95 protein-coding genes, 1 tRNA gene and 3 pseudogenes (1 of these 99 running past the window's edge) are annotated in these 115343 nt (G+C 60.5%); 65 read left to right on the forward strand and 34 right to left on the reverse strand.

Translation table 11 applies throughout. The features are described from left to right. Positions 1-182: 182 nt before the first annotated feature. The 3 genes from NTD80_RS27560 to NTD80_RS27570 form a co-directional block, all read right to left on the reverse strand. Positions 183-2678: a TonB-dependent siderophore receptor gene (locus NTD80_RS27560; RefSeq protein ID WP_262135582.1), complete on the reverse strand. Its 2496-nt coding sequence runs from the start codon at positions 2676-2678 to the stop codon at positions 183-185. A gap of 93 nt (positions 2679-2771) precedes the next feature. After that, entirely contained in the window at positions 2772-3755 is a 984-nt protein-coding gene (locus NTD80_RS27565) for a FecR domain-containing protein (RefSeq protein ID WP_262135583.1), read from the reverse strand. Continuing rightward, positions 3752-4267: a sigma-70 family RNA polymerase sigma factor gene (locus NTD80_RS27570; protein WP_065899492.1), complete on the reverse strand. Its 516-nt coding sequence runs from the start codon at positions 4265-4267 to the stop codon at positions 3752-3754. Before NTD80_RS27570 ends, NTD80_RS27565 begins: the two co-directional genes overlap by 4 nt. A 278-nt stretch (positions 4268-4545) precedes the next feature. Here NTD80_RS27570 and NTD80_RS27575 point away from each other — a divergent pair, with 278 nt between their 5' ends. Continuing rightward, positions 4546-6426 carry a methyl-accepting chemotaxis protein gene (locus NTD80_RS27575; protein WP_262135584.1) on the forward strand — a complete coding sequence of 627 codons (1881 nt, stop codon included), beginning with the start codon at positions 4546-4548 and terminating at the stop codon, positions 6424-6426. A gap of 45 nt (positions 6427-6471) precedes the next feature. Here NTD80_RS27575 and NTD80_RS27580 read toward each other — a convergent pair whose 3' ends face one another. The 5 genes from NTD80_RS27580 to NTD80_RS27600 form a co-directional block, all read right to left on the reverse strand. Next, positions 6472-6930, reverse strand: coding sequence for an SRPBCC family protein (locus NTD80_RS27580; RefSeq protein WP_065899494.1), 459 nt, complete (start codon positions 6928-6930; stop codon positions 6472-6474). Between the two features lie 19 nt (positions 6931-6949). Beyond that, positions 6950-10327: an amino acid adenylation domain-containing protein gene (locus tag NTD80_RS27585; RefSeq protein WP_262135585.1), complete on the reverse strand. Its 3378-nt coding sequence runs from the start codon at positions 10325-10327 to the stop codon at positions 6950-6952. Next, a complete protein-coding gene (locus NTD80_RS27590) occupies positions 10324-11271 on the reverse strand; it encodes a diiron oxygenase (protein ID WP_262135586.1) in 948 nt (315 codons plus the stop codon). The genes NTD80_RS27585 and NTD80_RS27590 overlap by 4 nt, the downstream gene beginning before the upstream one ends. Then, a complete protein-coding gene (locus NTD80_RS27595) occupies positions 11268-12026 on the reverse strand; it encodes a DUF3050 domain-containing protein (protein WP_262135587.1) in 759 nt (252 codons plus the stop codon). The genes NTD80_RS27590 and NTD80_RS27595 overlap by 4 nt, the downstream gene beginning before the upstream one ends. A 335-nt stretch (positions 12027-12361) precedes the next feature. Further along, on the reverse strand, positions 12362-13060 hold the full coding sequence (locus NTD80_RS27600; protein WP_065899498.1) for a GntR family transcriptional regulator: 699 nt from the start codon (positions 13058-13060) through the stop codon (positions 12362-12364). Between the two features lie 369 nt (positions 13061-13429). On the opposite strand from NTD80_RS27600, the gene NTD80_RS27605 reads away from it, so the two are divergent. The 11 genes from NTD80_RS27605 to NTD80_RS27655 all read left to right on the forward strand — a co-directional run bounded on the left by NTD80_RS27605 (position 13430) and on the right by NTD80_RS27655 (position 26392). Then, on the forward strand, positions 13430-14320 hold the full coding sequence (locus tag NTD80_RS27605; protein WP_106805511.1) for a TauD/TfdA dioxygenase family protein: 891 nt from the start codon (positions 13430-13432) through the stop codon (positions 14318-14320). Between the two features lie 14 nt (positions 14321-14334). After that, the gene (locus NTD80_RS27610; RefSeq protein ID WP_065899500.1) at positions 14335-15360 is read left to right on the forward strand and encodes an ABC transporter substrate-binding protein; all 1026 of its coding nucleotides are present in this window, start codon (positions 14335-14337) and stop codon (positions 15358-15360) included. A 1-nt stretch (position 15361) separates the two neighbouring features. After that, positions 15362-16213 (forward strand): ABC transporter ATP-binding protein, encoded by an 852-nt coding sequence (locus NTD80_RS27615; RefSeq protein ID WP_065899501.1) that lies wholly within the window; start codon positions 15362-15364, stop codon positions 16211-16213. Positions 16214-16224: 11 nt separating this feature from the next. Further along, positions 16225-17073, forward strand: coding sequence for an ABC transporter permease (locus NTD80_RS27620; RefSeq protein WP_106805510.1), 849 nt, complete (start codon positions 16225-16227; stop codon positions 17071-17073). A gap of 59 nt (positions 17074-17132) precedes the next feature. Next, the gene (locus tag NTD80_RS27625) at positions 17133-18053 is read left to right on the forward strand and encodes a LysR family transcriptional regulator (protein ID WP_262135588.1); all 921 of its coding nucleotides are present in this window, start codon (positions 17133-17135) and stop codon (positions 18051-18053) included. 213 nt (positions 18054-18266) lie between these two features. Next, entirely contained in the window at positions 18267-19802 is a 1536-nt protein-coding gene (locus NTD80_RS27630) for an MFS transporter (protein ID WP_262135589.1), read from the forward strand. A gap of 15 nt (positions 19803-19817) precedes the next feature. Beyond that, the gene (locus tag NTD80_RS27635) at positions 19818-20876 is read left to right on the forward strand and encodes an HlyD family secretion protein (protein WP_065899505.1); all 1059 of its coding nucleotides are present in this window, start codon (positions 19818-19820) and stop codon (positions 20874-20876) included. Beyond that, on the forward strand, positions 20873-22318 hold the full coding sequence (locus tag NTD80_RS27640) for an efflux transporter outer membrane subunit (RefSeq protein ID WP_065899506.1): 1446 nt from the start codon (positions 20873-20875) through the stop codon (positions 22316-22318). Before NTD80_RS27635 ends, NTD80_RS27640 begins: the two co-directional genes overlap by 4 nt. Before the next feature lie 74 nt (positions 22319-22392). Further along, positions 22393-22902, forward strand: a complete 510-nt coding sequence (locus NTD80_RS27645) for a sigma-70 family RNA polymerase sigma factor (RefSeq protein ID WP_065899507.1) — start codon at positions 22393-22395, stop codon at positions 22900-22902. After that, complete coding sequence (locus NTD80_RS27650; RefSeq protein ID WP_262135590.1) at positions 22899-23849, forward strand: FecR domain-containing protein; 951 nt, start codon at positions 22899-22901, stop codon at positions 23847-23849. Before NTD80_RS27645 ends, NTD80_RS27650 begins: the two co-directional genes overlap by 4 nt. A 92-nt stretch (positions 23850-23941) precedes the next feature. Further along, positions 23942-26392 carry a TonB-dependent siderophore receptor gene (locus NTD80_RS27655; protein WP_262135591.1) on the forward strand — a complete coding sequence of 817 codons (2451 nt, stop codon included), beginning with the start codon at positions 23942-23944 and terminating at the stop codon, positions 26390-26392. Positions 26393-26499: 107 nt separating this feature from the next. Here the strand turns inward: NTD80_RS27655 and NTD80_RS27660 are convergent, their stop codons facing one another. Continuing rightward, the gene (locus tag NTD80_RS27660) at positions 26500-27204 is read right to left on the reverse strand and encodes a DUF3142 domain-containing protein (protein WP_262135592.1); all 705 of its coding nucleotides are present in this window, start codon (positions 27202-27204) and stop codon (positions 26500-26502) included. Then, positions 27201-29366, reverse strand: a complete 2166-nt coding sequence (locus tag NTD80_RS27665; protein ID WP_262135593.1) for an outer membrane assembly lipoprotein YfiO — start codon at positions 29364-29366, stop codon at positions 27201-27203. Before NTD80_RS27665 ends, NTD80_RS27660 begins: the two co-directional genes overlap by 4 nt. 179 nt (positions 29367-29545) lie before the next feature. Between NTD80_RS27665 and NTD80_RS27670 the strand changes: the two genes are divergently transcribed. From NTD80_RS27670 to NTD80_RS27775, 22 genes are all read left to right on the forward strand, one after another. Next, positions 29546-31150 carry a glycosyltransferase family 39 protein gene (locus tag NTD80_RS27670; protein ID WP_262135594.1) on the forward strand — a complete coding sequence of 535 codons (1605 nt, stop codon included), beginning with the start codon at positions 29546-29548 and terminating at the stop codon, positions 31148-31150. A 33-nt stretch (positions 31151-31183) separates the two neighbouring features. Next, a complete protein-coding gene (locus NTD80_RS27675; RefSeq protein WP_262135595.1) occupies positions 31184-31429 on the forward strand; it encodes a DUF2789 domain-containing protein in 246 nt (81 codons plus the stop codon). Between the two features lie 337 nt (positions 31430-31766). Beyond that, positions 31767-32420, forward strand: coding sequence for a hypothetical protein (locus NTD80_RS27680; protein WP_262135596.1), 654 nt, complete (start codon positions 31767-31769; stop codon positions 32418-32420). Further along, positions 32417-32833, forward strand: a complete 417-nt coding sequence (locus NTD80_RS27685) for a hypothetical protein (RefSeq protein ID WP_262135597.1) — start codon at positions 32417-32419, stop codon at positions 32831-32833. The genes NTD80_RS27680 and NTD80_RS27685 overlap by 4 nt, the downstream gene beginning before the upstream one ends. A 285-nt stretch (positions 32834-33118) precedes the next feature. After that, entirely contained in the window at positions 33119-33529 is a 411-nt protein-coding gene (locus NTD80_RS27690; protein ID WP_065899514.1) for a MarR family winged helix-turn-helix transcriptional regulator, read from the forward strand. Then, the gene (locus tag NTD80_RS27695; protein WP_262135598.1) at positions 33526-35604 is read left to right on the forward strand and encodes an FUSC family protein; all 2079 of its coding nucleotides are present in this window, start codon (positions 33526-33528) and stop codon (positions 35602-35604) included. The genes NTD80_RS27690 and NTD80_RS27695 overlap by 4 nt, the downstream gene beginning before the upstream one ends. Beyond that, complete coding sequence (locus NTD80_RS27700; protein ID WP_012721577.1) at positions 35601-35810, forward strand: DUF1656 domain-containing protein; 210 nt, start codon at positions 35601-35603, stop codon at positions 35808-35810. Before NTD80_RS27695 ends, NTD80_RS27700 begins: the two co-directional genes overlap by 4 nt. After that, positions 35807-36697 (forward strand): efflux RND transporter periplasmic adaptor subunit, encoded by an 891-nt coding sequence (locus tag NTD80_RS27705; protein ID WP_065899516.1) that lies wholly within the window; start codon positions 35807-35809, stop codon positions 36695-36697. Before NTD80_RS27700 ends, NTD80_RS27705 begins: the two co-directional genes overlap by 4 nt. Next, the gene (locus NTD80_RS27710) at positions 36694-38136 is read left to right on the forward strand and encodes an efflux transporter outer membrane subunit (RefSeq protein WP_262135599.1); all 1443 of its coding nucleotides are present in this window, start codon (positions 36694-36696) and stop codon (positions 38134-38136) included. Before NTD80_RS27705 ends, NTD80_RS27710 begins: the two co-directional genes overlap by 4 nt. A gap of 81 nt (positions 38137-38217) precedes the next feature. Further along, entirely contained in the window at positions 38218-38850 is a 633-nt protein-coding gene (locus NTD80_RS27715; RefSeq protein WP_065899518.1) for an NADH:ubiquinone oxidoreductase subunit N, read from the forward strand. Between the two features lie 147 nt (positions 38851-38997). After that, positions 38998-40494 (forward strand): YdgA family protein, encoded by a 1497-nt coding sequence (locus NTD80_RS27720; RefSeq protein ID WP_262135600.1) that lies wholly within the window; start codon positions 38998-39000, stop codon positions 40492-40494. Positions 40495-40793: 299 nt separating this feature from the next. Further along, positions 40794-43274, forward strand: coding sequence for a poly-beta-1,6 N-acetyl-D-glucosamine export porin PgaA (pgaA, locus tag NTD80_RS27725; RefSeq protein ID WP_262135601.1), 2481 nt, complete (start codon positions 40794-40796; stop codon positions 43272-43274). Between the two features lie 12 nt (positions 43275-43286). Continuing rightward, positions 43287-45284, forward strand: a complete 1998-nt coding sequence (gene pgaB, locus NTD80_RS27730) for a poly-beta-1,6-N-acetyl-D-glucosamine N-deacetylase PgaB (RefSeq protein WP_262135602.1) — start codon at positions 43287-43289, stop codon at positions 45282-45284. 2 nt (positions 45285-45286) lie between these two features. Beyond that, positions 45287-46627 carry a poly-beta-1,6-N-acetyl-D-glucosamine synthase gene (gene pgaC, locus NTD80_RS27735; RefSeq protein ID WP_106805496.1) on the forward strand — a complete coding sequence of 447 codons (1341 nt, stop codon included), beginning with the start codon at positions 45287-45289 and terminating at the stop codon, positions 46625-46627. Between the two features lie 2 nt (positions 46628-46629). Beyond that, positions 46630-47112: a poly-beta-1,6-N-acetyl-D-glucosamine biosynthesis protein PgaD gene (gene pgaD / locus NTD80_RS27740; protein ID WP_065899523.1), complete on the forward strand. Its 483-nt coding sequence runs from the start codon at positions 46630-46632 to the stop codon at positions 47110-47112. Between the two features lie 365 nt (positions 47113-47477). Continuing rightward, complete coding sequence (locus NTD80_RS27745; protein ID WP_315974949.1) at positions 47478-49202, forward strand: ShlB/FhaC/HecB family hemolysin secretion/activation protein; 1725 nt, start codon at positions 47478-47480, stop codon at positions 49200-49202. Positions 49203-49231: 29 nt separating this feature from the next. Next, positions 49232-57451: a hemagglutinin repeat-containing protein gene (locus NTD80_RS27750; protein WP_262135604.1), complete on the forward strand. Its 8220-nt coding sequence runs from the start codon at positions 49232-49234 to the stop codon at positions 57449-57451. Further along, complete coding sequence (locus NTD80_RS27755; protein WP_065899526.1) at positions 57438-57656, forward strand: hypothetical protein; 219 nt, start codon at positions 57438-57440, stop codon at positions 57654-57656. The genes NTD80_RS27750 and NTD80_RS27755 overlap by 14 nt, the downstream gene beginning before the upstream one ends. Before the next feature lie 93 nt (positions 57657-57749). Next, positions 57750-58538 (forward strand): signal peptidase I, encoded by a 789-nt coding sequence (gene lepB / locus NTD80_RS27760; protein WP_262135605.1) that lies wholly within the window; start codon positions 57750-57752, stop codon positions 58536-58538. Positions 58539-58566: 28 nt separating this feature from the next. After that, positions 58567-59046: an RDD family protein gene (locus tag NTD80_RS27765; protein ID WP_262135606.1), complete on the forward strand. Its 480-nt coding sequence runs from the start codon at positions 58567-58569 to the stop codon at positions 59044-59046. Between the two features lie 29 nt (positions 59047-59075). Beyond that, positions 59076-59672: a hypothetical protein gene (locus tag NTD80_RS27770; RefSeq protein WP_262135607.1), complete on the forward strand. Its 597-nt coding sequence runs from the start codon at positions 59076-59078 to the stop codon at positions 59670-59672. A 3-nt stretch (positions 59673-59675) separates the two neighbouring features. After that, on the forward strand, positions 59676-60110 hold the full coding sequence (locus NTD80_RS27775; protein WP_262135608.1) for an RDD family protein: 435 nt from the start codon (positions 59676-59678) through the stop codon (positions 60108-60110). Positions 60111-60162: 52 nt separating this feature from the next. Here NTD80_RS27775 and NTD80_RS27780 read toward each other — a convergent pair whose 3' ends face one another. Together NTD80_RS27780 and NTD80_RS27785 are read right to left on the reverse strand one after the other, a co-directional pair. After that, positions 60163-60693 (reverse strand): hypothetical protein, encoded by a 531-nt coding sequence (locus tag NTD80_RS27780; RefSeq protein ID WP_262135609.1) that lies wholly within the window; start codon positions 60691-60693, stop codon positions 60163-60165. 64 nt (positions 60694-60757) lie between these two features. Next, positions 60758-60940, reverse strand: a pseudogene (locus NTD80_RS27785) (integrase core domain-containing protein); the annotation flags it as partial. A 260-nt stretch (positions 60941-61200) separates the two neighbouring features. Here NTD80_RS27785 and NTD80_RS27790 point away from each other — a divergent pair. The 5 genes from NTD80_RS27790 to NTD80_RS27810 all read left to right on the forward strand — a co-directional run bounded on the left by NTD80_RS27790 (position 61201) and on the right by NTD80_RS27810 (position 68106). Beyond that, positions 61201-61671 carry a hypothetical protein gene (locus tag NTD80_RS27790; RefSeq protein WP_262135610.1) on the forward strand — a complete coding sequence of 157 codons (471 nt, stop codon included), beginning with the start codon at positions 61201-61203 and terminating at the stop codon, positions 61669-61671. 2554 nt (positions 61672-64225) lie between these two features. Continuing rightward, a complete protein-coding gene (locus tag NTD80_RS27795) occupies positions 64226-65203 on the forward strand; it encodes a DUF4917 family protein (protein WP_080751181.1) in 978 nt (325 codons plus the stop codon). Between the two features lie 134 nt (positions 65204-65337). Continuing rightward, a complete protein-coding gene (locus tag NTD80_RS27800) occupies positions 65338-66381 on the forward strand; it encodes a hypothetical protein (protein WP_262135611.1) in 1044 nt (347 codons plus the stop codon). Next, positions 66378-67454: a hypothetical protein gene (locus tag NTD80_RS27805; RefSeq protein ID WP_262135612.1), complete on the forward strand. Its 1077-nt coding sequence runs from the start codon at positions 66378-66380 to the stop codon at positions 67452-67454. The genes NTD80_RS27800 and NTD80_RS27805 overlap by 4 nt, the downstream gene beginning before the upstream one ends. After that, the gene (locus NTD80_RS27810) at positions 67441-68106 is read left to right on the forward strand and encodes a hypothetical protein (RefSeq protein WP_262135613.1); all 666 of its coding nucleotides are present in this window, start codon (positions 67441-67443) and stop codon (positions 68104-68106) included. Before NTD80_RS27805 ends, NTD80_RS27810 begins: the two co-directional genes overlap by 14 nt. A gap of 171 nt (positions 68107-68277) precedes the next feature. Here NTD80_RS27810 and NTD80_RS27815 read toward each other — a convergent pair whose 3' ends face one another. The 11 genes and pseudogenes from NTD80_RS27815 to NTD80_RS27865 form a co-directional block, all read right to left on the reverse strand. Beyond that, entirely contained in the window at positions 68278-68643 is a 366-nt protein-coding gene (locus NTD80_RS27815; protein ID WP_262135614.1) for a histone-like nucleoid-structuring protein, MvaT/MvaU family, read from the reverse strand. A gap of 66 nt (positions 68644-68709) precedes the next feature. Next, complete coding sequence (locus tag NTD80_RS27820) at positions 68710-68898, reverse strand: hypothetical protein (RefSeq protein ID WP_262135615.1); 189 nt, start codon at positions 68896-68898, stop codon at positions 68710-68712. 65 nt (positions 68899-68963) lie between these two features. Beyond that, complete coding sequence (locus NTD80_RS27825) at positions 68964-69944, reverse strand: chromosome segregation protein SMC (protein WP_315974950.1); 981 nt, start codon at positions 69942-69944, stop codon at positions 68964-68966. Between the two features lie 92 nt (positions 69945-70036). Then, positions 70037-72926, reverse strand: a pseudogene (locus tag NTD80_RS27830) (DUF927 domain-containing protein). Then, positions 72923-73195, reverse strand: a complete 273-nt coding sequence (locus NTD80_RS27835) for a DUF3077 domain-containing protein (protein ID WP_262135616.1) — start codon at positions 73193-73195, stop codon at positions 72923-72925. Before NTD80_RS27835 ends, NTD80_RS27830 begins: the two are co-directional and overlap by 4 nt. After that, a complete protein-coding gene (locus NTD80_RS27840) occupies positions 73192-73476 on the reverse strand; it encodes a hypothetical protein (protein WP_315974951.1) in 285 nt (94 codons plus the stop codon). The genes NTD80_RS27835 and NTD80_RS27840 overlap by 4 nt, the downstream gene beginning before the upstream one ends. Before the next feature lie 534 nt (positions 73477-74010). Then, positions 74011-74315 (reverse strand): annotated as a pseudogene (locus NTD80_RS27845) (hypothetical protein). After that, positions 74312-74572 (reverse strand): helix-turn-helix transcriptional regulator, encoded by a 261-nt coding sequence (locus NTD80_RS27850; protein ID WP_256680474.1) that lies wholly within the window; start codon positions 74570-74572, stop codon positions 74312-74314. The pseudogene NTD80_RS27845 and the gene NTD80_RS27850 overlap by 4 nt, the downstream one beginning before the upstream one ends. Before the next feature lie 92 nt (positions 74573-74664). Continuing rightward, on the reverse strand, positions 74665-74913 hold the full coding sequence (locus NTD80_RS27855; protein WP_262135618.1) for a helix-turn-helix domain-containing protein: 249 nt from the start codon (positions 74911-74913) through the stop codon (positions 74665-74667). A gap of 490 nt (positions 74914-75403) precedes the next feature. Next, on the reverse strand, positions 75404-76639 hold the full coding sequence (locus NTD80_RS27860; RefSeq protein ID WP_262135619.1) for a tyrosine-type recombinase/integrase: 1236 nt from the start codon (positions 76637-76639) through the stop codon (positions 75404-75406). Positions 76640-76806: 167 nt separating this feature from the next. After that, positions 76807-76883, reverse strand: a tRNA-Arg gene (locus NTD80_RS27865). A 371-nt stretch (positions 76884-77254) separates the two neighbouring features. Here NTD80_RS27865 and gabD point away from each other — a divergent pair. From gabD to NTD80_RS27880, 3 genes are all read left to right on the forward strand, one after another. Next, a complete protein-coding gene (gabD, locus tag NTD80_RS27870; RefSeq protein ID WP_058426343.1) occupies positions 77255-78697 on the forward strand; it encodes an NADP-dependent succinate-semialdehyde dehydrogenase in 1443 nt (480 codons plus the stop codon). Positions 78698-78878: 181 nt separating this feature from the next. Further along, complete coding sequence (gene gabT / locus NTD80_RS27875; RefSeq protein WP_025855478.1) at positions 78879-80156, forward strand: 4-aminobutyrate--2-oxoglutarate transaminase; 1278 nt, start codon at positions 78879-78881, stop codon at positions 80154-80156. Positions 80157-80293: 137 nt separating this feature from the next. Next, positions 80294-81502: a response regulator gene (locus NTD80_RS27880; RefSeq protein ID WP_262135620.1), complete on the forward strand. Its 1209-nt coding sequence runs from the start codon at positions 80294-80296 to the stop codon at positions 81500-81502. Between the two features lie 98 nt (positions 81503-81600). Here the strand turns inward: NTD80_RS27880 and NTD80_RS27885 are convergent, their stop codons facing one another. Further along, positions 81601-82602, reverse strand: a complete 1002-nt coding sequence (locus tag NTD80_RS27885; RefSeq protein ID WP_065899545.1) for a sensor domain-containing diguanylate cyclase — start codon at positions 82600-82602, stop codon at positions 81601-81603. A 188-nt stretch (positions 82603-82790) separates the two neighbouring features. Then, a complete protein-coding gene (gene desA, locus NTD80_RS27890) occupies positions 82791-83975 on the reverse strand; it encodes a delta-9 fatty acid desaturase DesA (protein ID WP_065899546.1) in 1185 nt (394 codons plus the stop codon). A 166-nt stretch (positions 83976-84141) separates the two neighbouring features. Between desA and dibA the strand changes: the two genes are divergently transcribed. From dibA to NTD80_RS27920, 6 genes are all read left to right on the forward strand, one after another. Beyond that, positions 84142-86052 (forward strand): phosphodiesterase DibA, encoded by a 1911-nt coding sequence (gene dibA / locus NTD80_RS27895; RefSeq protein ID WP_262135621.1) that lies wholly within the window; start codon positions 84142-84144, stop codon positions 86050-86052. A 303-nt stretch (positions 86053-86355) separates the two neighbouring features. Further along, the gene (gene oscA, locus NTD80_RS27900; protein WP_003170956.1) at positions 86356-86538 is read left to right on the forward strand and encodes a sulfur starvation response protein OscA; all 183 of its coding nucleotides are present in this window, start codon (positions 86356-86358) and stop codon (positions 86536-86538) included. A 75-nt stretch (positions 86539-86613) separates the two neighbouring features. Beyond that, positions 86614-87624, forward strand: coding sequence for a sulfate ABC transporter substrate-binding protein (locus NTD80_RS27905; RefSeq protein ID WP_053137687.1), 1011 nt, complete (start codon positions 86614-86616; stop codon positions 87622-87624). Positions 87625-87824: 200 nt separating this feature from the next. Continuing rightward, the gene (gene cysT / locus NTD80_RS27910) at positions 87825-88643 is read left to right on the forward strand and encodes a sulfate ABC transporter permease subunit CysT (RefSeq protein ID WP_065899548.1); all 819 of its coding nucleotides are present in this window, start codon (positions 87825-87827) and stop codon (positions 88641-88643) included. A gap of 13 nt (positions 88644-88656) precedes the next feature. Further along, positions 88657-89529: a sulfate ABC transporter permease subunit CysW gene (gene cysW, locus NTD80_RS27915; RefSeq protein WP_065899549.1), complete on the forward strand. Its 873-nt coding sequence runs from the start codon at positions 88657-88659 to the stop codon at positions 89527-89529. A gap of 3 nt (positions 89530-89532) precedes the next feature. Then, the gene (locus NTD80_RS27920; RefSeq protein WP_065899550.1) at positions 89533-90513 is read left to right on the forward strand and encodes a sulfate/molybdate ABC transporter ATP-binding protein; all 981 of its coding nucleotides are present in this window, start codon (positions 89533-89535) and stop codon (positions 90511-90513) included. Positions 90514-90646: 133 nt separating this feature from the next. Here NTD80_RS27920 and NTD80_RS27925 read toward each other — a convergent pair whose 3' ends face one another. Next, entirely contained in the window at positions 90647-91171 is a 525-nt protein-coding gene (locus NTD80_RS27925) for a DUF962 domain-containing protein (RefSeq protein ID WP_262135622.1), read from the reverse strand. Positions 91172-91254: 83 nt separating this feature from the next. Between NTD80_RS27925 and NTD80_RS27930 the strand changes: the two genes are divergently transcribed. After that, positions 91255-91941, forward strand: a complete 687-nt coding sequence (locus NTD80_RS27930) for a Crp/Fnr family transcriptional regulator (RefSeq protein ID WP_106805468.1) — start codon at positions 91255-91257, stop codon at positions 91939-91941. Positions 91942-91979: 38 nt separating this feature from the next. Next, positions 91980-92351 (forward strand): response regulator, encoded by a 372-nt coding sequence (locus NTD80_RS27935; protein WP_262135623.1) that lies wholly within the window; start codon positions 91980-91982, stop codon positions 92349-92351. Positions 92352-92581: 230 nt separating this feature from the next. Here NTD80_RS27935 and NTD80_RS27940 read toward each other — a convergent pair whose 3' ends face one another. Further along, entirely contained in the window at positions 92582-93586 is a 1005-nt protein-coding gene (locus tag NTD80_RS27940; RefSeq protein ID WP_262135624.1) for an AraC family transcriptional regulator, read from the reverse strand. A gap of 101 nt (positions 93587-93687) precedes the next feature. Between NTD80_RS27940 and NTD80_RS27945 the strand changes: the two genes are divergently transcribed. Continuing rightward, positions 93688-94782 carry a fatty acid desaturase gene (locus NTD80_RS27945; protein ID WP_262135625.1) on the forward strand — a complete coding sequence of 365 codons (1095 nt, stop codon included), beginning with the start codon at positions 93688-93690 and terminating at the stop codon, positions 94780-94782. On the opposite strand, the gene NTD80_RS27950 is transcribed toward NTD80_RS27945, so the two are convergent. The 3 genes from NTD80_RS27950 to NTD80_RS27960 all read right to left on the reverse strand — a co-directional run bounded on the left by NTD80_RS27950 (position 94673) and on the right by NTD80_RS27960 (position 97323). Then, positions 94673-95608: a LysR family transcriptional regulator gene (locus NTD80_RS27950; protein ID WP_083221306.1), complete on the reverse strand. Its 936-nt coding sequence runs from the start codon at positions 95606-95608 to the stop codon at positions 94673-94675. The two genes, NTD80_RS27945 and NTD80_RS27950, sit on opposite strands and share 110 nt — an antisense overlap. Before the next feature lie 97 nt (positions 95609-95705). Next, positions 95706-96875: a CynX/NimT family MFS transporter gene (locus tag NTD80_RS27955; protein ID WP_262135626.1), complete on the reverse strand. Its 1170-nt coding sequence runs from the start codon at positions 96873-96875 to the stop codon at positions 95706-95708. After that, the gene (locus tag NTD80_RS27960; RefSeq protein WP_262135627.1) at positions 96862-97323 is read right to left on the reverse strand and encodes a nucleoside deaminase; all 462 of its coding nucleotides are present in this window, start codon (positions 97321-97323) and stop codon (positions 96862-96864) included. Before NTD80_RS27960 ends, NTD80_RS27955 begins: the two co-directional genes overlap by 14 nt. 105 nt (positions 97324-97428) lie before the next feature. On the opposite strand from NTD80_RS27960, the gene NTD80_RS27965 reads away from it, so the two are divergent. The 4 genes from NTD80_RS27965 to NTD80_RS27980 all read left to right on the forward strand — a co-directional run bounded on the left by NTD80_RS27965 (position 97429) and on the right by NTD80_RS27980 (position 100514). Further along, positions 97429-98280 carry a LysR family transcriptional regulator gene (locus NTD80_RS27965; protein ID WP_262135628.1) on the forward strand — a complete coding sequence of 284 codons (852 nt, stop codon included), beginning with the start codon at positions 97429-97431 and terminating at the stop codon, positions 98278-98280. A gap of 238 nt (positions 98281-98518) precedes the next feature. Continuing rightward, positions 98519-99337, forward strand: coding sequence for an energy transducer TonB (locus NTD80_RS27970; RefSeq protein WP_262135629.1), 819 nt, complete (start codon positions 98519-98521; stop codon positions 99335-99337). Positions 99338-99388: 51 nt separating this feature from the next. Then, positions 99389-100111 carry a MotA/TolQ/ExbB proton channel family protein gene (locus NTD80_RS27975; RefSeq protein WP_106805733.1) on the forward strand — a complete coding sequence of 241 codons (723 nt, stop codon included), beginning with the start codon at positions 99389-99391 and terminating at the stop codon, positions 100109-100111. 1 nt (position 100112) lies between these two features. Further along, positions 100113-100514 (forward strand): ExbD/TolR family protein, encoded by a 402-nt coding sequence (locus NTD80_RS27980; RefSeq protein ID WP_010565408.1) that lies wholly within the window; start codon positions 100113-100115, stop codon positions 100512-100514. Between the two features lie 101 nt (positions 100515-100615). On the opposite strand, the gene NTD80_RS27985 is transcribed toward NTD80_RS27980, so the two are convergent. Genes NTD80_RS27985 through NTD80_RS27995 form a run of 3 tightly spaced genes read right to left on the reverse strand, consistent with a single transcriptional unit; the run spans position 100616 to position 103412 of the window. Continuing rightward, positions 100616-101563 (reverse strand): LysR substrate-binding domain-containing protein, encoded by a 948-nt coding sequence (locus NTD80_RS27985; RefSeq protein WP_262135630.1) that lies wholly within the window; start codon positions 101561-101563, stop codon positions 100616-100618. Then, complete coding sequence (locus tag NTD80_RS27990) at positions 101563-102411, reverse strand: EamA family transporter (protein WP_262135631.1); 849 nt, start codon at positions 102409-102411, stop codon at positions 101563-101565. Before NTD80_RS27990 ends, NTD80_RS27985 begins: the two co-directional genes overlap by 1 nt. A 53-nt stretch (positions 102412-102464) precedes the next feature. Next, the gene (locus tag NTD80_RS27995; protein WP_262135632.1) at positions 102465-103412 is read right to left on the reverse strand and encodes a TauD/TfdA family dioxygenase; all 948 of its coding nucleotides are present in this window, start codon (positions 103410-103412) and stop codon (positions 102465-102467) included. A gap of 611 nt (positions 103413-104023) precedes the next feature. Here NTD80_RS27995 and NTD80_RS28000 point away from each other — a divergent pair. The 7 genes from NTD80_RS28000 (at position 104024) to NTD80_RS28030 (ending at position 110130) form a co-directional block, all read left to right on the forward strand. Next, positions 104024-104605: an alpha/beta hydrolase gene (locus tag NTD80_RS28000; protein WP_065899566.1), complete on the forward strand. Its 582-nt coding sequence runs from the start codon at positions 104024-104026 to the stop codon at positions 104603-104605. Between the two features lie 49 nt (positions 104606-104654). Further along, entirely contained in the window at positions 104655-105575 is a 921-nt protein-coding gene (locus NTD80_RS28005) for a sigma 54-interacting transcriptional regulator (RefSeq protein WP_106805461.1), read from the forward strand. A 149-nt stretch (positions 105576-105724) separates the two neighbouring features. Further along, positions 105725-106507, forward strand: a complete 783-nt coding sequence (locus tag NTD80_RS28010; RefSeq protein WP_063033612.1) for a MetQ/NlpA family ABC transporter substrate-binding protein — start codon at positions 105725-105727, stop codon at positions 106505-106507. A gap of 693 nt (positions 106508-107200) precedes the next feature. Beyond that, the gene (locus NTD80_RS28015) at positions 107201-107866 is read left to right on the forward strand and encodes an amino acid ABC transporter permease (protein WP_057725386.1); all 666 of its coding nucleotides are present in this window, start codon (positions 107201-107203) and stop codon (positions 107864-107866) included. Next, positions 107847-108506, forward strand: coding sequence for an amino acid ABC transporter permease (locus NTD80_RS28020; protein ID WP_262135633.1), 660 nt, complete (start codon positions 107847-107849; stop codon positions 108504-108506). The genes NTD80_RS28015 and NTD80_RS28020 overlap by 20 nt, the downstream gene beginning before the upstream one ends. After that, on the forward strand, positions 108503-109279 hold the full coding sequence (locus tag NTD80_RS28025; protein ID WP_065899568.1) for an amino acid ABC transporter ATP-binding protein: 777 nt from the start codon (positions 108503-108505) through the stop codon (positions 109277-109279). Before NTD80_RS28020 ends, NTD80_RS28025 begins: the two co-directional genes overlap by 4 nt. Continuing rightward, positions 109276-110130, forward strand: a complete 855-nt coding sequence (locus NTD80_RS28030; RefSeq protein ID WP_106805458.1) for a transporter substrate-binding domain-containing protein — start codon at positions 109276-109278, stop codon at positions 110128-110130. Before NTD80_RS28025 ends, NTD80_RS28030 begins: the two co-directional genes overlap by 4 nt. A gap of 133 nt (positions 110131-110263) precedes the next feature. Here NTD80_RS28030 and NTD80_RS28035 read toward each other — a convergent pair whose 3' ends face one another. Beyond that, positions 110264-111424, reverse strand: a complete 1161-nt coding sequence (locus NTD80_RS28035) for an AAA family ATPase (protein ID WP_262135634.1) — start codon at positions 111422-111424, stop codon at positions 110264-110266. 121 nt (positions 111425-111545) lie between these two features. Between NTD80_RS28035 and NTD80_RS28040 the strand changes: the two genes are divergently transcribed. The 3 genes in view from NTD80_RS28040 to NTD80_RS28050 are tightly spaced (each overlapping or abutting the next) and all read left to right on the forward strand, a layout consistent with a single transcriptional unit that may run on beyond the window. Then, positions 111546-112649: an efflux RND transporter periplasmic adaptor subunit gene (locus NTD80_RS28040; protein ID WP_262135635.1), complete on the forward strand. Its 1104-nt coding sequence runs from the start codon at positions 111546-111548 to the stop codon at positions 112647-112649. Continuing rightward, entirely contained in the window at positions 112646-113716 is a 1071-nt protein-coding gene (locus NTD80_RS28045; RefSeq protein ID WP_106805455.1) for an efflux RND transporter periplasmic adaptor subunit, read from the forward strand. Before NTD80_RS28040 ends, NTD80_RS28045 begins: the two co-directional genes overlap by 4 nt. Continuing rightward, positions 113713-115343 carry the 5' portion of an efflux RND transporter permease subunit gene (locus NTD80_RS28050; RefSeq protein ID WP_065899572.1) on the forward strand. 1435 nt of this gene lie beyond the right edge of the window, so only the first 1631 of its 3066 coding nucleotides appear in the window; the start codon lies at positions 113713-113715; its stop codon lies off the right edge, out of view. Before NTD80_RS28045 ends, NTD80_RS28050 begins: the two co-directional genes overlap by 4 nt.

A 115343-nucleotide genomic window follows, 5' to 3' on the forward strand; every position in this document is an offset into this window, starting at 1 on the left:
GAATTCCGAAACCCCTGTCTGCTAGCGCAGACAGGGGTTTTGTCGTTTATGGGAAGATGGAAATCTCTGTGGTTCGAACCCCTGGGCATTCGAGAGAGGCAATCCAAAGGGCAACCCATATTGCAGACACAAAAAAGCCAGTGCCTGCTATCAGGCACTGGCTGGGTTTGAACGCTATCGGATTAGAACTGGTAACTCAGTGTTGCGCTGACGTTGCGTTCTTCCCCCAGATAGCAGAAGTTCAGGCTGGCACAGGAGGCTACATACGTCTCGTTGGTCAGGTTATTGGCATTCAGCCGCACATCTACACCCTTCAAGCCGACCTTGCCTAAGTCGTAACCCAGCGAAGCATCAAACAAGGTGTAGGACGGTACCTTCATGGTGTTCTCCGCATCTGCCCAACTGTACCCGACATAGCGCACACCGGCTCCAAGCCGCAATCCGTCCAAGGCGCCACTATCGAATTTGTAGTCCGCCCACACCGAGGCCATATGACGTGGTGCCTGTGTCGGCGAGTTGCCCTTGTTCTCAATCACGTTGTCCGCGGTACTCAAGGTACTCACCATCGACTTGGAATACTCGATGTCGGTGAAGGTGTAGCTACCCAAGACCTTCAGGTTATCGGTTAGCTGCATATGAGCCTCCAACTCCAACCCCTGAGAGCGCACAGCGCCTACGGCACGATAGAAGTTCTCCTGTGGCAGCTTGGTCGCGAGGTTCTCCTGGTCGATGCGAAACCATGAGGCCGTAAACAGGTTGTCAGTGCCCGGCGGTTGATACTTCAGCCCCACCTCCCACTGCGTCCCGTCCGTAGGCGCGAGAGGGTTGCCCGAGCTGTCTGAATAAGAGTTCGGATTGAAGGATTCTGAGTAGCTGACATAGGGCGCCAGGCCGCTATCAAACAAGTACAACGCGCCCGCGCGGCCGGTGAGCTTGGTTCGCTCGTCACTGATCTCAGTGCCGAGTGGTCGCGCCGCCTCAGCGATACGATTTTCATCGGACGTTTCTACCCAGTCCTGGCGCATTCCCAGGGAAAAACGCCACTTATCCATTTCGATCATGTCCTGCAAATAAACGCCGGTCTGTTCCAGGCGTCGCAGATAACTGGTCGGGCTGTAGTAGCTGATAGCCGAGTTGCCATAGACCGGGTTGAACGCATTGATCGGTTGCAGTGACCCGCTCGTCCAGTCCACCACCGTTTTACGTCGTTGATAATCTGCGCCCATCAGCACGGTGTGCTTGGTGGCCCCCGTAAAGAATTCGGCTTGCAGCATGTTATCGATGATGAACGCATGCAGCTTCTCATCACCGCCCGAGTAGTAGCGATTCAGTTCATTGCTGGTCGGTGTGGTCCAGCCGTAGGCGTATACCTGATCCAACTTCACCTTGGAGTCCAGGTAACGAAAGTTCTGGCGCGCGGTGAAAACATCATTGAAGCGATGCTCAAACTGATAGCCAAACGACTGCTGATCGCGCTTATAACCATCAACCCCCGGCTCACCCTCAAAGAAGTGGCTGGAGATCCGCTGACCATTGCGCTGATGCAATGCCCCATCTGCCGGCATCCCGCCGTGGTAGCCGCCGTCGGGATCGTGCTGCAGATACGCTTGCAGCGTCAGCGAAGTGTCATCGGTAAAATCGATGCTCAGTGTCGGCGCCAAAGCGAAGCGCTTTTCCTTGGCGTGATCAAACTGTGTGTCGGACTTATCCGTTAGCCCCGTGAGTCGATAGGCAATGCGCTTGTCATCATCCACAGGCCCACTGAAGTCAAAGCCCATGCCGCGCTGTCCGTTGCTGCCCACGGTTGCCTGCACCTGGTGATAAGGCTCGAACAATGGCTTCTTGCTGGTCAGCGCCACCAGGCCGCCGGGCGAACTGCGTCCATACAGCACTGAAGAGGGGCCCTTGAGAATGTCCACGCGTTCCAGAAAGTACGGATCCACCTGCATCGTGCTGTACGTACCGCTGTCCCCCATGGACTTCAGCCCATCGAGGTAAATGTTATCCACAGAACCATCGTTGAAACCGCGCATTGCCACATAGTCATATCGATGAGTGGCGCCGTATGGGTTGGTCAACACGCCAGGGGTGTAACGCATGGCTTGAGCAACCGTCTGTGAGCCCTGGTCGTCCATCTGCTCGCGCGTGACGACCGAAACCGTTTGCGAGGTTTCCAGCAACGCGGTGCTGGTCTTGGTCGCGATCTGGCTGTGAGTCGCGTTGTAGCCTTCCATGCTTCCCAGAGCGTTACCCAAGGCAAAACCCTTGATATCAGTGGTCGGTAACGTGAGCGCAGTACTTTGTGGCGGCGCCTGCAGCACGAAACTGACACCGTCTTCGGAAATAGCCTGCAAGCCGGAGCCGTTGAGCAAATGATTCAGGCCTTGCTCGGCGGAGTACTCGCCCTGCAGTCCGGTCGATTGTCGGCCCTGAGTTTGCGCAGGCGTGGCGGAAAGAGTGATGCCTGCCTGTCGGGCGAACTGATTGAGCGCGTCGCTCAGCGGCCCTGCGGGAATCTCATAGTGTTGACTGACCTGTACGGCACCTGCCTCTGCGGCCATGCTGCTGGTCGATACCACGCTGATGCCCATCGCTGTCGACAGCATTGCCGCGCGTACGGCTTTCCTCAATAACGGGTAGGAAGAGTTGGAAGAGTTGCGGGGAAAACGCACAGTCATGATCAAGGTCCGTAGAGGCCGGTGAGGGCAGATTGAAAGGCTTACTGTCTAAGCCGGTCTCACGGGAAAAAGCCGCCAAAAAAAGTCAGGGGATCAGACAGACCGCTCAAGGCTCACCCACCAACGCGTGCGATAGCGCACCTGGACGGGCAGAGTCTGCGGCAAGATCGCCAGCAACTTGTCGGTGTCTTCCAGGCGGAAAACCCCCGATAGCCGCAGGTCGGCGACATCTGCCGAGCAACCCAGATAGCCATGACGATAACGTCCTACTTCCGCTAGGAAATCAGCCAGGCGCATGGCACGCGTCACGATCAGCCCATCGGCCCAGGCGCTGATGTCCATATCCAGGGGTGGGACAAGGGTGGCCTGGGTCTGGCTCACGAGGTAGTTTTCGCCCGCGTGAACCTGCGTTGACAGGCCATCTGCCTGGTGCGGAGAATGAATGGCGACATTGCCGCTGACCACACTCAACCGCGTGCATTCGCTGTCTTGGCGTACGGCGAACCGGCCATCGATGCCTTCGAGCAAGCCGTGGCGTGTTTTCACCAGCAACGGCGTGGATGCGGCCGCGCCGCAGGTCACCAGGATTTCCCCGCGCAGCAGGGTGATCAGGCGCTGCTGCGGGTTGAAGTCCAGGTCCACTGCACTGTCAGTATTGAGTTGCAGGCGGGTGCCATCCGGCAACTGGATGCTGCGCCGTTCGCCGGTGGCCGTAGCGAGGTCGGAGGTCCAGCGCTGCCAGCCGGTGAGGTCGCGACTGATCCAGGCCGCGGATCCGAGTAGCACAACACCCGACAACAGCTTCAGCGCCTGCCGTCGTCCCAGCCCCTGCGCACTGTTCTCAAGCGCCCTATGCGCCCCGGGAATCGCCGTGAGTTGGCTGCTCAATTCCTGTTGCAGCGCCTGCACCCGTTGCCAGGCCAGTTCGTGGTCGTGGTGAGCGGCGCGCCAATGCTCACATTGCGCGCGCAGGCGCACATTGGCGCGGTTGTTACGCAGGCGCAGTGCCCAGCTGATAGCTTGTTTGACCACCTGGGGATCCGGCCCGGAACGCGCGACGTTATCCATCGGCGTCATGATTCATACCGCAGCACGTAACAGTGGTAGAGCGCTTCGGCGACGTATCGCTCGACCGAGCGCAGCGACACGTCCATCTGTTGCGCGATTTGCTTGTACGTCAATCCATCGCACTGAGCCAATAGAAAAGCCTTACGCACCTTTGGCTTCAGTCCTTCAAGAAGTCGGGCGACCTCTTCCAACAACTCCAGCACCAATGCCCGCGCTTCGGCACTCGGGGCCAATGCTTCCGGCAAATGGGCGATGGATTCAAGGTAGGCCCGTTCGATCTCCTCGCGACGCCAGTGATCAATCACCAAGCCGCGTGCGATGGTGCGCAGGAAAGCCCGAGGTGCCCTCAGTTCAAACCGTTCGGTTTTCTGCAGCAGCCGCACAAAGGTGTCTTGAGCCAGGTCGGCAGCATCCGCAGCATTCCCCAGGCGCCCGCGCAGCCAGGTCTTCAGCCAGTGGTGATGGGTGCTGTAAAGCGTGTGCACGACATTTTCACACGCGAGGTACTCAGAAGACGGCATTCAAACTGACCTGGCCAAACGTTACAAATGATAATTAGTCGCATTGTTTGGGAGGCTGAAAAATTTTGCAACTCTGATCCTTGTACGACAACCACTTGTCGGTTTCCTACGCAAAATAAGGATCCTTCTCACAATTTCCTAAGTTTTGCCGGGGCCTGGCCGAAAGCCTGACGAGCCATGCGTGCACCGAAATAGAGCAGCCCCAGAAGCTGCCTATACCGTACATGGAATGTTCCACTCGGCACGCTCACCCCCCTTTGGCAAAAGAAGTCGATGAAATGAATCTCAAATTCAGTCATAAAATTCTGTTGGCCGCGTCAGGCGTCGTGGTTCTGGCCTTCGCGTTATTCACCCTCTACAACGACTACCTGCAACGCAGCACCATCAAGCAGAACCTGGAATCGTCTATCCAGCAATCCGGTGAACTCACTGCCAGCAGTGTGCAGAACTGGCTCAGTGGTCGAATACTGGTGCTCGAAAGCCTGACGCAAAACATTGCCCATCAGGGCAGTGGTGCCGACCTCCCAGGATTGGTCGATCAGGCGGCCTTCACCTCCAACTTCCAGTTCACCTATGTCGGGCAAACCAACGGTGTGTTTACCCAACGCCCGGACGCGAAGATGCCCGACGGCTATGACCCTCGCCAGCGCCCCTGGTACAAGCAAGCTGTGGCCGCCGATAAGCCCATGCTTACGCCGCCGTACATGGCCGCAGTGGGTGGGCAGATCGTAACTATCGCCATGCCGGTGAAAAAGAACGGCGAATTGCTCGGTGTGGTCGGTGGCGACCTGAGCCTGCAGACCTTGGTGAAGATCATCAACTCGGTGGATTTCGGCGGTATTGGCCACGCGTTTCTGGTCAGTGGTGACGGCCAGGTCATCGTCAGTCCGGATCAGGACCAGGTGATGAAAAACCTCAAGGACATCTACCCAGGCACCCACGTCCGTATCGAGAAAGTCAGCCAGGATGTGGTCCTCAATGGTCAGGACCGGATTTTGTCATTCACCCCTATCAGTGGGTTGCCGGGTGCAGATTGGTACATCGGCCTGTCGATCGATAAAGAAAAAGCCTACGCACCGCTGGGGAAATTCCGTACTTCCGCACTGATCGCCATGCTGATCGCCGTGGTCGTGATTGCTGTGCTGCTGAGCTTGCTGATCCAGGTACTGCTGCGCCCTCTGACCACCATGGGTGTGGCCATGCAGGACATTGCCCAGGGCGAGGGCGATTTGACCCGCCGCCTGGCGGTCACCAGCAAGGATGAGTTCGGCGAAGTCGGCAGTGCGTTCAATCAGTTCGTGGAGCGCATTCACGCCTCGATTTCCGAAGTGTCTTCGGCCACTCGCCAGGTGCATGACTTGTCGCAGCGCGTGATGGCGTCTTCGAACGCCTCGATCGTCGGCTCCGACGAACAAAGCGCCCGCACCAATAGCGTGGCCGCCGCAATCAATGAGCTGGGGGCGGCCACCCAGGAAATTGCACGTAACGCCGCCGACGCTTCCCAGCATGCCAGTGGTGCCAGTGAGCAGGCCGACGATGGCCGCAAAGTGGTGGAGCAGACCATCCTGGCGATGTCTGCGCTGTCGCAGAAGATCAGCCTGTCCTGCACGCAGATCGAAACCCTGAATGCCAGCACCGACAATATTGGCCACATCCTTGATGTGATCAAAGGCATCTCCCAGCAAACCAACTTGCTCGCGCTCAACGCCGCCATCGAAGCGGCACGTGCTGGCGAGGCCGGGCGTGGTTTTGCAGTGGTCGCCGATGAGGTCCGCAACCTGGCTCACCGTACCCAGGAGTCGGCCGAAGAGATCCACAAGATGATCACCTCGCTGCAAGTGGGCTCGCGTGAAGCGGTAACCACCATGAATGCCAGCCAGGCATCCAGCGAAGAGAGCGTAGAAGTCGCCAACCAGGCCGGTGAGCGCCTGGTCAGCGTGACGCAGCGGATCGTCGAGATCGATGGCATGAACCAATCCGTCGCCGCGGCCACCGAGGAGCAGACCGCGGTAGTGGAAACGCTCAACGTCGACATCAACCAGATCAACCTGCTCAACCAGCAGGGTGTGGCCAACCTGAATGAAACCTTGAAGGACTGCGATGCGCTGTCGCAGCAGGCCAATCGGTTGAAGCAACTGGTCGACAGCTTCAAGATTTGAACCGCTGATCAACCTGGCAGGCGCGGATCACTCTGCTCCTGCCGCTCAACCCAGCAACCGCCGCACATTCTCCAGCGCACTGTCGGCGAACCCCTGCAAGAACTGCTCGAATCCAGCCTGTGCTGCATCCATGGGCTCGGCAACGAGGGTCCAGGTCACCCTGGAACACTCCGTACCCATGGCCTCCACCTGGATGGCCGCCCACAACCTGGCCACGCCCAGCGTGTTGTAGAGGGTGGTCCAGGTCATGTGCATGGCGTGCTCGTCGCGGCTGTTGAGTTGCTCCACGACACAGTGGCCGTCGCGGAAAAACTTGCGGCGTAAAGCGCCCACGCCGGTGCCGATCATTTCGATATGCGTGAGCGCGGGGATGAACACGTTGAAGCCGGCAAACTGCCCCACCATGCTCCACAGGCGGGTGGCAGGGCAGTCGACCACGACAGAGGCCACGATCGGCGGGGCGCTCGGGTTGCGGATTAATGTATCGGGTTGCAGTGGTTTCATGAGGGTGTCCTGAGGCGTTTCAAAGAAAGCCGATGGCCTTGAGGTAGTTGCAGCCTTTGCTCAGCAGTGCCGCGTCTTTTTCCGGGTACTGCTCCCCCATCTGCCGGACGCCTTGCCGCGCGTTGTCATGGCGAATCATTGAGGTGTCGCCGATGTCTTCGTCCAGGCGGTCGAGGTAAAAGCCGAGCACGCCAAACAATGCGTTGTCCTGGTTGACCGTACGCAGCGCCTGCTGCCAGTGCGCGACGCTCACCCGTTCGAACCTGTGGCCCGCCTGGCTGAAGGCATCCAGGTAGTGCGCCCAACTCAAAGGCTGTGGGTTGTGCAGGTTGAATACGCTTGCGCCTGCTTGAAAGCTGGCGCAGTGGAACGCAATGAACCGGGCCAGGAAGTCCACGGGCATCAGGTCGAAATTGAGTTCCAGACGCGGTAGCAGGCCCAATTGGAGCGAGCCTTTGAGCATCAGCATCAGGCGATTTTTCTGCGGCTGGCAGGCACCGTTGCGGCTGTTGAAACTGATGTTTCCGGGGCGATGGATATTCACCCACGCACCTTGGCTTACCGCGTGCCCCAACTGCCGTTCGGCAACCCATTTGGAGAGGTTGTAGCCGTTCTTGAGATACAGCGGCAACGTGTCTGATGCCGGCGCTTCGAGCACGTGCCCCGAGGCGTCGATGCTGCTGCAGGCCGACAGCGTCGAGATAAAATTGAAGACTTTCTTGCGGCGGGTCTCGCACAGGCGCACGCACTCGAAGATGGGCTCGACGTTGTCCCTGGCCAGCGTGGCGTATTCCATCACGTGGTTGACGCGTGCGGCGTTGTGCACCAGCACGCCGTAGTCTTCGGCAAGCGCGTCATACACCTCATTGGCCAGGCCCAGCAGCGGCAGGCTGATGTCGGCCGCGAACACCCGTACTCGGCTCAGGTCGAGATCTTCGAGGTGGTATTCGCGCAACGCATGCTGGAAACGCGCCATCGCCGTGTGCCCCGGTTCCTCTCTTACCAGGCACGCCACCTCGGTCGCGCCACCGGCCAACAGCGCTTCGACGATATGCACGCCGACGAAGCTGTTGGCGCCTGTCACGATCACTTTGTGCGCGTCGCCTGCGCGGTCCTCGGGCAGTGTGTGGATCACCCGCTGCCGTTGAGCATCCTTCACCGCCTGGCCAGACGGAGAGTCGGGTCGTTGACCATCTTCCAGCAAGGTCGCGAGCGTACGAATCGTCGGGACTTCAATGAAATGGCTCAAGGCGAAACTGCGTCCGAATAGCTCGCGAGTGCGCAGCAACAGGGTCGACAGCAAAATGGAGTGGCCGCCGAGGTCGAAGAAACCCTCATCGATAGACAACCCGCCAGCGGGCACTGCCAACAGTTCGCTCCACAAGTGGGTCAATCGCACCTGCAGCGGGGTGCGTGCAGTACTGTGGCTGGGCTGCGTCGGCGCTGGCATCGGCAGTGCCCGCAGAGCCTGGCGGTCGACCTTGCCGTTGCTGGTGGGCGGCATACAGGGCAACTCGCTCCAGCAACCGGGCTGCATGTAATCCGGTAGCTGTTGCCGCGCATGCTGTTGCAGGGCCGCGATTGTGGCGCCCGGTCGGGGTTGGGCGACGAACGCCCGGATGCTGCCGTCTCGGTCGATCACCACCGCCACCTGGCGATACAGCTGGCTGTTGCGCAGGCAATGTTCAATGTCCTGGGGCTCGACCCGAAAGCCACGGATCTTCACCTGATCATCGCGCCGTCCTCCAAACACAATGCCGTCGGCAGTCCACTTGGCCAGGTCACCGCTGCGGTAGGCCGGCAGGATCTGGCCGCCAGGCACTGCCAGCGCCACAAAAGGGTTGGCGGCCCCTTGGGGCACGTTCACATACCCCAGGCTCACACCGGGGCCGACGATATACACCTCGCCCATCACCTGTTCATCCACCGGTTGCAGCTGGTCGTCGAGGATCAGCACCTGGCTGTTGGCGATAGGCTGGCCAAGGCTGCGATTGCTGTCGCCGGGGCGCAAGGTGCGATGGCAGACCAGCACCGTGGCCTCGGTGGGGCCATAGAGGTTGTGAAACTGGCATTGTCCCGCCAACTGCTCGATCACATGGGGCTCGCAGACATCGCCTCCGGTCAGCAGGTGCGTCAGGCCCAGCGGTTGATCAAGCGGCAGAATGTTGAGAAGGGCCGGTGGTAGAAAGGCGTGAGTGACGTGTTGCCGGCGCAGCAGTTCGAGCAGTTGCTCGGGATCGCGTCGTTGCGCTTCGCTGGGGACGATCAGCTCGGCGCCTGCTATCAGCGCAGGAAAGATATCGATCAGCGACGAATCGAAGCTCAACGGCGAAAACTGCAGCACACGGCTGTGTTCTCCCACGTCCATGCAGGACCTGAACCAGGCCGTGAAATGCGCCAGGTTGCCCTGGCTGAGCAGAACGCCCTTGGGCTGGCCGGTGGTGCCCGAGGTGAAGAGCGCCATGCAAGGCGCATCGGGGCAGGGACGAGGGTGCATCAGTGCCGCGTTGGTGTCGGCATCGTGCGGGCTCACCCTGCTCACATCCAAAGCACTGAAGTGCCCCCGCAAGGGGTGTTGGCCGGCGTCCAGCAACACCCGTGCTCCCGCGCTGTCGAGCATGCCCTGATGGCGGTGGGGAGGCTGCTCCAGTCCGAGTGGCAGGTACACCGCCCCACAGCCCAACACTGCAAGAATGCTGGCGTACAGCTCGATGGATTTTTCCAGGTATACACCGACCACCGCCGGCGTCTCGACTGCTTCCAGCAGAGGGCGCAACCGGCGCTGGATCGCTAGTGTCAGGACCTGCAACTGGCGGTAGGTCACCTGGCGTCCGGCGATATTCAGCGCAGGCCTGTCGGCGAACGTATGAAGGCTGGCCTGCACCCGTTCGATCACGGGAACCCGGGCCTCCTGCAGCAATGCAGGGTCTGCGGTTTGATTGAATCGGTGTATGAACGCCAGCGCCTCAAGCGCTCGCAAGTCGTGCTCCGGCCAGTCATTGGCTACCGCACTCGAACAGAAGTACCCAGGGTCCCGCGAGAAACCGCTGACGTGCAGCGCGATCCATTCAACCAGCGCACCGGTCACTTGTTGACGCAGGCGCTGGCCGTTGCCACTGGGCTCATCGGCGATGTCCAGCACTGCCAGCAGTCGCCGTTCATGCCCGTAGGCCCGCAGTTGCAGGGCGGGCAGGCCGTGCTCGTTCAACGGCCCCATGCCGGCGCGCAGGCTTAGCATCGGGTGGTGGTCCGCGTGTGTCGGCAATGCCTGGCTACCGTCTTCAATCAACAGATCGATGGCCTCGTCGCCCGCGATATGCCCATACCGTTCCAGCTCTTGCCGGATAGCACCAAGGGCGCTGCTGGTGCCGCTCCAGCCGATCTCCAGGCGCCTCATATCGGCCTCCCGGGCACCGGCAGATAGTCCTTCAACGCCAGCGCCACACTGGGTGTCTGCAGCAAGCCGCTGTGCTGCAGGAAGCCCATGATATTTCCCAGCAAGGGATGCTGGCGGTGGATGGGGAACGCCAGTGCGGCGACTTCATCGCGCAATGCATTGCGCAAGCTGTGGCTAATGTCGAGGTGGTCAATCAGGTGCAGGTCGAAGTTTTTCTGCAAGTCATTGGTCAGGTAATGGGCGAGGAACGTCGGCAGTACCTGAGCGATGCTGTCACGGTCGGCCGCACTCGCGGATTGCCAATACAGGCGCACCAGCCGCGTCCAGAATTGCGCATGACGACCTTCGTCAAACAGGTGGTCGGCCATCAATCCTCGAACAGAGGCCTTGACGCTGCCGTCCTTGGAGAACGCCGCCACATCCTGGGTGACGGTATTTTCGGCGATGGCCACCCCGATCAGCTCCACGGCATCACGAAGGTGAGCGGGTACCTGCGCTTGTGCCGCCGGCAGGGCGTGGCTCAATTCGATCTGGCCTGGCAGGTCCAGCGGTTGGATACCGGTCATGGCCACGGTTTGTTGCAGGAAATCCAGCGCGACCAGCGCGTGATAATCCTCGTCGACCACGACCGTCATCGCGTCTACGCGGCAGGCCAGCGGGAAGGGCAGCGAGAAGCGATTCTTGGCAATGCTGCGTGCGGTCTTGTCGACGATCTCGGTTTCGAAAATCACCACGTCGTTGATGAATTTGTAGAAGCTCTGCACCAGCACGAAGTCGCGCCAATGCGCACAGTGTTCGAGAAAGGTCGCGCTGAGTACCAGGGGTTGGCGGCTCAGGGGATAGATCAATTTGTCATCGTTTTCGAGCCAGCGACGGGGGCGGGTGCGAATGGTTGCGCGGCGCTCCCAGTCGTCGGCAATGGAGGGGTAGTCGGTGCTGTTCATGGGCGCACCCTGTGCAGCGAGGCCCGCACCTCATCCCAGAAGGCAAGGCGGCTCTGCACCGCCGCAAGGGCTGTGTCGCAGGCTTGGCGCGGGTAATCCGGATCCGCGCTGACCAGGCGCTCCAGCAACTGCTCGGCCGCCGGCCCGTGCTCCTGGGAGTCCACTTCGATATGGCGCTTGAGATAGCCCTGCAAGGTAGGCGCCGGGTCATGAGTGAGTTCATCGGCTTGCAGGAGGTGCTCGAACATCGTCGGGATGACCCGTTCACGGCCGTGAAGAAACGCCGCCGCGACACAATGAGTGGGCGCGTTCAATGCAATGTGCAGCGTGGCACTGACAAAGCGGGCAACACCGGCAGGCACATCGACCGCCTGCAACGCCGAGTCGGCCTCCAGGCCCTGGCGCAGCAGCGCGATAAAATGCTCGATCGCCGAAGTGCTGGCGCCGACCTCGGCCATGGCCTCCAGGTACAGTTCGAAGTGGCTGCAATAGCCTTGGCGGGGATGCGGGTCCGATTCTTCGCCCAGTACGATTTCATTGATCAGGCGCGCAGCGTGCGGGTCGGCAGGTGGCAGCCAGGGCAGGCGAGTACCGGCCAGGTCCTGTTGCAGGCGTTTGGTGAGGGTCATGAAATCCCACACCGCAAATACATGACTTTCCATAAAAAGTTGTAACTTGTGGCGCGAAGTTATTTCTGCAAATAACGGGTGATTGCATAACTGCAGTTTGGTCTGTTCAAGTAACGGTTGATACATGGTTGATGCCTATAAGTTGTTGCGTCTGCTGTAGGAACAGCGAGGGGCTATTGTGATCGGCAATAAAGAAACGCGGATGTAAACCAGGCGTGATGCGCACGGCCGCCCACAGGCGGTGTGGCGCTGTTGAATAGGGCGGCTGGTTTAGTGATAAAAGATAATAAGCGGGTTAAACAGTTTGGCGAGCATACAAATGTGTTAGAAGTTTTTCTAAATAATATGTGCTGTCAGTAAGTTACTCTATTGCAAGTAGGAGATATCTTCAGTGCTACGTCCCTGTCCGACGGTGGGGCGTAGCGCTTGAGGGGCGATAGGGGTAAACAGAGGTGCGCGGCTTAGTTGTCGCCTTTGTCCAGTCCATTGAGGTAGGTCGTAATCACTTCCATGCCACGCATCAGGTGATTGCGCAGGGTCAGGATGCTTTCATCGATTTTCTTCTGGGCCACCAGTTGCAGCAGTTCACGGTGGTCTTCCTGGGAGGTTTCGCCCAATCCCATCGCTTCCAGGTTGAAACGCAAGAAGCGCTCCTCCTCATTCAAACCGTGCTCCACCAACTTGAGCAACCGCTGGTTGGGTGCCTTGCCGTAAAGTGCCATGTGGAACAGGCGGTTGAGGCGGCCAATCTCGGCGTAGTCTTTTTCTTGCTCCAGCGCGCAGATCAAGGCGTCGGCTTCGGCGATATCGGCCTCGGTGAGCAAGGGGATCGACAAGCGCAGGGCTTCAGACTCCAGCAACATTCGCAGTGCATAGGTTTCCGCCGAGTTATCTTCGATCAACGGTGCGACCACGGCGCCCTTGTGTGTCACCACATGCAGCAGTGACTGGGCTTCGAGCTGGCGCAGGGCTTCACGCACGGGCATGCGGCTGACCCCGAACAGGCTGGCCAGCTCCTGTTGGCGCATGGCAGTACCGCAAGGCAATCGCCCATCCAGGATGGCATTGCGCAAGGTTTCTTCAATCACGGAGCGAGCGAGATGGGCGGGAATAGGACCGCTGATCTTGATGCTGTTCAATGGGTTCGGCTTCTGCGTCACGGTTACGCTATCCTCCTTTTTAGAATAGGGGTGGCTAATTGGATCCAATGCACACTAGAGACTGCTTATAGGCTTGTCAAACGGGCACGGTTTCGGCTTGTAAGCGGTTCAACACAGCGCTCCCGGCGCCCACATCCAGCCTTTATGGCGTCTTACGCGACCCGGTTTCAAGAGCCGCCTGCCGAGTCGGCAATCGCCGCAGGTGTTGCCCTGGACTCAACGTTCTATTACCCCGCTGTTTATTGCGTCGATAACGCGCCGGGCGGGACTGCGCCGCTACATTCCCGCATATCGATATTCACTAACGGTATTTAAACTGCTGTTCTTATATCTATAAAGTCACTCTCCTGTCTGACCGGGAGTGACCTCATGTCCGCCACCTCTACTGTTCCAACAGCGACCACCGCCCAAACATTCGAGATTCGTCCACTGCCCGGCAGCGTCGGCGCCGAGATCATCGGCCTGGACTTGTCCCGCCCGGTCAGCGACGAGGATTTCGCGCGCATTCACCGCGCCCACCTGGACCATCACGTGGTGGTCTTCCGCGACCAGCGCATCACCCCCGAGCAGCAGATCGCCTTCAGTCGTCGCTTCGGTGTGCTGCAGATCCACGTGCTCAAGCAGTTCCTGCTGGCCAATCACCCGGAAATCCTCATCGTTTCCAACATCATCGAAAATGGCCAATCCATCGGCCTGGGGGATGCGGGCAAGTTCTGGCATTCGGACCTGTCTTATAAAGAGCTGCCGAGCCTGGGCTCGATGCTCCACGCCCAGGAGCTGCCCTCCGAGGGCGGCGACACGTTGTTCGCCGACATGCACAAGGCCTGGGACCAATTGCCCGAGCACCTGCGCAAAGCCGTTGAAGGCCGCAGCGCCGCGCACTCCTATACCGCGCGCTACAGCGAAACCAAATTCGAAGGTAACTGGCGCCCGACGCTGACCCCCGAGCAGCTCGCCCAGGTGGCCGAGGTCGTGCACCCCATCGTGCGCACCCACCCGGAAAACGGGCGCAAGGCGCTGTTCGTCAGTGAAGGCTTCACCACCCGCATTGTTGGCCTGCCGGAAGACGAAAGTCGTGACCTGCTCGCCCAGCTCTACGCCCACAGCGTGTTGCCACACAACATCTACCGCCATCAATGGCAGCCCCATGACCTGGTGTTCTGGGATAACCGTTCGTTGATCCACCTGGCCGCCGGTTGCCCGAGCAATCTGCGCCGCAAGCTCTATCGCACCACCATCCAGGGCGACGCGCCTTTCTGATTCGGAGCATGACCATGTCCAGGAAAATCCCATTTGCACGATTGGCCGCGACGGTTGGCCTGGGTGTCAGCCTGTTGGCCGGCAGCCTGGTAGCTCCGGCGGCTGCGCACGCCGAAGGTGAGATCCGCATTGCCGAGCAGTTCGGCATCGTCTACCTGTTGCTCAACGTCGTACGCGACCAGAACCTGATCGAGAAATACGGCAAGCAGGAAGGCATCGACATCAAGGTCGACTGGACCCAGCTGTCCGGTGGCGCGGCGGTCAACGACGCATTGCTCTCCGGTTCCATCGACATTGCCGGGGCCGGTGTCGGCCCGCTGCTGACCATCTGGGATCGCACCCACGGCAAGCAGAACGTCAAGGCCGTGGCGTCCCTGGGTAACTTCCCGTACTACCTGGTGAGCAACAATCCGAAGGTCAAGACCATCGCCGATTTCACTGAAAAGGACCGCATCGCGGTGCCGGCCGTGGGTGTTTCGGTGCAGTCGCGCTTCCTGCAATATGCCGCCGCCAAGCAGTGGGGCGACAAGGAATTCAATCGCCTCGACAAGTACACCGTTGCCGTCCCGCACCCGGACGCCACGGCGGCACTGATCGCCGGCGGTACCGAACTGACCGGGCACTTCTCCAACCCGCCATTCCAGGAGCAGGCCCTCACCAACCCTAACGTGCATGTGGTGCTGAACACCTACGACTTGCTCGGCCCGAACTCGCCGACGGTACTGTTCGCCACCGAAAAATTCCGCAACGACAACCCGAAGACCTACAAGGCATTCGTGGAAGCGTTGACCGAAGCGGCGCAGTTTGCCCAGAACGACAAAGGCGCCGCCGCCGACACTTACATCCGCGTGACCAAGGCCAAGATCGACCGCGCCGAGCTGCTGAAAATCATCGAGAACCCGCAGTTCGAGTTCAGCGTCACGCCGAAAAACACCTACCCGCTGGCGGAATTCCTCTACCGCGTCGGCGCCATCAAGAACAAGCCGGAATCGTGGAAGGACTACTTCTTCCAGGACGCCAAGCCCCTGCAAGGAAGTTGAGATGAACGCGCCCTTGCAAGGCCACACGGCCAGCAACCTGCACACCACCGCCCCGCTGCTGGCGGTGGATAAAGTCAGCCTGGAATACCGCACCCCCGAGCGCGTGGTGCGGGCCACGCACCAGGTCAGTTTCGAAATCGATCCGGCCGATCGCTACGTGTTGCTGGGCCCGTCGGGCTGCGGCAAATCCACCTTGCTCAAATCCATCGCCGGGTTTATCAGACCCTGCGAAGGCGAGATCCGCCTGCTGGGGCAAAAGGTCGAACACCCGGGCCCGGACCGCATCGTGGTGTTCCAGGAATTCGACCAACTGCCACCCTGGAAAACCGTCAAGCAGAACGTGATGTTTCCGTTGCTGGCGTCGAAAACCCTCAAGCGTGCTGAGGCCGAAGAGCGCGCGTTGCATTACCTCGACAAGGTCGGCCTCAGCGCCTTTGCCGACGCTTACCCGCACACCCTTTCCGGCGGCATGAAAGCCCGCGTGGCGATCGCCCGCGCCTTGGCGATGCAGCCGAAAATCCTGCTGATGGACGAACCCTTCGCCGCCCTCGACGCCCTGACCCGGCGCAAGATGCAGGAAGAGCTGCTGCTGCTCTGGGAGGAGGTGCGCTTCACCCTGTTGTTTGTCACTCACTCCATCGAAGAAGCGCTGGTGGTGGGCAATCGCATCCTGTTGCTGTCGCCGCATCCGGGGCGGGTGCGTGCGGAAATCCACAGTCATCAATACGACCTGCACAGCCTCGGTGGCGTGGAGTTCCAGGCGTCGGCGCGACGCATTCATCGCCTGTTGTTCGATGAAGCGCCCGAGGCCGAACGTGAGTTGGGTTTCGCCGATATCCGCATCGCTTACTGAAGGGACAACCCATGCGCCAGGAATACGAAATTACCCTCGAGCCGCTGCTCAGCGTTCCCGTGGAGCGCGAGCTGCCCCTGCGCCAACGCCTGTGGCAACAAGGCTGGCTGCGCAAGGGCCTGATCCTGATCGTGCTCGCGATCCTCTGGGAAGCGGTCGCGCGTTATCAGAACAACGACCTGTTACTGCCCAGTTTCCTGCAGACCGCTCACGCGCTGTACGACGGCTTGCTCAGCGGTGAATTGCTGAGCAAGGTGAGCATTTCGCTGGTGGTGCTGATCAAGGGCTACCTGATTGGTATCGTGCTGGCGTTCGCGCTGACCACCCTGGCGGTGTCGACGCAACTGGGCCGCGACCTGCTGAGCACCCTGACCTCGATGTTCAACCCGTTGCCGGCCATCGCCTTGCTGCCGCTGGCGCTGCTGTGGTTTGGCCTGGGGCAGAACAGCCTGATCTTCGTGCTGGTGCATTCGGTGCTGTGGGCGCTGGCGCTCAACACCTATTCGGGATTTCTCGGCGTCTCCGAAACCCTGCGCATGGCCGGCCGCAACTATGGGCTCAAGGGCATGCGTTTTGTGCTGTTCATCCTGATCCCGGCGGCGCTGCCGTCGATCCTCGCTGGCCTCAAGATCGGCTGGGCCTTTGCCTGGCGTACGCTGATCGCCGCCGAGTTGGTGTTCGGGGCTACCAGCGGCAAGGGCGGCCTGGGTTGGTACATCTTCCAGAACCGCAACGAGCTGTACACCGACAAGGTGTTTGCCGGGCTCGCGGTGGTGATCCTGATCGGCCTGCTCGTGGAAAACCTGGTGTTCGACACCTTCGAGCGTCTGACGGTAAAGCGCTGGGGTATGCAGCGCTGATTCGCCCGTCCTGCTAGGATTGCATTCCGCTCACTCCCCACTGCTCACGAGTGCTTGGCATGCAACTACCGGACATGAACCTGCTGGTCGCCCTCGACGCATTGCTCGACGAGGGCAGCGTGGTCGGGGCCGCGCGACGGATGAACCTCAGCCCGGCGGCCATGAGCCGCACCCTTACGCGTATTCGCGAAGCGGTAGGCGACCCGATCCTGGTGCGCGCCGGTCGCGGCCTGGTGCCGACGCCCAAGGCCCTGCAGTTGCAAGGCCAGGTGCGCAACGTGGTGGAGCAGGCTGCATTGCTGTTTCGTTCGGCGGACCAGGTCGACCTGAGCACCTTGCGCCGGCGCTTCAGCGTGCGCGCCAACGACTTTTTTATCGGCGTGTATGGCGGTCGTCTGTTCGACACCATGGAGCGCATGGCGCCGCTGTGCGAGCTGTGCTTCGTGCCCGAAGGTGACACCGACGACGAAGCGCTGCGTGAAGGGCGCCTGGATTTGCGCGTGAGCAACACCATGCCGGTCAGTCCCGAAGTGAAGGTGCAGAACCTGTTTTCCACCACTTTCGTCGGCCTGGCGCGGGAAGATCACCCGTTGTTCGACGAAGAGATCACCGCAGCGCGCTTCGCCAGCTATTCCCACATCAGCATCTCGCGGCGTGGCATCGCCCGCGGCCCGATCGACACCGCATTGAACGCCCAGGGCCTGGAGCGCCGCGTGGCGATGATCGCCCCCGGCTTTCACGGCGCGATGTTCATGCTGCCCGATTCCGACCTGCTGCTGCCGGTGCCCAAGGAAGCGCTGCTCAGCGCCAAACGCCTGAAGCTGCCACTGCGCGCGTTTGCCTTGCCGATCTCTCTGCCGACGCTGGTATTGGCCCAATCCTGGCACCCGCGTTTCGACAAAGACCCGGCCCACAAATGGCTGCGCGAAACCATGCGCGAGAGTTGCCACGCCACCTGGCTCGAAGCGCAACCCACCTGACACCCCATAGCCCCTGTAGGAGCGGGCTCGCCGGCGATAGCGCAGGCTCGGCGAATACCTCTACGTGATCCAGGCCGCCATCGCCCCAAGCACGAGTTCATAGTGAGTTAAGGGTTGCGTCTGGTGCAGTTATAACCTGCCGACAAGTAACTTTTTGTCATGTGTACGCCTGATTAAACTGCTCGGGTATTTACCATTCCGAGTTGCCTGTTCATGACTTCCCTCGCTGCTCCCGCACTCCAGGCCGCAGCCAAGCCCATCGCTATCACCCCGCCTGTATTCGGCCCGCGCATCATCATCGGCCTGGTCGGCGTGTTGCTGGCGGTGCTGGTCTCCGGTCTCAACGAGATGGTCACCAAGGTGGCCCTCGCGGATATTCGCGGCGCGCTCTACATCGGTTTCGACGAAGGCACCTGGCTGGTTGCCGCCTACACCGCCACCTCGGTGTCGGCCATGGCTTTTGCGCCCTGGTGTTCGGTGACCTTCTCCCTGCGCCGCTTCACCCTGTGCGCCATCGGCCTGTTCACCGTGCTCGGCATCCTGTGCCCGTTTGCGCCGAACTACGAAAGCCTGCTGGTGCTGCGCACCGTGCAAGGCCTGGCTGGCGGGGCGTTGCCGCCGATGCTGATGACCGTGGCGCTGCGTTTCCTGCCCGCCAACGTCAAGCTGTATGGCCTGGCCGGTTATGCGCTCACTGCCACCTTCGGCCCGAGCCTCGGCACGCCGCTGGCGGCGCTATGGACCGAATATGTCGGTTGGCAGTGGGCGTTCTGGCAGATCGTCGGCCCCTGCCTTGTGGCGATGGCCGCCGTGGCCTACGGCTTGCCGCAGGACCCCGTGCGCCTGGAGCGCTTCAAGCAGTTCAACTGGCGCGGCCTGCTGTTGGGGTTTCCAGCGATTTGCATGCTGGTGATCGGCATCCTGCAGGGCAACCGCCTGGACTGGTTCGAGTCGGGCCTGATCACCTTCCTGCTGAGTGGCGGCACCGTGTTGCTGGTGCTGTTCATGCTCAACGAATGGTCGCACCCGATGCCATTTTTCAAGCTGCAGATGCTCGGCCTGCGCAACCTGTCGTTTGCCTTGATCGTGCTGGCCGGCGTGCTGATGGTGCTGACCTCGGTGATCATCATCCCGTCGAGTTTCCTTGCCCAGGTCCAGGGTTATCGCCCGCTGCAAACCGCGCCGGTGATGCTGTTGATGGCGCTGCCGCAATTGATCGCGCTGCCGCTGGTAGCCGCCTTGTGCAACCTGCGCTGGATCGATTGCCGCTGGGTACTGGGGACCGGGCTGGGCATGCTGGTGCTGTGCTGCGTCGGCAGCGCACACCTCACGTCGGAGTGGATTCGCGATGATTTCTACGGCTTGTACCTGCTGCAGATTTTCGGGCAACCCATGGCCGTGCTGCCGCTGCTGATGCTCTCCACCGGCAGTATCCAGCCGGCAGACGGGCCGTTCGCCTCGGCCTGGTTCAACACCGTCAAAGGCCTGGCCGCCGTGATCGCCACCGGCGTGCTGGATGCGCTGACGACCCAGCGCCTGCATTTTCACTCGACCATGCTGGTCGACGGCCTGGGCAACTCGCCGCTGGCGGAGGGTGATGCGCCGGGCCTTGCCCACCGCCTGCACGAGCAGGCCGTGGTGCTCACTTCTTCGGATCTCTACTACGTCATGGTCGCCGTCGCGGTGGCGTTGATCCTGCTGATTTTCTGGATGCCCACGCGGATTTTCCCGCCTCGCGCACCGACCTAGCCACAAGGAATTTTCATGAAACGCAAAGACAAAATTGCCGTCTCCGTTATCGCCGTGTTCGCCGTCGGCGTGCTGGTGTACCTGGTGGCGCCCGGTGTGTTGGGCAGCAAGCGCCAGACCACCAACGATGCCTTCGTCGCCGCCGACTTCACCCTGGTCGCGCCGCGCGTGGCCGGTTTTATCAAGGAGGTGCTGGTGGAAGACAACCAGCGCGTCAAGGCCGGCCAACTGCTGGCGCTGATCGACGATCGTGATTTTCGCGCCGCCGCCCAGGCGGCCGATGCCGACACCCTGGTCGCCCAGGCCCAGCTGAAAAACGCCAGCGCGACCCTGGAGCGCCAAAGCTCGGTGATCGCCCAGGCTCAGGCCACCGTGGCGGCAGACCGCGCTGAAGTGGCCTTCGCCGAGCACGAACTGAATCGCTACAACCATCTGGCCGGCGTCGGCGCAGGCACCGTGCAAAACGCTCAGCAAGCCAAGACCCGCATCGACCAGGCCACCGCACGCCTGGCCAATGCCACGGCGGTGCTGGCGGCCGAGCGCAAGCAGGTGGAAATCCTCACGGCCCAGCGCGATGCCGCCGAAGGTGGGCTCAAGCGCGCCCAGGCGGCGCTGGAAATGGCCAGTTATCAGCTGTCCTACACGCGCATCGTCGCGCCGGTGGATGGCATGGTCGGTGAGCGTGCGGTGCGGGTCGGCGCCTACGTGACGCCGGGCAGCAAGATCCTCGCGGTGGTGCCGCTGGCCGAGGCCTACGTGGTGGCCAACTTCCAGGAAACCCAGCTCTCGCACATGCACGCCGGCCAGGCCGTGCAGGTGCGCGTCGATAGCCTCGACGGCGAGTTGCTCAACGGCCACCTGGAAAGCCTTGCGCCGGCGACCGGGGTGACCTTCGCTTCGGTCAAGCCGGACAACGCCACCGGCAACTTCACCAAGGTGGTGCAGCGCATTCCGGTGAAGATCGTGCTCGAGCCCAACCAAGCCCACACCGAGCGCCTGCGCGTGGGGATGTCGGTGGAAGCCAGTGTCGATACCCGGCCTGTCGCACAGCAGCGTGAGGTGGCCCAGCAATGAGACACCTTGCCTGGCTCACCGTGAGCCTGATCAGCCTGAGCGCGTGCACCGTCGGCCCGGATTTCCAGCGGCCCCAGAGCCCGCAGGTGACGCAATGGGCCGAGCCGCAGGGCCGTCAGGCCGCCAGTCGCGCGGTCAGTGACCCGCTGCAGGAGCGCTGGTGGGACGTGTTCCACGACGCGCAACTGTCGGCACTTACACGCCGTGCGCTGACCGATAACCTCGACTTGAAGCTCGCCAGCAGCCGCCTGCAACAAAGCCGCGCGGTGCGCCAGGTGACCACCGCCGAGCGCTATCCCAACGTCAACGCTACCGGCGATTACCTGCGCCAGCGCAACAGCGGCAAAGGCTTGAGCGACCCGTCCGGCGAAAATGGCCGGTCGGCCTTCAACCAGTGGGACATGGGGTTCACCGCGTCGTGGGAGTTGGATTTCTGGGGCCGCGTCAAACGCGAAACCGAAGCCGCCGACGCCACCTTGCAAGTTGCCGAAAACGACCGCCGCGCCGTGCTGTTGTCGGTGCTCGCCGAGACTGCCCAGGACTACATCCAACTGCGCGGCGTGCAGAACACCCGCGCCGTCACCGAGCAGAACCTCGACGTCGCGCGCCACAGCCTCAAGCTGTCGCAACTGCGCCTGGCCGACGGCGTGGCCACCGACCTGGACGTGGCCGAAGCCGCCGCCCAGGTCGCTGCCATCGAAGCGCGCCTGCCGGATCTGCAGCAACGGCAGGACCAATTGATCAACGCCCTGAGCCTGTTGATGGGCGAGCCGCCCCAAGCCTTGCACGCGCAACTGTCCAAGGACGCTGGCGTGCCGCAGACCCAGCGCCAGGTCGCCATCGGCCTGCCGTCGGAGCTGGCCGAGCGTCGTCCGGATATCCGCCAGGCCGAGGCGCGCCTGCACGCCGCCACCGCCAGTATTGGCGTGGCCAAGGGCGATTTTTACCCGCGCATCACCTTGTCCGGCAGCCTCGGCTCGCAGGCCATGCAGCTGTCGGATTTTGGCTCGTGGGGCTCGCGCGCGTTTGCCTTCGGCCCGCAATTGAGCCTGCCGTTGTTCAACGGCGGGCGCCTGCAAGGCATGCTGGACCTGCGCGAAGCCCAGCAGCAGGAAGCGGCCCTCGCGTACCAGCAGACGGTGCTGCGCGCCTGGCATGAAATCGACGACCAACTGACCCGCTACAACGCCAGCCAACTGCGCCGCGACAGCCTCGCCGAAGCGGTGCGCCAGAACCAGATCGCCCTGAGCACGGCACAACAGCAGTACGTCGAAGGCGTGGTGGATTTCGTCAACGTACTCACCGTCCAGAGCGCGCTGCTGGCGACTCAGGAGCAGTGGGTGGAGAGTTCTACCGGGGTGTCGCTGGCCATGGTCGGCTTGTACAAAGCGTTGGGCGGCGGCTGGGAATCGGTGTATCCGCTGCAAACGGCCGGGCGCTGAACCGCAAAGAGTTTTTGCCAGCCGCGAAACAAGGTGTAATGATAATTGCTCTCAATCGTGTATCTGAGCTTTTCATGGACACCGCGACCAACGGCCAGCAACAGCTTCACCTCCTGTACCGCGATCATCACGGCTGGCTGCAAGGCTGGCTGCGCAAGCGCCTGGGCGACCGTGAACATGCCGCTGACGTGGCGCAGGACACTTTCCTGCGCCTGCTGGTCTCCGGGCGCTTTCCCGGTGACAAGGAAAGCCGCAGCTACCTGGCGCAGATCGCGCGCAACCTGGTGATCGACCAATGGCGTCGCCTGCGCATCGAGCGCGCCTACCTGGAAAGCATTGCGCACTTGCCTGAGCCTGAGTCGCCGTCGTTGGAGACCCGCGCGCTGATCCTCGAAACGCTGATGCAGATCGACGCCATGCTCGACCGCATGCCCGATAATGTGCGCCGTGCATTCCTGTTGTCGCAGTTCGAGGGCTTGAGCTATGCGCAGATCGCCGAGCGCCTGGGCGTGACCGTCAGCTCGGTGCAGAAGTACATGACCCGCGCCATCGTCGCCTGCTACCAGGTGGCGTACGCAGAATGAGGCATGACGCGCCCATCGCCCCGGCCATTGTCGAGCAGGCCAGCGAATGGCTGATGCTGCAGTGGGGCGGTGAGCTGCAGGGCCAGCAGCACGAGGCGTTTGCCCAGTGGCAGGCCGCCGATCCGGAGCATCGCCGCGCTTGGCAACGCTTGCAGCACCTGCAGCAAACCCTCGGCGGCGTGCCGGTCGACAGCGCCCGCGCGGTGTTGCGCGACACCCCGGACACCCAGCGCCGCGCCGCGCTCAAGCTGCTCGGCCTGCTGCTGGTGGCCGGCGGCAGCGGCTACCTGGTGCAACGCAGCGAACCCTGGCAGGCCACCTTCGCCGACTACCGCACCCCCACCGGCGAGATTCGCCACGTCACCCTCAGCGACGGCACGCGCCTGGACCTTAACAGCGACAGCGCGGTGGACCTGCGTTTCAGCGCTAGCGAGCGGCGTATTCGCTTGATCCGTGGCGAGGTCCTGCTGACCAGCGGCCACGACCCGGTGCGCCCGCTGATCGTCGAAACGCCTGCCGGTGATGTGCAGGCGCTGGGCACTCGTTTCGCCGTGCGTGAACTGCCCGAGGGTAGCCGCGTCGACCTGTACGAAGGCCGCGTGCGAGTGACCCCGCGACATGGCACGGCGGTGCAGATGAATGCCGGCGACAGCCTGTGGTTCGATGCGCGGCACAGTTCGGCGCTGCCGCCAGTGAGCGCCGCAGCCAGCAGTTGGACCGAGCATCGGCTGATTGCCGAGCGCCAGCCGTTGGGCGAGTTCGTCGCGCAACTGAGCCGTTACCGCCCCGGCCTGTTGCGTTGTGACCAGGCGGTGTCGGGCCTGTTGCTCACCGGCGTCTTCCCCCTCAACGATACCGACGCAATCCTCGCGGCCCTGGAGCGTTCGCTGCCGGTGCAGGTACAGTCGGTGACGCGCTACTGGGTGACCATCAAGGCGCGGGCCTGATTATTTTTTCTTCAGGTCTTGTCGGTTTGCGCGATCCGTTCGGGATACCTCTTGAAAGCCAATCAAGAAGCGTTCTCACGGGGAGTCCTGCAATGCCGCACCACCCAATCCAACCCTTGGCCCGCGCCCTGCGTCGTGGCTTGTTTGTCAGCCTGCTGGCGACGATGCCGATGCTGCCGACCCAGGTTCATGCCGAAGACTCCACTGAGGCAATGCGCGCCTACAACATCCCGGCGGGCAGTCTCGATCAGGCCTTGAACCATTTCGCGAGTGCCTCGGGCATTTTGTTATCGGTCGACGCCACATTGACCGAGGGCAAACGCAGTGGCGGCCTGCAGGGGCGTTACGGCGTCGGGTCGGGCCTGGAGCGGTTGCTCGCGGGCAGCGGCCTGGTGGCGGTGCAGGCCCAGGGCGGTTGGTCGTTGCAGGCGATTTCCGGTGGCGGGCCGTTGCAGCTCGGTGCAACCCAGATCAGCGGCCAGCAGGCCCAGGAAAGCGCCTGGGGACCGGTGGACGGCATCGTCGCCACGCGCAGCGCGTCCGGCAGCAAGACTGATTCGGCACTGGTGGAAATTCCCCAGACCATCAACGTGATCACCGCCGCCGAGATCAAGGCACGCGGTGCCCAGAGTGTCACCCAGGCGTTGCTCTACACCCCAGGCATGACCGCCGGCGGCTTTGCTGACCGGGTCAAGTTGTTCGACGAGCCGACCTCGCGCGGCTTCACGCCAACGCCCTTGTACCTCGACGGTTTGCACCTGCCCTACGGCGGCGGCAGCACGGGTGGCGCGTTGCAGATCGAGCCCTACTCCCTGGAGCGCATCGAAGTGCTCAAGGGCCCGGCCTCGGTGCTGTATGGGCAGAACCAGCCTGGCGGTATCGTTAACATGGTCAGCAAGCGCCCCAGCGAAACCCCGGTGCACCAGGTGGTGCTGCAAGCCGGCACCTATGAGCACAAGAGCGCGGCCATCGACCTCAGCGGCCCGCTGGATGAGCAGGGGCAATTCCTCTACCGCCTCACCGGCCTGGCCAACGACGGGCAGGACGAGATCAATTACGTCGAAAACAAGCGCCAGTTCATCGCGCCCAGCCTCACCTGGCAGCCCAGCGACGACACCCGCGTGACGCTGTTCGCCCAGTATCAGAAAGACAAAGGCGTGCCCGAAGCCCAAGGCCTGCCGGCGTCCGGCACCTTGTGGGCGAACCCCAACGGCAAGATCAAGCGCGACTTGTTCCTCGGCGAGCCGGGCGTCAACCAGTACAACCGCGAGCAGTACGCGCTGGGCTACGAGATTTCCCATCGCCTCAACGAGACCTGGACCCTCAAGCAAAACGCGCGCTACGCCGAGGTGGATGACCGCTACACCGCGCCGTTGCACGGCTACCGTTTTGTTGCCAACCCGGCCACCGGCGTGCAAGACCAACGCTACCTGCAACGCTTCGGCGTGGACTGGGCGCAGAACAACAAAGTGTTTGGCGTGGACAGCATTGCCCAGGCCGAATTCGACACGGGCGCGTTGGCCCACACCCTGATCATCGGCCTGGATTACTACCACTCCGGTTCCCTGTTCCATGGCCGCTATGACCGCAATCCGCCGGTGATCGACCTGTTCAAGCCGGTCTACGGCCAACGCCTGGATTTCGGCCAGCCGTATCGTTGGGACCGCAACCTGAGCCAGACCGGGCTGTACGTGCAGGACCAGATCAAACTGGATAAGTGGGCCGTGGTGCTCGGCGGTCGCTATGACTGGGCCAGCGTGGTGAACAAGGAGCCGCTGCAAGGCACGCGTTTTGCCAGCAAGGACGAAGCCTTCACCGGCCGCGCGGGCCTGGTGTATCTGTTCGATAACGGCTTGGCGCCTTTTGTCAGCTACTCGGAGTCGTTCCTGCCGCTGACCGGTACCGACGCCCAGCGCAAACCGTTCGACCCCTCCACCGGCAAGCAATATGAAGTCGGCATGAAGTACCAGCCGCCGGGCCAGAAGAGTTTTGTGCAGGTGTCGGTGTATCAGCTGGACCAGGAAAACGTGATCACCACCAACCCCACCGAGACCTTCAGCACCCAGAGCGGCGCCATGCGCTCGCGCGGTGTGGAGCTGGAAGCCAAGGCGGCCCTCAGCGATGCCTGGGAAGTCATCGCCTCGGCCTCGCGCAACGACATCAAGTACACCAAGGATGAAGAAGGCCGTGAAGGCCGCCATCCTGCGGGAATCTCGCCGCTTACTGCCTCGATGTGGGTCAACTACACCGTGCTGGGCGATACGCCGCTGGCTGGTGTCGGCGCCGGACTGGGCGTTCGCTATGCGCGCCAAAGCCTGGGCGACTACTTCGAAGGCGCGTTCAGCGTGCCGTCGTACAGCGTCTACGACGCGAGCCTGAGTTACGACCTGGGCGTCTCACCGCTCAAGCTCAAGGGCGTGAAACTGGCGATGAACGTGCAGAACCTCACCAACAAGACGTATGTGTCGCAGTGCACCAGCGACCTGGATTGCTACTACGGAGCAGGGCGCACCGTGGTCTCAAGCCTGACGTATGACTGGTGACCCCCTGAGCCTGTAGGAGCCCGGCTTGCGGGCGATAAGGACTGAAAGCACCTCAGCTCTTCAGGCCGCTATCGCCGGCAAGCCGGGCTCCTACAGTTTTGTGCCTTTCACGGGTTCCGTAGAAACACCACGTACCCCCGAAACCACTCACTCCCCTGCAAATACCCAGGCTCATCCCACTCCCCACCCTGGATCAGCCCGATCTTGAACGGCAGCCCCAGCCGATTCATGCGGGGCAGGTATGCCGCGTAGTCCGGGATGCTCTGGCGTCCTTGATAGGTCTGCACCACCACCTCGTCCACCACGCCCTTGAGCTGGGCGATGGCGGCGGGGTCGGCGTTGCTGCTCCAGTCCATCAGGCCGGTGATGCTCAAGCGCAGGTCGGCCGGCAGGCGTTGGCGCAGGTCGCGCAGGAAGTCGGCGTATTCGTGCAGGTACTGGGTGCGGGCGTCGAAGTCGATCTGGATGCCGACCACCGGGTTGCCCGCGTCGCGCCAACGTTGCACCTGGCCGAGCAGTTGGGTGTAGACGCGTTCCGGCCAGTGCAGGGTATGGGCGCGATACACCACCCAGACTTCACCGCGGGTCAGGCGCGGCACGCTGATGCCCTGGGCGATCAGTTGCACGCCGCGCTGCGGGGCGCGGCGTGTAGCGTTGATCTGGCCCTGGAGGATGTACAGGGTCTTGGCCTGCTTGAGCACCGGCTGCGGTGCGACACCGCTCCACAGCCAGAAGGCGTCATAGTCACCCGAGTCGACGGCGCCGAAGGCCGGGCTTGCCAGCAACAGCAAGCCGAGCCACAGGTGCCTCACCAGTAGTACTGCAGCGACTTGCCCCACTGGGTGTCGGCAAATCCGCTCTTGAGCTGGCGGAACCAGGCCTTGCGCACGGCCGGCTCGACGTCCTGGCCGCCGCAGCTGTTGTAGCCGGCGGGCGCGTAGCAGTTGATGGCGCGAAACAGTGCGTAGGCCTTGTCATTCTTCGGCGCCTTGGGATTGCCGATGACGAGCTTGTAACCGTCCAGCCGCGAGAAGGTTTCACCCTTGAAGTCCGATGCAGTGCTGCCCAGGCTGCCGGCGGCGCGCGCTTGCTCAAGCGGCATGCCGTCGAGGCCGTTACGCAGGATGAACTCACCGAAGCAGTTCAGGCCCTGTGGGTTTTTTGCATCGGCTTGAAGCATCCCGGCGGTGTGCAAAATGCTCGGGCAGGCATAGCCGGATTCGGCTTTGTCGCCGTTCCATTGGAACAGTTTCAAGCTCTGGCTGGCGCTGTAGACGTAGCCCAGGCTGGTGCCCAGTTTGTCTTCCGGCGCCTGGGCGGGCAGTTGCTTGAAGTCCTCGGCGAAGGTCGCGAACTGGCCGTGCAGCAGGTCTTTGTAGAGCAGCACGAATTGCGCGGTCTGGCGCTCCAGCGGGTCGCTGGCCTGGGCAATTTGCTGACGCAGCAACTCAGGCCCGGCGACGTTGCGCAGCAGGATGTAGCGCACCTGCTTGGCACTGATCGGCGAGTCGGCCGCAAACACCTTGGCCAACTGGCCGCTGCGCTCGTAGTTCATGGCCAGGGCCAGCTCCAGCTGATCGCGTTGCAGTGGTTGCTTGGCCAGCGGCAGCAGTTGCAGCCAGAGCGCCTCGGCGCCTTTCCAGTCTTGCTGGGCTTCCAGCGCCAGGGCGCGCAGGGTCTGCTGGCTGAAGGCAAAGTAATCCAGGTTTGACGGCACGTCCCGGGGCAGGTGCTTCAAGGCATTTTCGGGTTGATGTTCCACGTACAAGGCGTACACCGCCTGCAGGTAGTCGAACAGGGCCGGCTCGTTGGCAAATGTGGCTTTCTGCTTGTCGAGGTCTTCGCGGCTCAAGCGCGGCGGGTTTTGGGTGCGCATCAGCATCAGGTCCCTGACCGCCTGCAGCATCGGGTCGCCGAGGCGACTGCTGCCTATCAGCAACTTGAGGTCGGCTTCCTCCACCAGTTCGTCCACCGACACATTGCGCTGGGCGTCGCTGGCGTCGGTGAGTTGCCAGGCAAAGTCGGCGGCGAGCTTGTCGTCATCGTTCGCCAGCCAATGCACCCGGCGCAGCAGGCCATGGGCAGAGGCCACATAAGCGCCCTGTGGATAAGTTTTCAGGTAGCCGAGGAAGCCCGCTTCGGCATCGTGCAGCGCGGACTTATCCACATGGTCGAGCTGCGGCATGTCGTATTGGTCGAACGCCTCGGCCTGCGCCTGGTTGAGTGACGCGCGCGCGGTCATGTACAGCGCGGTTTCCTTCAGCCATGGCAGCTCGCTGCTGCTGGCGGCGGCAAAGCCCCGTTCGGCATCGCTGAAGCGTCCGCTGTAGAAGTCGGCGGCGGCCTGCAGGTAAGTGCGCAGCAGCTGTGCATTGGGTGACGAGGTTTGCTGCGCGTCGAGCACCTGGCCCTCCCAGGTGCAGGTGCCGAGTAACTGCAGGCGCGCCTTGATCAGCAGGTCGCGCTCGGCCGGCGGCATGTCGGCCTTGATCACCTGGCTGATAAACGCGGTGGCGCTGTCCTCGTTGTTGCTGCGGCAACGGCTGCCTTCGCCGTTGAGGAAGGCGTCACCGGCGGGCGTGACGTCGCCGCGCGGGATGCCCAGGGGTTGCAGCAACGTCTCGAGTTCGGCTGTACGCGAGTTGCCCGGCGAGTTGTCGGACGCTTCGTCCGCAGCGGGAATCGGTACGAGGCGATATGCCGGGAACGGCACTGGGCCGAATCCCTGGGACAGGTCGTCCTCGCTCAAGGCATTCGGCGCCAGGGGCGCGGTCTTTTTGTCGGCCAGCAGCAAGCGCAGGTTCACGCGACTGTCGTTGCCGGGGCTGAGAAAGGGCTGGTTGCTGCACGCATCGAGGCTGTCATGCGAGACCCGCCAGTCGGGGTAGCACGAGTCGTCGGAGCTGGCGAGTGCCGGCTGGGAAATACCGGCGAGCAGTGCCAGTGCCAGGGGTGACAGAAAACCGATGCGCATGACGTGTCCTTGATCCTGAGTCCTTGGAGGGCGCCAATAATAGCCTGTTCCTGCGGGTGCTTCGGTGAAGCCCTACACAAATTGCTGATTTGTCCGATTCCAGAAGCGAACCGGGGGCTTTTGTCCTAGAGTGGCGGTGTTCGCACTGAGGCAATCAGGGCAGTAGTAGGGAAATCGAGGTGCGTCGGTCTGTGGTAGAGCAAAACGAAAAGGTCGGGACGTTGCCCGCATTCAATCGACTCACGTGGGAAGGTGCCGGTTGGCTCAGCCGATTGTGGTGGGTGCCGATCCTGGCCCTGGCCATGGGCCTGCGTTTTTATGGCCTGACCTCGGCGGCGATCTGGGGCGATGAAGGTTCCAGCCTGCTGCTCAGCGAGTACGCGGCGGCCGACCTGTGGTTTCACGCGGCCCATGATGTGCATCCGCCGCTGTACTTTTTCCTGCTGCGCGGCTGGATCGAACTGTTCGGTGACAGCATCCTGTCGATTCGCGGCATGAGTGCGATCCCCGGCGTGATCGCCGTGGGCCTGGGGATCTGGCTGACGCGGCAACTGTCCACCCGGCGTGCCGCGGTACTGGCGGGGATACTGCTGGCGCTGCTGCCCACGGCAGTGCGCTACAGCCAGGAAGTGCGCATGTATTCGTTGCTGGGTGTGTGGCTGCTGGCTGCCACGCTGGCGCTGGTGTACTGGGTGCGCCAACCCGAGCGCACGCGTTACCTGGCGGTGTATGTGCTGTTGATGACTGCCGGTTTCTACACCCATTACTTCACCGCACTGTGCGTGCTGGTGCATTGGGCCTACCTCGGTGTGCTGTGGCGCACGCAACCGCGCGGCCAGCGCCTGCTCGCGCGCCCGGCCTGGTGGGTGACCAACGCCGTGATTGTGTTGCTGTACCTGCCGTGGTTGCCGAACCTGTGGGATTTGGTCCAGCACGTCGACCAGCTCAAAGTCGGCGGTGATATTGGCTGGGAAGACCCGGTCAACCTGTTCTCCCTGCCGTCGATGATCTGGCAGTTCGTGCTGCAGGATGAAGGCGGCGGTTTCTGGCCCCTGCTGTTCTGGCTGTACCCGCTGCTGCTGATTGCCGTGGTGGTGATCACCGCCGTGCATGACCGTGAACGCTACCGCCCGGCCTGCCTGCTGGCGCTGTTTCTGCTGCTGCCGCTGTTGCTGGTGTATGGGGTGTCGTTCATCTCCCCGGTGTTTATCGAGCGCTATCTCACCGCCTATGCCCTGGCCTTGCCGATGCTCGTGGCGCTGGCCATCGACCGCCTGCCGGCGCGGTTTTCACTGCTGGGGGCGGCGCTGTTTGTGCTGTTTGTCGGCGTGGAATTGGTGGGTCTCAAAAACAACTTCACGGTGGATGAGCACGACCAATTCAACGTGCCGGTGGAGTTCGTCAACCGCAACTACCAGGAAGGTGACCGCATCGTCCTCAGCGACATGCTGTGGTACCTCAGCTACGTGTATTACGACCAGACCGACGCGCAATTGCAGCTCTACACCCCGCCCAAGCCCGACGGCACGCCCACCCGACCGAACGCCTACGGCTTCGGCACGCTGGTGGACCAGGACGGCGGGCGCATCTACCTCGACCGTCTATCGGCGCTGCCTGTCGAAAGCCGTCGCGTGTGGCTGATCAGCAGCAACGAGGCGCCGGATGACTTCGCCCCGCTGCCCGAGGGTTGGCGCGAGCTGAGTCGTCAGGACGGCGGCGGCGCGAGGGCGCGTCTGTTTGTGTTGTGCAACGTGCCATCGGCGCAACCCGAGGGCTGCCGCTAGACTCGGTTAAACCACTTCCAGCAGGAGCCCATCATGGAATCGCCCGTGCACAGCTTGCCGTCACTGTTCAAACAACTGGGGTTGCCGGATGACCCGGTGAGTATCGAGCAGTTTGTGGCGGTGCATTCGCCGCTCAAGCCGGATTTGAACCTGGCGGAGGCGTTTTTCTGGTCAGAGAGTCAGCGCGCGTTTCTGCGCGAGGAGATTCTGGAGGATGCGGATTGGGCTGAAGTGGTGGATGAGTTGAACCTGATGTTGCGCGGTGGGCGAGGGGGCTAAAAGACGTTGTTGAAACACGCCATGTAAAAAATGCTGAGGTAAAAAACTGGGCCTTAATCGCCCAAGTGAATGTTCTCTGTTGATCGCATTCGCTAATCAGCCCGTTAGAGCTTGATCCATGGGTGGCGACTGCCGTTAATACTTCGGCTTCGTGTGGAGACGAGTGCAAGGTTCAAAAGCCTTGGCGCAGGCTGTTTCAGTACAGCGTGTCAGAGGAGGTAGGGCGTATCCTGCAGGAGGCTCGGAAATTTCCTATCGACTAAACGGAAGTGGGCGATAGTGGAAGGTGTGAGGTACTCGTTATTAACAGGCGCTGACTCCCTGCTCTGGACGCAACATGAAACGCCTGGTCCCACGTGACGAAATTGAAAGTTATGAACTCACAAAGATCGAGAGCCCCTATTTTGCGGGAATAAAAGTACGAGAGTTTTTTCGCGCCCCATATGCCCTGCCTGGGTTGATTGAACTGCTCAGTGAGTGCGGTCTTTCTCCCGTTTGCTGCGCAGCTGAAAAAGACCAGCGGCGAGTGTTGGATAAACTGGCATCTGGTGACTGGTTGTTTGTGATGGACTATCCCTTCCTGCCTTTAAGTCGCGAATGTCGCGTCAAGTATGGACATCTGATGGGGCACCGACTGTATGTCGGGCCTGGCAAATGGGAAAAGGTAAGCCTCGATTACGATGGAATTAAAAATATCGCGATCCTCGCCGCCAATCGGTTAGTTTCGGCGGCTGATGAGGGAAGAGTATTTTTCTCGGAGGGCAAAGACCTTGCGAATACCACCAGAGTTCTGACTCAACGGTGGGTAAGGCTTGATCATCGAGATGATCAAATTAGCCACAGATCAGTTGAGCGTCGATACGGAGAGCTGCGGCATATAAAGCAACGTTATATGGAGGGCGATGACAACTGGCAGGTGGGCGGTAAGTCGTGGCATTGGCAGCCTGTAATAGCGGATATGGCCTATGAGTACAAGGAAGCGGGAAAATGACGCGCAAGGCTGTTTTTTGGTTTTGGGGAGCCATGGATGCTCTTTATCTGATTCGGTATGCAGTGGCCAGCGCAAAAGAGGGAAGAATTCCTTATTTGACCGATCTTGAAAGTGCTTTATGGGTGCTGCGTGATCACAGTGTTGTCCAGTTATACATGTTCGGCTTTGCCATGCTGCTGCAAGTTTCCATCGTGATGTCGTGCCTACTGTTCTTTCTCGGACGTGAACAGGTGAAGTGGGTTACTTACCTTCAAACACCCTTGCGATTGGCTTTTATTGTGCCTTCTTTTTCGCTGTTGATGGTTGGTGCTCAGCTTGTTCCTAACGACAACCTGGTGCTAATCGCTGCATTAGTCGTTGTCTCCGAGGCAGTGAAAGTCTGGAGCGTCTGGCGGTGGAGCAAAAGGTGCTGATATTTCCCAGCGAACTCCAGCGCTGCCTGGACGGCGAGACTGAACAGCAGCCCAAAACCTAACCTAATCCACCTGTGGGAGCAGGCACGCCAGCTCCCACAGGCGATTTTCAGCGTCAGAAGTCCTACACCCGCGCTCAGACCCGCTTTACTTACCCCCACATCCACCACCCATCCGGCAAATTGTTTCAAAACTTGACGGCTCTGGATCCATCCACCATATTGATAGTTAGCAAACTAACTGTATGCGAATTATTCAGTGTCCCAGACCCTCGAACAACTCCAGATGAACCTCAGCAGCAGCATGGTGGTGGGCGCCCGCAACTGGCGCAAAATCTGCCAGACCACGCTGGTGAGCTATGGTATTTCCGAAGCCTGCGCCGTGCCGTTGTTGATGATCGGCCGTTTGGGCGACGGTGTGCATCAGGTCAAGGTGGCCCAGGCCTCCGGCATGGAAAGCCCGTCGCTGGTGCGCCTGCTCGACCAGTTGTGCAGCGGCGGCTACGTGTGCCGCACCGAAGATGTCCACGACCGCCGGGCCAAGGCCTTGAGCCTCACCGAGCGTGGGCGCGAGCTGGTGCAAGCGGTTGAAGAACAACTGGTGCGCCTGCGCAAGGACGTGCTGGCGGACATTGCTGCGAACGACCTGGAAGCGGCCCTGCGGGTATTGCGTGCCTTTGAGGCGGCGACACTTTGAACGGATTTTTTACCGGTTTCCCACCGGCCCGCGACTGGTTCTACGGCGTGCGCACCTTTGCGGCGTCGATGATCGCCCTGTATATCGCCATGCTCATGCAGATGCCGCGCCCGTATTGGGCGATGGCCACGGTGTATATCGTCTCCAGCCCGTTTGTCGGGCCCACCAGCTCCAAGGCCCTGTACCGCGCCATCGGCACGTTCATGGGCGCGGCGGCGGCGGTGGTTTTTGTGCCGATGTTCGTGCAGTCGCCCTACGTGCTGGTGGTGGTGATCGCGCTATGGACCGGGATTCTGCTGTTCCTCTCCATGCACCTGCGCACCGCCAACAACTACGCCTTGATGCTGGCTGGCTACACCTTGCCGCTGATCGCCCTGCCGGTGGTGGATAACCCGCTGGCCGTGTGGGATGTGGCCGAGGCGCGCACGGAAGAAATCTTCCTCGGCATCGCGGTTGCGGCGGTGGTCGGTGCGATGTTCTGGCCGCGTCGCCTGATGCCGGTGTTCGACGGCTCGGTGGCCAAGTGGTTTGCCGACGCGCAGGTCTACAGCCTGCGTTTCCTCAGCCGCAATGTGCAGCCGGAAGAGGTCAGCACCTTGCGTGGCGGCATGGTCGCCACCTTCAACACCCTGGAATTGATGATCGGCCAGTTGCCTCACGAAGGCGCGCGGCCGCAGACGGTGCGCAACACCAAGGAATTGCGCGGGCGCATGATCCACCTGTTGCCGGTGGTGGATGCCCTCGACGATGCCCTGTATGCCCTGGAGCATCGCGCGCCGGAGTTTCTGGAGCGCATCGCGCCGATACTGGAAGCCTCCCGGCAATGGTTGGAAAGCACCACGCACGCTGCGCCGCTCGAAGCCTGGCGTGCCCTGCGTGACCAACTCGACGCCCTGCAACCCGAAAGCGAAGCCCTGGACGACCGCCACACGCTGCTGTTTTCCAATGCGCTGTATCGCCTCGGCGAATGGATCGACCTGTGGCAGGACTGCCGCAGCCTGCAAGCCGCCATCCAGTGCGAAAGCCAGGACACCTGGCGCGCGGTCTACCGCCACTGGCGCCTGGGCCGGCTCACGCCGTTTCTCGACCGTGGCCTGATGTTCTACTCGGCGTTTTCCACGGTCACCGCGATCATCGTCGCCTCGGTGCTGTGGATCCTGCTCGGCTGGACCGACGGCGGCAGTGCAGTGATCCTGGCCGCGGTGGCCTGCAGCTTTTTCGCCTCGATGGACGACCCGGCGCCGCAGATCTACCGGTTCTTTTTCTGGACTGCCATGTCGGTGCTGTTCGCCAGCCTGTACCTGTTCCTGGTGCTGCCCAACCTGCATGACTTCCCGATGCTGGTACTGGCGTTCGCGGTGCCGTTTATCTGCATCGGCACGCTCACCGTGCAGCCGCGTTTCTACCTCGGCATGCTGCTGACGCTGGTCAATACCTCGTCGTTCATCAGCATCCAGGGCGCCTACGACGCGGACTTCCTGAATTTCGCCAACGTCAACCTGGCCGGGCCCGTGGGCCTGCTGTTCGCGTTCGTGTGGACGCTGATCGCGCGGCCCTTCGGTGCCGAGCTGGCGGCCAAGCGCCTGACCCGTTTCAGCTGGCGCGACATCGTCAGCCTCACCGAGCCTGCAACCCTGGCCGAACACCGGCACATGGCCGCGCAGATGCTCGACCGCCTGATGCAGCACCTGCCGCGCCTGGCCCTGATCAACCAGGACACCGGCACCGCCCTGCGCGATTTGCGCGTGGCGCTCAACCTGCTCGATCTGCTGGCGTACTCGCCGCGCATCTACGGTGTGCCGCGCGTGCTGCTCAACCAGGTGGTGGAAGGCGTGGGCGGTTACTTCAAGGCCTGCCTCAAGGCGGGTGAACGCTTGCCCGCGCCCAGCGGTCTGCTGATGACCCTCGACCGCACCCGGCGCGCGCTCAACGGCCAGGGCCTGCAAGACGAAGACGACACCCGCCTGCACCTGCTGCATGCGCTGGCCGGCCTGCGCCTGTCGCTGCTGCCGGGGGTGGAATTTATTGGTGGCACGGAGATGGAAGCGCCGCTGCCTGATGGAGCGCCTTTATGATCGGTGATCTGGATATCAGCGGGGTGTTCCTGCCCACGCTGCTGGTGCTGATGGGCATTACGTACGTGTTGTTCCTGGTGGTGCACGGGCTGTTGACCCGCGTCCACTTCTATCGCCTGGTCTGGCACCGGGCATTGTTCAATGTGGGGCTCTACGCGCTGTTGCTGGGCGCGGTGGACTCACTCAGTCGATACCTGATGACATGAAAAAACCTTTTTTGACCATCGGCCGTGTAGTCCTCACGTTGTTGATCGTGACGTTTGCGGTTGTCGTTGTGTGGCGCATGGTCATGTACTACATGTTTGCACCCTGGACCCGTGACGGGCACATCCGTGCCGACATCGTGCAGATCGCCCCGGACGTGTCCGGGCTGATCCAGCAGGTAGAGGTGCGCGACAACCAACTGGTGACCAAGGGCCAGGTGCTGTTCGCCGTCGACCAGGACCGCTTCAAGCTGGCCCTGCGCCAAGCCCAGGCCGCCGTAGCCGACCGCCAGGAAACCCTGGCCCAGGCCCAGCGCGAGTACAAGCGTAACCGTGGCCTCGGCAACCTGGTGCCCAGCGAGCAACTGGAAGAAAGCCAATCGCGCGTGGCCCGTGCGCAATCGGCCCTGGCCGAAGCCCAGGTGACGGTAGATTCCGCCCAACTCAACCTCGACCGCTCGGTGATCCGCAGCCCGGTGGACGGCTACGTCAACGACCGCGCGCCGCGTGCCCAGGAGTTCGTGACGGCCGGGCGCCCGGTGCTGTCGGTGGTGGACAGCAACTCGTTCCATATCGACGGCTACTTCGAGGAGACCAAGCTCGACGGCATCCACGTCGGCATGAGCGTGGACATCCGCGTGATCGGCGACAATGCGCGCCTGCGTGGCCATGTGCAAAGCATCGTCGCCGGTATCGAAGACCGTGACCGCACCAGCGGCTCCAACCTGCTGCCCAACGTCAACCCGGCGTTCAGCTGGGTGCGCCTGGCCCAGCGGATCCCGGTGCGCATTGCCTTTGACGATGTGCCGGCGGACTTTCGCATGATCGCCGGGCGTACGGCGACGGTGTCGATCATCGGTGACAAGGTCAAAGATGGAGACAAACCATGAAGCAGCTCCTGGCAACCGCTGCGTTGGGGTTGTTGCTGTCGGCCTGCCAGGTGGTAGGGCCGGATTACAAGCTGCCGGAAAAGTCCGCCGTCAACCGTGGCGACCTGCAAGGGCAGCTGGCGGGCGAGGGCAACAATGTGGTGTCGGCGCCGGTGCCGGCCGACTGGTGGAAACTCTACAAGGACCCACGCCTGGATGAGTTGGTGCGCCAGGCCATGGCCTCCAACACTGACCTGCGCGTGGCCGCCGCCAACCTGCAACGCGCGCGTTTCCAGACTCAGGAAGCCGAATCCGCCGGCGGTTGGAGTGCCGGTGCCAAGGCCGAGGCTCAGCGCCTGCAGGAGTCGGGTGAGGCCTATTTGCTGACGGAAAAAGTCCCGGTGGCCAACATCGGCAGCGCCAGCATCAGCACCTCGTACCAGTTCGATCTGTTCGGCACCCTGCAACGCGGCATCGAAAGCGCCCAGGCCAGCGCCGACGCCGCGCAAGCCGCCGCCGATATCGCCCGCATCACCCTGGTGGCCGATGTGGTGCGCTCCTATACCCAGGTCTGCGCGGCCAATGAAGAGCTGGCGATTGCCAACGAATCCCTCGACCTGCAAGGCCAGAGCACTAAGCTGACCCAGCGCCTGCGCGACGCCGGGCGTGGGGATGAAACCCAGGTAACCCGCTCGCAGACCCAATACAAATCCCTGCGTGCCGACATGCCGCGCTACGAAGCCGCGCGCCAGGCCGGGCTGTTCCGCCTGTCGATGCTGTTGGCCAAGCCGCTGGACCAACTGCCGGCAGGCACTGCCACCTGCGCCGAGCTGCCGCACATCGCCCAGTTGTTGCCGGTGGGCGACGGCGCGGCCCTGCTCAAGCGCCGTCCCGACGTACGCCAGGCCGAGCGTCAACTCGCCGCTGCCACCGCGCGTATCGGCGTGGCGACCGGTGCGCTGTACCCGGACATCAGCATCGGCGCCACGGTGGGCACCGTCGGTATCCTCGACGACCTGGGCACCGCTCCCACCAACCGCTGGGGCTTTGGCCCGCTGATCAGCTGGTCGTTACCCACCAATGGCGCGCGTGCGCGCATCCACGAAGCCGAAGCCGCGACCCAGGGTGCCCTGGCCCACTTCGATGGCGTGGTGCTCAATGCCATCCGCGAGACCCAGACCGGCCTGGCGCAATACACCGCGCAGTTGCAACGGCGCGACGCGCTGACCGAGGCCGGCGAGTCCGCACGGGAAGCCGCCGACCAGACCCACCGCTTCTTCCAGGCCGGCCGCGCGTCGTTCCTGGCCGACCTGCAGGCCACCCGTACCTACACCGACGTCCGCGCGCAACTGGCCGCGGCCAACACCCAGGTTGCCATGAGCCAGATCGATCTGTTCCTGGCCCTGGGCGGTGGTTGGGAAAGCGGACGAACGCAAGCGTCACAGGGCAGCAAACCCTGAGCAGGTAGCTATGCTTTGTCAGGTGGATCGCCGTGACGATCCGCCTGACACTGCTCGCGTTTGCTCATGGGGATTCCAATAATGAAAAACCCTTATGCTCCCGCTTTCTGGTGCGTGTGCTTCGCACTGGTGTTGTTATCGGCTGCCTATTTCTACGGCGTCATGCTTGCCCATCAGATCGACAAGGCCATGGTGTTTCTCGACAGCGCGTGCCTGGTGATTGGCACGCTGTCCATCGGCGTCGTGGCGTGGGCCTCCTACCAAAATCAACGCGTGAAGAAAAAGCTCCTCGAACAAGGCAAGACCCGCGTGGCCATCTGGGACACCAAGGTCGCCCTGCGGCGCGTCGAAACCGTGTTCGATCGCTATTTCTGGGGCAGCTACTGGCAGCCTGGGCGCACCTTCCAGGAAGTCATGGGCGACCTCACTGGCACGCCCCTGGAAAAAAGCCTCGAAGTCCTGAAAAAACAGTGCGTAGCCCTCGATCAGCAGGTAGCCGAGGGTAGGCATTGGCTGAATAACGCGCGGGAATTGTCCGACGTCGCCACGCAGATGGCCCGCGAACGCTACCAACTGGACTTCTGCGACCCCAAGACCGACACCCCGGGCAATGCCGTCATACACCGCGAGTTTGAGGTGTTGGTGTACACCTGGACCGCGCGCCTGAAGAGTTTTGACCACCAGCTCGACGAGATCGAATTGGAGTACTCGTGAACCAACTGCACGCCTGACCCCTCTGAAAAGCTGGGCCGTCCGCGGCCGCCAGTGCTAATCTTCCCCCGCTTTCGGCGGGCTTGAGCCAACCCCTTTGGGGTTCAAGGAAGACAGCCCACTTCTCACAGGATTTGATCAGGTCACTTCATGAATAAGCCAGCAGTTGTTCTTTTGGGTTTCGTTGTCGCCGTTGGCGTCGTCAGTGCAGGCGGCGCCTGGTACACCGGTAAGCAGCTGGAGCCCGTGCTGCAAACGGCGGTGCAGGACGCCAACAAGGAACTGCAACGGTCCATGGCCGGCGTCGACGGCAGCGTCGCCCTGGAACTGGTCTCCCTGGACCGTGGCTTGTTCAGCAGCACCGCGCACTACCGCCTCAAGGCGCAAGGCTCGTTCTTCGGCGAGCAGAACCCCAATCCTGAACTGCTGTTTGTCGACCATATCGAACACGGCCCGCTGCCGTTCTCGCGCCTGGTGTCGCTGAAATGGCTGCCGGTCATGGCCACCAGTCACTACGAACTGGAAAAGAACGCCACCACCGAAAAATGGTTCGCCGCCGCCAAGGACGTGTCGCCGCTCAAGGGCGTGGCCAATATCGGCTACAACCGTTCGGTCAGCGGTAACCTCGAACTGCTGCCCCTGGAGTACAAGGACGAAACGTCCTCGGCAAGCTTCTCCGGCGCCAACCTGGACTTCGACAGCACCGCCGAAGGCAAGAAGGTCAAGGCCGATGGCTACATGAACAGCCTCAAGATCGCGGTGATCGATGCCAATGGCACGCCGTTCGACGCCGAGTTTGCCGGCCTGACCGTCGCCAGCAACCTGGAGAAATCCACCTTCGGCTTCTACACCGGGCAGAACACCGTTGAGCTGACCGACAGCAAGCTGACCTTCGGTCCGCAGAAGGCCGTGCTGACCCTCAAGGGCTTCGAGCAGAAAGACACCAGCGAAATCAAAGAAAACAGCATGGATGGCCGCGTTGACTACAAAATCGACGAGATCGGCTACCAGGGCAAACCGGTTGGCTCCGCTGCCATGGCCGTGAGCCTGAAGAACATCGACGTGCCGTCGGGCCTCGTGCTGACCAAGCTGTACCAGGACAAGATGCAGCCGGTGCAAGCCGCCGCCGCTGCCGGCCAACCGGTGCCGGAGCTGCAACTGACCGAAGCCGAGCAGACCCTGGCCGAAGCCAACGTCAACCAGTTGCTGGCCGCCAAGCCGCACCTGGCGCTGGAAAACCTGTCGTTGAAAACCACCCACGGCGAAAGCAAGCTCAGCCTGGTCGTGGACCTGGCCAAGCCGGCCTCCATGGAACTGCCGCCGATCGAGCTCGGCAAGCAGATGGTGTCCCTGCTGGACGCCAACCTGACCCTGTCCAAGCCAATGATCGCCGACGTGGCCGCCCTGCAAGCGCAGGTAGGTGGCGTAACCGATCCTAAAGCCATCGAGCAGCAATCCCAGATGGCCAGCGAGATGGTCAGCGGCATGGCGGTCGGCACGCAACTGGCGACCCTGGTCGGCAGCGACGTGGTGTCCAAGCTGCACTACGCCAACAATGAAGTGACCTTCAACGGCCAGAAGATGACCGTTGAGCAGTTCATTGGCTTCGTGATGTCCAAAGTCGGTGCGGTGAGCGGCGCGCAGTAAGAATTTCGCCATCACCCCGAAATAAATAATGGGGGAGCGGGGTTGCCTGCGATAAGGGTCAAACGGTCGGCGCGTAGCCTTGCCGTCACCCCCTTATCGCACGCAACCCCGCTCCCCCATTCGCTTTTCAGAATCTGCGGCAATTCTGAACAATTGTTCTGAATTGTCCATTTCGATACAAGCGTCGGGGATAGTTCCTACAGGAAAGCTAGGTCGGGTCACGAGACGCCGACACCCTGAGGCAAATTGCTCAGGACCACCTATCGTTACAGCTTTCCGTGTGTAAGGAAGCTCACGATATGTTGCGAAACCTACCACTCAGTGCCACAGGACGGTTGCGACTGCTCATCGGGGTCGCCTTGTGCAGCCAATTGCTGGTCCCCACCTTCGCCATGGCCGATTCGGCCTATGACGCCCTGATCATTCAGGCGCGCAACGGCAACTTCACTCCCGCCCTCACGCAACTGCGGCAATGGCCCGCCGAGCGCCAGACGCCAGGCCAGATCAGTGACCATCTGGTGATCGCCGGCTGGGCCGGGCAAGACGCTGAAGTGCTGAAGGTGTACGAGGCCCAGGGCGCGAACCGCAACCTGACCTCCCAGGCGCTGGCCACTGTTGCGCGCACCTATCGCAACCAGAAGCAGTGGGCGCAGGCCGAGGCAGTCTATCGCCGCGCGCTGCTGCGTGAACCGAACAATGTCGACCTGCAACTGGGCCTTGCGCTCACACAGGCCGACGGCGGCCAGGCCAACGAAGCCGTGCAGCGCACCCGCGCGCTGGTGGCGGCCAAGCCGGACGATCCCAACCGCCGCATGGCACTGGGCTACGCGCTGACCCGCGCCGGTCTCAATTACGACGCGTTGTTTGAATTCGACCAGGCGTTTATCCGCACTGGCGACAAGCCTGAAGTCGCTCGCGAGTACATCGTCGCCCTGCAAAAGGCGCGCTTGCCGGAAGCCGCGCTGCGCCTGTCGGCCAAGCGCCCGGGCCTGCTGGATGATGTCACTCAGCGCCGCCTGGAAGGCGACGTGGCGGCCGAGCGTGTGCGCATGGCCGAGTTCGCTACGCGCACCGAGCAGGAACGCTATGTCATCGCCGACCGGGCGCTGCAGGACTACGACAAGCTGCTCGCTCGCTGGACCCCGGACCCCACTGCGCATGACGACGTCGTGCGCTGGCGCATCGACCGCCTCGGTGCACTCAAGGCCCGTGCGCGCATGGCGCAGGTCATCCGCGAGTACGAAACCCTCAAGAGCGAAGGCGTGCAGTTGCCGACGTATGCCGTGCGCTGGGTCGCCGCCGCCTACCTCGACCAGCGCGAGCCGGAAAAGGCCGAGCCACTCTATCGCCAGGCCATCACGGCGCCGGACGCCGATCCGGCGGACCATGTCGAAGACAGCACCGCGCTGTTCTATGCCTTGCTCGAGAGCGACAAGGTGATGGAAGCGCGTGAGGTCGCCAGCAACCTGGCCGACAGCCAGAACCCACGGGTGGAACTCAAGGGCCTGCCGATCGGCAACCCCAACGACAGCTGGATGGATGCGCAACAACTGTCGGCCCAGGCCGGCACTTACGGCGGCGACCTGCCAGGCAGTGAAGCCGGCCTCGAAGCGCTGGTGGCCAAGGCCCCGGGCAACGTCGGCTTGCGTCTGGCCCAGGCCGATATGTACCGCGCCCGTGAATGGCCGCGTCGGGCCGAGGGCAGCCTCAAGGAAACCGAAGCCCAGGCGCCGCGCGACATCGGCCTGGAAGTGAGCCAGGCCTACACCGCGATGGATCTGCAGGAATGGCGGCAAATGGACGCGCTGACCGATGACGTGCTCGCGCGCAACCCGGACAACCGCCAGGTGCAGCGCCTCAGCCGCCTGCGCGATGTACACGACATGGCCGAGCTGCGTGTCGAGGCCTACACCGGTAAAAGCTACGGCGGTGGCGGCAATGACGACGTGGGCGCGGTCGCGGGCAGTCGCGACTGGGGCATCGAAAGCGTGCTCTACAGCCCGCCCATCAATGAAGATTGGCGCGTGTTCGCCGGCGCCGGTTATGCCACCGCCGACTTCACCGAAGGCACCGGCCAGCACCGTTTCCAGCGGGTTGGCGTGGAGCAGCGCACCCGCGACATGACCCTGGAGGCTGAAGTTTCCAACCATTCCTACGGCTACGGCTCCAAGCAAGGCGCCGCGGTGTCGATCACCCGCGACATCAACGACAACTGGCAATACGGCGGCAGCCTCGGCTACCTGCTGGCCACCACGCCGTTGCGGGCGTTGAACGCCGACGTCACCGCCAACGGCGGCAGCGGCTTTATCCGCTGGCGCGCGAATGAAAGCCGCGAGTGGAAACTGTCCCTGAGCCCGTCCCACTTCAGCGACGGCAACAATCGGCTCGAAGCCTTGCTCACCGGCCGCGAGGGCATCTACAGCTCGCCCCATGTGCAAGTCGACCTGGGCCTGGAGGTCGGCGCGAGCCGCAACACCAAGGACGACACGGTGTACTTCAACCCCAAGTCGGACCTCAGCGTGTTGCCCAGCGTCACCGTCAATCATGTGCTCTATCACCGCTACGAGACCCAGTGGAGTCAGCAGTTCCAGGTCGGTGCGGGTACCTATAGCCAGCGCGACTACTCCACCGGCGGGGTCGGCCTGATCGGCTACGGCCAACGCATCCGCTGGAATGACGTGCTGGAAGCCGGCGCCAACCTGAGCTTGATCAGCCGACCTTATGACGGCGATCGCGAACGCGATCTGCGCCTGCTCGTCGACCTCACTTACCGTTTCTAGAAGAGCCTGACCATGACCGTCCTCAGCCGTTGCTTGTTGGTCCTGGGTGTATTGCTGGCCAGTGCCTGCGCCCAGCAACCCGCGCCTTACACCCCACCCGCCGAGCGGCCGACGCCGCCCAATGAGGCGCCGTGGCCGAAGAACCATTTCCTCGGCATCGCCTACCACGATGTCGAGGATCGCGACCCGGACCAGGCGGTGGTGGCGGTGCGCACCGAGCGGTTGATCGACCAATTGGCCTGGCTGCGCGAGAACGGCTACCAGCCGGTCAGCGTCGACCAGATCCTGGCTGCACGCAGCGGTGGGCGCGAGCTACCGCCCAAGGCCATCCTGCTCAGCTTCGACGACGGTTATTCGAGTTTCTACACCCGCGTGATGCCGATCCTGCGGGCCTATCATTGGCCGGCGATCCTGGCCCCGGTGGGCTATTGGATCGACACGCCGCTGAACAAACCGGTGGACTTCGCCGGCACGCCCCGCGCGCGCTCGGACTTCCTCACCTGGCAGCAGGTGAAGGAGATATCCCAGTCGGGCCTGGTCGAAATCGCCGCGCATACCGACGCCAGCCACACCGGGATCCTGGCCAACCCCCAGGGCAACCTGGAGCCCGCCGCCGCCACACGGAGCTACGATGCCGCTACCGGCAAGTACGAAACCGACGCGCAGTTCCAGGCGCGGATGCGTGCCGACGTGACGGCCATCTCCAACAAGCTGCGTGCCGTCACCGGCAAGGCGCCGCGTGTGTGGGTGTGGCCTTATGGCGCCGCCGATGGCACGTCCCTGGCCGTTGTGGGCGAGCAGGGCTACCAGATGGCCCTGACCCTGGACGACGGCCTCGACGACCTTGCCAACCTCAAGAGCAGCCCGCGCTTTCTGGTGGCGTCCGACCCGGATGGCGAGCACTACGCCAACGCGATTGTCGGCACCGAGACCAAGGCCTCGATGCGCGTGCTGCATGTCGACCTCGACAACGTCTACGACCCTGACCCGACCCAGGAGGCGCGCAACCTCGACCAGTTGGTGCAGCGCGTGGTGGACATGGGCGTGAGCACCGTGTTCCTGCAAGCCTTCGCCGACCCCAAGGGCGACGGCCTGGTGCATTCGCTGTACTTCCCCAACCGCCACCTGCCGGTGCGCCGCGACCTGTTCAACCGCGTGACCTGGCAACTGCGCACCCGTGGTCATGTGGCGATCTTCGCGTGGATGCCGGTGCTCAGTTTTGCCCTCGACCCGGCGTTGCCGCGCGTCACCCGTTGGAACCCGAAGACCGGCCAGCTCGGCCTTGATCCGGACCAGTACAAGCGCCTGTCGCCGTTCGATCCGAAAGTGCGCCAGCAGATCGGCGAGATCTACGAAGACCTGGCGCGCAACACCGCTGTCGACGGCGTGCTGTTCCACGACGATGCGATCCTCTCGGACTTCGAAGACGCCAGCCCGGCAGCGCTCAAGGCCTACGCCGCCAACGGCCTGCCCGACACCATCGCCGCTTTGCGCGCCGACCCGGCCGTGATGCAGCGCTGGACACGCTTCAAGAGTCGCTACCTGATCGACTTCACCCAGGAGCTGACTGCCAAGGTCCGTGCCATCCGTGGGCCGCAGGTGCAGACCGCGCGCAATATCTTCGCCGAGCCGATGCTCAACCCCGGCAGCGAAGCCTGGTTCGCGCAGAACCTCGATGACTTCCTCCAGACCTACGACTGGACCGCGCCCATGGCCATGCCGCTGATGGAAGGCGAAACGCTGAAGAACTCCAATGCCTGGTTGGAAAAATTGGTCGCCACGGTCAAGGCGCGCCCCGGTGCGCTGCAACGGACCGTATTCGAACTGCAAGCCAAGGATTGGCGCACCCAGGCCGCGCCCGATATCGACGGGGCGCAGATGGCACAGTGGATGGGTGTACTCAAACGCCAGGGGGTCACGAGTTTTGGTTATTACCCGGACAACTTCCTGGAAAACTCGCCGGATCTGAAGACAGTGCGTCCGGCCCTTTCCAACCAATGGAACCCTTGACCATGTTCGACAGAATCCTGGCGTTATTCGTGCTGGCACTGGTGTTGGGTGTGCCCCTGGGCCTGATCTTCCTGGTCACCGGGCAGTTCCTGATGGACTTCGTGTTTTTCTACCCGCTGTTCATGTCGGCGCTGTGGATCGCCGGTGGACTGTATTTCTGGTTGCACTGGGAGCGCCACTGGCCGTGGGAAGAAGACACCCCGGCGCCGGTGCTGGCCGGCAACCCGCTGATCTCGATCATCATCCCTTGCTACAACGAGGGCGATAACGTCGCCGACACCATGGAGGCCGCGCTGGCCCAGGTGTACCCGAATATCGAGGTGATCGCGGTCAACGACGGTTCCTCCGACAACACTGCCGCAGTACTGGATGCCCTGGCCTTGCAGCAGCCACGCCTGCGCGTATTGCACCTGGCGCAGAACCAGGGCAAGGCGGTGGCGTTGCGCATGGGCGCCGTGGCCGCGCGCAGCGAATACCTGGTGTGCATCGATGGCGACGCGTTGCTGGATAAGAATGCGGCGGCCTACATGGTTGCGCCGATGCTCGACAACCCGCGCCTGGGCGCCGTCACCGGCAACCCACGGATTCGCACGCGCTCGACGCTGATCGGGCGGGTGCAGGTGGGCGAGTTCTCGTCGATCATCGGCTTGATCAAGCGCACCCAGCGGGTGTTCGGGCGGATCTTCACGGTGTCGGGTGTGGTGGTGGCGTTTCGCAAGAAAGCGCTGGACCGCATCGACTACTGGAGCACCGACATGATCACCGAGGACATCGATGTCAGTTGGAAGCTGCAGCTCGATCACTGGAGCATCTTCTACGAGCCGCGTGCACTGTGCTGGATCCTCATGCCGGAAACCGTCGGAGGCCTGTGGAAGCAGCGCCTGCGCTGGGCCCAGGGCGGCGCCGAGGTGCTGTTCAAGAATATCCGTGGCATCTGGCAGTGGCGCCATCGCTACCTGTGGCCGTTGCTGTTCGAGTACTGCCTGTCCACCGGATGGGCCTTCACCTTCCTGCTGTCGGTGATCTTCTGGGGCGTGGGTAAATTCATCCCGCTGCCACAGGCAATTACCGTGGACTCCCTGGTGCCGCCGGCGTTTACCGGGCTGGTGCTGGCGATGGTGTGCCTGGTGCAGTTTGCGGTGAGCATCCTGATTGACCGGCGCTACGAGAAAGACCTGTGGAAAACCCTGTTCTGGACCGTGTGGTACCCGATGGTGTTCTGGCTGGTCAGCCTGTTCACCACCTTGGTCAGTTTCCCCAAGGTGCTGTTCAACCAGCACCAGAAGCGCGCCCGCTGGGTCAGCCCGGATCGCGGTATCAAACCCCTTGAAGAGGAGGCGTGAGCATGAAACTGGTCAGAACCCGCCAGCGCTCCGTGATGTGGATCATCGATGTGCTGTTGACCCTGATGGCCTGGGCCGGCTTGATCTGGCTACTGGCTCGCGGGATTACCTCGATGCTCGACACCCACGGCGGTCCCCGTATCGAGGCGCCGATTTTTGCGGCGCTCAACACCCTGCAGGTTTACCTGTGGATTGCCTTGTTCAACGCCGTGATCCTGATCAGCTGGGCGCGCTACCAGCAACGCCGGGGCCGCAAGTTCGCCCAGCGTCGCGCCGAGGCCAAGGCCCTCACCGACCAGAACCTGAGCGACAGCTTCAGCCTCGGCGAGGGCGACCTGGAGCAACTGCGCCGGCCTGGCGTGCTGGTGATCCACAATGACGACGACGGCGGGGTGGCGGAGGTCAAATCCCATGTCTCGCGGGATGTGGAAAAGCCGGGGCTGACCCTGGTGCCTGGCCAGGATCGCAACAAGGACGCCAGCTAGGATTTACGCTGGAGAGTGTTCCCGCGCAATGTGGGAACACTCTTGGGTAATACCGATAAGTGGGATCCAATTCACAAAAACGCCGCGAACTTTTCTGCCTTTTCCGGTACTAACTTATCTCGGCAAGAACTTGATGGCTAACTAATGGCAACTTTCAAGTTCTCCGACGAATCGCCATCAAAACTAATGCCGCTTGTCGGAATAATACTGCCAGTCACAGGCTTTATTTCTTTTTGATGATTTTTAGTTGTTATTAATCAATAGGTTAAGTGATTAACTAGTACGGCTGTGCAACTAATCCAGTTTCTTGGGTTAGCGCAAGTTCGATGTTAGTTTGCCGCCCCTTGATTTTCGACGGATCGAACATGTCTTTGTTATCGCCACGGACTCGGTATTTGCTGTGCACTTTCCTGCTCGCTTATTTGAGTATGAACAGTGCCATGGCCGCCCCTACGCCAGGGGATCAGGACCTGATTCGCGACCGCCAGAACCGCCTTCTCGAAGAGCAGCGCCGGCGCCTGGAAGAACTTCAGGACCTGCCCGGCAAAGACACCAAGGCCCAGGCGCCGGCCACGCCCGTCGATACCCGCTGCTTCCCGATCCAGGACATCGAACTCAAGGGCGCCGACAGCCTGTCCGCCGCCGACCGCACGCGCCTGCTCAAGCCCTATATCGGCCAGTGCCTGGGCGTGGCACAGCTCAATGAACTGCTCAAGGTCATCACCGACTATTACATCGCCAAGGGCCGGGTCACCAGCCGCGCCTACCTGCCGCAACAAGACCTCTCCAGCGGTCACCTCCAGGTGCTGGTGGTGGAAGGCAAGCTCGAAGGCCTGAAGGGTGCCGAGGGCAGCAGCGTGACCGATCGCGAACTGGCCATGGCGTTTCCCGGCAAGGTCGGCGAGGCGCTGAACCTGCGTGAAGTCGAGCAACTGGTGGACCAGCTCAGCCGCTTGCCGTCCAAGCAGGCGCAGATGGAATTGATCCCCGGCAGCCAGGTCGGCGGCAGCGAAGTGGTGGTGAAAAACCAGCCGCAAAAGCCCTGGCGCGCCAGCCTGTCGCGCAACAATGACGGGCAGAAAAGCACCGGCGAACAGCAATGGGGCGCGGGCCTGGAGTGGGACAGCCCGCTGGGCCTGGCTGACCAGTTGATAATGCGCGGCGGCCATGACGCGATCAGCGACCACCAGAAAACCTCGAAAAGCAGCATGCTCTACTACAACCTGCCGTGGGGCTGGTGGAACTTCAGCTACAGCTACAGTGAAAGCGACTACCGCACGCCGGGTGACCTCCAGGGCTACAAATACAAGCAGACGGGCGACAGCCAGAACCACCAATTGCGCGCCGAGCGCGTGGTGCATCGCGATGACGTGAGCAAGACTTCGGTCAACGTCGGCCTCACTCATTTGCGCACCAACAACTATATCAACGACGAGCGCCTGGGCGTCAGCAGCAACCGCCTCAGTGAGTTCCAGGTCGGCCTCAGCCACGGGCGGCGGATCGCCAGTGCCTTCGTCAACCTGGATGTCGGCATGCAAAACGGCATCGGCGCCTTCGATGCCCAGCGCGACGAACAGCGACGCGACGGCTTCGGCAACCTCACGCCCACCCCCCGCTACCGCAAATACACGGCCACCGCCAGCTACCTGCAACCGTTCACGCTGTGGGGCGAGTCGTTCAGTTTCACCAGCCTGGCCACCGGGCAGCGCAGTGAAGATGTGTTGTATCCGTCGCAACGCATGAGCCTGGGCGGTTCCTACTCGGTGCGTGGGTTCAAGGACCAGCAACTGAACGGTGACAGCGGCGGCTACTGGCGCAACGACCTGCGCTGGACCCGTCCGGTCACGGTCGGCTGGCTGCGCCCGGCCTTGCTCGAATACGGCGCCGGCGTCGGTTACGACCAGGGCGTGATTCGCAATGACCGTTACAACGACACCCAGCATGGCCGGGTGTCGAGCAACTCCGTTGAGTTGTTCGCGCGGGGCAAATACGTCAGCACCAGTGTGACGTTTGCCCATTCCCTGGAGCGACCTGGCGTGGTGACCGAGCGCGAAGCGCCGATCTATTTCCGCCTGGATTTCTTCCTGTAATTCAACGCCGCTGCCGTGAGATTCTGAATATGGACGTTCGCCCTGTTATTGCCCTGAAAACCCTGTCCCAGCGTGGCCTGGCCCTGATCCTGGCCAATGCGCTGTTCTGGCAGCCGCTGCTGGCCCAGGCCGACGGTATCGTGGTCAGTGGTCCGGGCACGACCGTCGGCCAGGCGGGCAACGGCGTGCCGGTGGTGAACATCGCCACGCCCAATGGCAGCGGCCTGTCCCATAACCAGTTCAAGGACTACAACGTCGGCCCCAATGGCGTGATCCTCAACAACGCCACGGGCATGGTCCAGAACACGCAGCTGGGCGGGATCATCGTCGGTAACCCGAACCTCAAGGGCGGCGCCGCGAATGTCATCCTCAACGAAGTCAACGGCGGCAGCCCCAGCCAGTTGCGCGGCTACACCGAAGTGGCGGGCCAGTCGGCCAAGGTGATCGTCGCCAACCCGTATGGCATCAGCTGCAACGGCTGCGGTTTTATCAACACCCCGAATGTCACCCTGACCACCGGCAAGCCAGTTATCGACAAAGTCGGCCGCCTGGACCATTACCAGGTGGATGGCGGTGCGGTGACCATCGACGGTAAGGGCTTGAACGCGAGCAACGTCGACCATTTCGAGATCATCACCCGTTCGGCCAAGATCAACGCGCAGATCAATGCACGCGAGCTTACGGTGATCGCCGGTCGCAATGACGTCGATGCCAAAAGCCTGAAAACCACCGCGCGTGCCGACGACGGCAGCGCCAAGCCGGAGCTGGCGATCGACTCGTCGGCGCTCGGCGGCATGTACGCCGGCGCCATCAAGCTGGTGGGTACCGAGGCCGGCGTCGGCGTGAAGCTCGACGGCACATTGGCCGCCAGCGGCGGCGATATCCAACTCGATGTCAACGGCCACCTGAGCATGGCCCAGGCCGCCTCCAGCGGTGCGGTGGACATCAAGGCGGCAAGCCTGGATGCCCAGGGGCCGGTCTACGCCGGCACCACCCTGAAGGCCAAGACCAAGGGCGAGCTGAAAAACCGCAAGAGCCTCGCTGCCCGTGACAGCATCACCCTCGCGAGCAACGGCAAGCTGACCAACAACGGCATCATCGAAGCCGGGGTCAACGCCGACAACATCCGCAACGCCGGGGGCGACGTCAAGCTCGACAGCCAGCAGATCACCAACACCGGCACCGTAATCGCCAATCGCAGCCTGACCGCGACTGTCGCCCAAGACCTGGATAACCAAGGCGCCAGCATGAGCGCCAAGCAAGCGCTGAACATCACCGCCGGCAGCCTCGATAACCGCAACAAGGGCCAATTACTCAGCGACGGTACTCAAACCCTCAACGTCAGCGGCCTGCTGGACAACAGCCAAGGCGGCATCATCGACAGCACGGGTGCATTCACCCTGCACGGCAATACCCTCGACAACAGTGCCGGCAACCTTACCGGCGCCAGCACGCTTACCCTGGATTTGCTCGGTGACCTGATCAACCGCAACGGCAAGCTGGCGAGTGTCGGGCCCTTGCTGGTCCAGCGTGCCGCCCACCTAGACAACCAGGGCGGCAAGCTCGCAAGCCAAAGCTTGCTGACGGTGTTCGCCACCAGCATCGACAACCAGAACAGCGGCACCCTGGCCGCCAACGATGGCCTGAGCCTGACCGCCTCCGAAGGCGTGCAGAACGGCACCAACGGCCTGATCCACAGCGAAAAGGCCGGCCTCGGCATCACCGCCGGCACCCTCCATAACAACGGCGGACGCATCGCGGCCAAAGGCGGCGATGCGCTTATCGATGCCACGGATTTCAACAACGGCAGTGGCAACCTGTTCGCCCGTGACCGCGTGCACCTGAGTGGCGTGAATGTGGATAACGGCGGAGAGATCGCCGCCAACCGGATCGACGTCAGCCTGCGCGGCGCCCTGGTCAACCGTGGCTTGATCGAAAGCGCCACGACCCTGGATGTCGACAGCGCAAGCCTCACCAACAGCGGGCAAATGCGCGCCCTCGGCGTCGTCGGCAAGACCCGCTACGCCATCGGTGGCCTGCTGAACAACAGCGGCAGCCTGGAGACCGCCAACGACCAATTGAGCCTCGCCGCCGGCACCTTCCAGAACACCGGCGGCAAGGTGTTGCACGTCGGCACCGGCGTGCTCGACCTCAGTGGCATCAGCCTCGATGACGTCGGCGGCAGCCTGGTGACCCAGGGCGACTTGACCCTCGACAAGACCCACTGGACCAACAGCACCGTGATTCAGGCCGGGCGCCTGACGGTGAATGTCGACAACCTGCATCAGACCGCCACCGGGCAATTGCTCGGTACCCGCAGCCTGGTCGGCAGCGGCCAGGACTGGACGGTGGGCGGCTCCGTTGCCAGCCAGGGCAGCCTCGACCTGTCGGTGGGCAACCTGCTCAATGACCACGGGTTGATCTTCAGCGGCGGCGACATGAACCTGAAGGTCGACCGCCTGAAAAACCTCGGCGCCAGCATCTACGCCATGGGCAACCTGCGCGTTGACCGCGACGGCCAGGGTGGGCTGGCCACCAGCATCATCAACAGCTCGGGCACCATCGAAAGCGAGCGCAACCTCGTCCTGGCGGCCAGCACGATCGACAACATCCGTACGGTGCTGACCACCGAATCGGGCATCTACAGCGCCTCCATCACCCCTATCGCCTGTGTCGAGGGCGTGACCGGTGGCGACTGCGACGGTGGCAAGCAGAACCGACCGTTCCAGATCACCCAACGCGATCGCTTCATCGTCAGCGACGCGACGGCGGCGTCCAGCATTACCTCGGGCGCCGACATGCTGCTGACCGGCGGCGACCTGCTCAACAGCAGCAGTAGCATCGCCTCGGGTGGCAATATGACGGTGCGGGTCAACCAATTGACCAACGTCGGTGTGGTGACCCACGACACCCAGTACGACCGCGTGTTTACCTCCGATCGCGAGCGCAAGCCAGAGGGTTGGTACCGCTACGCCGCGGACTTCACTGACCAATATTCGATTGGCGGCACTCGGTACGACGCCAATAACCTCGGCGGCCTGGAAGCGTCGCTGGCGACGTTTATCGGCGCGATGCAGATGGAGAAGCTCCCCCTGCGCAAGACCACCGAACTGGCACCGGTGGACCAGAGCTACGCGGCCGTGATTCAGGCCGGTGGCGCTGTGAATGTGCAGGCCCAGGCCGGTATCGACAACAGCGTCGTGCGCGGCGGCTACACCTACGTCGGCAGCGGCGCCAACAGCCATGCGCCGGGCTACTCGACCGAGGTCAGCCTCAACCCGCAGCTGCCGCCGGACGTCGCCCAGCAACAAGTCAACCCGTTGGGCCTGCCAGGCTTCGACCTGCCCACCGGGCAGAACGGCTTGTTCCACCTCAATGACGGCAATGGCGTGAACGGCGTGCCCACCAGCCAGTTCGCGGCCAACCCGCACAAATACCTGATCGAAACCAACCCGCTGCTCACCGACATGCGCCAGTTCATGAGCTCGGACTACATGCTCAGCAAGCTCGGTTACGACCCCGATACCGCGCAACGGCGCCTCGGCGACGGCTTCTACGAACAGCGCCTGATCCAGCAGGCCGTGCTTGCGCGCACCGGCCAGCGTTTCATCGACGGCCAGACCAGCGATGCCGACCTGTTCAAGCACCTGATGGACAACGCCATCAGCAGCAAGGACGCTCTCAGCCTGTCGGTGGGCGTCAGCCTCACCGCCGAACAGGTTGCGGCCCTGACCCACGACATCGTGTGGCTGGAAAACGCTACCGTCGCCGGGCAACAAGTGCTGGTCCCGGTGCTGTACCTGGCCCAGGCCAGCAACCGCCTGGCGCCCAATGGTGCATTGATTACCGGTAGCGACGTCAGCTTGATCAGCGGCAGCCACCTCAATAACGCCGGCACCTTGCGCGCCAACGGCAGCCTGCTGGCCAATGTCGGCAGCAACCTCACCAACAGCGGCTTGATGGAAGCCGGCGGGCGTCTCGACCTGCTCAGCGGCAACAACCTGACCAACCGCGCGGGCGGTGTCATTGCCGGGCACGACGTCAACCTCGCCGCCGGCGCCGACCTGCTCAACGAGCGCACGGTGACCACCCACGAAAGCGCCAGTGCCTATCGCACCGAGCGCAGCGATTTCGTCGACAGCGCCGCGCGCATCGAATCGGCCAACGCGCTGACCTTGCAGGCCGGGGCCAACCTCAACAACGTCGGTGGTGTGCTCAAGAGCGGCGCGGACACCACCGCGCAAGCCGTGGGCGACGTCAACATCAGCGCCTCGCAAACCCTCGACAGCGGCGCCATCGGCACGCGCTCCAACTACAAGACCATCGCGCAACAAGGCTCCGTGGTGGAAGCCGGTCGCGACCTGCACGTGGTCGCCGGGCGCGACATCAGCATCGTGGCCAGCCAGGTGCAAGCCACGCGCGATATCAACCTGGTCGCCACCCGCGATTTCAACGCGGGAGCAGCGGCCAATGAGCAGCACTCGACGTTCAACTCGAAAAAGGTCAAGCGCATCGAGGACCACGTCCAGCAAGTCTCCAGTGTGATCAAGGCCGGTGGCGACGCCAGCCTGAGCGCCGGGCAGGACCTGCAACTGGTCGCGAGCCAGGTCAATGCCGGCAGCGAGGCCTACCTGGTGTCGGGTAAAAATCTCAACCTTAAAACCGCTGAAGACCAGGACTACAGCTTCTACAGCAAGACCAAGAAAACCTCCCAGGGCAAGAAATTCCGCCTCGACGAAACCGACGCCGTGAACAACGTTGGCAGCCTCGTCAGCGCTGGCACTCACAGCACGGTCGTCGCCAGCGAAAACCTGCTATTGGCCGGCAGTGCCGTCACCGCCGAAAAAGGCGCGGCGCACTTGGTTGCCGGGCAGGACGTGAGCATCCTCGCGGTGAGCAATTCGGACAGCGCCCGCCACGAGCGCAAAGAGAGCAAAAGCAGCTGGGGCGGGCTCAAGGCGAGCAAGGTCGAGGACAAGGTCGACGAAAAACGCACCACCGCCATGGGCAGCATGGTCTCCGGCGAAACCGTCACCGTCGCGGCCAAGCGCGATGCCGTGGTCACCGGCTCCGCGCTGGTCAGCACCGGCGACCTCGCCGTGCAGGCCGGCCGCGACCTGACCATCGATGCGGCGCAGAACACCTTTGCCCGCACCGACATGCACAAGGAAAAAAACCGCGACCTCACCGGTGTGTTGACCGGCAACACGCTGGGTCTGGATGACATCACCGGCAACCAGAAACTCTACATCAACAGCTCGAAGCACAACGGCACCGCCAATGAAATGACCCTGACCGGCAGCACGATTGGCTCAAGTGCAGGCAATGTGTCGCTGACGGCAGGGCGTGAGCTGGCGGTGATTGCCAGTGATCTGGTGAGTACCAAAAACATGGCGCTCACCGGTGCGAACGTCAGCATTACGGCCGGCATGGAAACCGCCAGCCAGACCAGCAAGGACAGTTCCAAGAGCCTGGCGGTAGGCCGTGTGATCGCGGGCACGGTGGTCGATACCACTAAAAGCATCCGTGATGCCGCCGAGGCAGCGCGCAGCTCCGACGACCCGCGTCTGAAGGCAGTGAAAATCGCCCAAGCGGCGCTGTCGGTCTACAACCTCAATAACCAGGCGGGCGAGCTCAATAAGCAAAGCACCGGTTTCAAGGACAAGACCGGCGGCTCCGCCGGTAACGGCTCGCTGATCAAGATTGGGACTGAACTGGCCAACACGCGGACCAAAAGCAGCAGTGAATACACTGCCCAAACCGCTCATCAGAGCAGTCTCAATGCGGGTGAAAACCTGCTGATTGTCGCGGCGGGCGACGCGCCGCAGACCTTGGGTGACCTGCTGATCACCGGCAGTTCATTGAAAGCGGGCAACACTCTGTTGTCGGCGAAAAACAACATCCTGCTGCAAAGCGCGCAGAACACCACTGAGCGTAAAAACGATGGCTCGCGCAACCGGACGGCCATCGGCGCCAGCTTCAACATTGGCGAGCAAAACGGCTTCACTCTCGACCTCGGCGCACAAACCGCCAAGAACCTGGGATCGGGTGGCTCGGTGACGCAGGTCAATACCACCCTGGACACCGGTTCACTGGTGCTGCGCAGCGGCCAGGACACGACCTTGGCGGGAGCGCAGGTACGGGCTGATCGCATTGATGCCGACATCGGCGGCAACCTCAACATCCTGTCGCGACAGGACACCGAGACCTCCAAGAGCAAGCAGGACAGCGCAGGCTTCGGGGCGAGCATCTGTATCCCGCCGTTCTGCTACGGCTCCACCGTGGCGGCGTCGGCGAACCTGGCGGCGTCGAAGATGAACAGCGACTACCAGGCGGTGACCGACCAGAGCGGGTTCTTTGCCGGCAAGGGCGGCTACACCATCGACGTGGCCAAGAACACCACCCTGCAAGGCGCGGTGATTGCCAGCGAAGCCACGGCTGACAGGAATTTACTGCTCACTGATCGTCTGCTGGTCAGCGACATCAAGAACAAGAGCGAGATCGAAAGCAAATCGGCGGGCATGAGTGTGTCCGGTTCCTACGGTGGCGGTGTCGGTACGCTCACACCCGGGGCGCTGTATGGCATGGCGCTGAATGATTCGGACCACAGCCACACCCGCAGTGCCGTGAGTGAAGGCACGATCGTGGTGCGCAACCCCGAAGGCGCGGGCGACCTGATCGGCCTGAACCGCGACACGGCCAATGCCAACCAGCACCTCGACAAGCCTGACCAGAAGGCCATGCAAGAACGCATGGACCTGATCAAAAGCTCGATGGAGTTGACCAAGGGGATCGGCGATGCCATCGCCGCTGCCAGGATCAATGCCGCCAATGACCCCAACAGCGACATCAATAAAGCCACACGGCAGAAGCTGATTGAGGACGGTATCGCTAACCCGACACCGGCGCAGATCAGCCAGCAAGCCCAGAAGGATTATGGCGTCGGCAGCAGCTTCCAGAAGGCCAGCCAGGCCGTGACGGCGGTGGTGCAGGCGGTCATGGGTGGCAGTGTTGGCGGTGCGTTGGCGGGTGCGGCGGCACCGTACCTGGCCCATGAAATCAAGCAGCAGACTGAAGGCGACCCCTACGCCAACCTGATGGCTCACGCAGTGCTGGGTGCGGTGGTGGCGCAAGCCCAGGGTAACTCGGCGTTGTCAGGGGCAGCCGGTGCTGCAACCGGCGAATTCATTGCCCGTCAGCTGTATCCGGGCACCGCGACTGCTGACTTGACGCAGGCGCAAAAGGCAACGGTTTCCGCGCTGTCGAGCTTGGCTGCGGGTGTGGGCGGAGGGCTCGCGGGCGGTGACATGTTCGGCGCTGTCGCCGGCGCTCAAGCAGGACGTAATGCGGTGGAAAATAACTGGCTGAGCGAGACAGAAGCCCGTGCACTTGATAAAGAACTGACAGCCTGTAAAAACGTCAGGGGTGGAGACTGCGCGCCGGTGATAAAGAAATACATCGATATCAGTAATGAAAACAGTAAAAGAATGGCGGGTCGCTGTACGGGCGGGGGATGGACGTGTGTCCCGCGCGAAGAGGAAATCCAGGCAAGTACCAATGTTGCCAGAGATGCCGATCCCTCACAGTTCCGCATGAGTGAAAAGTTGAAGAACCCCGAGGCCATTGCGCTGGTTAATTATCTGAATGGCGCGGACCTCAAGTTTCTGAAGGAAAACATTACCGACTCAGACCGCGTGATGTCGGTTGTCATCGATCCGTTCACGTGGCCTGCCATTTTGATGGGCGGTAAATCCATTCTCACCAATGCAGTGACCAAAGGGCGAGAACAGTTAGTCTCCGTGGGCGTTTCCGCCGGTGTTGGCGCCGGTATCCAATACGTGACGGATGGCAAGGTGACACTGGCGGACGTGATTGGCTCTGGGATAGTCGGGGCCATCACCCCCGGTAAAGGGTACAGCCCTACGGTCACGTGGAATGCAACAGGTAGTTATTATCAGGCTGAAATGAAGGGCGATGATCCGTTCATGGCGGCCTTGGTAGGTAAAGCGGGCGCAACCGTAGGGTTCGGCATTGGTAACATGGTCAAATTACCCTTGGAGAAGGGCCTTAACCGTGTGTCCAAGCAGTACGAGTGGGTACCGGCCGGAATATGGACTATTACAAAGCCCGCCCCGCAAAGCTCCATTCCTTCCATCGCGGGTAATTTGGGTGACTCCACGGCCTCCGGGCTTTTCAACAAAAGCGTTGAGTACTATATGAAGAAAAGAGACCTCAATGAGAAGAAATGAACCCTGGTGGGTCGCCATTTATCTGCCGTGTGCCTTTGCGTTGGCGCTGTTGTTCATGAGTGTGTTCTTCCAGGTGGCGGGGTACTGGTTGAGTGGTGGCGAGGATGTCATCGGACTGGTGAAGGAAAACAGCCTGCTGTACCTGAAAGTGGCCGGGGTTGGATTCATCGCGGGGTGGGTGCTTTGGTTCTTTAATGTGCGCTGATTATCCACGGGCAGCGGAGCGTATCAGGCGGACACTGCGTTAAACTCCGGCCCGTTGTTCGGCTAGGCGCCTTTACCTTTTCAAGGACGATGAATGAAACCCGTAAAACTTTCCCTGCAGGCCTTCCTGATGTCCTGCCTGGTGGCCGGCTGGGGCCTGGTGTATGTCGACCGCATCCAGTGGGGCATCCGCGTCGCGGCGCTGATGTATATCGGCATCGTGCTGCTGGGCCTGTGCGGGCTGATCTCGACGCCGCTCGGTTTGTATGTCCTGTTGGGCTTCATTATCAGCGTCAAGCTTGCCTCGGCGGTCACCGCTGCGGTGCTGGCGCGCCGCTACACCGGCCCGCTGAATGTGCCGCGCAAACGTGTCCACGTGCTCTATGTGAGCGTGCTGGTGGTGGTCACGCTGGTCTTGCTCTCGGTGCTGCGTGCACCGCTGCTGGGCTTCAACACCTACTTCGTACCGACAGCCTCGATGGCGCCCACCGTGTCGATCGGCGACTACATCGTGTCCGACCTGCGTGCGGGGCCACCCAAGGTCGGTGACATCGTGGTGTACCGCTGGAATGGCACCGAAGCGATCAAGCGCGTGGCGGGCGTCGCCGGGGACACCTTGGAAATCGTCAACGGCGAGCTGATCCACAACGGCGAAAATGTCGGGCTGTTCCATGCCCAGGCCGACCGTGTGAAAGGCCCGGAATCGCTGACGCTCGCGCCGGTCAAGGTTGCGCCGGGGCACGTCTACCTGCTGGGCGATAACCGCCACAACAGCAATGACAGCCGCTTCATGGGCCAGGTCGCGGTTGAAGACGTGGTGGGCAAGGTGACCGGCATCTGGTCCTCCAAAGACCGGACGCGGATCGGCACGACATTCCCTTGATACCTTCTTGACGCTGGAGCAACACCCTATGAATGTCCCGAACACCACCGGACGGGCGACCATCCTGGCCAGCATCGGCCGCCGCCTGGCCGCTCGTATCATTGATTGCGCCATCGCAGTGCTGATCTTTTTCATCGTCAAATCCGGCGCCGACGCGGTGTCTGCCTATGTGCCTGCGATGACGTCCCAGCGTGGCATTCTTTCGGGCTTTTTTGCAGGCTTCGCCTACGTCCTGTTGGCCGATGCATTGCCCAATGGCCAGAGTCTCGGCAAGCGCCTGTTGAGCATTGCCACCGTCGACCGCAAGAACCGCAAGGGCTGTACCCTTTCGCAGTCGCTCACCCGCAATGCCGGGGTGCTGGTGGTGATCGATTGGGTGTGGATCTTCATGGAGTCACGCACGCGCCTGGGGGATATGTTCGCCAAGACCATCGTGGTCCAGACCGGCAACCTGACCACGGTGCGCAGCCTGGCGGACATTTATGACAACGGCACTTCCCGTGGCTGATGGTTATTTAACGGACAAGGACACGTCAGATGATTTACCGAGCTTTTATCCTCCTGTGCCTGGCAACCCTCGCCGGATGCCAGGGCCTTCCCTATCGCGGCGCTGAAGATCAGGCGCGGATCACGGCTGACCTGAAGCTTGCGGCGACGCCCGCCGAGTTCACCAGGTTGCGTTGGGCGTACACGAACTACGGCGTGATGAAGGGCGAGCAGACCGAGGATGCAATCGCCGTGGTGCAGCCGGGCCTGATCACGTTGGTGGGCTATGCGGGTGGGCACTATGTGCGTCAGGCCAGCTTTCCCGTGGCCACGGTGGACTGTGCGTACATTTTCGATGGCGAGACCAGTGATCGGCCGATCTGGTTGCTGCAGCAAGACCGTATCGTGTTCCTCACCGTCAGCGACTTCCGGGGCAATGGCGACGTGCTCAAGCGCACGCAATTGGTCAAGGCATTGGCCGCCAGCGGCTTCACGCTGCACACCGATGCCCAGGGCCCGGCCTACCGCCCCACCGGCAAGTCGGAACGCCTGTTGGTGCTCAACCCCATCGTCGGCAAGCACATGGAAGACATCGCCGAGAACCAGGCGCACAACGTGTGCCGCCCTCAACCCCTTAAGGATAAATGACTGATGAGCGACTCAGCGTCGGTGGCCGGCAGCGATAACCTGGCCAGCCCGGTCAAGCGGCTGCTGGGCTACCTCATCGATATGGGCGTGGCGTTTGGCTTGCTGTTGTTGAAGACGCCGCTCGGCTATGCCTCCCTGTATGCCCACACGGCGACGAGCCTGATGCTTTTCCAATACGCCAGCTCCGCGCTGACCGTATTGGCGATTGGGTACCTTCTCTTTTGCGATGCGTTGCCCCAGGGCCAGAGCCTGGGCAAGCGCGTGTGCCGCACGGCGGTCGTGGGTTATCCGTACCCTACGAACTGCACCGTGGTGCAGTCGTTCCTGCGCAACCTGCCGAAGCTGTTGCTCAGTGTGCTGGACGGTATGTTCGTATTGATGGGACTGCGTCGGCGCCTGGGCGACATGTTGGGCAAGACGGTGGTAATCAATACCTGACGCGGGCATTCAAGGTGGGAGCGCGGCAGCTCCCATCTTGATCCCAGGCGTGTTACAGCAACTTGCGCTGCACCGCCTCGTCGAGCGTGCTGCGCGTCAATGCGTCGACCACTTCGCGTGTATCGCTCTGGAACGGCAGGCCCACGATCAGCACCAGATGCACCCAGGTGCGCACCGATTCACTCTTCTTGACCCGACCCAGTTCCTTGCCATCCTTGTCCTTGAACACCGTTTCAAGGGTGAAGATGTTCTTCGCGGTGGTCGGGATGACACAGAACGTGAAGCCGGTAATGAACGCCGACACCGGGCTGTATTCTTCATTGTTGTGCAGCGTGGCATCCACATAGATGTCCGAGTCGACCTTGTCGGTGCTCACCCGCGCGAAGCGGTTGGACTGGCGAAACGTATCCGCCACAGTCTTTTCCCACAGCGCCGCCGGTGCACCCGCCGCCGCATTGCCCGGGCCGCCGTTGACGTGGTTCTGCGCGGTGGTGCGCACGTACACCGTAGGTTTTTGCTCCGGCGCATTGGCGGTCGGCGGCCAGGTCTGCACGGCTGGCAGTTCGTGTTGCGAGTACGACACGCAGCCCGTCAACAGGACGGCAGCGAGTGTCTAGTCCTGAAATAGGTTTACACCTATTTCAGTCTCAAAACGCCCGATGCACTGCATCGGGCGTTTTGTATTTCAGGGACAGGTGTGGCCGTTCCCCGTTGTAGATCAGCACCGACTCATCCACCATTTTCACTGCGTCCGCCAGATTTTTAGGGCGATACAGCAGGAGCTCGGTCTTCAAAATGCCGTTTATCCTCTCCGCCAGTGCATTCTGGTAGTCAATCTACCTCGAGCCAGTCGCATTGCGTATCAGCTGTCCTCATCACCTGGTGATCAGAAATCACGCTGGTCATCTTGATTCCCTAGATGCGTAGTTGCATGGACTTGACCAGTCGTTTGCATCAGATTTGACCAGCACGCTGGGTGGCCTTGATCGGCAAAAAACCGCCAGAAGCAGCCCATCGCGATCAGTAACGTTTGACGACAACGCGTCGCTCTCGCACTCTGTTTCTCCCCTATTATTCACTAGGCTTCCCTATGTCATTCGCAACCGTAGTGCTGCTTGACTCCTGGCCACAGCCAAGTACGTCGCCCGAACCTATCGTGTTTGCCACGGACACGCAGCTATGTTTACGGTATTGCACCGCAGGGGAAGAAATAGCTGTAATCCATTTTCCCCTAGTTAAGAAAATGCAGTTCGGCTCACCAAACGACGAGGCTTTGGGCGGTCATCCGCTTATTGGACTTGGTCTCAAGCATTACCAAATTCATCGAATAGATAATTCGCCTTGGCTAGCAGAGCTTGAGCAGAGAAACGCCATTCATCCGCGACACGATAGACAGCGGTTTCTAAAAGATGCCATCCATTATGTCTTCACGTTTCAGGACTCTACTCTGGAATGCATCGTAATTGAGGGGCAGTTCTGGCATCCAAAAGTACAAGTCTTTACCTCGGAGCAGAACGCAAGAGATGCCTGGCGCGAACTGATAAATGACGTGGGCGCATGATCTCAAAAGTCACGAGTGGATGCCCGCTTTGGGTCGACTTCTGCCGATCAGGCCACCCAGGGTGCTGGTCAAATCCGATGCGAACGACTGGCTGCGCTCCACCAGCGCCTTGAATTGTGCCGCCGTTAGCGCATTTGCGCTTCGCAGTGGATCACGCCGGTCGATCTTCTTAAGAGCGACGATTAAAAGCCAGAAACAACAAAGCCCGCACAAGGCGGGCTTCGTTGGGGCTTCATAGGCTGTCTGATACAGCCAGAAACTAGTATGTGGTGCCCCGGCGTCGTTTGAACTGAGCCGGAAGAGCCCTTTATTTACTGGGTCTTGTAGGTATTGGCTGGGTTAGGCATACACGTGGGCATACAAGCCAGTGGTTACTGGCTTTCAAAGCATCGTCAGATAACTCTTAAAGACTGTGCCTCACAGCCTGCATCAATGAGTCGTTCAGGGCTTCTCTGTCCATCGAAAAATGCGCATCCCTGTGGCAATTAGGGCATAGCGCGATGCAGTTCCATACTCGATCACTGACCTCAACACCCAAAATGTGGTGTACGTCTAGGAAGCCACCGTACGAGCGGCTGGCCCCACACCCAGGACGTTCACAGTGCCCACCGCAACGATCTATGACAGCTTTTCGGACTTTTTGGTCTCGAGCAACCTTAGACACAGTCGACTGAAAACGTGAAGCCTGGTCTCGCCCTAAGAGCAATAGGTCGATACCAGGTAGGTCTCCGAATGTGTCATTAATTTCAGTCGGCCGCCCTTCGATAGGCAACCGTTGAGCGAGGTCTTCAACCCCTGGCCATTGCCATAAAACTGCCGCAACTTTGTGTGCTTCATCGTACCGACTGTCCATAAGCCACATCGTTGGACTGCCTCCGTTCACAGCGTGATTCTTTTTGAGACGTCCTAGCTTCCCCTGCGCAATTAGCTCAGCGCTTACCTCTTTTTGCCCGTTGATAATCCCGGTCATAGCTCCTACAGGGATCAGCGCCGCGAACTGGACGGTCGGACCGTAGCGTTGGATCAGCAGGGAATGGGTTACACCTTGAGGTGCCTCTCGATCAACAATCTCGGCAATGGTTTTGTCCCAGTCGCCATCACTCAACCTTGCCCGTAGCTGCGCCGCAGAATATTTCTCAGGATGGTCATCCCACCGCCAACACAAGCGGACCCGAGCTGTGAAGGTCTTACCCTCAGGGGTCGTAGCTGTGAGCAACTGAGAGTTCCCTTTTCGCAAGTCGATCACACCTGTGCAGCCAATACCTTCCAGAAAAGGCTTCAGCATTCCACGGGTGACTATCTCAGCTTGAATGCTATCGGGTGTGCGGAATGCCCGTTTCTGAGTTGCATATTCCATCGTTAAGTACCGATCAAGACGCGGTGGTAGGAAATTGAGGTGGGCTCTAGGATCAGATCACGATACGCCCATGCAGAGAAGGCGGGATGTGCAAAAACGCGCTGGGGACCCTGGGAGTATTTCATCCACACGGGGCATGAAACCCGCGGGATCGTGGTAGCGGCAGCCGCACCAGCTTACTGAAATTTCAACGTTGAAATTGAAAGGATCTTGAAGAGAAAAGGGCATCCTTACTGGATCTGTAACGGTCATGGGTTTTGTTCAGGACAGTGAACGATTGGCCTGGTCAACTCGGTCAACCAGTCAACTAACTTTGGAGACCAGCCACTAACGAGATCCGGCGGGTTCTATGCCCCGTGTCTATCCGAAATGCCTAGGGTCCCCAGCGGCTTTCGGATTCATAGGGCAAGTGCACTGGTGAACAGCAGTTCACCCGGTTCACCTGTTCACTAAGCTGAGCATCTTTCCGCTGACACGATCACGCGGATTTCCGACCCCGTCTCCATCGAAAGGACCCAGGGGCCCCAGCTTTTTTAAGGTCGGGTCGAAGATTCAGCCAGGCCTACTAGTATCTATTGATGATCTGCCGGATGGAGAGGCGTCATGGAAATGAATGGCTCGCGTTCCTGCGCCTGACTGCTGTCAGCTGCGACGCGGATACGATCGAAGACGGATGTGCTTTAAATAGGCCCCCAGACGCCACTAGATTTTTCCGGCAGGCTGCATTTGGCGCGGAAGGAATTGTTATTAACGGGGGAGCGGGGAGATGCCGCTCTCAATCCCGTGTTACTAGTGTTACTAGTGTTACGAGATAGCTAACTACTTGTATCAAAAGGGAATTTATTCAGTAACACCGTGGGGGGGCTATTTTGGGGTGGTGTTACGGGGCAGGTGGGTGTAACGCATCTCCGGCAAAGGATGGCAGCGTCCAGAGTGGAGAGTGCTTGACTACCAAAGAGAGGCTATTACTAGGGACGCATATTTGAATCCTCCCCCAATGAACCGCGCAAGCCAGATATTCGTTGCCTGACAGAGCTTTGCTGAGCTGGTCTAGACACCTTCAAACAGGAGCGTTTCAAGTGCGGCGGAGCAAAGTTCGGTGCGTAAACGAATTCTTGCAAGTGGGCTTAAGGGCGATAGACAGGGTTCGAGAGGACTGATAGCGTTCTGACTCCATAAATCTACCAAGGAAAGGTGATGCCCAACATCGTTGATTGGCGAGAAATTCGCGATAATTTTAACCATACGGTTTTATTAGGAAATGGAGCCAGCATGGCCGTCCATCCTGATTTTGGGTATGGATCGTTGTATGAGGCAGCGAACCAGATGGGGTTTCTCGACGGACCTGTTCGGACGGTCTTTCAGCGATTCAATACTTTCGACTTCGAACTTGTTCTTAGGCGTCTCTGGTATACCTCTCTAGTCAATGAAGCGTTTGGTAACCAGCCCGGCGCAGTTGAACAAGCATATCAGCAGGTCCGCACCGCATTGATTCAAACAGTGCGTGAGACACATGTCACCTATGCGGATGCCGAAGAGCATTTGCCCAATATATATAGATTTTTAAAAAGATTCGATACCGTCGTTTCCCTGAATTACGATCTTATTGTGTATTGGGCAATAATGTTTGGTAATAGAACTTTAGGGCGTTGGTTTAAAGATGGATTTATGCCTCGGAGTTTTCGTGATGATTGGGAATCATTGAGGGAGCCATACGGCGCGGAAAGATCCACGTTGGTTTTTTATCCGCACGGGAATTTGGTTCTGGCCCGTTCTGAAACTGGCGCAGAAGTAAAGCTGGCTGGTGGCGACGAAAGATTACTCGATGTGATTCTAGATAGCTGGGAAGGGAGAGGCGCAATTCCATTATTTGTATGTGAAGGGACCGCCGAGCATAAGAAGTCTGCTATTGAAAGCGCATCGTATCTACAGCGTGTCTATAGAGAAGTAGTTCCTTCCCTGAATGACTCACTGGTGATATATGGTTGGAATATATCGGTGCAAGATCAGCATATAATTGATCAGTTGCGGCGATCAAACATTACACGCGTAGCGGTATCAGTTTGGAATGAAGATGCAGGATATATGCAGAGGGCAGAAGAGGCTCTGCGTAGTATAGGTATTCGGCACATACATTTTTTTGATTCGGCTAGTGAAGGCTGCTGGATAAACTGAGGCTTTACTCACAGGGGGTGAATGCGTTTCTAGAAAAGTCAGTCTATTAATATTTTGATGTAATAGGTGCTGATAAAAATGGTAGGTGGTGTGAGGTTATAGTATAAAAATTATAAGTCTATTGAGGGTGTGTTATGGCTGGGGAAGTTGCAAATATCACCGAGGTTGCGGTAAAGGTAACTAAGGATATATTTAAATGGTTTAAGTGGGATGCTGTTCCCATTATGGATGAAAATTTTGATTGTCACAAAGTTGATAAGCATAAAGCCCCCCCTAAGAAAAAGAGTAAAGCTTTATCGGAACCCAAGCACAGCCACCCCGTAGATGTCGTGTTCAAGTATTTCGATCCTTATACAAATAGGGTTGTTATGCTAAATACAGATTTAAAAAGCTATGCAAAAGGCAGCATTTCCACGCCAAATATAATCGCAGCACTAGAGTCGCTGGCTAAAACAATCGATTGTGCTAGATCAAGTCCTGAGTGGCAAAGAAAGTATATTCTTGATGAAGTGATTTATGAAATAAGGGGTATGCTTTTTATATATAATCATGATGGTGAATACCATAAGGATTTTGTAAAGCTTGTCGAGCCTATTAATACTGATAAACTCGGCATTCAAGAGGGGCAAATGCTACATGTCTTGGACTCAGAGCGAATTCGTTATCTTTTTACCGTTGTAACAGATATGAAAAGTCTGCACGCGGAAGATGAGTTTCCAATAAAAGATTATTCCTTTTTTTATCCTGATCTGTACTTGCACAAATCCCATGGAGATCCAGACTCTTTGCCCGCCACTGTGGAGTTGCTCTGTGCTCCTTACATGATAATAAAGCATGGGGATCCAATGAGTGGTAAAGAGCTTGATGAGCGCGGTAACGAGGGGTATGTGATCTATTATAACCAAGATGGGTCGACAGAATATGAGTTTCGCTACTTGTTAGATTCGTTGTCTAGGTTTCAAATTCTTCGCCAGAAATGCACCATCAAAATTAGAGTGGCTCATAGCAATCCGCACAGTCTAATTAAGAGTAACTTTGAGACGGCAAAAAACATATACTTGGCGGGTTGGGGTATGGACTCTTATAAGAAGACAGAGCTTGAACGGATTGAGTTTGAGATTGTGAATTTGTCCGCTCCGAAATATATGCCCGGAATTTTGGCATGGAGATACTCATGAAAAGCGGTCATTTGTATTATGCGTCTGATAAAGCAGTATATGATGCGCTCGTCCAATACAATTTTAAAAATGCAGATATACGTGAGCTTCTCTTAAGTAGGGGGATATTGATTTCACAAGATACAGAGAGAAAAGTCTTAGCTTTGTATTTTAGTCGCATGAATCATGACTACTACGATCACCAAAGAATCGCTGGGATATTTGGTGGTAATAGCCGGAAGGAGCGAGTTGCGATATCAAGCCTTCAAGGGAAAATTGGAGATAGTAAACTTGAGGTGGCGGCTCAAGCGTTTAAAGAGGAGCTTGAAAGCAAGGGGGCTAAGGTCAGCGTAAAATGGGTTCAGAAGAAAATGGAGATAACGGTTTTATATGATGACTACAACAGTAATAAGTCTGAGTTTAAACAGACGGTTGAAAGGGAAGGTGTTTTTGAAATAGAAGCAACAGAGTCTGGTTTGAATGTCAGGGGGCCCCAGAATAATTTTATGGATAACTCAAAGGCTATTTTGATAGATTTGCTTGCTAAGAACAGCGAGGGTGGAAGCCTAGGCTTGAAAGAAATAGAGATGAGTTCGATTCATGACAATAAGTTAAGGACAAAGTTTTTTAGAAGTTTGCTAGCAAATCTAAATGGATATGTGTTGAAGGATGTTACGGACGTCTATGTATATAATCCGAAAATAAAAGCTGAATCAGCCGAGGGAGATCTAGGGATTCATATTACAAAAGCATCGCTAAAGGGCGAGGGTTTGTTGTTTTCCCAAGAGTTGGACGGATTGCTGAAGACTGGATTTTATGTTTGTAAGATAGTTTGGACCACTCATTCGGCATCTGAGAAATCGGATCTTTATGAATTGGAGGCTCAGTTTACAGAGCCGGAACACTGTGAGAGGTTCTCATACGCAGTAAAAGGTAGATATAAGCTGGGAGATAGTGGTCATCATAATAAAAACAAAACTTCATGTGAGTCTCTGGCAGAAAAGCGAATGCTGCGTCTGTTGGAGGCTGCAGCCATGAAAACACTTGATGAAGTGGCTGAAGAGTTTGCAGGAGGTAAAGATGAAACCAATTAAGCAGCTCTGGCTTATATTGACTCATGGTAAGCGGGTAGCGGATGCGCTGCAGAAGCATACTTTTAGTGTTGACAATCCATCAGGGTTTGAATTGATTGAAGTATCTCCGGATAAGGTGCATGCGAAATTTTTCGAACGGCTAGAGATTTTCGAGGAGGTCGATACACCATTTGGTGATGTACAAAAAATTCATATCGTTCGATATGTTGTTATAGAGTTTACTGTAATCAAAGTTGGTGAGGGGTTGTCCTTAATAAAAATTCTTAGGCCACCTGCTTCGATAAAAAGCTTTTCAAAAAAATTGATGGAGGCTTTTGAATATGAAGGGGCATTAAAGAAAGCCTCTTTTAATTTGGCGGAAGTCTACAGCCTTATCCAGGGGGAGCCTGCCATTGATCGTCTCGTCGTGACGAAAGTCACAGCTAGCCAAGTCCCTGTGGGAGATAGGGCTACCGCTCGTATTGAGGTTGCATCTATAACAAATGCGCTACTGGAATTGCAGAAAGAGTATGACTCTCCTTCAGTAAAGCTAGAAAAAATAATGATTTCTGCAAGGATGAATTTTGAGCTAGAGATCTTGGAGGTCTCGGCGGCGGGGTCAATATACTGTACGCCAGGAATGGAGTTTTATCTGGAGAGAACTTTGTTTTAACGTAGCTTTTAGTTTTTTACTTGTTTTGTACGATTCTGCTAGGCATTTCTGTCAGGTATTTATTTTAAAAAGGTTTTGAGGCGCTTAGTCTCGGTTTTAATACTGCGCTGTAGGAAGAGTTAGGGCTAGGTTTAAAAGGCCTCATAGAGACCTTTCGACTAAACCCAGAACTTATTTTCCGAGCCAGCTTTCGACTAAATCCGAACCATGCTTGGCTTTCCACTCTTTCAGCGTCTTGTGATTACCGCCTTTAGTTTCTACGACTTCGCCGGTGTGCGGGTTCTTATAAGTCTTCAGCTCGCGAGGCTTGCGGGTGCCGGTCGTGGCGGCCAAAGTTGGACCGCGCTTGCCGCTTTGTGGATCTAGCAAATTGATGATGTGCTTCAGGCTAAAGCCGTACTGATCCAGCAGTCCTCGCAGCTTGGTCTCGAACTCGATTTCTTTCTTCAATGCGGCGTCGCCCTTCAGTGCTTCCAGCGCCAGGAGCTGTTCGGCCAAGTGTTTTTCAAGCTGACGGTATTCGGCAAGTTTGGACATGAGCGTTTCCTGATGTTTGTTTTGAAGATATCTATCTGAATAGTACTGCAGCATATAAGCTCAGCGTTATTTTCGGCCGTATAACTTGCTATCGACGTGGTTTATTTCAGCTTTTATCAAGTCGACAGTGAGTTTCTGAACCGTAGTGGTTTTTCCGGTTTTGATGTCCACGATTTTCAGCAATGCGGTCAGATGGTTTTTGCGGGCCTTGAGGGTATCGGTCCAGTTCGCGCTGCTCTGTAATTGAGTGTTCATGATCTTTATCCTGGCGGGGTTCTAAACAGCCCGCGTGCGCAGGCTGTTTCGGGTGGCTCAGCGCGTTACAACGAGAGAACGTCTTGCACGGTGTGCTTATGAGAGCGCTCCGACAATTCACGGCTACCCCATGTGTCGAAGCCTTCACCTTCTTGTGGAAGCACCAATCTCCTCAGACTGAGTTGATCGCCGCCCAGCATCCTTTCAACAGCCCACAGCTTGCCTCCTGCATCCATCAGCGCTTGCGCTTTTTCGTTCCACTGTTCTTCCAATACCGTCCGTGCCAGGAACATGGCTGTTCGTTCGATGGCATTATGTTCTTTTTGAGCCTCAACTATGTGCTGGTCGACGATGACCATTTCCTGTTCCAGCGCTGCAACGATCAAGTGCTGGCGACGATTGTGCTCGGTTGCAGTCGTGAGGTTTTTCGCAGCCTTTTGCGCTTCAGCATTGGCGTTCTTTTCGCCCTCGGTGTCGCCCCACGCCACGGCTTGAGCGTAGGCGGTTGCTGCATCGGTTTCGGCCTGCCGGGCTTTTGCCATGTCCTCAGCCGCTTGCTTCTGGATCTGCTCCAAACGGGTACTGAGACTGTTCCGCTTTTCGTTGAGCTCCTGCTCGTCGGCCTTCCAGTTAGCCATCGATTCGGTGTAGCCCGCCATCAACGTCTCGTGATTAACGAGCTTTTCACGTCGGGTAATTCGATCAGTAACAATGCTGGCCTGATGCTTTCGAGAGTCGTAAGGTATTTTCAGGGTGTTGTACTGTTTGCGAATTTCGTAAAGACGATCAGCATCCAGCGTCTCCTCGTCCTCCAGCAGCGCCTCTAGCGGAGCGATCTCGATATACATCTGTTCGACTTCACTCAGGTATTTATCCCTCTCGACTTTCAGTTTTTCGATTTCGCCCACCAGCAACTGCTTCTTGTCGCAATGCCCGGTCGCTTCACTGCTGTCCGAAACACGCTGTGCGAGCACCGTAGCTTCACGGCGTTCCAGCTCATTGGTCAGTAGTTCGCGTTGCTTTGTGGATGCTTGAAATTCGTTCATCTGTCATGTTCCTTCAAATTTGGGTTTGGGTTGAATGAGCGGCTGGCGAGGCCGGGAGTGAGCCGGCGCTACCTCGATCTGCGGAGATGCCCTCAGGCATCCCGAGCCTCGCTGTCATTCGTTCCCGGAATCGTCTTCACGATGTAGCAGCGTTGTGGTCCAAGGCCGGGCAATCGGACCAAACTCGACGCCTTGCCATCGCTACCCGGCTCCAGCACACCGCGTTGCAGCAGTTCCTTGTTCACTGCGGTGAGGTTCATGCCCCGGAAGATCTCGGAGCGCCATGCCTCGGTCAGAACGTAATAAGTGTTGGTGGTGTGCATGGTGTCGCCCATGCCGTGCTCGAGTGTCTTGCGAAAGCCGAGGCGATCGATGGTGCGCGGGCCGTGTTCGTCGATCTTCGCCGCCGCCGATTCCCAGCGGGTAAAACGGCTTTCGCCGAAGCGCTCGATGACCTGGCGCAGGCGCGCCAAGATCGCATCACCTTCGAAGTTCCCTGCGCCGCCACGCTCGTTCATCCATGCGTTGAGGCATACGCGAGCAGCGGTGGTGGCAGTCCCATCCGGCCAGCCGGTGATACCCATCGCGGTGGTCAGTTCACCGGCTGCGGCCGCGAGGCCGAAGCGAGCGGCTGTGTGCCTGTCCGCTGGCCGAGGCCGGTAACGACTGGGCGATAAAGCCTTCCAGCGTGCGGCGCAGAATGGTAGGCCAACCGTGACGTTTGCCAGGTTCACACAGCGCCGTTAGAAACGCTGTTAGCGGTGTGCCGTAGTACTTCGCTACCCGAGCCTTCAGCGCATCGGCAAGGGTCGCCGCATCCTCAAAGCCGTTGAGGGCGTCGAACATGCCGAGTCCTTTGCTAGCATCAGCCGGGACTGCGAGCATGCGCACCTCCATGCCCGCTTTCAGCTCTTTGTTGGCCTCGGCCATGTGCTGGGCCAGCGTCTTCTCGCCGGTGGAGAGAAACAGCAGACGCCACTCCTGTACCTGTCGGCCTGCTTGCCCTCGATCATTGGCGCGTGCCTTGCCTGTGCCGTTGCCGAGCATGTATACCGTCTCGCCGATGATGCGCGGATCGCACATGCCAATTTCATCCAGCACCAGAAGCCCATCGGAATGCGCGGCGGCGATGGATTCGAGCGCGTTGTCGGTGGAGCGCCACGAACGCACCAGACGCGGCCCGCCGTAGATCGACGCGGCAACTTGCAGGTGTGTAGTCTTGCCGCCTGAACTGTCGCCGTACAAGTGGAAGCCGCCCGACTCATGGCCGAGCATGTGCAGCAGCGGGCCAGCAAAGGCCACGCCGACGACAAACGCCAAGCGATGGTTGCCGACGCACAGCGCGCCGATCTGCTCTTGCCACTGCTCAAGTGAGCCGGCCTCGCTGATCGGTGGAAGCTGAGAGCCAGCCTCGTAGAAGTGCAGATGTTCGCTGTGAGCGCCGACCTGCTGCTCGGGCAGCAGAAAAGCGTTGTCGTGCCAACCCAAGCGGGTAACCAGTCGTGCCCTTTGCGCGCTGTCGAAGCCGCCGAGGTAACTCTGCAGGTCGTTGCGTGCATTGCGTCCGGAGCGACTACCGGCGAGACGCAGACCCATATCCACCAACGGGCCGAGCACGTCCTTGCCGAAGTCACCGGTCATGGTTCGCGCCGGGATGTTCCAGCGCTTTTTCGCCCCGTCCGGATCGTCGAACTCGACCAGCAAACCCCAGTTGTGACCCTGCGCATCTCGGGTACGAGCTAGGATCTCCAGCGGCGAACACACCGGACGAGCCTCGCCATCGTCACCGGAATAAAACACGCCTGCAGGCGTCAGGCGGAAGCCACCGGGCAACAGATCGTTTTTGGGTTTCGCGGCGCGTTTGGTTGCCGGCTTGGCCTTGGCTTCGTGTGGTTCGCCCGTTGCTTTCTCCGGCACTACGCCGAACAATTCACCGCTGAGCTCCAGCTCGGCTATGTGGGCCGCCGTCCAGCCTTTGGCCTGTGCATCGGCCGCGTCATCGCCGTCGTCCCATTGACCACCTTTGGCTAAGGTCGTTTGCCCGTTCTTGAGCGTGGGCTTGCGTTTGAACACCTCCAGCGCGATGACCCGCACCGATGCGGCGCCGATCTCATGCAGTTTATCGGCAACGGCTTCCATGCAGGCTTTGCCACTGACATCGTTGTCGGGCCACAACAGCACGTCGCGACCCTTGAGTGGTGTCAGGTCGGCTTTGTGCCAAGAGTTCGAGCCGTTCGGCCAGCAGGTGGCTACGTAGTCCAGCATCAGTTCAGCAGCGGCGTCCGCGGCCTTTTCGCCTTCACACAACACCACAGGCGCATCGGCGCGCTGTGTCAGCTCATCCAAACGCAGCAGGGGCCGAGGCTCCGGCAAACCTTGCCAGCGCCATTGTGTGGTTTGTCCATCGGAGCGTTTGCACCAGGTCAGCGGTGTAAAGACTTTTCGCTGCTTGCCGTCTTCATCGGGGGCCAGGTCGAAGCGATACAGCGCCATGATCGGGTGACCCTGAACATCGCGATAGATCCACACCTTGGACGGAGCGCCGTGTTGTCGGTGCTTGGCAGGGCACTTATTCATGGCCTCGACCGGGATCGGTTGAATCGCAATCCACTCCGGCGTCGCGCTCTTGGCCGGTGCGCTTTTGATTGTCGCGGAACCAGCGGAAACGCAGAGCAGATCCGCCAGCTTTTTGCAGGCCTCAACGTCCGTGCCGCCGTCGATGTAGCGCACCAGATCGATCAGGTCGCCTCCCTTATCGCCGGTGGCAAAATCCGCCCAGGTGCCTTTGCTCAAATTGACCTTGAGTGAGCCTGCGCGTTTGTCCGTGCGCGTCGGGTTCGGTGCGGTGTACTCCTTGCCGCCGTCGACGCGTTTGCCGTTCGGCAGCCAGTGCGCAAGCACACGGTCGATGTTCTTCAGGGCAACGCTTTTTACGTCGGCAAAGCTGGGGCGTTTTGAGGTGTTGCCGGTGCGTTGAGTCATAGGGCGGTCCTCGACTCAAGCAGCGCCTCGTTCACGTAGTCGATCAGCGCCTTTGTCATCTCGCCGTGGTAGAACGCAGGCCAACTAAAACGCGCGCCCGCATCGCTGATGGCGGCATCGAGGATCAGTTGATTGGCGTGGTGCAGAATCTGGGAGACGGCTTCAAGTGCGTCCTCCAGCGGGATACCGGCATTCACCCGAAACAGGTTTTGGCCGTTACCGTAGGCAGGGGAGAACTCGGAGCGTCCACGCGTGCTGGAGAGGGTCACAGTGCACCGCCTTTCTGGCCCATTGGCACAGATGAGGCATCACCGTACATGGTGAGTGTTTTGATCAAGCCCAAGGTGCCACGTACGTCCCAAATAACTGACGACAGCACGCGGTTGGAAAGCAGGGGTTTATCGCCGTCTAAGTGATCTTCCAACAGCATGAGCACTGAGTCAGCACGGTCGAGCGCACAGGTGATGGCGTCGATAGGCATACCGGCTTCGGCGTCTGGGCTGACGCAGAGTAGGTCCCCGGGCAGTGCAAAGCCTGGGAGCATGCTCATTGGGCACCCCCTGCAGTTTCCAAGGCTCGCGCTTTGGACATATGGGCGTTGTAACGGGAAAGGCGTGTAGCGAGGCTGGAGTTGGCATGTAAAGCGGCGAGAGCCATTGCTCGATGAGCAGCGGCGCGAATTCTGGACGGATTTAGGGCGTGCATAGGTGGCGCTCCAAGTTTTGACTATGGAACTGCCACGATCCTTTCCACGGGATTGGGTGGCAGCTGTGCATGGGGTGGAAATACCGGGAAACTTGGAACCCGGCCAGGCCGAAGCCTGCCCACACACAGCCGCCATAACTCGAAATCGAAGGCGTAAAAAAAGACGCCTGCAATCGTAATGGGGGCGCCTGTGCGCCAAGTTTTCAAACGGGTTTCCACGCCCGGTCGCTGAATTTGCAGCGACAGCCAGAGAGTAACGTCCGTTTTTTGAAAGTGCAACTGTGCGGGATGCTTGCGGATTTTTTCGATGTAACATAAATTTGTTTTGGCATGCAGATTTACCTCAACGCCTCCGGTTGCCGCCGGAGGCGTTTTCGTTTCAGGCATTGGCGTCCCAGCGCAGGGAGAGCAGTGGTAGGAAGTCGCCGTCGAGCAAGATCGTGCATCTTCGTAAGCGTCGATTTGTTGCCCTTCATCTACGATCACTGCACGCGGGGCTTCGTTGGGTACTGACAGTGCGCACCAGGTGCCGTCAGCCCATCGCATGACTAGAACTACTCGATTCAGGCGTTTTTGTTGCGTTCTGTGACGCTCAAAACGTTGCATCCACCGCGACGAGAAACCGACTTTTCTGAGTACAGAGAAGGGCTGCAAAATGGCCTTGTTAGCGACACGATTCGTCATGCCGCCACCCGGTCGCGGGCCGCGATACGCGCCCGTGTCCAATTCAAAATTTCGGCTAATACCCAAGCGACCGGAGCCCCACGCGCATTGCTGTCGGTGAGCTTCACCGCTTGCGGAAAGCCGCTCTCTGGCTGGCTCATAAGTTTGTAAACCGTTGCGCGGCCGATACCTGTCAGGGCTATGACTTGATTGATGCGTATCAGCGTGGCGGCCGGATCGAACTGTCCCAGTTCCGTATGAGGCGCGCTGATCGGCAAGCATGCGGATCCGCTAGGGGCCTTGTGGTGACTTTCTCTTGGAGTGGAGGGGGCAAGCCCCACAACTTTTGCAGATTGCTTTGGGGCGCTCATCAGGCCCTGTCTCCAGCGGTTTTTGCAGGTGAGCGCAGTTGGGTTTCAAGCCACGCGACCACGTCTTGGGAGCGATAACGAACCCGAGACCCGGTTTTGATATAGGGAAGTGAGTTGCTGCGAGAACTTCGCCAGGCGGCAAGCGTTCGGCTGGACAGACCTAGTGCATTCGCCACTTGGTCGGTAGTGAGCAAACAAGCAGGGGTGAGAGAGGTGGTGGAGTGGTGTGAAGTGTCGTGAGGCTGCATAGCGCGTTTCCTGTCGTAGTTCGTACAGGCCCCAGCTATGTAAACGATTTTCTATTTTTTAAAAGTTTTATTTTTATAGTTTTCGACGCGGTTTTTATGGATAAGACAATTTAATTGAGCAAGATCGCAGCAAAGTTTCAGTTTTTTTCGGGGCTGTCCTACCTTGCCATACTGGTTTTCTATACAGTTAAAAATCGGAAAGTGAGAAGTGAAACCCGGTGAGGTCCCGACGAACGGTAGTCCCCTGCGCCCCTTCTGGTAGTCCGATAACAGCGGCCCCTCCTTAGCGTGGGGCGACCAATAAGAGATGGCCGCCAGAGGTTTTAGGCGCCTTAGGCGTAACACGCTTTTGACTCGTAACACATGATGTGCGGATCTCTTTTAATACGTGTTACGCAAGAAATATTAAATAAAATCAATTGGTTGATCGGATGCGTAACGTGCGTAACACCAGTAACATCGATTTTTGATGGGTATGGGGTTGGCGTATTCAACCCGCCTTTCCAAACTTTCCCTGAATAATGTTGCCATCTACTAGCTCATCCAGATGATCTGCGTACCACTGCATCATCACTCTGCGCTGAGGCAGGTAAACCGCCATGTTGTACACCCCTGCAATTCCTTCCTTTGCGTGAGAGAGCTGGGCCTCAATGTGATTCTCATCGAAACCCTGCTCATTGAGTATGGTGCTTGCGATGTGACGAAAGCCGTGGCCTGTTTGCCGACCCGCATATCCCAGTCTGCGGAGCGCCATTAGAAAGACGGTGTTGCTACGCGGGATTGTCCTGTCTTTCCTGCCTGGAAATAGGAGAGGGTACGCACCTGTCAGTGTTCGTAACTCTGTGAGCGCTTCAATTGCCTGTCGAGAGAGAGGCACCACATGTTCGCGACGACGTTTCATTCGCTCGGCTGGGATCGTCCATAGCTTTTTGGAGAGGTCGATTTCTGACCAGCGTGCTTCGCGGATCTCGCTCGGGCGCGATGCTAATAAGGAAAGCAAGCGAAGCCCAATACGAACGTCCTTTGCGTGAGGGTAGGAGTTGATCGCTCGAAGTAGCGCAGGCAGTTCTTCAATCGAAACGTGTGCATAATTTTCAGCGCTACGTGATTGCAGGAATTTGCTGAGACCTTCAAGAGGGTTGTGGACGGCTCGTCCTGTTACGCGTGCCAGGTCATAGATCTCTTTGCAAAAGGCACGAACTCGGCCCATTTGTTCAATGATCCCCTTCTGCTCCATGCCGCGTAGAAACTCCATCCATTCCAGGGGCAATATTTCTGTGTACACGCGTTTGCCGAAGACGGGGAACACGTGAAGCTCAAGTGCGCCAAGCCCTCGTCGAGACGTACCTGATTCCCAGCTTGTGCGTCTGGCCTCAAACCACTCGCGGCCTAACGCTTCAAAGGTGTTGTTGGCAGCAACCTGGTCTGCAACCTTCCGAGCTTGCTTGCTCACCAATGGATTTTTGCCGGTCGATGCGTCTTCCCGCAGTTGAGCTGCTTTCTGTCTCGCCAATGAGCCGCTGATTTCCGGGTAGCCGCCGAGGCCCAGCCAAGACCATTTGCCGTCTGGCTTTTTGTATCGCAGCTCCCACGATTTTTGCCCGTTAGGTTTTACCCGGAAGTACAGACCATTCCCGTCCTGCTCGCGATAAGTAGCGTGCTCAGGGTCCAGGCCTGCGAGCGTGGTGTCTGCTAAGGGGCGACGTTTGATTTCAGAGCGCTTCACTTCCTGTATGCCTCCAGTTATAGGAATCTGAAAGCATACACGTGGGCATACACGGCGGGAAGTTATAGGGGTGGACAGGGACGGATAGCCAGAAACAAGAAAGCCCGCACAGGGCGGGCTTCTTGGGGTGTTTCGTAGACTGTCTGAGACAGCCCGAGACTGCTATATGGTGCACCCGGCGGGATTCGAACCCACGACCCCTGCCTTCGGAGGGCAGTACTCTATCCAGCTGAGCTACGGATGCTTGTGCGGGCGACATCATACCCATGTCGTCCTTGGGCGTCCATGCCGGTCTTTGGACGTTTAAAGGTGGGAATTTTCCGTACGGCGGCCCTGCGCCGGGCGCCAGCGGTCGGTGTGGCGGAACCGGTCCTGGTTACGCTGATCAGAAAGATTCGGCAAATGCGCGGTTTTCGTTCTTTTTTTCGAACAGACTATTGCCCTGTACCCCCATTGATCCTAGGATTCGTTTGAGATTTCAAACGCTCTGTCTCCCGTGCGCTCTTTCACTGATCCCGCGCGCTGGGGCTGATTTCCCTGACGGCAGCCCACAAGGCGCCTTTCAACAACTCTAATTCGCTCCGCGTGCGCGCGGTGCTGTTAAGGAAAGCCGACATGCAGCTCAAAGATACCCAGTTGTTCCGCCAGCAAGCCTTTATCGATGGCGCTTGGGTCGATGCGGACAACGGTCAGACCATCAAGGTCAACAACCCTGCCACGGGCGAAATCCTCGGTACCGTGCCGAAGATGGGCGCCGCTGAAACCCGCCGCGCCATCGAAGCCGCCGACAAGGCGCTGCCGGCCTGGCGCGCGCTGACTGCCAAGGAGCGCGCGAACAAGCTGCGCCGTTGGTTCGAACTGCTGATCGAAAACCAGGAAGACCTCGGTCGCCTGATGACCCTCGAGCAAGGCAAGCCGCTGGCTGAAGCCAAGGGCGAAATCGTCTACGCCGCCTCCTTTATCGAGTGGTTCGCCGAAGAAGCCAAGCGCATCTACGGTGATGTGATCCCCGGTCACCAGCCCGACAAGCGCCTGATCGTGATCAAGCAGCCGATCGGCGTGACCGCTGCAATCACCCCGTGGAACTTTCCGGCCGCGATGATCACCCGTAAAGCCGGCCCGGCCCTGGCCGCCGGTTGCACCATGGTGATCAAGCCGGCTTCGCAAACCCCGTTCTCGGCCCTGGCCCTGGTTGAGCTGGCGCACCGTGCCGGTATCCCTAAAGGCGTGTTGAGCGTGGTCACCGGCAGCGCCGGCGACATCGGCGGCGAGCTGACCAGCAATCCGATCGTGCGTAAATTGTCGTTCACCGGCTCGACTGAAATCGGTCGCCAGTTGATGGCCGAATGCGCCAAGGACATCAAGAAAGTCTCCCTGGAGCTGGGCGGCAACGCGCCATTTATCGTGTTCGACGACGCGGACCTGGACAAGGCCGTCGAAGGCGCGATCATCTCCAAGTACCGCAACAACGGCCAGACGTGCGTCTGCGCCAACCGCCTGTACATCCAGGATTCGGTCTACGACGCGTTCGCGGAAAAACTGAAGGTCGCAGTGGCCAAGCTGAAGATCGGCAACGGTCTGGAAGACGGCACCACCACCGGCCCGCTGATCGACGAAAAAGCCGTGGCCAAGGTTCAGGAGCATATTGCTGATGCCCTGAGCAAAGGCGCCAAGCTGCTGGCCGGTGGCAAGGTGATGGAAGGCAACTTCTTCGAGCCGACCATTCTGGTCGACGTGCCGAAAAACGCCGCTGTGGCGAAGGAAGAAACCTTCGGCCCACTGGCGCCGTTGTTCCGCTTCAAGGACGAAGCCGAAGTCATCGCGATGTCCAACGACACCGAGTTCGGCCTGGCTTCCTACTTCTATGCCCGCGACCTGGGCCGTGTGTTCCGTGTGGCTGAAGCCCTGGAATACGGCATGGTCGGCGTCAACACCGGGTTGATCTCCAACGAAGTGGCACCGTTCGGCGGCATCAAGGCGTCGGGCCTGGGCCGTGAAGGCTCCAAGTACGGGATCGAGGATTACCTGGAAATCAAATACCTCTGCCTGGGCATCTAAGCCGGGAAGGGATCGCAGCAAACGCAAAGGGCACGAGAGCGCTGACCCTTTGCGTGTTTCAAAACGTTATTCGTAGTGGCCGGGAAAGCTGTGGCAGTCGATCATCGCATGCTGCCGTAGTTGCCTCCCCGCCACGTATTCCTTGAGCTACGCCACCCGATGAGTGGCGAATGAGGACTTTATGAGCAAGACCAACGCTTCTTTGATGAAACGCCGCGAAGCCGCTGTACCGCGCGGTGTTGGCCAGATTCACCCGATCTTCGCCGAATCCGCGAAGAACGCCACCGTGACCGACGTTGAAGGTCGCGAGTTCATCGACTTCGCCGGCGGTATCGCCGTGCTGAACACCGGTCACGTGCACCCGAAAATCATCGCCGCCGTGACCGAGCAGCTGAACAAGCTGACCCACACCTGCTTCCAGGTTCTGGCCTACGAGCCTTACGTGGAACTGTGCGAAAAAGTGAACGCCAAGGTCCCTGGTGATTTCGCCAAGAAAACCCTGCTGGTCACCACCGGTTCCGAAGCCGTAGAAAACGCCGTGAAAATCGCCCGTGCTGCCACTGGCCGTGCCGGCGTGATCGCGTTCACCGGCGCCTACCACGGTCGCACCATGATGACCCTGGGCCTGACCGGTAAAGTCGTGCCTTACTCCGCTGGCATGGGCCTGATGCCAGGTGGCGTGTTCCGCGCGCTGTACCCGAACGAGCTGCACGGCGTGAGCGTCGACGACTCCATCGCCAGCATCGAGCGCATCTTCAAGAACGATGCCGAGCCGCGTGATATCGCCGCAATCATCATCGAGCCGGTACAGGGCGAAGGCGGTTTCTACGTCGCGCCTAAAGCCTTCATGAAGCGCCTGCGCGAACTGTGCGACAAGCACGGCATCCTTCTGATCGCCGACGAAGTGCAAACCGGTGCCGGCCGTACCGGGACCTTCTTCGCCATGGAACAGATGGGCGTTGCTGCCGACCTGACCACCTTCGCCAAATCCATCGCTGGCGGCTTCCCGCTCGCCGGTGTGTGCGGCAAGGCCGAGTACATGGACGCCATCGCCCCAGGCGGCCTGGGCGGCACCTACGCCGGTAGCCCGATCGCTTGCGCCGCGGCCCTGGCCGTGATGGAAGTGTTTGAAGAAGAGCACCTGCTGGACCGCTGCAAGGCTGTCGGCGAGCGCTTGGTGACTGGCCTCAAAGCCATTCAAGCCAAGTACCCGGTGATCGGCGAAGTGCGTGCCCTGGGCGCGATGATCGCAGTCGAGCTGTTCGAAGACGGCGACAGCCACAAGCCAAACGCTGCCGCTGTTGCCTCGGTGGTTGCGAAGGCGCGTGACAAGGGCCTGATCCTGCTGTCCTGCGGCACCTACGGCAACGTATTGCGCGTACTGGTCCCGCTGACCTCGCCGGACGAGCAGTTGGACAAAGGCTTGGCGATTATCGAAGAGTGCTTCTCCGAGTTGTAATCACAAGCTGCTCTGATCGACAGAAAAACCCGCCTCGGCGGGTTTTTTTGTGCCCATTGCGGCACATTCAGGTGTTGTTCATTGTACGTAGGTGCCTGCATTGTCTAAGGTGCAAGCATTGCCGATGGAGCGTGCAGATGACTGCTGTTGATTTACCCGCTGTACCCCGAGTGTTGATCGCCGAGGCAGACCCCTGGTCACGGGATCTGCTCAAGCAAGTGTTACTGACTGTGCGCTGTGACGCACGGTTGGACGTGTGTGCCGATGGGCAGCAAGCGGCCACGCTGCTGCGCGAAAAGGCCTACGACCTGATCCTGGCGGATTGGGAGCTACCCGGCATTGATGGCCTGAGCTTGTTGCGTAGCGTGCGCCAGAAGCGCCGTACGCCGGCCTTGCCGTTTATTCTGCTGAGCAGTCGCAATGACAGCGCCAGCGTGCGCGAAGCCTTGCCCCTGGCGCCCACCGCCTATCTGACCAAACCGTTGAACATGGAAGGCCTGACCCAGCGCCTGCAAGACCTGTTGCTCAACGAAGGCGAGAGCGTGTATTGCGAGATTCCGCCGCTGGCGCCCGGCATGACCTTGCCTGTCTTCCTTGAGCGCCGCCGTGATGCCTGCGACGGCGCGCCATTGCGCGTCGACGTCAAGGCGGCCGTGCAGCACAGCCTCGGCGCCGACGGCCTGGAGCTCAAGCGCCTGGAAGACCAGGTGCGCATGGACCCGCAAATCACTGCCGTGCTGATCGCCGCTGCCAACAGCGCCGGCCACCACGGCACGCCGGTACAGACCCTGCCTGCGGCGTTGCACAAGCTGGTGGCCGGACAGAGCATGAACCTGATCCTGGGGTTGGCCCTCAAGCACAACGTGGTACTGGGCGACCCGGCGCTGGTGGCCTATGCCGAGCGCCACTGGCAACTCTCGCAGGACACTGCCGACTACGCCCGGCGCCTGGCGCGCATGCTGGAGCTGGATCACGAGCGCTGCTACACCGCCGGCATCCTGCATCGGCTGGGCGATTTGGCCTTGTTGCGCTGCCTGGAAGACTGGCGACAGGGCGGTGGTGCGCTGGATGACGAAGCGATTGGTGAGTCGCTGTATGCCTTTGGCGCCGCCTATGGCTCGGCGCTGCGTGCACGCTGGCGTTTGCCGCTGGAGCTGCGTCAATTGATTGCGGCGATCTATTCCCTGGAAGGCGGGGTGTATGCGCGGGACGCGCTGGTGGTGAACCTGGCCGCGCAAATGGCGCGGTTGACCGAGCATGAAGGGCTGGAAGCTCTGGCCGCGAGCAAGACTGCGCGGTTGCTCAAAGTGGGCCTGTCCGAACTGACCCGAGTGCGCAAATCCTGAAGCCCGCGCCTTCCTGTCGGAGCCGGCTTGCCGACGATAGCCGTGGTAACTGACACACCGAAATCGCCAGCCAAGCCGGCGCCTACAGTTGATCGGGGTTAGCCCGCGATCACGCGGTTCTTGCCCAGGCGCTTGGCCTCGTACATGGCGGCATCGGCGCGGGCGAACAGGCTGTCCAGGGTCGAGTCTTCTTCTTTGAGGCTGGCCAGGCCCTGGCTGATCGTCACGCTGAAGGCTTGGCCTTCATAGCTGAAACTCAGCTCCTGAATCTCCCTGCCCAGGCGCTCGGCCACTTGCAGCGCCATTTCCGGTGCGCAGCCTGGCAGTACGGCGGCGAATTCCTCGCCGCCAATGCGCCCGAACAAGTCGCCACGGCGCAATACACCGCGACCGCTTTCGGCGATACGCCTGAGCACCTGATCGCCTTCCAGGTGGCCGTAGGTGTCGTTGACGTCCTTGAAATCATCGATGTCCAGCAGCAGGAAAGCCAGCGGCGCCCCTTGGGCGCAGGCGCTGTCGAAGGCCTGGTTGGCGCACTCGAAGAAGTGCCGGCGGTTGCTGCTCTGCGTCAGCACGTCGGTGGTGGCGAGGCGATGCAGCTCCAGTTCCATCTGCTTCTTTTCAGTAATGTCCTCGGCCATGCCCACCACGATCACCGGTTCGCCGGGCTCGACCTGCTGGTTGATGTAGCACTTGTCGCTCAGCCAGCGGATCTGGCCATCCGCGGTGATGATGCGGTACTCGCGGTCCTCCACGGCACCTTGCTCCAGCACGCGGGCCATGCTGTGCTCGGCGTAGTCGAGGTCTTCGGGATGGATGCTGTTGCGCCATTCCCGATGGTCGGCCAACAGCAGGCCGGCGGAGCGACCGAAAATACGCTCGTAGGCCGGGCTCACGTACAGCACGCGGCGCGTTTCCCAATCGATGGCCCACAGCACGGCGTTGACGCTGACCAGCAGCGAACTCAGCAACTGCTCGCGCTCACTCAGCCGCTCGACTTCACCCTGGGCATGCATCAGCGCCAGCAGTGTCGCCGCCGCTGCTGGGCGAGGATGCTCAGCAGTGGGGGCGTCGTGTAAGTAGGACTTTTCGTGAACCATCGGCACAACTCTCTCTGGGCGCGCCGCAGGATGGAGCAGCGGTCACTACAAGGGGCCACCATGATGGCGAAGTGTTCATTGAGAGAGGGGATTTGCAGTGAAGTTCCGTCAACTGGACCGATTGACGGTGACCGAGAAATGACGCCAAAAAGCTGATTGGCGGGAGGGAAGGCCCTCCCGCCGCACTCTCAGACGGCTGCAGGACGCAGCGAGTAGGTCTTCAATTGGTGGGCAAAATCGCGCAGGGATTGGATGCCGCTGGCCTCGGCTTCATGCACCCATTCCTTGATGGCTGCGAGCATATCGTGGCCATTTGAGCTGGTCTTGAGCCAGATCTGTTGCAGTGCCAGGCGCTTTTCGTAGATCACCTGGAGGGCATGGCTGTGCTCCAGCATGCTCTGGATGCGCACGTGGTGGCGGTCATCCAGCAAGCTGGTCTCGCGGGACAGCAGGCGCTTGGCGCGATGGAACTGGTGGCGCACCGAGTGATCGACCTTTTCCAGCTCCTGCTTGACCAGCGGGCCAATCACCAACTTGCGGTACTGGGCCATGATCTGGAAGCGGTTGTTGAGGATCGCCATGGCGGTATCCATGTCCAGGTGGCCCTTGCCCTCGACGCGGTGCGCGATCGGCGCGACACGCTGCACCTTGGCCAGGCGCAGGAAGCTGAACACTTTGATCCACGCCCAGCCGAGGTCGAACTCCCACTTCTTCACCGACAACTTCGCCGAATTGGGGTAGGTGTGGTGGTTGTTGTGCAGTTCTTCGCCGCCGACGATGATGCCCCACGGCACCAGGTTGGTGGCGGCGTCACGGCATTCGAAGTTGCGATAGCCCACGGCATGCCCCAGGCCGTTGATCACGCCGGCGGCCCAGAACGGGATCCACATCATCTGGATCGCCCAGATGGTGATGCCGATGGTGCCGAACAGCAGCAGGTCGATCACGCCCATGATCGCCACGCCCAGCAGCGGGTAGGGCGTGTAGATCTTGCGTTCGATCCAGTCGTCCGGGCAGTTCTTGCCGTAGATGCGCAGGGTTTCAGGGTTTTCTGCCTCGGCGCGGTACAGCTCGGCGCCTTTGCGCAACACGGTGGACAGGCCTTTGATCACCGGGCTGTGCGGGTCATCGACGGTTTCGCACTTGGCGTGGTGCTTGCGGTGGATAGCGGTCCACTCGCGGGTGTTCTGCGCCGTGGTCAGCCACAGCCAGAAGCGGAAGAAGTGTTTCAGGCCAGCATTGAGTTCCAGGGAACGATGGGCTGAATAGCGGTGCAGATAGACGGTGACCGCGACGATGGTCACGTGGGTCATCAACAGAGTGACTGCCACCAGTTGCCAGGCTGACAAGTCAAGAAAACCGTTGTACCACATAGGCTGTATGGCCCTCAGAAAAAGAAAAGAACAGCTCACGCATTATCACTAAGCCTACAGAGAAAACCAGCAGCCCTTTCAGATAGGAGTGACCGGATGTTTCTTATTCTATAATCCGCAGCCTTTGTAGGGCGATTGTGTTTTTTGGGTAAGGATTACTGACCATATGCTGTTTTCATACCGAGGTGCCCTGCGTGCAGGGCTGGTATACCTGCTGGTTTCCATTGTGTGGCTCCAGCTCAGCAACCATTTATTGATCAACTTTCTCGATGAACCGCGGGAGTTGGGGCGCTGGCTGCAGGTGCGCGGGTACGTGTGGGTGGCCTTGAGCGCACTGGCTATCTACCTGATGTGCGCGCGATTTGCCCGCGCGCATCAGTTGCAGCAGCCACTCAAGGAAAACCGCGAACGCCTGCGCCAGGCCGCCGCAGTGTTTGATTGCACCCGTGAAGGCGTGCTGGTGACCGATGCCCAGGGGCTGATCGTGCACGTCAACCGGGCCTTCATGGAGATCACCGGCTATCGGCGCGAAGACGTCATGGGCCAGCAGCCCAGCCTGTTCAAGTCCGGACGCCATTCGTCGCATTTTTACCAGCAGATGTTCCAGAGCCTGGAACGCACCGGCGAATGGAGCGGTGAAATCTGGAACCGGCGCAAAAGCGGTGAAATTTATCCACAGTGGCAAACCATCCGTGTGATCCACGATGACCAGGGCCGCGTCAGCCATTACGTCGCGGTGTTTTCCGACATCAGTGCCATCAAGGATTCCGAGCACGAACTGGCCCACCTGGCCCATCACGACCCGCTGACCGACCTGCCCAACCGCCTGTTGTTCACCGACCGCGCCGAGCAGGCGCTGGCCTCGGCGCAACTGCACAAGCGCGGCTGCGCCCTGCTGCTGATGGACCTCGACCACTTCAAGATCATCAATGACAGCCTGGGCCACAACGTCGGCGACCAATTGCTCAAGCTGGTCGGCGAACGGCTGCAGGGTCTGTTCGGGCCCGGCGTGACCCTGGCGCGGCTGGGCGGGGATGAGTTCGCCGTGCTCGCGGAAAGCTGCCCGCAGGTGGTCCAGGCGGCCGCATTGGCGCAGCGCATGCTGGAGGCGATGAAACAGCCGTTCATTTTCGACGGCCACCAATTGTTTATCAGCGCGAGTATTGGCATCAGCCTGTTCCCCAATGACGCCCTGAGCGCCGAACAGCTGCTGCGCAACGCCGACTCCGCGCTGTTCAAGGCCAAGAGCGCCGGGCGTGAAAGCTACGCGTTGTACACCGAAGAACTCACCGCCCATGCGCAGAACCGCGTGGAAATCGCCAGTGAGCTGCGGCGTGCCCTCGACCAGCAGGAACTGCGCGTGTACTACCAGCCGGTCCACGATCTGCACACCAGCCGACTGATTGGCGTCGAGGCGCTGGTTCGCTGGCAACACCCGGAACGCGGATTGGTGCCGCCGGGCGAATTCATCCCTATCGCCGAGCGCACCGGGCTGATTGCCGACATCGACGGCTGGGTGATGCACCAGGCCTGTCGGCAGATGTGCCAGTGGCTGGCCGAGGGTACGCCGTTGAGCTTTATCGCGATCAATGTGTCCAGCCGCCTGTTTGCCCGGCGCGAACTGTACGAGCAGGTCGCCCAGGTGCTGCATCAAACCGGCCTCGACCCGGCCTTCCTGGAGCTGGAAGTCACCGAAAGCGCGGTGATGGACGACCCTGAAGTGGCCCTGGAACAACTGCATCGCCTGCGTGAGCTGGGCTTGCGCCTGGCCATCGACGACTTCGGGACCGGCTATTCCTCGCTGCTGCGGCTCAAGCGCCTGCCGGTGCAGAAGCTCAAGATCGACCAGGGTTTTGTCGCCGGGCTGCCGTGGGACGAGGATGACGCGGCGATTGTGCGTGTAGTGATCGCCCTGGCGAAGAGCATGGGCATGCAAGTGCACGCCGAGGGGATCGAGCAGGTGGAGCAGGCACGGTTTCTGTTGGAGCAGGCGTGCGACCTGGGGCAGGGTTACTGGTTCGGGCGGCCGATGCCGGCGCAGGAGATTGATTGGGCAAGGGCGCCTGCCATTCGTTAGGCACACCTCGGTCAATGTCCGGGCCGAGCTTGCCGGCGATGAGGAGCTGTCAGGCGAAATATTCGCTGCCTGACACGCCGCCATCGCGGGCGAGCCCAGCTTCCAAAGGGTTCAGCGGCGCCTGTGCGTGAGTATTTTCATGGCCAAAGTCCTCGCAACCCCGCGCCCCACCAGAAAATTCTTTCTGGTTATATAAACATTCTTAAATAGTATTTTTAAGAATATCCCTGCTTATCTACTATCGCCCTCACGCCGCAAGCAGTGCCGCCACTGCGAGGCACTATTCATTTCAGGAGCGAGACCATGAGCGCATCTCTACGTAGCGTCGACGGCCAGGACGAAGCAGCCATTTTGCGTGAGATCCAGAGCGCCCTGCGCGATCTGCGGTTTGGCGCGGTGGAAATTACTGTGCACAACGCCCAAGTGGTACAGATCGAACGCAAAGAAAAATTCCGTTTGCAGAACCCGGGTAACAAACCGAGCTAAGCAAAAACGGCGATTCGCATGCTAGACCCGCAACTATAAGAAAAAGCCAACACCCAAGAATTTCAGGAGCCTTCTATGTCGTCGATTCGCCGTTATGCCCTGGCCGCCCTGGCCAGTGCCGTGTTTGCCGGTTCCGCTGTTGCCAAGGACTACGAGTTGCTCAACGTCTCGTACGACCCGACCCGTGAGCTGTACCAGGACTACAACGCTGAGTTCACCAACTTCTGGAAACAGTCCCACCCAGGTGACAACGTCAAGATCCAGCAATCCCACGGTGGCTCGGGCAAGCAAGGCCGGGCAGTGATCGACGGCCTGCGCGCCGACGTAGTGACCCTGGCCCTGGCCGGCGACATCGACGAAATCGCCAAGTTGGGCAAGACCCTGCCGGAAAACTGGCAGACCCGCCTGCCGGACGCCAGCACCCCGTACACCTCGACCATCGTGTTCCTGGTGCGCAAGGGCAACCCTAAAGGCATCAAGGATTGGGGCGACCTGATCAAGAAAGACGTTTCGGTGATCACCCCGAACCCGAAAACCTCCGGCGGTGCGCGCTGGAACTTCCTCGCCGCCTGGGCCTACGGCCTGAAATCCGGTGGCAGCGAAGCCAAGGCACAGGAATACGTGAAGGAGCTGTTCAAGCACGTGCCGATCCTCGACACCGGCGCCCGTGGCTCGACCATCACCTTCGTCAACAACGGTCAGGGTGACGTGTTGCTGGCCTGGGAAAACGAAGCGTTCCTGGCCCTGAAAGAAGACGGCGGCGCCGACAAGTTCGACATCGTCGTGCCTTCCCTGTCGATCCTCGCGGAGCCGCCAGTGGCCGTGGTTGACAAGAACGCCGAGAAAAAGGGCAATACCGAGATCGCGACCGAATACCTCAAGCACCTGTACAGCCCGGCTGGCCAGGAGATTGCGGCGAAGAACTTCTACCGCCCACGCGATGCAAAAGTTGCCGCCAAATACGCCCAGCAGTTCCCGAAACTGGACCTGGTGACTATCGACAAAGACTTCGGCGGCTGGAAAACTGCCCAACCGAAATTCTTCAATGACGGTGGCGTGTTCGACCAGATCTACACGGCGCAGTAAGCCAAATTAAACTGTAGGAGCCTGATTTTCTGTAGGCGCTGGGCTTCTGTGGGAGCTGGCTTGCCTGCGATAGCATCACCGCGGTGTGTCTGACACACCGAGGTGCCTGCATCGCGGGCAAGCCCGGCTCCCACAGTAAAACCAGCCCCCACAGAAAGCGCGCTCCTACAGTGGTATCTACCCGCTAACCAAGGACTCTTATGTCGCGTCGTATTTCCCCCGTCATACCCGGCTTCGGGCTGACGCTGGGCTACACCGTGGTGTACCTCAGCCTGATCGTACTCATCCCCCTCGCGGCGATGTTTGTACACGCCGCTCAACTCACTTGGGATCAGTTCTGGAACATCATTTCCGCACCGCGCGTGCTGGCGGCGTTGAAACTGAGCTTCAGCACCGCGCTGTATGCCGCGCTGATCAATGGCGTGATCGGCACGCTGCTGGCCTGGGTGCTGGTGCGCTACACCTTCCCCGGACGCAAGATCATCGATGCGATGATCGACCTGCCGTTCGCCTTGCCCACCGCCGTGGCCGGTATCGCGCTGACGGCGCTGTACACGCCGACCGGCCTGGTCGGCCAGTTCGCCACTGACCTGGGCTTCAAGATCGCCTACACCCCGCTGGGCATCACCCTGGCGCTGACGTTCGTCACCTTGCCGTTCGTGGTGCGCACCGTGCAGCCGGTACTCGCCGATATCCCCCGGGAAATCGAAGAAGCCGCCGCCTGCCTGGGCGCCAAGCCGCTGCAGGTGTTCCGCTACATCCTTGTGCCCGCGCTGCTGCCTGCCTGGCTGACCGGTTTCGCCCTGGCTTTTGCCCGTGGCGTCGGCGAGTACGGCTCGGTGATTTTCATCGCCGGCAACATGCCGATGAAAACCGAGATCCTGCCGCTGCTGATCATGGTCAAGCTCGACCAGTACGACTACCACGGCGCCACGTCCATCGGTGTGCTGATGCTGGTGGTTTCCTTTATTTTGCTGCTGCTGATCAACTTGCTGCAGCGTCGCATCGAACACCCATAAGGAGGCGCGGAACATGTCCCAATCGTCTATTTCCGCCGCGTCCTCGGCCAACGCTGCCCGTCGTGGCAGCGCGGTGTCGCGACGCATCCTGATCAGCCTCGGCTGGCTGGTGTTCTTCCTGTTCCTGCTGTTGCCGCTGTTTATCGTGGTGTCCCAGGGGCTGAAGAATGGCCTCGGCGCGTTCTTCACCGCGATCCTCGAACCCGACGCGCTGTCGGCGCTGAAGCTCACGGTCATCGCCGTGGTGATTTCGGTGCCGCTCAACGTGGTGTTCGGGGTCAGCGCCGCGTGGTGCGTGAGCAAGTACTCGTTCCGTGGCAAGAGCATCCTGGTCACGCTGATCGACCTGCCGTTCTCGGTCTCGCCGGTGATCGCGGGCCTGGTCTACGTGCTGATGTTCGGCGCCCAGGGCTTCTTTGGCCCATGGTTGCAAGACCATGACATCCAGATCGTGTTCGCCTTGCCCGGCATCGTGCTCGCGACCATTTTTGTCACCGTGCCCTTCGTTGCGCGTGAGTTGATCCCGCTGATGCAGGAGCAGGGCACCCAGGAAGAAGAGGCCGCGCGCCTGCTCGGTGCCAACGGCTGGCAGATGTTCTGGCATGTCACCGTGCCGAACATCAAATGGGGCCTGATCTACGGCGTGGTGCTGTGTACCGCACGGGCCATGGGTGAGTTCGGCGCAGTGTCGGTGGTGTCCGGCCACATTCGCGGCGTGACCAACACCCTGCCGCTGCACGTCGAGATTCTCTACAACGAATACAACCACGTCGCTGCGTTTGCGGTGGCGAGTCTGTTGCTGATCCTGGCGCTCTTCATCCTGCTGCTCAAGCAGTGGAGCGAGAACCGTATTAATCGCCTGCGTGCCAGTGCGGCTGAGGAATAAGTCATGTCGATCGAAGTCCGTAATGTCAGCAAGAATTTCAACGCCTTCAAGGCCCTGAACAGCATCAATCTGGACATCCAGAGTGGCGAGCTGGTGGCGTTGCTTGGCCCGTCCGGCTGCGGCAAGACCACCTTGCTGCGCATCATTGCCGGCCTGGAAACCCCGGATGACGGCAGCATCGTGTTCCACGGTGAAGACGTCTCCGGCCACGATGTGCGTGATCGCAACGTCGGTTTTGTGTTCCAGCACTACGCGCTGTTCCGCCACATGACGGTGTTCGACAACGTCGCCTTCGGCCTGCGCATGAAGCCGAAAAACCAGCGCCCGAGCGAAAGCCAGATCGCGGTCAAGGTGCATGAGCTGTTGAACATGGTGCAGCTGGACTGGCTGTCGGATCGCTACCCGGAGCAACTCTCCGGTGGCCAGCGCCAACGTATCGCCCTGGCCCGCGCCCTGGCGGTGGAACCGAAAGTGCTGCTGCTGGACGAACCTTTCGGCGCCCTCGACGCCAAGGTGCGTAAAGAGCTGCGCCGCTGGCTGGCGCGCCTGCACGAAGACATCAACCTGACCTCGGTGTTCGTGACCCACGACCAGGAAGAGGCCATGGAAGTCGCCGACCGTATCGTGGTGATGAACAAGGGCGTGATCGAGCAGATCGGCTCACCGGGCGAAGTGTATGAAAACCCGGCCAGCGATTTCGTTTACCACTTCCTCGGCGACTCCAACCGCCTGCATCTGGGGGAAGACAAGCACGTGCTGTTCCGCCCGCATGAAGTGTCGCTTTCGCGGCATGAACTCGAAGATCACCATGCGGCTGAAGTGCGCGACATTCGCCCACTCGGCGCTACCACGCGGGTGACCTTGAAGGTGGAAGGCCAGAGCGAGCTGATCGAAGCTGAAGTGGTCAAGGACCACGACAGCCTGACCGGCTTGGCGCGGGGTGAAACGTTGTTCTTCAAGCCCAAGGTCTGGCAAAAAGCCTGAGTCTTCGAACACCGCAAAACCCTTGTGGGAGCCGGGCTTGCCCGCGATGGCGGACTGTCAGCCGCCACTGATGTTGGCTGGCCTACCGTTATCGCGGGCAAGCCCGGCTCTCACATTTGATCTACAGCGTCTGTTAGACCGTGGCATTTTTCGTGCGCATTGCCACCGGCCCCGAGCGCTCTTCAATCTCCTGCTTGAGCCCCTGCCGCAGCCGCAGCAAAAACGCCAGCTCCGCCACCACAAACAACGGCCCTACAATCAGCCCCGAGACGTCATCCACAAACGCCGGCTTCCTGCCCTCGTAATAGTGCCCGACAAACTGAATCACCCAGCCCACCACGAACATTCCAATACCGCTGCTGAGCCACACCAGCGTGCTTTGCGCCGCCAGCACATGCCCGGCCCACACGGATAAACCCATCAGTACCGTCATCAGCACACCCAGTGCCAGTTCCAGGCGCAGGTAAAACCACGCCGAAAACAGCGCGACAAGCACCGCCGGCGACAGCCACAAGCTGCCCACCGGCCATTCGGGACGTGACAGCAGCACGGCCACGGCCACCACGATCAACGGGATGCCGATAAAGTGGCTGGCAATATTGCGCGGGTCGCGGTGGTAGGCAGCGTATTGACTGAGGTGGTCGACGAGGCTTTTCATTGTTGTTCCTCCTGTAGGATGTTTGATCATGCCCTGTCCGCCTGTGACTAACTGTCAGCTGGGCGACAATCTTCGGAGTTCGCATGGACGTAGAGCAATGGCGCTCCCGGTTGGCCACCGGTCACTGGTTCAGCCACCTGCCCGCACCGTTTCAGCATAGCCTGCTGGCGCATGCCCGGTTGCGCCAGCTGGCGCCGGGGCAGTACCTGTTCAAGCGCGGTGATCCGCCCTGTGGCCTGTATGCGGTGCTTGAGGGCACGCTGCGCGTCAGTGCGGTGAATGAGCACGGCAAGGAGGCAGTGTTGAGCCTGGTGGAACTGCCCTACTGGTTCGGCGAAATCTGCCTGTTCGACGGTTTGCCGCGCACCCACGACGCCTGCGCTGTCGGGCCGTGCACGCTGTTGCAGGTGCCGCAGCAGGCGCTGTTGAAAGTCCTCGATGAACACCCCCGTTACTGGCGCGACCTGGCATTGCTGATGAGCCAGAAGCTGCGCCTGAGCTTTATCGGCCTGGAGCAACTGAGCCTGATGCCGGCCTCGGTGCGCCTGGCTCATCGTTTGTTGATGATCGTCGAGGGTTATGGCGATATCGAGCACTCCAGGCGCGTGCTGCAATTGCCCCAGGAAGACCTCGCGGCGATGTTGAGCCTGTCGCGCCAGACCACCAACGCCTTGCTCAAGGACCTGCAAGCCCAGGGCGTCGTGCGCCTGGGGTACGGCGAGATCGAAATCCTCGACGCCCGGCGGCTGCGGGAGGCGGCGCAGACCTGAGGGTGGTAGCCTGCACACCTGATCAATCGAGGTGTGTTATGCGCGTGCTGTTAGTGGAACATGAATCCGAAGAGGCACAGCGGATGGCCCAGGGCTTGAACGAGGCGGGCTACAGCGTGGAAGTCGCCGCCAACGGCATGGCGGCGCAGCGTTTTGTCGAAAACACCGAGTATGACCTGGTGATCCTGGACGTGATGCTGCCCGGCCTGAATGCCTGGAAATTGCAGCAGGCGATCCGGCAGAAGGGCGCCACGCCGCTGCTGTTCCTGACCACGCCAGGCGGGATTGAAGACCGCCTGCGCGGCCTGGAGCTGCATGAAGATGATTACCTGCTCAAGCCGTTCGAGAGCAATGCGTTGGTGGCGCGGGTGAAAAAGCTGCTTCGGCGGGACCGGAGCCGGCAACTCTAGTGCCTGAACCATTGCTATCGCAGGCAAGCCAGCTCCCACATTGGAAAGTGTTCGCCGATCAAAATGTGGCAGCCGGCTGGCCCGCGCTGCGGCGTTGAAGGATCAGGGTAAGGGGTGTCTGGTCCGTCGCTTTCGCGAGCAAGCCCGCTCCCACATTGGCAGGTGTTCACCGATCAAAAAGTGGGAGCCGGGCTTGCCCGCGATGAGGCCCTTGAGTCCACCACCAAAATCTATCGCAAGCCATCCCGAAACTGCCCCGGCGTCATTCCCGTCCAACGCTTGAAGGCGCGGTTGAAGCTGCTGGTATCGGCAAAGCCGAGCAAATGACTGATCTCGGCCAGTGAGCACTGCAGGTCGCGCAGGTGCAGCAAGGCCAGGTTCTGCCGGCATTCATTGAGCAACGCATCAAAGCGACAACCCTCATCCGCCAGGTGCCGCTGCAGGCTGCGCAGGCTCAAGTGCAAGGCCTGGGCAACGCGCTCGGCACTCGGTTCGCCGTCGGGCAATTGCGCCTCGATGGTTGCACGGACCTTGCGCTCCCAGGTCAGCGGTTGCAGCTGGGCGAGGGTGCGCTTGAGTACGGTTTCATTGTGCTCGGCCAGTTCCGGGTTGGCGTCGTCCAGGTGGCTGTCGAAATCGTGCGCGGCGAATTCAATACGGTCTTCCTCGGCGGCAAAGAACACCGGTGCGCGAAAGACTGTGTGCCATGGCGTGGGATCGGCCGGTGGCGGTCGGCGCAGGTACACCGCCAACGGTGCATAGTCGCGGCCCAGGCGGTTGCGGCAGGTGCGCACGTAGATCGCGGCAAACGCGTCGATGGCTTCCAGCGCCGGCGCCGGGCTGCCGGGCGGTTGCAGCAGGCGAAAACGGTAACGCTCACCGTCGCCGCTCAGCTCAAGCGCGAGGGCATCGCTGACCACCTGGTGATAGCGCACGATGCGCTCGAACACCTCGCGCAGGCTGCCGCTGGCCACCAGGGCGTACCCCAGCGCATGAAACGTGGTGGGGCTGACGAACCGCGACACCCGCAGCCCAATCGCCGGATCGCCGCTGGCCTGCACCGCCAGTTCCCACAAACGCGTGGTGGCTGACAGCGGGTAGCGCGCATTCGGGTCGTCCATCTGCTGCGGGTCGAGTCCGGCCTCGGTGCACAGTGCGCCGCTGTCGAGGCCCAGGGCGTCGAGCTGCTTGCGCAGGGCGCGGGTCCAGCTGGCGAGGGACGTGGGTTCGGTCATGACGATTGGCGCTTGTGGTCAACAGGTTGGCGTGTGCGGCTAGCGTCCGGCAAGAGGGCTTGGTGCAGGATGTAGCCATCAATGAACAAGAGGATGGAAGCATGGACGGTACTTCTGCAAGTCCCCAGCAGATGAACGCGCAACAGCGCTCGGCGCATATCCGTGAAGTGGTGCTCGCCGAAGGCGTCCGGTTGCGCCGGCAGCACCCCTGGCTGCTGCATCAGGACGCGTTGGGCGCGGGCATCCTGGCCTTTGCGCTGCTCGGCATGGTCGGTTCGGCGGCGCTGTACATCACCGGGCACATGGCCTGGTGGGTGTGCCTGCTGCTCAATGCCTTCCTGGCCTCACTGACCCATGAGTTGGAACACGACCTGATCCACAGCATGTACTTTCGCAAGCAGCGCCTGCCCCACAACTTGATGATGGGCCTGGTGTGGCTGGCGCGGCCGAGCACGATCAACCCGTGGATCCGCCGGCATCTGCACCTCAACCATCACAAGGTGTCGGGCACCGAGACCGATATGGAAGAACGCGCGATCACCAACGGCGAGCCCTGGGGCATCGCACGGCTGCTGATGGTCGGGGACAACATCATGTCGGCGTTCATCCGCATGCTGCGCGCCAAGACCTGGAAGCACAAACTCAGCATCCTCAAGCGCTCACTGCTGGTGTACGCGCCGTTGGCGCTGCTGCATTGGGGTGCCTGGTACGTCTTTCTCGGCTTTCATGCCGCCAACGGCATCGCCAGCCTGATGGGCACGCCCATCGACTGGTCGGCCAGCACCGTGCAGATGATGCAGGTCATCGATATCGCCGCCGTGGTGATCATCGGCCCCAACGTGTTGCGCACCTTTTGCCTGCACTTTGTCAGCTCCAACATGCACTACTACGGCGATGTGGAGCTGGGCAATGTGATCGAGCAAACCCAGGTGTTGAACCCTTGGTGGCTGTGGCCGTTGCAGGCGTTCTGCTTCAACTTCGGCAGCACCCACGGCATCCACCACTTTGTAGTGAAGGAGCCGTTTTACATCCGCCAGATGACGGCCAAGGTGGCGCATAAAGTCATGGCCGAGATGGGCGTGCGCTTCAATGATTTCGGGACGTTTGCGCGGGCCAATCGGCTTGGCTTTCCACCGCCAGCAGCGTCTCGATCAGCGCCTTCGCCGCAGGCGACAAGCGCACCCCAGCGCGGCTGATCACGCCGCAGCGGTTGCTCAGGCTGTCGAGGGCGTGGGGCAGGTTGCGCCAGTGCAATACGCGCAATTCACCGCGGGCAAAGGCGTCGACGAAGGCTTCTTCGGCGCCCAGGCCAATGGCGTCCGACTGGCGCACGATGCTGGCCAGCGCGGCAAACTGCTCGAGTTCGATGGCAGGCGCAAAGTCGACGCGCCCGCTGAGGTTGGCCAACAGCTTGCGAATGCCGGGCGCGATCAGCGGCGTGGCCAGCGGGTAGCCGAACAGGTCGTTGGTGGACAGGCTGTCCTTGGCCAGCAGCGGGTGCCCGTCGCGGCAGAAAAACGCACTGCGGCGCGGCGTCAGGGCCTGGGTCTGGAAATTCGGGTCGGCTTCGAAATGGCGCACATCGGCAATAAAAAATTCGATCTCTTCGCGGTTCAGGCTGCGCCCGAGTTTTTCCCAGTTATCCACCTGCAACGCGGTGCGCACCTTGGGGTAGGTGGTGATAAAACGCGCCATGGCCTGGGGCACCAGGTTCACCGCTGCCACGGCGTCACTGCCCAGGCGCACTTCACCGGCGTCGAGCTTGGTCATGCGCGTGACCTCATGGCTGAGCAGCGCTGCGCCCTGCACCAGGCTCAGCGCGTGTTGCAGCACCACCTGGCCTTCCGGGGTCGGGCGCAAGTCTTTGTTGGCGCGATCCACCAGCACGCAGCCGAACTCCTGCTCCAGGCCCTGGATGCTGCGGCTGAAGGCCGGCTGGGTGATACCCATGGCATCCGCCGCGCGCACGAAACTGCGGTGCTCGTTGAGCGCGATGAAGTAGCGCAGTTGGCGAAGATCCATGGTGTGCCCGGCATCCTGTAGGAGAACCGGGATTTTAAGGCGGCTGCTTATTCCGTCAACGAAGCTTGATTGTTTTATCTAGATCTTAAATGCATATCTATAGAGCGGGGGCCGTGCGGTAGGTCGCCGGACTGAACACTCGCGTTACCACCAGCATCGTCACCACGGTCACGGTCAGCACGACCCAGGCACTGACGAAGCTGCCGGTCAGCTCACGCAGCCAGCCGGTCAGCCAGGGCGAGAGGGCATTGATCAAGAACCCCACGCCCTGCACAAAGGCCGCCAGTTGCCCGGCCTGGCGCGGGTCGCGATGGTGGTCGAGGGTCAGCAGCAGGCTCAGGGCAAAACACGCACCGAGGCCGAAACCGCACAAAGCCACCCACAGGTGCGGATAATCCTGCGGCGCGAGGATCAGGCCGAGGTAACCCACGGTCTGCGCCAGCAGGCTGATGCCAAGCAGGGGCCGGCGGTCGATCCCGCGTTGCGCCAGCACCGGCATCAACAGCGCGGCGATCACCTGGAAGATCGTCATGAACGCCAGCAACGAACCGCTGGGCAACACGCCCCAGCCCAGTTGCTGGTAGTAGGCCGGCAGCCACGCCACCATGCTCATGTAGCCGCAATTGACCAGGCCGAAATACAGCGCCAGCAGCCAGGCGCGGCGATTGCGCAGGCCCTGGAACGCCGGCGCCACCTGAGGATTTCGCGCCGCGCCGAGGGGCAACCAAGCCCACAACAACAACGCCCCCAGCGCCGGCAGCAGCCACACGCCAAGCCCCGCCTGCCATTGCTGGAAGTGCGTGGCCACCACCGGGCTGAGCAGTGCCGCCAGCCCGCCACCGGCCATCAGCGAGGCCGAATACACGCCCATCGCCACCGGCACACGGTGATGAAACTCGCGCTTGATCATCGCCGGCACTAGTGCCTGGATCAGCGCCACACCGGCGCCTCCCAGCAGTGCCGTGACCAGCAGTGCCGAACCCTGGCCCATCAGCCAGCGCGCGAGGCACGCCAGCAGGATCATCATCAGGCCCAGGGCGATGCCACGCCGCTCACCCAGGCGTGCCTCCACGCGCACCCCCACCAGCGCCACCAGGCCCATGCACACCACCGGCAGGCTGGTCAGCAGGGCGCTGCTCTGGAAACTCAAGCCGGTGGCCTGGCGAATCTCGCCGAGCAACGGGCTGATGGAACTGAGAATCGGCCGCAGGTTCAGGCCGAGCACCACCAGCAGGCCCCAGCCGGCGAGGGATTTATTCAGGGTCATGCAAGGTTTTCCACTGGTGGTACAACTGGGTCATCGCCGCGTCTGGCAGGTGCTGGATCGGCAGGCGCTGCTCGCTCAAGGGCAAGCCCACCTGTTGCCCGATCGCCGCCGTCGACAGGCCGAACGGCTCGGCCATTTCATTGCTGGCGGCAAACACTACGCGCTGGACACCGCACAAATACATGGCACTCAGGCACATCGGGCAGGGTTGGCCGCTGGCGTAGATCACACAACCGTCCAGGCGCGCGCCGAGCTGTCGGCTTGCAGCGCGGATCGCCAGTAGCTCGGCGTGGGCGGTGGGGTCCTGGGTCAGGTGGATTTCATTCACGGCTTCAACCAGCACTTCGCCATTGCGCGTCAACACCGCCCCAAAGGGCCGGCCACCTTGGGCGACGTTCACTTGTGCAAGTCGGATGGCGCGTTGCAGGTGCTGATGATCGTCGGTCATGGAGGCCTCTGGGCAGAATGCAGGGGTGAAGTATGGCCAGCCGCCGAGGTATTCTGAAATTAAATATAACCATGCCAATCAGTGGCAAACCAAATGGTGACAGCGATGTTCGATCCCGTGTTGTTGCGCAGTTTTGTCGCCGTGGTGGACTGCGGCAATTTCACCCGTGCTGCCGAGCGCCTGCACTTGACCCAGTCGACTGTCAGCCAGCAGATCCGCCGCCTGGAAGAAGCGGTGGCGTGCCAGTTGCTGGACCGTGACCAGCGCCAGGTGGTGGCCACGGCGGAGGGCGAGCGCCTGCTGGCCTATGCGCGGCGCATCCTCGCGCTGCACGAAGAAGCCGCCGATGTGTTGATCAACCAGCAAAGCGACGGCGTGCTGCGCCTGGGCGTTCCGGAAGACTTTGCCGCCGAACGCCTCATGCCACTGCTTTCGGCGTTTGTGCAGGCATTTCCGCGGGTGCGCCTGGAGGTCACCAGCGGCCTTGGTCCGGAATTGCAGCGCCAGTACCGCAGCGGTGAGTTCGATGTGTTGTTGGTCAAGCAGATGGGCGACAGCGCCGACTGCCTGGCCTCGTGGCCCGAGCCGTTGTGCTGGGTCGACAGCCGCAGCACGCCGTCTCTGGGCCGTGACCGGTTGCCGTTGGTGGCCTTCCCGGTGGGCGGGCTGTACCGCAATGAGATGCTCCAACACCTGGAAGTCGGCGGCTGGCGCTGGCGCATCGGGTATTCCAGCGCAAGCCTGGCCAGTGTGCGTTCAGCCGTGGCGGCAGGATTGGGCATCAGCCTGTTGCCGCGCCGCGTGGTGCAGGCCGGGCATGTGATAGTGGCTGCAGACAGCGGCTTGCCGCCGGTGGAAGGTGTGCGACTGGCGCTGTACGGCCGCACGGGCCTGGGGGCGGCGGGACAGAGTTTGCAGCGTCAATTGCTCGATTTGTGTGCAAACAGCCCTGCTTGAGCCATGCCTTTTCTGAATATTTTTTATGCCTGTAAAGCATCAGAAAACCGCGCGGCGGCGCCAGGCCCCGCAGGACGGGGCTTCGGCGTTTCCGAATGTTTCGTTTATTCAGTTTAGATCTATGTATAACTTTAAAGATTACTTTAAGAGATAAGCGTCTGGCCCCGATGATTCAGCCCTCGACGGCCTCAGGCAGGCCTGTCGGTTTTTTTGTTTCAAAACCGTAGGGAGTGAATCAATGGGCAATGTCCAGACCGCCGCCAGTGCACAAGAGGCGCAATGGCGCCAGGCACCGAGTGGTGAGTTGGTCGACCTTGGCCGGCCGCACCGCGCGCCGTTGGGGCAATTGCGTCTGCAGAAAACCCCGAAGCGCTTTTCGAGCCGTCGCGAAGGGATCCTGCTCGGGTTGCTGGTACTGGCCCTGCACGGTGCGGTGATTTATTGGGTGAGCCAGAAGCCCACCCCGGTGCTGCCGATTGTGCCGCCGGAAATCCCGCCGATGACCATCGAATTTTCCCAGCCGGCACCGCCGGTGGTCGAGCCGCCACCGCCTGTTCCGCCGCCACCGCCGCCGCCCGTGGTCGAGCCACCGCCACCGGTGGTGGACGAGTTGGCTGCCAAGCCGGCGCCGCCTAAACCGATTCCAAAGCCCAAGCCGAAGCCTGTGCCCAAGCCTGAGCCGAAACCTGCACCCAAGGCGGTCGAGCAACCGCCTGCGCCGCCCACGCCGGCACCACCGGCCCCGGCGCCAGTGGCTCCGCCTGCACCGGCTCCGGTAACGCCCGCTTCAGCGAACGCGGCGTACTTGAAGAACCCGGCGCCGGAGTATCCGTCACTGGCCCAGCGTCGCGGTTGGGAAGGCACCGTGCTGCTGCGGGTGCATGTACTGGCCAGCGGCAAGCCGGGCGAGATCCAGATCCAGAAGAGCAGCGGTCGCCAGCAACTCGACGACGCCGCACTGGCCGCGGTGAAGCGTTGGAGTTTCGTGCCGGCCAAGCAGGGCGATGTCGCCCAGGACGGCTGGGTCAGCGTACCGATCGATTTCAAGATTCACTAACTATTCGGCTGCGGTGTGTTGCACACGCCGCGACCTGCACAGAGGGAAAACATCATGGCATTAGCATCTCCACTTGAATCCATCGAAAGCGCGGTGATCTGGCTGCTGGTGGTCTTTTCGGTCGCCACCTGGGGCCTTGCCCTGCTCAAGGGCGTGCAGTTCGGTCGCCTCAAGGCACAGGATCGCAAGTTCCATAAGCAGTTCTGGGCGGCATCCAGCCTGGACTCGGCGGCAGAACTGGCTGAAACCCAGCCTGGCGCTGCTGCCCGCGTAGCCCAGGCCGGCTATGCCGCGATCCAGGTTGGCGATGCACCGCATGCTGCCGACCTGAGCCAGGCGATCAACCATCAGGACCGTCTTGAACGCGCCCTGCGCCAGCAGATCGTGCGTGAGCGCCGCTCGCTGGAAACCGGCCTGGCCGTGGTCGCCAGTATCGGCAGCACCTCACCGTTTATCGGTCTGTTCGGCACCGTGTGGGGCATCATGGAAGCGCTCAAGGGCATCAGCGCGGCCGGTTCCGCCAGCCTCGAAACCGTGGCCGGCCCGATTGGTGCCGCGCTGGTCGCCACCGGTGTGGGGATCGCCGTCGCCGTACCGGCGGTGCTGGTCTACAACTATTTCCTGCGTCGCCTGAAGCTCACGGCTGCCGACCTGGACGACTTTGCCCACGACTTCTACAGCCTGGCGCAGAAGAACTCCTTCCGCGTGCTGCTGCACCCGGCCCTGACCAAAAACGCCGCCGGCAACCCGCAAAAAGTGAAGGAGGCGTCCTGAGATGGCCTTTTCCACGCAAGACAGTGATGAGGTGCTGAGCGAGATCAACGTCACGCCGCTGGTGGACGTGATGCTGGTACTGCTGGTGGTGTTTATCGTCACCGCGCCGTTGTTGACCAACGCGATCCCGATCAACCTGCCCAAGACCGAGGCCGTGGCCCCGGTGGAGCAGAAGGACCCGCTGGTGGTGAGCATCGACGGTGCCGGCAAGCTGTTTATCAACAAGGACGAAATCCAGCCGGACCTGCTGGAATTCAACCTGCAGGCGGCCAAGGCCAAGGACCCCGATGTGCGGGTGCAACTGCAGGCCGATGATGGTGTGAACTACGGCGAAGTGGCGCGAGCCATGGCGTCTATCGAGCGCGCGGGCATTACCAAGTTGTCGGTGATTACCGCACGTTAGCTTCAAATGCCTCGACAATTTTTTGGCCGTCTCCTTGGCAGGGTGCGGCCTTTTTTTTGCCTCAATTTCAGCCAATCGAGTGAGCGCGACGGCTCAGCCGTTTAGGTCAAGCTAACCCCAGCGATGTGTGGGTGCCTGACTGCAACTTCCCGCAAAAACTCTCCAGCATTGGTCTTGAGCCAATCAATTAACCGAGCGATATCGGGTTCCGACTGCCGCCCATTCCGACAAATAACGTAGTACGCAGCAGGCGACATCATTACTGGTGCTTCCAGTGCGACCAATGTACCCGCCTCCAATTGGTCATACACCAACGCAGTCCTGCCCAGCGCAATCCCGCCGCCCTTCACCGCCAGACTGATTGCCAGGCTGGAGTCCGGAAAGCGTGGCCCATGGTGATAAGGCGGAGCCGCTAGCCCCTGGAATGAAAACCAGCTTTCCCATCCCGGGCACACTTGATCGTCCACGCGGTGAATCAGCGGGTATCGTGCTACATCCGTCAGGGAAATATCGCCATTCGCTCGTTGAAACTCAGCTGCGCAAACCGGGAACACCGCATCGCGCATCAGCAGTTCAGCATGATGGTCAGGGTAATCGCCGTATCCCATCACAATCGCGACATCGAATTGATGAGCTCCGAGATTGGCGCTGTTCATATCTGCGCTGGTCAGGATCAGGTCGATATTGAATGAAGCTTGCGTGTGAGAGCCGTGCATCCTGGGAATCAGCCAGGTGGAACAGAGTGAAGATGTGCACGACAGGTAAAGCGGCTGGGATTTGCTCGGGTTGAGCGAATGCAGCACCGCATCAAGCTCTTTGAAGAAGCCATCGGCTACCGGTAGCAAAACCTGTCCTGCGGCTGTGAGCTTGACGCCCCGTGAGTGACGCTCGAACAACGGCACGCCCCACCACTCCTCCAGACCTGCAATTTGATGGCTGATTGCACTAGCGGTGAGATTCAACTCAATGGCAGCGCGGGCAAAACTCCCCGTTTTCGCCGCACTGACGAAGGCTTGCAGCATGGGGGTAGGAGGCGGGCGTTGGGACATCAGGTGCTCACTTTGATCAGGATGATCCCGCAAACAATGACGAGTGCCGAAAGCATCCGCCGCCAGCCGAAGCGTTCATGAAAGAACAGCGCGGCAATAATGGCGCCGATAATAACACTGGTTTCTCGCAGCGCTGAGACCTTGGCTACCGCGTCCAGCGACAGTGCAAACAGCACCAACCCGTAGGATGTGAGGTAAAAAACGCCGCCCATAAGGCCGACCCGCCACTGGCCGCGAATGGCCTGTGCGAGTGACGAACGCTGCTTGAAAAACGCCAGCGCCGGAATCGGAATGCTTTGGAATACCGTCAAATAGATGATGTATTGCAGGACCGTTTCACTGGCTCTTACTCCCTTGGCATCCACCACCGTGTAGGACGCGATGAAGGCACCCGCGCACACTGCCATCAGGATAGGTTTGAACATGCTTGCGGTCATTTTTCGCACGAATGTCAGGCTGATAATGCCTGCACATATCAGCAGCACCCCTGCCATTGCATGAATCGAAAGGTGCTCATTCAGTAGGAAGTAAGAAAACAGCGCGACCAAAACCGGTGGCACGCCGCGCATGACCGGATAGACCTGGCCAAAGTCGCCGGTTTCGTAGGCCTTGATCAAGAACAATCGATAGGCCGTGTTGAGCACCACGGAAACCAGCACGTAGCCCCACACCTGTAGGCTTGGCACATTAACCAGAGGCAGCGCCACCAGACAGATCAGCAACGCCGTACCATCGACCATGGCCAATGTCATGAAACGACTGCTACCGGCCCGAACGACCGCGTTCCAGGTCGCGTGCATGATGGCGGAAATCAAAACGAGGGTGATCGCGATGTCGGAGTTGTCCATGGGGCTCTGCTGTTGATAGGTATTGGAAGTCGTAGGCGATGACCGTTAAGGCATCATTGTTTGCGCAACCACATCCGTAACATGTACCGATTCAAGTCCTTTAAAGGTGTCGCGTCATCAATCTCTTCGGACGGAGCGTTGATATCGATGAAGTGCGTTCGGGTATGGAGAAACTTGTTGTCAGCTGAAATAAGTATCTGTCCTGGTTCGAGCAACACTCGATGTTGGACTGATGATTGATCAAGAATGGTATCTAAAAAATCCAATGCCTGAATTTGCCCGGAGTTGAGGGGCACTCCAGCTTTTAGGTGAGCCGACTCAATGTAGACGCGAAAGTACCTGATTAAAGGAATACCTTCTTTGGAAAAGCTCAGGATGGGTGCTCTGAACAATTGTTCTTCGATTGCCATGCCGCGGTTTTCAAAGTAAAAATCGCACTTGAGATCTTCCAGTACGTCAGGGAATGCCATGAGCTCCGCGTATACCGCACTAGCATCTATCAGAATACTTTCGCCACCCAGAAGGGCTTTCTGCCCACAGGCCAAGATCAAATAGTCGATAGGAAGCGGGTCGCTTACACCATCGTTATGGACATATGCGCCCTGACGGGTCTGGTGATATCGCGCACCGTCTTCAATGCTTTTACCTCCCCGGTCATAAACCTCGATGACCTTATGGCCAAGATGGTTTTGCACCATTGGTTTTCCAAGCAAAGAGCCGAAAGTCCATATCAGTGATTTAAAATCCGCAAGGTCATCAGTTTTAAACCCATCGAGAATAAGGACATGGGCTTCGTGATCAATCATGTTTCGAATATTGCGCAATTCCGCGCTAAGGACCTGCGAGTGCACGGGATCAATATAAGCAGGTCTTGCATCGAATCGGTTAGCGTGTGAGTCCGGGTCGGTTATGGTTTTCGTGCTCAATAGCTCATCAAATGCGGCTTTAGACAGCCTGACTCTAGATACTTCTTGGCGAAACATACTGACATTGACGTTCATCGCAATCCCTTACGAAGGTTAGTTGAAGTCCTTATTTAACTAAGCTCACCACGCCCTGAAAAAGCGAAACATCGTCAGCGCTGCCATCAAAATCCGTCATGGGAGACCTCTCCTACAAAAAGCCATCATCTGAACGGAAGTGGCATTTCGTCATGTCTTGTAAAGGGCCAGCAAGGCGTGTCCTTTTAGATTGCAGGACGTTTCCAAGGCAATCGCTGCCGCCGTGTGGCTGTTGGAATGGATGGCTAGTCTTCGGCCCGCCGCTGGTTTTCAGTGATCGGGTTTAGCAGCCTGAGCTCAATAGGCACACGGTCACATCTCCCTTATGGTGGCTGTGCGTGGGGCGCCCTCGGGTGCGCTGGTGTTCCTATCGACCAGTCTGCTAACCCGCGTACAGCTGCTACCTACCGTTTAGCAGCGTGCGATAGCGGTCTTACAGATACAGATAAGCTGGCTGACACACCGCCATCGCAGCCAAGCCAACTCCCACAGTTTGATTCTCCTTTGAACTGAGTTTTTGGTTATTAATAAATAGCTTCTTATTCCTTAACGAATATAAACCGCGTCCCTATACTGATCAGCAACGTTAAAAGCTGCAGGAGGGCACACCCATGCACAGCGAGTCGATTCGTTATCTGATCGTGCCGGGCTGGCAAGGATCGCCAGAAGATCATTGGCAAACCCATTGGCAAAACAGCCTGCCCAACAGCGCGCGCGTGGAGCAGGCCGACTGGCTGACGCCACGCCGCGAAGACTGGGTGGCCGCGCTGGCCGAGGCCATCGCCGCCGACAGCACGCCGGTGATCCTGATCGCCCATAGCCTGGGCTGCATCACAGTGGCTCATTGGGCCGCCACCGCACCCGTGCAGTTTTTGCGGCAGGTGCGCGGCGCCTTGCTGGTGGCCCCGGCCGATGTCGAACGCCCGGCCTGCTCGCCCGCCTTGCGCAATTTCGCCCCGATCCCGACCGACCTGCTGCCGTTTCCCAGCCAGGTGGTCAGTTCCGACAACGACAGCGCCGTCAGTGCCCCTCGGGCGCTGGAGCTGGCGCGCAATTGGGGCGCCGAAGCCGGAATCCTCTCGGGGGCCGGGCATATCAATGTGAAGTCCGGTCACCAACGCTGGGAGCAGGGCTTCGCCTACCTCTATCGCCTGCAAAGCCGCCTCGAGCATCACGCCCGGCGCACTGCCTGACCTTTTTTCAACGCCCCGTCCCTGAGTGGATTTGGGGCGGGAGCCTGCCATGAGTCTGCATGAAACCTACGGTCAGCCCCTGCTGACCTTCCCCGACGCCGAAAAAAGCCCGCTGAGCATCCGCGCCAAGGCCCTGGTGTTTGTCGATCCGCGCTCGCGCCAGCTGCGCGAAGACCTGGAAAACCTCGCCCCGCGCGCCTTGCCCGTGTTGATTCGCGGCGAGACCGGCAGCGGTAAAGAGCTATTGGCGCGGCATATCCATCGGGGCAGCGACCGCACTGGCTTGTTTGTCTCGGTCAACTGCGGCGCCATCAGCCCGACTTACGCCGACGCCGAGTTGTTCGGCTACGCCGCCGGTGCCCACAGCGGGGCGGCCAGCAGCCGGGCCGGCTGGTTCGGCTCGGCCAATGGCGGCACCTTGTACCTGGACGAGATTGGCGACTTGCCACTGCCGATCCAGGTCAAGCTGCTCGCGGCCCTGGAGAATCACGAAGTCACTCGCGTCGGCGCCCACCAGCCAAGCCCGGTGGATGTGCGGCTGGTGGCGGCCACCAGCATCGACCTCGCCCAGGCCGTAGCGGCCGGCAAGTTTCATGAGCGCCTGTTCCATTACCTGAGCGAAGGCCAGCTGGACTTGCCCGCATTGCGCGAGCGCGTCGGCGACATCCTGTCCCTGGCCGAATACTTCCTGGGCATCTACAGCCAGCGCCTTGACCTGCCGGTGCCGCTGATCAGCGATGCGGCGCAAAAGGTGCTGGAACACCACAGCTGGCCGGGCAATACCCGCGAGCTGGAAAACGTCATTCACTTCGCCTTGCTCGTCAGCAGCGGCGACGAGATTCTGCCCGAGCATTTGAACCTGCCGGTAGCGGGCTCGCCGCTGGAACAGGTACAGCGCATCTTTGCCGCCGCCAGCCCTGCCGAGCAGGAAGCCTTGCGCGCCTTTCTACGTGAGCAAGCCGCTACATGAACAAAATGGAATATCAACGTGAATAAAAGATATTGTTCGGGAATAAAAAATCTAGGTATTGTCCATTCCACGCCGCGATAGCACTTCGCTGGCACACCACATAAAAAACGGTCGTCAGAGACGCCCCGGAATTTCGATAAGGACACTGCATGAAAAAGGTTCTGTTGTTTACCGCACTGGCGGCTGCCCTGACTGCAAGCTTCGCCCAGGCCAACGAGAAACTGGTGGTTGCCGCCACCCCGATCCCGCACGCCGAGATCCTCGAACTGGTCAAGCCAACCCTCGCCAAAGAAGGCGTGGACCTGGAAATCAAAGTCTTCACCGACTACGTACAGCCAAACGTGCAGGTTGCCGAGAAGCGCCTGGACGCCAACTACTTCCAGACCCTGCCGTACCTGGAAAACTTCAACAAGGGCAAGGGCACCAACCTGGTCACCGTGGTCGGTGTGCACGTTGAACCCTTCGGCGGTTACTCGAAAAAGATCAAGAACATTTCTGAGCTCAAAGATGGCGCCACCGTGGCCATCCCGAACGAAGGCTCCAACAGCGGCCGTGCCCTGTTGCTGCTGCAGAAAGCCGGCGTGATCACCCTGAAAGACCCGACCAACGCCCTGGCCACGCCGAAAGACATCGCCAGCAACCCGAAAAACCTGAAATTCAAAGAGCTGGAATCGGCGCTGCTGCCACGCGTGTTGGACCAGGTTGACCTGGACCTGATCAACACCAACTACGCCCTGGAAGCTGGCCTGAACCCAGCCAAGGACGCGCTGATCATCGAAGACGCCAAGTCGCCGTACGTGAACTTCCTGGTTGCCCGCCCGGACAACAAGGACAGCGACGCCATCCAGAAACTGGCCAAGGCGCTGACCAGCCCGGAAGTCAAAGCCTTCATCGAGAAGAAGTACAACGGCGCCGTAGTGCCTGCGTTCTGATGTAACCCAAAACCCCCTTCAAGGTTTGAACGCCGACGGCTACTACAGCGTCGGCGTTTTTTTATGGGCTTCAGAGGCGATCAAGACGGTAGGCGCTGGCTTGCCGGCGATAGCGGTGGGTCAGCCGGCCTACCGGCGACTGAAAGACCGCTATCGCAGGCAAGCCAGCTCCCACAGTTGGGCGGTGTGGGGGCTGGAGTCCCTGCCACACAGCGACACTCTGGAGAAACTGCAACCAGCGAACGCCGGCTCTTGCTCAAATCCCAGCCACACAGCAGATCCCCCCTGTGGGAGCCGTCGAGCCCCAGCGAGGCCGCGAAGGCGGTGTGTCAGCCACAGAAGGACCGTCAGTGCCGCCGCCTTCACAGCCTTGCTGAAGCTCGACCTCTCCCACAATCAGGCCGCGCGGCTATTGATCGCCCTGCGCAACGCCACCAACCATTTCACCAGCTCCTGCGGATCAATCGGCTTCGTGTTGTTCATTGTTCATTCCCTCGAATCACAGACCCCCCAACCATAGCTGCCACCCATCAAACCCGCGAATCCGGCGGTTATCTTTTTGGGTGATATCAATATGCTATTTGGGTATTTAAATTTTGCTTTTTATACCTTTAGAGTTCGCGCTACCCGGCGTTACCCACGCCGGACTGGATTGCGCCCGCTGCATTACCCTTGCGGCGTCATGGACTCAAGATGACCTTCGATTTCGCTTTTATCCTCAGCACCCTGCCGGCGTTTCTCAAGGCCGTGGGGGTGACGCTGCAAGTGGGCCTGATCGCCATTGCCACCTCGTTGCTGGTGGCGCTGATCAACGCCGCGCTGCTGGTGTTTCGCACACCCTACCTGTCGCGCCTGGTGGCGCTGTACGTCGAGCTGGCGCGTAACACGCCGCTGCTGATCCAGCTGTTCTTCGTGTACTTCGCCTTGCCGGCGCTGGGTTTGAATATCTCCGGCTTCTGGGCGGCGATCATCACCATGACGTTCCTTGGCGGTGCCTACCTCACCGAGGTGCTGCGCGCGGGTGTGGAAGCGGTGCCGTTGGCGCAGATCGAGTCCGGCAAGTCCATCGGCCTGTCCGACTGGCAACTGCTGCGCCATGTGATCCTGCCCCAGGCCGGCATCCTCAGCCTGCCGGCGTTGTTCGCCAATTTCATCTTCCTGCTCAAGGAAACCACAGTGGTTTCCGCCGTGGCGGTGCCGGAGATTCTCTACACCACCAAGAGCTACATCGCCCTTTACTACAAGACTTACGAAATGCTCGCCGTGCTGACGCTGATTTGCGTACTGCTGTTTTTGCCGTTGTCGCTGCTGCTCAGCCGTCTGGAAAGGAGGCTCCAGCATGGCCAGTTCGGGTCTTGAGTTGTTGTGGGTGTCGTTGCCTCAACTGGGCAAGGGCGCCGCACAAACCCTGTCGATTTCGTTTCTGAGCATCGCCTTCAGCACCGTCGGTGGCGTGTTGTATGGCGTGCTGCGGACCTTGAACAACACACTGATCAACGCGGTCCTGCGGGTGTACCTGGAGCTGTTTCGCGCGATCCCGGTGCTGGTGTGGTTGTACCTGCTGTTTTTCGGACTGCCGATTTTCTTCGGCCTGAGCATTCCGAGCTTCTGGTTCGCCGTGCTGGTGCTGTCGCTGTGGGGCGCCAGTGAGGTGGGCGAGGTGGTGCGTGGCGCATTGCATTCGCTGCCCCGTGGCCAGCGTGAAGCCGGCTTGTCGATTGGCCTGTCCGACCCGCAGCTGTACGGCTATGTGCTGCTGCCTCAGGCCCTCAAGCGCATGACGCCGCCGACCATCAACGTGTACACGCGCATCATCAAGACCAGCTCGCTGGCGGTGCTGATCGGCGTGGTGGACGTGATCAAGGTCGGCCAGCAAATCATCGAACGCACCTACGAGTCGGTATTGATCTATGGCGTGCTGTTCCTGTTTTTCTTCTTTATCTGCTACCCGTTGTCGGCCGCCTCCAAGGTGCTGGAACGGCGCTGGGCCCAAGCATGAGCGCATTGATCGAGTTTAAGGGTTTCAACAAATTCTTCGGCGAGCAGCAGGTGCTCAAGGGCATCGACTTGAGCGTGCAAAGCGGCGAAGTGGTGGTGATCCTCGGCCCCAGCGGCTGCGGCAAAAGCACCTTGCTGCGCTGCCTCAACGGCCTGGAAGTGGCACACAGCGGCAGCCTGCGATTCGCCGGCAACGAACTGTTGGACAAAGCCACCGACTGGCGCCAGGTGCGCCAGGACGTGGGCATGGTGTTCCAGAGCTACCACCTGTTCCCGCACATGAGCGTGCTCGACAACATCCTGCTCGGCCCGCTGAAAGTGCAAAAACGCGACCCTCGCGAAGCCCGCGAACAGGCAGAAAAACTGCTCGAGCGCGTCGGCCTGGCCGACAAGCGCGACGCCTTCCCGCGACAGTTGTCCGGGGGCCAGCAGCAACGTATCGCGATCGTCCGCTCGTTGTGCATGAACCCGCAGGTCATGCTGTTTGACGAAGTCACCGCCGCCCTTGACCCGGAGATGGTCAAGGAAGTGCTGGAAGTGATCCAGGGCCTGGCCCGCGATGGCATGACCCTGTTGATCGTCACCCATGAAATGGCCTTCGCCCGCGCCGTCGCCGACCGCGTCGTCTTCATGGAGGCCGGTCGCATCCTCGAACACAACACCCCCGAAGAATTCTTTACGAACCCGCAAACCGCACGCGCGCAGCAGTTCCTGGAGAAGTTTTCCTTTGTTTCAACACTGCCCAAGAAGAACCAGGAACTGGAGCTGATATGAAAAAGTTACTACTGCCCCTGATTGCCGTCGCATTACTCGCCGGCTGCGACAAAAAGGCCGAAGAGCCTGCAAAACCAGCGGCTGCCGCCGTGAGTTCGCTGGACAAGATCAAGGCGCGCGACAAGCTGATTGTCGGCGTATTCACTGACAAACCGCCGTTCGGCTTCGTCAACGAAGCCGGGCGCTATGTGGGCTTCGATACCGACATCGGCCGCCAATTCGCCAAGGACCTGCTGGGCGATGAAAACAAGGTTGAGTTCGTCGCCGTCGAGCCGGCCAGCCGTATTCCGTTCCTGCAAAGCGACAAGGTCGATCTGATCCTCGCCAACATGACCGTGACCCCGGAACGCAAGGAAGCGGTGGACTTCACCAACCCCAACCTGAAAGTCGCGGTGCAGGCCCTGGTGCCTAACGACAGCGCGGTGAAAAGCCTGGATGACCTGGCCACCCGCACCACCATCGTTACCACCGGCACCACCGCCGATATCTGGCTGACCAAGAACCACCCGGACTGGAAACTGCTCAAGTTCGAGAAAAACTCCGAGTCGCTGCAAGCGCTGTCGGCCGGCCGTGGTGATGCGTACGCGCAGGACAACCTGGTGCTGTTCAGCTGGGCCAAGCAGAACCCGGGCTACCGCGTGCTGGAAGAAAAACTCGGCGACGAAGCGCCGATTGCGCCGGCGGTGAAGAAAGGCAACATCGAACTGCGCGACTGGGTGAACGCCGAGCTGGCGAAGTTGGGTGAGGAGAAATTCCTGCTCAAGCTGTACGACCAGTACGTGCGTAAAGAGCTGAGCGATGACACCAAGCCTGAGAGCGTGATTGTGGAAGGCGGCAAGTGGCAGGGTTGATCTGTCAGCTGTTGGGTGACTGATCTACCGTCTTCGCGAGCAAGCCCGCTCCCACATCGACCAAGTTCCACCTTTGGAATGCGGACAAATGTCGGAGCGGACTTGCTCGCGAAGAGGCCGTTCCAGGCCCCTCTTATTCCGGCCAATGCCAAGCCGGTGCATCCAGAATTCCCTGTCCCACAATCCGCGTCTCCCCCAGCACCTTCTCCAGCACAATCGAATTGCACCCTTCATCCTGCTGCAACGCCGCAATCAGCCGGCTGGCATGCGACACCACCCACACCTGACAGTGCTGTGACGCCTGGATAATCAGGCGCGCCAACGCCGGCAGCAGGTCCGGATGCAAGCTGGTTTCCGGCTCGTTCAGCACCATCATGGTCGGCGGCCGAGGCGTCAGCAGCGCCGCGATCAGCAGCAGGTATCGCAAGGTGCCGTCCGACAACTCCGCCGCTGAGAGCGGCCGCAGCAACCCCTCCTGATAAAATTCAAGGGCGAAGCGCCCGCCCTGCAACGGCTGGATATTCAGGCGTGCACCGGGAAATGCATCGCTGACCGCGCGCTGCAAGGCTTCGGGGTCGCCAATCTCGCGAATGGTCTGCAACGCCGCCGCCAGGTCGCGACCGTCGTGGTGCAGCACCGGTGTGCGCGTGCCCAGTTGCGGTTGGCGCACGGGGGCATCGACATCGCTGCGAAAGTGATCATAAAAACGCCAGCCACGAATGCTTTCGCGCAACAGCAACACTTCCGGTGAGCCACGCAGGCTGCCGACCTGGTCGAACAGGCTGTGGTAGTTCGGCGTGTGCTGGGCCAGCACATCCCAGGCGCGGCCTTCGCGAGCGCGCACCATCGGCCCGGAGCGCTGCACCAGCAGGCTGGCCGGACGGTAGACGTGGCCGGCCCAGATGCATTCCTTCTTCACCTCCGGGTCCAGGGAAAAATACGACAGGGTCTTCTCCGGCAAGCCGAGGGAAATCGCGTAGCTGAAATCCTCGGCGGCAAACCCCAGGCGCAGACGCTTCACACCCTGGCGCACGACTGCTTCCACCGGCACCTCGCCGTTGTGCATGCGTCGGCTGATGGTCTCGGGGCCGGCCCAGAAGGTCGAGTCCAGCCCGCCCTCACGGGCCAGTGCATTGATCACTCCGCCCTGGGCGGTTTCGGCCAGCAGGCGCAAGGCGCGGTACAGGTTGGACTTGCCGCTGCCGTTGGGCCCGGTGATCAGGTTCAGCCGGTCCAGCGGCACCACCAATTTGTTGATCGAGCGGTAATTGGCCACCGCGAGGGTCTTGAGCATGAGCATTCAGTCGGCTTGGGAACCATTGGAGTATGGGAGCCTCCATGCAGATAAGGAACCCTGATCTAAGCTCACAGTCGCATACACACTGGCAAGTCGGCATCACGCAAAAGGAGCCTGCATGGGCGGTCGCACTGCAAACATTATTCTGAGCCTTGGCCTCCTGGCGCTGCTGAGCGGCTGTGGCCAGGACAAAGCCGAGCCCAAGCAGCATTCCCGGGTGTTTGTACAGACCGTACAGCCGACGGATTTCGCCGCGGCGGTCACGCTCACCGGGGACATCCAGGCGCGCGTGCAAACCGATTTGTCGTTCCGCGTCGGCGGCAAGATCATCCAGCGTACGGTGGATGTCGGTGACCGCGTCAGCGCCAGGCAAGTGCTGGCCAAGCTCGACCCCAAGGACTTACAGACCAACGTCGATTCCGCCCAGGCCCAGGTCGTGGCCGAGCAGGCGCGAGTCAAGCAGACCGCCGCCGCGTTCGTGCGCCAGGAAAAGCTGTTGCCCAAGGGCTACACCAGCCGCAGTGAATACGATTCTGCCCAGGCCGCGTTGCGCAGCAGCCAAAGCGCCCTGGCCGCGGCCCAGGCCCAACTGGCCAACGCCCGCGAGCAGCTCGGCTACACCGCGCTGGTAGCCGATGCACCGGGGATTATCACCGCGCGCCAGGCTGAAGTCGGCCAGGTGGTGCAGGCCACTGTGCCGATCTTCAGCCTGGCCCGCGATGGCGAGCGCGATGCGGTGTTCAACGTGTATGAATCGCTGCTGGTCGAGCCGCCGCCCGATGCACCGATCACCGTGAGCCTGCTCGACAATCCGAGCATCAAGGCGGTGGGCAAAGTCCGCGAAGTCACCCCGGCCGTGGCGGCCAACACCGGCACCGTGCAAGTGAAGATCGCCCTGCAGGCGTTGCCCAAAGGCATGCAGTTGGGCTCGGTGGTGAGCGCCACCGCCAATGGCCCGGCCAAGGCCAGCATCGAACTGCCGTGGGCGGCGCTGACCAAAGACCTCAGCGAACCCGCCGTGTGGCTGATCGACGGCGACGGCAAGGCGCAACTGCACAAGGTCACCGTGGCACGTTATCTCACCGGCAAAGTCATCATCAGCGACGGCCTCAAGGGCGGCGAAAAAGTCGTGGTGGCCGGCGGGCAGTTGCTGCATCCGGGCATGGTGGTGGAAATCGCCCAGCCGCCGGATCAGGCCCAGGCGCAAGGAGTGCAACCATGAAGCAGTTGACGGTGGTACTCGCTGCCAGCTTGTTGCTGATGGCCTGCTCCAAGGAAGAACCGCCGCCCGAGCCACTGCGCCCGGTGCTGTCGATGGAAGTGAAGTCCGAAGACCAGGAAAACCTCGGTCGCTTCGCCGGCACCATCCAGGCCCGCTACGAGAGCAACCTGGGTTTCCGTGTGCCCGGTCGCATCGCCCGCCGCGCCGTGGACGTCGGCGCCGAAGTGGAGAAGGGCGCCTTGCTCGCCGTGCTTGACCCCACCGACCAGCAAAACCAGTTGCGCGCCGCCCAGGGCGACCTTGCCCGCGTGCAGGCGCAGTTCATCAACGCCCAGGCCAATGCGCGGCGTCAGCAGGAGCTGTTCAACCGTGGCGTCGGTGCCCAGGCCCAGCTGGACGTGGCCCAGACCGACCTGAAGACTACCCAGGCGTCCCTCGACCAGGCCCAGGCTTCGGTCAACCAGGCCAAGGACCAACTCAACTACGCCGAACTGCGCACCGACCACGCCGGCATCGTCACCGCCTGGAACGCCGAGGCCGGCCAGGTGGTCAGCGCCGGCCAGCAAGTGGTGACCCTGGCTCGCCCGGACATCAAGGAGGCGGTGATCGACCTGCCCGCCGGCCTGGCCGAGCGCCTGCCGCCGGATGTGGTGTTCCTGGTGGCCGGGCAACTCGACCCCAGCGTGCACACCACCGCCGTCGTGCGTGAGATCGAACCCCAGGCCCAGAGCGCCACGCGCACCCGTCGCGCGCGCCTGACCCTGGCCGAGACGCCGCCCGCGTTTCGTCTTGGCACCGCGATCAGCGTGACCTTGAGTTCAACCATCGCACCGCGTATCGAATTGCCCATCAGCGCCTTGCAGGAAGTCGACGGCAAGACCCGCATCTGGCTGCTCGACACCCAGAGCCAGACCGTGCAACCGCGTGACGTCACGGTCATCAGCCGTGACGCCAGCAGCGCCTTGCTCAGCGGCGGCGTCAAACCCGGTGAGCGTGTGGTCACTGCCGGCGTGAACAGCCTGAAACCCGGGCAGAAAGTCAAAATCGACGAGGACAGCCCGCGATGAAAGGGAGCTTCAACTTATCCGACTGGGCCCTCAAGCATCAGTCCTTCGTCTGGTACCTGATGTTCGTCGCGCTGCTGATGGGCGTGTTCTCCTACATGAACCTGGGCCGCGAGGAAGACCCGTCGTTCACCATCAAGACCATGGTGATCCAGACCCGCTGGCCGGGCGCGACCCAGGAAGAAACCCTCAAGCAGGTCACCGACCGCATCGAGAAGAAACTCGAGGAACTCGACTCCCTCGACTACGTGAAGAGCTACACCCGGCCGGGCGAGTCCACGGTATTCGTGTTCCTCAAGGACACCACCAGCGCCAAGGCCATCCCGGAGATCTGGTACCAGGTCCGCAAGAAAATCGACGACATTCGCGGCACCTTCCCCCAGGGCCTGCAGGGACCGTCGTTCAACGATGAGTTCGGTGACGTGTTCGGCTCGGTGTACGCGTTTACCGGCGATGGCCTGTCGATGCGCCAACTGCGCGACTACGTGGAACAGGTGCGTGCCGAGATCCGTTCGGTGCCGGGCTTGGGCAAGGTCGAGATGATCGGCCAGCAGGACGAAGTGATTTACCTGAACTTCTCCACGCGCAAACTTGCGGCGCTGGGCATTGATCAGCGCCAGGTGGTGCAGAGCCTGCAATCGCAGAACGCGGTGACGCCGGCCGGGGTGATCGAAGCCGGACCGGAGCGGATCTCGGTGCGCACTTCGGGGCAATTCGCCTCGGAAAAGGACCTGGCCAACGTCAACCTGCGGCTCAATGACCGCTTCTATCGTCTGGCGGACATTGCCGACATCAGCCGCGGCTACGTCGACCCAGCGCGGCCCATGTTCCGCTTCAACGGCAAGCCGGCGATTGGCCTGGCCATCGCCATGCAGAAGGGCGGCAATATCCAGTCGTTCGGCAAGGCCTTGCACACACGCATGGATGAGCTGACCGCCGACCTGCCGGTGGGCGTCGGCGTGCACAAGGTGTCGGACCAGGCGGAAGTGGTGGAAGAGGCCGTGGGCGGCTTCACCAGCGCGCTGTTCGAAGCGGTGATCATCGTGCTGGTGGTGAGCTTTATCAGCCTCGGTATGCGCGCCGGGCTGGTGGTGGCGTGCTCGATTCCGCTGGTGCTGGCGCTGGTGTTCGTGTTCATGGAATACAGCGGCATCACCATGCAGCGCGTGTCGCTGGGCGCATTGATCATCGCCCTCGGCCTGCTGGTGGACGACGCGATGATCACCGTCGAGATGATGATCACGCGCCTGGAAAAAGGCGAGACCAAGGAGCAGGCGGCGACCTACGCCTACACCTCCACGGCGTTCCCGATGTTGACCGGTACGCTGGTCACCGTCGCCGGTTTTGTACCGATCGGCCTCAACGCCAGTTCGGCGGGCGAGTACACCTTCACGCTGTTCGCGGTGATTGCCGTGGCGATGCTGGTGTCCTGGGTGGTGGCGGTGCTGTTTGCGCCGGTGATCGGCGTGCATATCCTCAGTGCCAACGTGAAACCCCACAGCAACGAGCCAGGACGAATCGGGCGTGGCTTCAATTACGGCATGCTGTGGGCCATGCGCAACCGCTGGTGGGCCATTGGCATCACCGTGGGCCTGTTTGTGGCGTCGGTGTTCTCCATGCAGTTTGTGCA

It is taken from the genome of Pseudomonas sp. 13B_2.1_Bac1, assembly GCF_025466155.1.
Lineage (GTDB): Bacteria > Pseudomonadota > Gammaproteobacteria > Pseudomonadales > Pseudomonadaceae > Aquipseudomonas > Aquipseudomonas aylmerensis.

Coding starts and splice junctions, on each gene's coding strand:
- NTD80_RS27585 (WP_262135585.1), bottom strand. CDS start 10,327: ATGAGGCGCCTGGAGATCGGCTGGAGCGGCACCAGCAGCGCCCTTGGT.
- dibA (WP_262135621.1), top strand. CDS start 84,142: ATGCTGTTTTCATACCGAGGTGCCCTGCGTGCAGGGCTGGTATACCTG.
- NTD80_RS28035 (WP_262135634.1), bottom strand. CDS start 111,424: ATGCTCAAGACCCTCGCGGTGGCCAATTACCGCTCGATCAACAAATTG.
- NTD80_RS27940 (WP_262135624.1), bottom strand. CDS start 93,586: ATGACCGAACCCACGTCCCTCGCCAGCTGGACCCGCGCCCTGCGCAAG.
- NTD80_RS27720 (WP_262135600.1), top strand. CDS start 38,998: ATGAATAAGCCAGCAGTTGTTCTTTTGGGTTTCGTTGTCGCCGTTGGC.
- NTD80_RS28045 (WP_106805455.1), top strand. CDS start 112,646: ATGAAGCAGTTGACGGTGGTACTCGCTGCCAGCTTGTTGCTGATGGCC.
- NTD80_RS27905 (WP_053137687.1), top strand. CDS start 86,614: ATGTCGTCGATTCGCCGTTATGCCCTGGCCGCCCTGGCCAGTGCCGTG.
- pgaB (WP_262135602.1), top strand. CDS start 43,287: ATGACCGTCCTCAGCCGTTGCTTGTTGGTCCTGGGTGTATTGCTGGCC.
- pgaA (WP_262135601.1), top strand. CDS start 40,794: ATGTTGCGAAACCTACCACTCAGTGCCACAGGACGGTTGCGACTGCTC.
- NTD80_RS27955 (WP_262135626.1), bottom strand. CDS start 96,875: ATGACCCTGAATAAATCCCTCGCCGGCTGGGGCCTGCTGGTGGTGCTC.
- NTD80_RS27810 (WP_262135613.1), top strand. CDS start 67,441: ATGAAACCAATTAAGCAGCTCTGGCTTATATTGACTCATGGTAAGCGG.
- NTD80_RS27680 (WP_262135596.1), top strand. CDS start 31,767: ATGAAACGCCTGGTCCCACGTGACGAAATTGAAAGTTATGAACTCACA.
- cysW (WP_065899549.1), top strand. CDS start 88,657: ATGTCCCAATCGTCTATTTCCGCCGCGTCCTCGGCCAACGCTGCCCGT.
- NTD80_RS27880 (WP_262135620.1), top strand. CDS start 80,294: ATGACTGCTGTTGATTTACCCGCTGTACCCCGAGTGTTGATCGCCGAG.
- NTD80_RS27655 (WP_262135591.1), top strand. CDS start 23,942: ATGCCGCACCACCCAATCCAACCCTTGGCCCGCGCCCTGCGTCGTGGC.
- NTD80_RS27755 (WP_065899526.1), top strand. CDS start 57,438: ATGAGAAGAAATGAACCCTGGTGGGTCGCCATTTATCTGCCGTGTGCC.
- NTD80_RS27570 (WP_065899492.1), bottom strand. CDS start 4,267: ATGCCGTCTTCTGAGTACCTCGCGTGTGAAAATGTCGTGCACACGCTT.
- NTD80_RS28010 (WP_063033612.1), top strand. CDS start 105,725: ATGAAAAAGGTTCTGTTGTTTACCGCACTGGCGGCTGCCCTGACTGCA.
- NTD80_RS27745 (WP_315974949.1), top strand. CDS start 47,478: ATGTCTTTGTTATCGCCACGGACTCGGTATTTGCTGTGCACTTTCCTG.
- NTD80_RS27840 (WP_315974951.1), bottom strand. CDS start 73,476: ATGAGCATGCTCCCAGGCTTTGCACTGCCCGGGGACCTACTCTGCGTC.
- lepB (WP_262135605.1), top strand. CDS start 57,750: ATGAAACCCGTAAAACTTTCCCTGCAGGCCTTCCTGATGTCCTGCCTG.
- desA (WP_065899546.1), bottom strand. CDS start 83,975: ATGTGGTACAACGGTTTTCTTGACTTGTCAGCCTGGCAACTGGTGGCA.
- NTD80_RS27605 (WP_106805511.1), top strand. CDS start 13,430: ATGTCCGCCACCTCTACTGTTCCAACAGCGACCACCGCCCAAACATTC.
- cysT (WP_065899548.1), top strand. CDS start 87,825: ATGTCGCGTCGTATTTCCCCCGTCATACCCGGCTTCGGGCTGACGCTG.
- NTD80_RS27610 (WP_065899500.1), top strand. CDS start 14,335: ATGTCCAGGAAAATCCCATTTGCACGATTGGCCGCGACGGTTGGCCTG.
- NTD80_RS27630 (WP_262135589.1), top strand. CDS start 18,267: ATGACTTCCCTCGCTGCTCCCGCACTCCAGGCCGCAGCCAAGCCCATC.
- NTD80_RS28000 (WP_065899566.1), top strand. CDS start 104,024: ATGCACAGCGAGTCGATTCGTTATCTGATCGTGCCGGGCTGGCAAGGA.
- gabT (WP_025855478.1), top strand. CDS start 78,879: ATGAGCAAGACCAACGCTTCTTTGATGAAACGCCGCGAAGCCGCTGTA.
- NTD80_RS27635 (WP_065899505.1), top strand. CDS start 19,818: ATGAAACGCAAAGACAAAATTGCCGTCTCCGTTATCGCCGTGTTCGCC.
- NTD80_RS27645 (WP_065899507.1), top strand. CDS start 22,393: ATGGACACCGCGACCAACGGCCAGCAACAGCTTCACCTCCTGTACCGC.
- NTD80_RS27965 (WP_262135628.1), top strand. CDS start 97,429: ATGTTCGATCCCGTGTTGTTGCGCAGTTTTGTCGCCGTGGTGGACTGC.
- NTD80_RS27665 (WP_262135593.1), bottom strand. CDS start 29,366: ATGCGCATCGGTTTTCTGTCACCCCTGGCACTGGCACTGCTCGCCGGT.
- oscA (WP_003170956.1), top strand. CDS start 86,356: ATGAGCGCATCTCTACGTAGCGTCGACGGCCAGGACGAAGCAGCCATT.
- gabD (WP_058426343.1), top strand. CDS start 77,255: ATGCAGCTCAAAGATACCCAGTTGTTCCGCCAGCAAGCCTTTATCGAT.
- NTD80_RS27795 (WP_080751181.1), top strand. CDS start 64,226: ATGCCCAACATCGTTGATTGGCGAGAAATTCGCGATAATTTTAACCAT.
- NTD80_RS27765 (WP_262135606.1), top strand. CDS start 58,567: ATGAATGTCCCGAACACCACCGGACGGGCGACCATCCTGGCCAGCATC.
- NTD80_RS27775 (WP_262135608.1), top strand. CDS start 59,676: ATGAGCGACTCAGCGTCGGTGGCCGGCAGCGATAACCTGGCCAGCCCG.
- NTD80_RS27615 (WP_065899501.1), top strand. CDS start 15,362: ATGAACGCGCCCTTGCAAGGCCACACGGCCAGCAACCTGCACACCACC.
- NTD80_RS27920 (WP_065899550.1), top strand. CDS start 89,533: ATGTCGATCGAAGTCCGTAATGTCAGCAAGAATTTCAACGCCTTCAAG.
- NTD80_RS27995 (WP_262135632.1), bottom strand. CDS start 103,412: ATGAACGTCAATGTCAGTATGTTTCGCCAAGAAGTATCTAGAGTCAGG.
- NTD80_RS27575 (WP_262135584.1), top strand. CDS start 4,546: ATGAATCTCAAATTCAGTCATAAAATTCTGTTGGCCGCGTCAGGCGTC.
- NTD80_RS27715 (WP_065899518.1), top strand. CDS start 38,218: ATGAAAAACCCTTATGCTCCCGCTTTCTGGTGCGTGTGCTTCGCACTG.
- NTD80_RS27950 (WP_083221306.1), bottom strand. CDS start 95,608: ATGGATCTTCGCCAACTGCGCTACTTCATCGCGCTCAACGAGCACCGC.
- NTD80_RS27980 (WP_010565408.1), top strand. CDS start 100,113: ATGGCCTTTTCCACGCAAGACAGTGATGAGGTGCTGAGCGAGATCAAC.
- NTD80_RS27935 (WP_262135623.1), top strand. CDS start 91,980: ATGCGCGTGCTGTTAGTGGAACATGAATCCGAAGAGGCACAGCGGATG.
- NTD80_RS28030 (WP_106805458.1), top strand. CDS start 109,276: ATGAAAAAGTTACTACTGCCCCTGATTGCCGTCGCATTACTCGCCGGC.
- NTD80_RS27705 (WP_065899516.1), top strand. CDS start 35,807: ATGAAAAAACCTTTTTTGACCATCGGCCGTGTAGTCCTCACGTTGTTG.
- NTD80_RS27650 (WP_262135590.1), top strand. CDS start 22,899: ATGAGGCATGACGCGCCCATCGCCCCGGCCATTGTCGAGCAGGCCAGC.
- NTD80_RS27620 (WP_106805510.1), top strand. CDS start 16,225: ATGCGCCAGGAATACGAAATTACCCTCGAGCCGCTGCTCAGCGTTCCC.
- NTD80_RS27790 (WP_262135610.1), top strand. CDS start 61,201: ATGTCATTCGCAACCGTAGTGCTGCTTGACTCCTGGCCACAGCCAAGT.
- NTD80_RS27960 (WP_262135627.1), bottom strand. CDS start 97,323: ATGACCGACGATCATCAGCACCTGCAACGCGCCATCCGACTTGCACAA.
- pgaD (WP_065899523.1), top strand. CDS start 46,630: ATGAAACTGGTCAGAACCCGCCAGCGCTCCGTGATGTGGATCATCGAT.
- NTD80_RS27595 (WP_262135587.1), bottom strand. CDS start 12,026: ATGTATCAACCGTTACTTGAACAGACCAAACTGCAGTTATGCAATCAC.
- NTD80_RS27800 (WP_262135611.1), top strand. CDS start 65,338: ATGGCTGGGGAAGTTGCAAATATCACCGAGGTTGCGGTAAAGGTAACT.
- NTD80_RS27560 (WP_262135582.1), bottom strand. CDS start 2,678: ATGACTGTGCGTTTTCCCCGCAACTCTTCCAACTCTTCCTACCCGTTA.
- NTD80_RS28040 (WP_262135635.1), top strand. CDS start 111,546: ATGGGCGGTCGCACTGCAAACATTATTCTGAGCCTTGGCCTCCTGGCG.
- NTD80_RS27815 (WP_262135614.1), bottom strand. CDS start 68,643: ATGTCCAAACTTGCCGAATACCGTCAGCTTGAAAAACACTTGGCCGAA.
- NTD80_RS28015 (WP_057725386.1), top strand. CDS start 107,201: ATGACCTTCGATTTCGCTTTTATCCTCAGCACCCTGCCGGCGTTTCTC.
- NTD80_RS27985 (WP_262135630.1), bottom strand. CDS start 101,563: ATGTCCCAACGCCCGCCTCCTACCCCCATGCTGCAAGCCTTCGTCAGT.
- NTD80_RS27925 (WP_262135622.1), bottom strand. CDS start 91,171: ATGAAAAGCCTCGTCGACCACCTCAGTCAATACGCTGCCTACCACCGC.
- pgaC (WP_106805496.1), top strand. CDS start 45,287: ATGTTCGACAGAATCCTGGCGTTATTCGTGCTGGCACTGGTGTTGGGT.
- NTD80_RS27700 (WP_012721577.1), top strand. CDS start 35,601: ATGATCGGTGATCTGGATATCAGCGGGGTGTTCCTGCCCACGCTGCTG.
- NTD80_RS27625 (WP_262135588.1), top strand. CDS start 17,133: ATGCAACTACCGGACATGAACCTGCTGGTCGCCCTCGACGCATTGCTC.
- NTD80_RS27565 (WP_262135583.1), bottom strand. CDS start 3,755: ATGACGCCGATGGATAACGTCGCGCGTTCCGGGCCGGATCCCCAGGTG.
- NTD80_RS27710 (WP_262135599.1), top strand. CDS start 36,694: ATGAAGCAGCTCCTGGCAACCGCTGCGTTGGGGTTGTTGCTGTCGGCC.
- NTD80_RS27590 (WP_262135586.1), bottom strand. CDS start 11,271: ATGAACAGCACCGACTACCCCTCCATTGCCGACGACTGGGAGCGCCGC.
- NTD80_RS27640 (WP_065899506.1), top strand. CDS start 20,873: ATGAGACACCTTGCCTGGCTCACCGTGAGCCTGATCAGCCTGAGCGCG.
- NTD80_RS27930 (WP_106805468.1), top strand. CDS start 91,255: ATGGACGTAGAGCAATGGCGCTCCCGGTTGGCCACCGGTCACTGGTTC.
- NTD80_RS27855 (WP_262135618.1), bottom strand. CDS start 74,913: ATGCAGCCTCACGACACTTCACACCACTCCACCACCTCTCTCACCCCT.
- NTD80_RS27580 (WP_065899494.1), bottom strand. CDS start 6,930: ATGAAACCACTGCAACCCGATACATTAATCCGCAACCCGAGCGCCCCG.
- NTD80_RS27750 (WP_262135604.1), top strand. CDS start 49,232: ATGGACGTTCGCCCTGTTATTGCCCTGAAAACCCTGTCCCAGCGTGGC.
- NTD80_RS27770 (WP_262135607.1), top strand. CDS start 59,076: ATGATTTACCGAGCTTTTATCCTCCTGTGCCTGGCAACCCTCGCCGGA.
- NTD80_RS28005 (WP_106805461.1), top strand. CDS start 104,655: ATGAGTCTGCATGAAACCTACGGTCAGCCCCTGCTGACCTTCCCCGAC.
- NTD80_RS27970 (WP_262135629.1), top strand. CDS start 98,519: ATGGGCAATGTCCAGACCGCCGCCAGTGCACAAGAGGCGCAATGGCGC.
- NTD80_RS27990 (WP_262135631.1), bottom strand. CDS start 102,411: ATGGACAACTCCGACATCGCGATCACCCTCGTTTTGATTTCCGCCATC.
- NTD80_RS28020 (WP_262135633.1), top strand. CDS start 107,847: ATGGCCAGTTCGGGTCTTGAGTTGTTGTGGGTGTCGTTGCCTCAACTG.
- NTD80_RS27820 (WP_262135615.1), bottom strand. CDS start 68,898: ATGAACACTCAATTACAGAGCAGCGCGAACTGGACCGATACCCTCAAG.
- NTD80_RS27805 (WP_262135612.1), top strand. CDS start 66,378: ATGAAAAGCGGTCATTTGTATTATGCGTCTGATAAAGCAGTATATGAT.
- NTD80_RS27675 (WP_262135595.1), top strand. CDS start 31,184: ATGGAATCGCCCGTGCACAGCTTGCCGTCACTGTTCAAACAACTGGGG.
- NTD80_RS28025 (WP_065899568.1), top strand. CDS start 108,503: ATGAGCGCATTGATCGAGTTTAAGGGTTTCAACAAATTCTTCGGCGAG.
- NTD80_RS27685 (WP_262135597.1), top strand. CDS start 32,417: ATGACGCGCAAGGCTGTTTTTTGGTTTTGGGGAGCCATGGATGCTCTT.
- NTD80_RS27945 (WP_262135625.1), top strand. CDS start 93,688: ATGGACGGTACTTCTGCAAGTCCCCAGCAGATGAACGCGCAACAGCGC.
- NTD80_RS27885 (WP_065899545.1), bottom strand. CDS start 82,602: ATGGTTCACGAAAAGTCCTACTTACACGACGCCCCCACTGCTGAGCAT.
- NTD80_RS27825 (WP_315974950.1), bottom strand. CDS start 69,944: ATGAACGAATTTCAAGCATCCACAAAGCAACGCGAACTACTGACCAAT.
- NTD80_RS27690 (WP_065899514.1), top strand. CDS start 33,119: ATGAACCTCAGCAGCAGCATGGTGGTGGGCGCCCGCAACTGGCGCAAA.